This window comes from Streptomyces sp. NPDC104202 (assembly GCF_055584185.1).
In genome coordinates, this window is the sequence record NZ_JBVJMN010000005.1 from 110577 (window position 1) to 224543 (window position 113967).

The 113967-nt window shown below is 71.9% G+C and carries 103 protein-coding genes and 3 tRNA genes (2 of these 106 running past the window's edge); 46 read left to right on the plus strand and 60 right to left on the minus strand.

Annotation, left to right across the window (positions count from 1 at the left end; all coding sequences use genetic code 11):
* Together ACZ60W_RS05405 and ACZ60W_RS05410 are read left to right on the plus strand one after the other, a co-directional pair.
* Positions 1–1017 carry the final stretch of an ATP-binding SpoIIE family protein phosphatase gene (locus tag ACZ60W_RS05405; protein WP_469754037.1) on the plus strand. 1104 nt of this gene lie to the left of the window's left edge, so only the last 1017 of its 2121 coding nucleotides appear in the window; its start codon lies beyond the left edge, outside the window; the stop codon is at positions 1015–1017.
* Positions 1018–1130: 113 nt separating this feature from the next.
* The gene (locus tag ACZ60W_RS05410; protein ID WP_469754038.1) at positions 1131–1946 is read left to right on the plus strand and encodes an MBL fold metallo-hydrolase; all 816 of its coding nucleotides are present in this window, start codon (positions 1131–1133) and stop codon (positions 1944–1946) included.
* Positions 1947–1977: 31 nt separating this feature from the next.
* Here the strand turns inward: ACZ60W_RS05410 and ACZ60W_RS05415 are convergent, their stop codons facing one another.
* The 3 genes from ACZ60W_RS05415 to ACZ60W_RS05425 all read right to left on the minus strand — a co-directional run bounded on the left by ACZ60W_RS05415 (position 1978) and on the right by ACZ60W_RS05425 (position 4844).
* On the minus strand, positions 1978–3051 hold the full coding sequence (locus tag ACZ60W_RS05415; RefSeq protein WP_469754039.1) for an AI-2E family transporter: 1074 nt from the start codon (positions 3049–3051) through the stop codon (positions 1978–1980).
* A gap of 200 nt (positions 3052–3251) precedes the next feature.
* Positions 3252–4214 carry a pirin family protein gene (locus tag ACZ60W_RS05420; protein WP_469754040.1) on the minus strand — a complete coding sequence of 321 codons (963 nt, stop codon included), beginning with the start codon at positions 4212–4214 and terminating at the stop codon, positions 3252–3254.
* A 126-nt stretch (positions 4215–4340) separates the two neighbouring features.
* Positions 4341–4844: an SseB family protein gene (locus ACZ60W_RS05425; protein WP_469754041.1), complete on the minus strand. Its 504-nt coding sequence runs from the start codon at positions 4842–4844 to the stop codon at positions 4341–4343.
* 189 nt (positions 4845–5033) lie between these two features.
* Here ACZ60W_RS05425 and ACZ60W_RS05430 point away from each other — a divergent pair, with 189 nt between their 5' ends.
* From ACZ60W_RS05430 to ACZ60W_RS05440, 3 genes are all read left to right on the plus strand, one after another.
* A complete protein-coding gene (locus tag ACZ60W_RS05430; protein WP_469754042.1) occupies positions 5034–6863 on the plus strand; it encodes an acyl-CoA dehydrogenase in 1830 nt (609 codons plus the stop codon).
* Positions 6864–7009: 146 nt separating this feature from the next.
* The gene (locus ACZ60W_RS05435) at positions 7010–8317 is read left to right on the plus strand and encodes a M18 family aminopeptidase (protein ID WP_469754043.1); all 1308 of its coding nucleotides are present in this window, start codon (positions 7010–7012) and stop codon (positions 8315–8317) included.
* 59 nt (positions 8318–8376) lie between these two features.
* Positions 8377–8721, plus strand: a complete 345-nt coding sequence (locus tag ACZ60W_RS05440) for a hypothetical protein (protein WP_469754044.1) — start codon at positions 8377–8379, stop codon at positions 8719–8721.
* 21 nt (positions 8722–8742) lie between these two features.
* On the opposite strand, the gene ACZ60W_RS05445 is transcribed toward ACZ60W_RS05440, so the two are convergent.
* Entirely contained in the window at positions 8743–10542 is a 1800-nt protein-coding gene (locus ACZ60W_RS05445) for an NHL domain-containing thioredoxin family protein (RefSeq protein ID WP_469754045.1), read from the minus strand.
* 116 nt (positions 10543–10658) lie between these two features.
* Here ACZ60W_RS05445 and ACZ60W_RS05450 point away from each other — a divergent pair, with 116 nt between their 5' ends.
* Both ACZ60W_RS05450 and ACZ60W_RS05455 read left to right on the plus strand, forming a co-directional pair.
* On the plus strand, positions 10659–11144 hold the full coding sequence (locus ACZ60W_RS05450) for an LURP-one-related/scramblase family protein (RefSeq protein WP_469754046.1): 486 nt from the start codon (positions 10659–10661) through the stop codon (positions 11142–11144).
* A gap of 108 nt (positions 11145–11252) precedes the next feature.
* A complete protein-coding gene (locus ACZ60W_RS05455; protein WP_469754047.1) occupies positions 11253–11861 on the plus strand; it encodes a hypothetical protein in 609 nt (202 codons plus the stop codon).
* Between the two features lie 84 nt (positions 11862–11945).
* On the opposite strand, the gene ACZ60W_RS05460 is transcribed toward ACZ60W_RS05455, so the two are convergent.
* The gene (locus ACZ60W_RS05460; protein ID WP_366302900.1) at positions 11946–12749 is read right to left on the minus strand and encodes a carbon-nitrogen family hydrolase; all 804 of its coding nucleotides are present in this window, start codon (positions 12747–12749) and stop codon (positions 11946–11948) included.
* A 155-nt stretch (positions 12750–12904) separates the two neighbouring features.
* On the opposite strand from ACZ60W_RS05460, the gene ACZ60W_RS05465 reads away from it, so the two are divergent.
* Positions 12905–13732 carry a maleylpyruvate isomerase family mycothiol-dependent enzyme gene (locus tag ACZ60W_RS05465; RefSeq protein ID WP_469754048.1) on the plus strand — a complete coding sequence of 276 codons (828 nt, stop codon included), beginning with the start codon at positions 12905–12907 and terminating at the stop codon, positions 13730–13732.
* A gap of 4 nt (positions 13733–13736) precedes the next feature.
* Here ACZ60W_RS05465 and ACZ60W_RS05470 read toward each other — a convergent pair whose 3' ends face one another.
* The 5 genes from ACZ60W_RS05470 to pdhA (ACZ60W_RS05490) form a co-directional block, all read right to left on the minus strand.
* Positions 13737–15047, minus strand: coding sequence for an MFS transporter (locus ACZ60W_RS05470; protein WP_469754049.1), 1311 nt, complete (start codon positions 15045–15047; stop codon positions 13737–13739).
* Positions 15044–15709, minus strand: coding sequence for a GntR family transcriptional regulator (locus tag ACZ60W_RS05475; protein ID WP_366302906.1), 666 nt, complete (start codon positions 15707–15709; stop codon positions 15044–15046). Before ACZ60W_RS05475 ends, ACZ60W_RS05470 begins: the two co-directional genes overlap by 4 nt.
* Before the next feature lie 95 nt (positions 15710–15804).
* Positions 15805–17217, minus strand: a complete 1413-nt coding sequence (locus ACZ60W_RS05480; RefSeq protein WP_469754126.1) for a dihydrolipoamide acetyltransferase family protein — start codon at positions 17215–17217, stop codon at positions 15805–15807.
* Positions 17218–17248: 31 nt separating this feature from the next.
* Positions 17249–18229, minus strand: coding sequence for an alpha-ketoacid dehydrogenase subunit beta (locus ACZ60W_RS05485; protein WP_366302908.1), 981 nt, complete (start codon positions 18227–18229; stop codon positions 17249–17251).
* Between the two features lie 2 nt (positions 18230–18231).
* A complete protein-coding gene (gene pdhA, locus ACZ60W_RS05490; RefSeq protein ID WP_469754050.1) occupies positions 18232–19425 on the minus strand; it encodes a pyruvate dehydrogenase (acetyl-transferring) E1 component subunit alpha in 1194 nt (397 codons plus the stop codon).
* A 343-nt stretch (positions 19426–19768) separates the two neighbouring features.
* On the opposite strand from pdhA (ACZ60W_RS05490), the gene ACZ60W_RS05495 reads away from it, so the two are divergent.
* The 3 genes from ACZ60W_RS05495 (at position 19769) to ACZ60W_RS05505 (ending at position 22215) form a co-directional block, all read left to right on the plus strand.
* Complete coding sequence (locus ACZ60W_RS05495; RefSeq protein ID WP_469754051.1) at positions 19769–20428, plus strand: response regulator; 660 nt, start codon at positions 19769–19771, stop codon at positions 20426–20428.
* Positions 20429–20667: 239 nt separating this feature from the next.
* Positions 20668–21120 (plus strand): pyridoxamine 5'-phosphate oxidase family protein, encoded by a 453-nt coding sequence (locus ACZ60W_RS05500; protein ID WP_469754052.1) that lies wholly within the window; start codon positions 20668–20670, stop codon positions 21118–21120.
* A 15-nt stretch (positions 21121–21135) separates the two neighbouring features.
* Positions 21136–22215 carry a phosphotransferase gene (locus ACZ60W_RS05505; RefSeq protein WP_469754053.1) on the plus strand — a complete coding sequence of 360 codons (1080 nt, stop codon included), beginning with the start codon at positions 21136–21138 and terminating at the stop codon, positions 22213–22215.
* Between the two features lie 24 nt (positions 22216–22239).
* Here ACZ60W_RS05505 and ACZ60W_RS05510 read toward each other — a convergent pair whose 3' ends face one another.
* Positions 22240–23847, minus strand: a complete 1608-nt coding sequence (locus ACZ60W_RS05510; RefSeq protein WP_469754054.1) for a protein kinase domain-containing protein — start codon at positions 23845–23847, stop codon at positions 22240–22242.
* A gap of 274 nt (positions 23848–24121) precedes the next feature.
* Between ACZ60W_RS05510 and ACZ60W_RS05515 the strand changes: the two genes are divergently transcribed.
* From ACZ60W_RS05515 to ACZ60W_RS05540, 6 genes are all read left to right on the plus strand, one after another.
* Positions 24122–25789 carry a protein kinase domain-containing protein gene (locus tag ACZ60W_RS05515; RefSeq protein WP_469754055.1) on the plus strand — a complete coding sequence of 556 codons (1668 nt, stop codon included), beginning with the start codon at positions 24122–24124 and terminating at the stop codon, positions 25787–25789.
* Between the two features lie 136 nt (positions 25790–25925).
* Complete coding sequence (locus ACZ60W_RS05520; protein WP_469754056.1) at positions 25926–26684, plus strand: hypothetical protein; 759 nt, start codon at positions 25926–25928, stop codon at positions 26682–26684.
* A gap of 95 nt (positions 26685–26779) precedes the next feature.
* Complete coding sequence (locus ACZ60W_RS05525) at positions 26780–27442, plus strand: PadR family transcriptional regulator (protein ID WP_469754057.1); 663 nt, start codon at positions 26780–26782, stop codon at positions 27440–27442.
* Positions 27443–27601: 159 nt separating this feature from the next.
* On the plus strand, positions 27602–28336 hold the full coding sequence (locus tag ACZ60W_RS05530) for an ABC transporter ATP-binding protein (RefSeq protein WP_469754058.1): 735 nt from the start codon (positions 27602–27604) through the stop codon (positions 28334–28336).
* The gene (locus ACZ60W_RS05535) at positions 28333–31197 is read left to right on the plus strand and encodes an FtsX-like permease family protein (RefSeq protein WP_469754059.1); all 2865 of its coding nucleotides are present in this window, start codon (positions 28333–28335) and stop codon (positions 31195–31197) included. The genes ACZ60W_RS05530 and ACZ60W_RS05535 overlap by 4 nt, the downstream gene beginning before the upstream one ends.
* 97 nt (positions 31198–31294) lie before the next feature.
* Positions 31295–31843: a bacterial proteasome activator family protein gene (locus ACZ60W_RS05540; RefSeq protein WP_017240334.1), complete on the plus strand. Its 549-nt coding sequence runs from the start codon at positions 31295–31297 to the stop codon at positions 31841–31843.
* Positions 31844–31967: 124 nt separating this feature from the next.
* Here the strand turns inward: ACZ60W_RS05540 and ACZ60W_RS05545 are convergent, their stop codons facing one another.
* The 7 genes from ACZ60W_RS05545 to pdhA (ACZ60W_RS05575) form a co-directional block, all read right to left on the minus strand.
* Positions 31968–32954, minus strand: coding sequence for an NAD(P)H-quinone oxidoreductase (locus tag ACZ60W_RS05545; RefSeq protein ID WP_469754060.1), 987 nt, complete (start codon positions 32952–32954; stop codon positions 31968–31970).
* 39 nt (positions 32955–32993) lie between these two features.
* On the minus strand, positions 32994–34055 hold the full coding sequence (locus ACZ60W_RS05550) for a potassium channel family protein (RefSeq protein WP_469754127.1): 1062 nt from the start codon (positions 34053–34055) through the stop codon (positions 32994–32996).
* A 20-nt stretch (positions 34056–34075) separates the two neighbouring features.
* The gene (locus ACZ60W_RS05555; protein WP_469754061.1) at positions 34076–35878 is read right to left on the minus strand and encodes a molybdopterin molybdotransferase MoeA; all 1803 of its coding nucleotides are present in this window, start codon (positions 35876–35878) and stop codon (positions 34076–34078) included.
* A complete protein-coding gene (locus tag ACZ60W_RS05560; RefSeq protein WP_469754062.1) occupies positions 35875–36729 on the minus strand; it encodes an NTP transferase domain-containing protein in 855 nt (284 codons plus the stop codon). The genes ACZ60W_RS05555 and ACZ60W_RS05560 overlap by 4 nt, the downstream gene beginning before the upstream one ends.
* A gap of 121 nt (positions 36730–36850) precedes the next feature.
* On the minus strand, positions 36851–38224 hold the full coding sequence (locus ACZ60W_RS05565; protein ID WP_469754063.1) for a dihydrolipoamide acetyltransferase family protein: 1374 nt from the start codon (positions 38222–38224) through the stop codon (positions 36851–36853).
* Entirely contained in the window at positions 38224–39276 is a 1053-nt protein-coding gene (locus ACZ60W_RS05570; RefSeq protein WP_469754064.1) for an alpha-ketoacid dehydrogenase subunit beta, read from the minus strand. Before ACZ60W_RS05570 ends, ACZ60W_RS05565 begins: the two co-directional genes overlap by 1 nt.
* Entirely contained in the window at positions 39276–40442 is a 1167-nt protein-coding gene (gene pdhA / locus ACZ60W_RS05575; protein ID WP_469754128.1) for a pyruvate dehydrogenase (acetyl-transferring) E1 component subunit alpha, read from the minus strand. The genes ACZ60W_RS05570 and pdhA (ACZ60W_RS05575) overlap by 1 nt, the downstream gene beginning before the upstream one ends.
* Positions 40443–40619: 177 nt before the next feature.
* Between pdhA (ACZ60W_RS05575) and ACZ60W_RS05580 the strand changes: the two genes are divergently transcribed.
* Complete coding sequence (locus tag ACZ60W_RS05580; RefSeq protein ID WP_469754065.1) at positions 40620–41243, plus strand: Lrp/AsnC family transcriptional regulator; 624 nt, start codon at positions 40620–40622, stop codon at positions 41241–41243.
* 71 nt (positions 41244–41314) lie between these two features.
* Here ACZ60W_RS05580 and ACZ60W_RS05585 read toward each other — a convergent pair whose 3' ends face one another.
* Together ACZ60W_RS05585 and ACZ60W_RS05590 are read right to left on the minus strand one after the other, a co-directional pair.
* Positions 41315–41908, minus strand: a complete 594-nt coding sequence (locus tag ACZ60W_RS05585; protein WP_469754066.1) for a TetR/AcrR family transcriptional regulator — start codon at positions 41906–41908, stop codon at positions 41315–41317.
* Entirely contained in the window at positions 41905–43515 is a 1611-nt protein-coding gene (locus ACZ60W_RS05590; protein ID WP_469754067.1) for a 3-hydroxyacyl-CoA dehydrogenase, read from the minus strand. The genes ACZ60W_RS05585 and ACZ60W_RS05590 overlap by 4 nt, the downstream gene beginning before the upstream one ends.
* A gap of 124 nt (positions 43516–43639) precedes the next feature.
* Between ACZ60W_RS05590 and paaN the strand changes: the two genes are divergently transcribed.
* Positions 43640–45337 (plus strand): phenylacetic acid degradation protein PaaN, encoded by a 1698-nt coding sequence (gene paaN, locus ACZ60W_RS05595; RefSeq protein WP_469754068.1) that lies wholly within the window; start codon positions 43640–43642, stop codon positions 45335–45337.
* A 40-nt stretch (positions 45338–45377) separates the two neighbouring features.
* On the opposite strand, the gene ACZ60W_RS05600 is transcribed toward paaN, so the two are convergent.
* From ACZ60W_RS05600 to ACZ60W_RS05610, 3 genes are read right to left on the minus strand one after another with little or no spacing between them, the layout of a single operon-like run.
* Complete coding sequence (locus ACZ60W_RS05600; RefSeq protein ID WP_469754069.1) at positions 45378–46079, minus strand: TrmH family RNA methyltransferase; 702 nt, start codon at positions 46077–46079, stop codon at positions 45378–45380.
* The gene (locus ACZ60W_RS05605) at positions 46076–47389 is read right to left on the minus strand and encodes an HTTM domain-containing protein (RefSeq protein WP_469754070.1); all 1314 of its coding nucleotides are present in this window, start codon (positions 47387–47389) and stop codon (positions 46076–46078) included. Before ACZ60W_RS05605 ends, ACZ60W_RS05600 begins: the two co-directional genes overlap by 4 nt.
* On the minus strand, positions 47386–48150 hold the full coding sequence (locus ACZ60W_RS05610) for a DUF5819 family protein (RefSeq protein ID WP_469754071.1): 765 nt from the start codon (positions 48148–48150) through the stop codon (positions 47386–47388). Before ACZ60W_RS05610 ends, ACZ60W_RS05605 begins: the two co-directional genes overlap by 4 nt.
* A gap of 112 nt (positions 48151–48262) precedes the next feature.
* Between ACZ60W_RS05610 and paaA the strand changes: the two genes are divergently transcribed.
* The 6 genes from paaA (at position 48263) to ACZ60W_RS05640 (ending at position 53197) form a co-directional block, all read left to right on the plus strand.
* A complete protein-coding gene (gene paaA / locus ACZ60W_RS05615; protein ID WP_469754072.1) occupies positions 48263–49279 on the plus strand; it encodes a 1,2-phenylacetyl-CoA epoxidase subunit PaaA in 1017 nt (338 codons plus the stop codon).
* Positions 49276–49563: a 1,2-phenylacetyl-CoA epoxidase subunit PaaB gene (paaB, locus tag ACZ60W_RS05620; RefSeq protein WP_366302946.1), complete on the plus strand. Its 288-nt coding sequence runs from the start codon at positions 49276–49278 to the stop codon at positions 49561–49563. The genes paaA and paaB overlap by 4 nt, the downstream gene beginning before the upstream one ends.
* Complete coding sequence (gene paaC, locus ACZ60W_RS05625) at positions 49560–50297, plus strand: 1,2-phenylacetyl-CoA epoxidase subunit PaaC (protein WP_469754073.1); 738 nt, start codon at positions 49560–49562, stop codon at positions 50295–50297. Before paaB ends, paaC begins: the two co-directional genes overlap by 4 nt.
* A complete protein-coding gene (gene paaD, locus ACZ60W_RS05630; RefSeq protein WP_469754074.1) occupies positions 50291–50788 on the plus strand; it encodes a 1,2-phenylacetyl-CoA epoxidase subunit PaaD in 498 nt (165 codons plus the stop codon). Before paaC ends, paaD begins: the two co-directional genes overlap by 7 nt.
* Positions 50789–51877, plus strand: a complete 1089-nt coding sequence (locus tag ACZ60W_RS05635; protein WP_469754075.1) for a 2Fe-2S iron-sulfur cluster-binding protein — start codon at positions 50789–50791, stop codon at positions 51875–51877.
* A gap of 186 nt (positions 51878–52063) precedes the next feature.
* Positions 52064–53197: an acyl-CoA dehydrogenase family protein gene (locus ACZ60W_RS05640; RefSeq protein ID WP_469754076.1), complete on the plus strand. Its 1134-nt coding sequence runs from the start codon at positions 52064–52066 to the stop codon at positions 53195–53197.
* A gap of 82 nt (positions 53198–53279) precedes the next feature.
* Here ACZ60W_RS05640 and ACZ60W_RS05645 read toward each other — a convergent pair whose 3' ends face one another.
* The 4 genes from ACZ60W_RS05645 to ACZ60W_RS05660 form a co-directional block, all read right to left on the minus strand.
* Positions 53280–53624, minus strand: a complete 345-nt coding sequence (locus ACZ60W_RS05645; protein WP_469754077.1) for a rhodanese-like domain-containing protein — start codon at positions 53622–53624, stop codon at positions 53280–53282.
* Between the two features lie 55 nt (positions 53625–53679).
* The gene (locus tag ACZ60W_RS05650; RefSeq protein WP_469754078.1) at positions 53680–54498 is read right to left on the minus strand and encodes a hypothetical protein; all 819 of its coding nucleotides are present in this window, start codon (positions 54496–54498) and stop codon (positions 53680–53682) included.
* Positions 54499–54603: 105 nt separating this feature from the next.
* Positions 54604–56076 carry a DUF2252 domain-containing protein gene (locus ACZ60W_RS05655; protein WP_469754079.1) on the minus strand — a complete coding sequence of 491 codons (1473 nt, stop codon included), beginning with the start codon at positions 56074–56076 and terminating at the stop codon, positions 54604–54606.
* Positions 56077–56219: 143 nt separating this feature from the next.
* On the minus strand, positions 56220–57404 hold the full coding sequence (locus tag ACZ60W_RS05660) for an ABC-2 transporter permease (protein WP_469754080.1): 1185 nt from the start codon (positions 57402–57404) through the stop codon (positions 56220–56222).
* Between the two features lie 104 nt (positions 57405–57508).
* Between ACZ60W_RS05660 and ACZ60W_RS05665 the strand changes: the two genes are divergently transcribed.
* On the plus strand, positions 57509–57979 hold the full coding sequence (locus ACZ60W_RS05665; RefSeq protein WP_469754081.1) for a MarR family winged helix-turn-helix transcriptional regulator: 471 nt from the start codon (positions 57509–57511) through the stop codon (positions 57977–57979).
* A gap of 116 nt (positions 57980–58095) precedes the next feature.
* Here the strand turns inward: ACZ60W_RS05665 and ACZ60W_RS05670 are convergent, their stop codons facing one another.
* The 4 genes from ACZ60W_RS05670 to ACZ60W_RS05685 form a co-directional block, all read right to left on the minus strand.
* Positions 58096–58755 (minus strand): response regulator transcription factor, encoded by a 660-nt coding sequence (locus ACZ60W_RS05670; protein ID WP_469754082.1) that lies wholly within the window; start codon positions 58753–58755, stop codon positions 58096–58098.
* 38 nt (positions 58756–58793) lie between these two features.
* A complete protein-coding gene (locus ACZ60W_RS05675) occupies positions 58794–60578 on the minus strand; it encodes a sensor histidine kinase (RefSeq protein WP_469754129.1) in 1785 nt (594 codons plus the stop codon).
* Between the two features lie 237 nt (positions 60579–60815).
* On the minus strand, positions 60816–61520 hold the full coding sequence (locus ACZ60W_RS05680; protein WP_469754083.1) for a 4'-phosphopantetheinyl transferase family protein: 705 nt from the start codon (positions 61518–61520) through the stop codon (positions 60816–60818).
* 154 nt (positions 61521–61674) lie between these two features.
* Positions 61675–61761: transfer RNA gene (locus tag ACZ60W_RS05685), tRNA-Leu, on the minus strand.
* Between the two features lie 452 nt (positions 61762–62213).
* On the opposite strand from ACZ60W_RS05685, the gene ACZ60W_RS05690 reads away from it, so the two are divergent.
* The 6 genes from ACZ60W_RS05690 (at position 62214) to pknB (ending at position 70310) form a co-directional block, all read left to right on the plus strand.
* Positions 62214–63056, plus strand: a complete 843-nt coding sequence (locus tag ACZ60W_RS05690) for an FhaA domain-containing protein (RefSeq protein ID WP_469754084.1) — start codon at positions 62214–62216, stop codon at positions 63054–63056.
* Between the two features lie 10 nt (positions 63057–63066).
* Positions 63067–63588, plus strand: a complete 522-nt coding sequence (locus ACZ60W_RS05695) for an FHA domain-containing protein FhaB/FipA (RefSeq protein WP_469754085.1) — start codon at positions 63067–63069, stop codon at positions 63586–63588.
* 161 nt (positions 63589–63749) lie between these two features.
* A complete protein-coding gene (locus tag ACZ60W_RS05700; RefSeq protein ID WP_469754086.1) occupies positions 63750–65225 on the plus strand; it encodes a Stp1/IreP family PP2C-type Ser/Thr phosphatase in 1476 nt (491 codons plus the stop codon).
* A 26-nt stretch (positions 65226–65251) separates the two neighbouring features.
* Positions 65252–66673: an FtsW/RodA/SpoVE family cell cycle protein gene (locus tag ACZ60W_RS05705; RefSeq protein ID WP_469754087.1), complete on the plus strand. Its 1422-nt coding sequence runs from the start codon at positions 65252–65254 to the stop codon at positions 66671–66673.
* Positions 66670–68136: a peptidoglycan D,D-transpeptidase FtsI family protein gene (locus ACZ60W_RS05710; RefSeq protein WP_469754088.1), complete on the plus strand. Its 1467-nt coding sequence runs from the start codon at positions 66670–66672 to the stop codon at positions 68134–68136. The genes ACZ60W_RS05705 and ACZ60W_RS05710 overlap by 4 nt, the downstream gene beginning before the upstream one ends.
* 155 nt (positions 68137–68291) lie before the next feature.
* A complete protein-coding gene (gene pknB, locus ACZ60W_RS05715; protein WP_469754089.1) occupies positions 68292–70310 on the plus strand; it encodes a Stk1 family PASTA domain-containing Ser/Thr kinase in 2019 nt (672 codons plus the stop codon).
* Positions 70311–70441: 131 nt separating this feature from the next.
* Here pknB and ACZ60W_RS05720 read toward each other — a convergent pair whose 3' ends face one another.
* The 6 genes from ACZ60W_RS05720 to ACZ60W_RS05745 form a co-directional block, all read right to left on the minus strand.
* Positions 70442–71119, minus strand: coding sequence for a class E sortase (locus tag ACZ60W_RS05720; protein ID WP_469754090.1), 678 nt, complete (start codon positions 71117–71119; stop codon positions 70442–70444).
* A 37-nt stretch (positions 71120–71156) separates the two neighbouring features.
* Positions 71157–72587, minus strand: a complete 1431-nt coding sequence (locus tag ACZ60W_RS05725) for a class E sortase (RefSeq protein ID WP_469754091.1) — start codon at positions 72585–72587, stop codon at positions 71157–71159.
* Positions 72584–73222, minus strand: a complete 639-nt coding sequence (locus ACZ60W_RS05730) for an aminodeoxychorismate/anthranilate synthase component II (protein ID WP_469754092.1) — start codon at positions 73220–73222, stop codon at positions 72584–72586. The genes ACZ60W_RS05725 and ACZ60W_RS05730 overlap by 4 nt, the downstream gene beginning before the upstream one ends.
* Positions 73219–73380 (minus strand): hypothetical protein, encoded by a 162-nt coding sequence (locus ACZ60W_RS05735; protein WP_469754093.1) that lies wholly within the window; start codon positions 73378–73380, stop codon positions 73219–73221. The genes ACZ60W_RS05730 and ACZ60W_RS05735 overlap by 4 nt, the downstream gene beginning before the upstream one ends.
* Positions 73381–73444: 64 nt before the next feature.
* Positions 73445–74140 (minus strand): class E sortase, encoded by a 696-nt coding sequence (locus tag ACZ60W_RS05740; protein ID WP_469754094.1) that lies wholly within the window; start codon positions 74138–74140, stop codon positions 73445–73447.
* A 22-nt stretch (positions 74141–74162) separates the two neighbouring features.
* On the minus strand, positions 74163–74930 hold the full coding sequence (locus tag ACZ60W_RS05745; RefSeq protein WP_469754095.1) for a DUF881 domain-containing protein: 768 nt from the start codon (positions 74928–74930) through the stop codon (positions 74163–74165).
* A gap of 140 nt (positions 74931–75070) precedes the next feature.
* Here ACZ60W_RS05745 and crgA point away from each other — a divergent pair, with 140 nt between their 5' ends.
* Positions 75071–75322 carry a cell division protein CrgA gene (gene crgA / locus ACZ60W_RS05750; protein WP_017240380.1) on the plus strand — a complete coding sequence of 84 codons (252 nt, stop codon included), beginning with the start codon at positions 75071–75073 and terminating at the stop codon, positions 75320–75322.
* A gap of 303 nt (positions 75323–75625) precedes the next feature.
* Here the strand turns inward: crgA and ACZ60W_RS05755 are convergent, their stop codons facing one another.
* Both ACZ60W_RS05755 and ACZ60W_RS05760 read right to left on the minus strand, forming a co-directional pair.
* Entirely contained in the window at positions 75626–76510 is an 885-nt protein-coding gene (locus tag ACZ60W_RS05755) for a rhomboid family intramembrane serine protease (RefSeq protein ID WP_469754096.1), read from the minus strand.
* A gap of 22 nt (positions 76511–76532) precedes the next feature.
* The gene (locus ACZ60W_RS05760; RefSeq protein ID WP_469754097.1) at positions 76533–77060 is read right to left on the minus strand and encodes a peptidylprolyl isomerase; all 528 of its coding nucleotides are present in this window, start codon (positions 77058–77060) and stop codon (positions 76533–76535) included.
* A 227-nt stretch (positions 77061–77287) separates the two neighbouring features.
* Here ACZ60W_RS05760 and ACZ60W_RS05765 point away from each other — a divergent pair, with 227 nt between their 5' ends.
* The gene (locus tag ACZ60W_RS05765; RefSeq protein ID WP_469754098.1) at positions 77288–78007 is read left to right on the plus strand and encodes a DUF5324 family protein; all 720 of its coding nucleotides are present in this window, start codon (positions 77288–77290) and stop codon (positions 78005–78007) included.
* A 228-nt stretch (positions 78008–78235) separates the two neighbouring features.
* On the opposite strand, the gene ACZ60W_RS05770 is transcribed toward ACZ60W_RS05765, so the two are convergent.
* The 3 genes from ACZ60W_RS05770 to ACZ60W_RS05780 all read right to left on the minus strand — a co-directional run bounded on the left by ACZ60W_RS05770 (position 78236) and on the right by ACZ60W_RS05780 (position 80236).
* Complete coding sequence (locus ACZ60W_RS05770; protein ID WP_469754099.1) at positions 78236–78616, minus strand: DUF6344 domain-containing protein; 381 nt, start codon at positions 78614–78616, stop codon at positions 78236–78238.
* A 232-nt stretch (positions 78617–78848) separates the two neighbouring features.
* The gene (locus ACZ60W_RS05775) at positions 78849–79949 is read right to left on the minus strand and encodes an acyltransferase family protein (RefSeq protein ID WP_469754130.1); all 1101 of its coding nucleotides are present in this window, start codon (positions 79947–79949) and stop codon (positions 78849–78851) included.
* Positions 79950–80163: 214 nt separating this feature from the next.
* Positions 80164–80236: transfer RNA gene (locus ACZ60W_RS05780), tRNA-Ala, on the minus strand.
* 129 nt (positions 80237–80365) lie between these two features.
* Here ACZ60W_RS05780 and ACZ60W_RS05785 point away from each other — a divergent pair.
* Positions 80366–80914 (plus strand): helix-turn-helix domain-containing protein, encoded by a 549-nt coding sequence (locus ACZ60W_RS05785; RefSeq protein WP_469754100.1) that lies wholly within the window; start codon positions 80366–80368, stop codon positions 80912–80914.
* A gap of 64 nt (positions 80915–80978) precedes the next feature.
* Complete coding sequence (locus ACZ60W_RS05790) at positions 80979–82331, plus strand: serine/threonine-protein kinase (RefSeq protein ID WP_469754101.1); 1353 nt, start codon at positions 80979–80981, stop codon at positions 82329–82331.
* A 52-nt stretch (positions 82332–82383) separates the two neighbouring features.
* On the opposite strand, the gene ACZ60W_RS05795 is transcribed toward ACZ60W_RS05790, so the two are convergent.
* From ACZ60W_RS05795 to dnaA, 11 genes are all read right to left on the minus strand, one after another.
* Positions 82384–83676 carry a hypothetical protein gene (locus tag ACZ60W_RS05795; protein ID WP_469754102.1) on the minus strand — a complete coding sequence of 431 codons (1293 nt, stop codon included), beginning with the start codon at positions 83674–83676 and terminating at the stop codon, positions 82384–82386.
* Positions 83677–83782: 106 nt separating this feature from the next.
* Positions 83783–83917, minus strand: coding sequence for a DLW-39 family protein (locus tag ACZ60W_RS05800; protein WP_003958712.1), 135 nt, complete (start codon positions 83915–83917; stop codon positions 83783–83785).
* A gap of 168 nt (positions 83918–84085) precedes the next feature.
* Positions 84086–84159 (minus strand) — tRNA-Ile (locus ACZ60W_RS05805).
* Positions 84160–84258: 99 nt separating this feature from the next.
* Complete coding sequence (locus ACZ60W_RS05810; RefSeq protein ID WP_469754103.1) at positions 84259–84828, minus strand: DUF3566 domain-containing protein; 570 nt, start codon at positions 84826–84828, stop codon at positions 84259–84261.
* Positions 84829–84934: 106 nt separating this feature from the next.
* The gene (gene gyrA / locus ACZ60W_RS05815) at positions 84935–87565 is read right to left on the minus strand and encodes a DNA gyrase subunit A (RefSeq protein ID WP_469754104.1); all 2631 of its coding nucleotides are present in this window, start codon (positions 87563–87565) and stop codon (positions 84935–84937) included.
* 41 nt (positions 87566–87606) lie between these two features.
* Positions 87607–89637 (minus strand): DNA topoisomerase (ATP-hydrolyzing) subunit B, encoded by a 2031-nt coding sequence (gyrB, locus tag ACZ60W_RS05820; RefSeq protein WP_469754105.1) that lies wholly within the window; start codon positions 89635–89637, stop codon positions 87607–87609.
* A 502-nt stretch (positions 89638–90139) separates the two neighbouring features.
* Positions 90140–90718: a DciA family protein gene (locus ACZ60W_RS05825; RefSeq protein WP_469754106.1), complete on the minus strand. Its 579-nt coding sequence runs from the start codon at positions 90716–90718 to the stop codon at positions 90140–90142.
* Positions 90715–91836, minus strand: coding sequence for a DNA replication/repair protein RecF (gene recF / locus ACZ60W_RS05830; protein WP_469754107.1), 1122 nt, complete (start codon positions 91834–91836; stop codon positions 90715–90717). Before recF ends, ACZ60W_RS05825 begins: the two co-directional genes overlap by 4 nt.
* A gap of 60 nt (positions 91837–91896) precedes the next feature.
* A complete protein-coding gene (gene gnd, locus ACZ60W_RS05835) occupies positions 91897–92775 on the minus strand; it encodes a phosphogluconate dehydrogenase (NAD(+)-dependent, decarboxylating) (protein ID WP_469754108.1) in 879 nt (292 codons plus the stop codon).
* A 110-nt stretch (positions 92776–92885) separates the two neighbouring features.
* Positions 92886–94016: a DNA polymerase III subunit beta gene (dnaN, locus tag ACZ60W_RS05840; protein WP_366303013.1), complete on the minus strand. Its 1131-nt coding sequence runs from the start codon at positions 94014–94016 to the stop codon at positions 92886–92888.
* Positions 94017–94968: 952 nt separating this feature from the next.
* A complete protein-coding gene (gene dnaA / locus ACZ60W_RS05845; protein WP_469754109.1) occupies positions 94969–96744 on the minus strand; it encodes a chromosomal replication initiator protein DnaA in 1776 nt (591 codons plus the stop codon).
* Between the two features lie 395 nt (positions 96745–97139).
* Here dnaA and rpmH point away from each other — a divergent pair, with 395 nt between their 5' ends.
* From rpmH to ACZ60W_RS05890, 9 genes are all read left to right on the plus strand, one after another.
* Positions 97140–97277, plus strand: coding sequence for a 50S ribosomal protein L34 (gene rpmH / locus ACZ60W_RS05850; protein ID WP_469754110.1), 138 nt, complete (start codon positions 97140–97142; stop codon positions 97275–97277).
* Between the two features lie 22 nt (positions 97278–97299).
* A complete protein-coding gene (rnpA, locus tag ACZ60W_RS05855; protein WP_366303017.1) occupies positions 97300–97671 on the plus strand; it encodes a ribonuclease P protein component in 372 nt (123 codons plus the stop codon).
* Positions 97668–97994: a membrane protein insertion efficiency factor YidD gene (gene yidD, locus ACZ60W_RS05860; RefSeq protein WP_352018112.1), complete on the plus strand. Its 327-nt coding sequence runs from the start codon at positions 97668–97670 to the stop codon at positions 97992–97994. Before rnpA ends, yidD begins: the two co-directional genes overlap by 4 nt.
* Positions 97995–97997: 3 nt before the next feature.
* A complete protein-coding gene (gene yidC, locus ACZ60W_RS05865) occupies positions 97998–99323 on the plus strand; it encodes a membrane protein insertase YidC (RefSeq protein ID WP_469754111.1) in 1326 nt (441 codons plus the stop codon).
* A 29-nt stretch (positions 99324–99352) separates the two neighbouring features.
* Positions 99353–99865 carry a Jag family protein gene (locus ACZ60W_RS05870; RefSeq protein ID WP_469754112.1) on the plus strand — a complete coding sequence of 171 codons (513 nt, stop codon included), beginning with the start codon at positions 99353–99355 and terminating at the stop codon, positions 99863–99865.
* Between the two features lie 117 nt (positions 99866–99982).
* Positions 99983–100699: a 16S rRNA (guanine(527)-N(7))-methyltransferase RsmG gene (gene rsmG, locus ACZ60W_RS05875; protein WP_469754113.1), complete on the plus strand. Its 717-nt coding sequence runs from the start codon at positions 99983–99985 to the stop codon at positions 100697–100699.
* Between the two features lie 236 nt (positions 100700–100935).
* Entirely contained in the window at positions 100936–102012 is a 1077-nt protein-coding gene (locus ACZ60W_RS05880; protein ID WP_469754114.1) for a ParA family protein, read from the plus strand.
* Complete coding sequence (locus tag ACZ60W_RS05885) at positions 102009–103103, plus strand: ParB/RepB/Spo0J family partition protein (protein WP_469754115.1); 1095 nt, start codon at positions 102009–102011, stop codon at positions 103101–103103. The genes ACZ60W_RS05880 and ACZ60W_RS05885 overlap by 4 nt, the downstream gene beginning before the upstream one ends.
* 160 nt (positions 103104–103263) lie before the next feature.
* Positions 103264–103881 (plus strand): GNAT family N-acetyltransferase, encoded by a 618-nt coding sequence (locus tag ACZ60W_RS05890; protein ID WP_469754116.1) that lies wholly within the window; start codon positions 103264–103266, stop codon positions 103879–103881.
* 103 nt (positions 103882–103984) lie between these two features.
* Here ACZ60W_RS05890 and trxA read toward each other — a convergent pair whose 3' ends face one another.
* From trxA to ACZ60W_RS05925, 7 genes are all read right to left on the minus strand, one after another.
* The gene (gene trxA, locus ACZ60W_RS05895) at positions 103985–104317 is read right to left on the minus strand and encodes a thioredoxin (RefSeq protein WP_366303027.1); all 333 of its coding nucleotides are present in this window, start codon (positions 104315–104317) and stop codon (positions 103985–103987) included.
* Between the two features lie 47 nt (positions 104318–104364).
* Positions 104365–105330 (minus strand): thioredoxin-disulfide reductase, encoded by a 966-nt coding sequence (gene trxB, locus ACZ60W_RS05900; protein ID WP_469754117.1) that lies wholly within the window; start codon positions 105328–105330, stop codon positions 104365–104367.
* Between the two features lie 150 nt (positions 105331–105480).
* Complete coding sequence (locus ACZ60W_RS05905; protein WP_469754118.1) at positions 105481–106425, minus strand: anti-sigma factor; 945 nt, start codon at positions 106423–106425, stop codon at positions 105481–105483.
* Positions 106422–107132: an RNA polymerase sigma factor SigM gene (sigM, locus tag ACZ60W_RS05910; protein WP_469754119.1), complete on the minus strand. Its 711-nt coding sequence runs from the start codon at positions 107130–107132 to the stop codon at positions 106422–106424. The genes ACZ60W_RS05905 and sigM overlap by 4 nt, the downstream gene beginning before the upstream one ends.
* A gap of 108 nt (positions 107133–107240) precedes the next feature.
* Positions 107241–108965: a protein kinase family protein gene (locus tag ACZ60W_RS05915; protein ID WP_469754120.1), complete on the minus strand. Its 1725-nt coding sequence runs from the start codon at positions 108963–108965 to the stop codon at positions 107241–107243.
* Between the two features lie 117 nt (positions 108966–109082).
* A complete protein-coding gene (murJ, locus tag ACZ60W_RS05920) occupies positions 109083–111368 on the minus strand; it encodes a murein biosynthesis integral membrane protein MurJ (RefSeq protein ID WP_469754121.1) in 2286 nt (761 codons plus the stop codon).
* Positions 111369–111413: 45 nt separating this feature from the next.
* Positions 111414–113765 carry a DUF6049 family protein gene (locus ACZ60W_RS05925; RefSeq protein WP_469754122.1) on the minus strand — a complete coding sequence of 784 codons (2352 nt, stop codon included), beginning with the start codon at positions 113763–113765 and terminating at the stop codon, positions 111414–111416.
* A 179-nt stretch (positions 113766–113944) separates the two neighbouring features.
* On the opposite strand from ACZ60W_RS05925, the gene ACZ60W_RS05930 reads away from it, so the two are divergent.
* On the plus strand, positions 113945–113967 hold the 5' end (the start) of the coding sequence (locus ACZ60W_RS05930; RefSeq protein ID WP_469754123.1) for a CCA tRNA nucleotidyltransferase. The gene runs 1444 nt beyond the window's last position; the window shows 23 of its 1467 coding nt (coding positions 1–23); the start codon lies at positions 113945–113947; its stop codon lies off the right edge, out of view.

The window sequence follows — 113967 nt, forward strand, 5'->3', positions numbered from 1 at the left end:
GGGCACGACGTGCGGGCCGCGGGCCTCATGGGTCAGCTGCGGATCGCGCTGCGGGCGTACGCCTCCGAGGGGCACCGGCCGGACGCGGTCCTCTCCCGGGCCTCGCGCTTCCTGTACGGGATCACCGACGGGGACGACGGCGAGGCGAGCGGCGGGCCGCGGTTCGCGACCTGTCTCTACCTGGAGGTGGACCTGGAGACGGGGACGGTGGAGATCGCACGGGCGGGGCACCCGGACCCGGCGGTGCGGATGAACGACGGGACGGTGCTGCTGCGGCCGACGGCCGGCGGCCTGCCCCTGGGCATCGACCCCGACACCGACTACCCCACCACCCGGCTCACCCTGGAGCCCGGCGAGACCCTCATGATCTGCACCGACGGCCTCCTGGAGACCGGCGGCCACGACCTGGACACCGGCTGGGAGCGCGTCAGGGCGCTGCTGGAGTCCCATGACGGCGAGGACCTGGAGCAACTGGCCGACACGCTCGTGGAGGCCGTCCACGGGCCCGGCTCGCACCACACCACGGGTCCGCTCGCCGACCGCCGCGAGGACGACATCGCCGTCCTGCTGCTCTCCCGGCATCCCGCGGGCCCGCTGGTGGAGGCCCCGCGCCGGACGCTCATGACGATCGCCCAGGCCGAGCCGGAGCGGATCGCGGAGGCGCGCCAGCAGCTGCGGCAGCTGCTGCACGACTGGGCGGACGAGGACCAGCTCGACTCGGCGGTCCTGATGGTCTCGGAGATGGTGACCAACGTGCTCGTCCACACCGACGGCGACGCCCTGCTGGTGGCCGAGGTCGCCTGCGCCGAGAAGTCCCGCCGGCTGCGGGTCGAGGTCTCGGACACCAGTGACGAGCTCCCGCACAAGCGCCATCCCGGCGAGATGGCGTCCAGCGGCCGCGGTCTGGTCCTCATGGAGATGCTGGCGCACGCGTGGGGCGTCGACCCGCGCGGCGAGGGCAAGGCCATCTGGTTCGAGCTGAACGAACCGCCGTCGGCCGACGGCTGCTGCGGATAGGCCCCGGCGGGCGCTGCCGGGCTTCCGGCAGGCGGTCGCCTCCGGCAGGCGGTCGCCTCCGCCGCGGCGCAGACTGGACGTGGCACGGCCGCAGGGGGACCACGGAGCGCGCCATGGACATCCACAAGGTCGGCAGCGACACCACCGTTCTCGCCGACAGCCTCGAAGTGCCCGGGATCGGGCACCTGCCCGCCAACGCGTACGTGCTCACCGCCGCCGAGCCGGTGGTCGTCGACACGGGGCTCTCGCTGGAGGACCGTGACTTCCTCGCGGCGCTGGGCCGGGTGATGGACCCGGCGGACGTGCGCTGGATCTGGCTCACCCATCCGGACCGGGACCACACGGGCGGGATCTTCGACCTGCTGGAGGCCGCGCCCGGGGCGCGCGTGATCACGACCTTCCTCGGCTTCGGGATCATGACGACCGAGCGGCCGCTGCCCATGGACCGGGTGTACTTCCTGAACCCGGGCCAGTCCCTGGACGTCGGCGACCGGACGCTGCACGCCTTCCGGCCGCCGCTCTTCGACAACCCGTCGACCGTCGGCTTCTACGACGACCGGACCCGGATGTGCTTCAGCTCGGACTGCTTCGGCGGTCCGATGCCGAGCGCCGAGATCGCCGAGAGCGGGCACGCGAGCGACCTGAAGCCGGAGGAGCTGCGGCGGGCCCAGCTGATGTGGGCGACGATCGACAGCCCGTGGGTGCACCTGGTGGACCCGGCGAAGTACCGGGCGACGATCGAGCCGCTGCGGTCGATGAACCCGGAGGTCGTGCTCTGCACGCATCTGCCGCCGGCCGTGCGGATGACGGACCGGCTGCTGGAGACGATCTCCTCCGCCCCGGACTGCGACCCGTTCGTCGGCCCGGACCAGGCGGCCCTGGAACAGCTCCTGGCCACCTTCGAGCCGGGCGGCATGGCGACCGCCTGACCGGCCCGCGGGAGCGGCCCGGCCGACCGGGTCAGTCGGCCTTTGGAGTCCCGGCGGGGTCCGCCGGGACTCCGTACCGCGTCCGCAGTTCGCCGAGGACGCCGGTCACGGCGGCGGTGAGGGGGACGGCGAGGAGCATCCCGAGGACGCCGGCGACGGAGGCGCCCGCGGTGATGGCGAGCATCACGACGGCGGGGTGCATCTGGACGGTCCTGCTCTGGACGAGCGGCTGGAGGACGTTGCCCTCGATGACCTGGACGGCCAGGACGATGCCGAGCACCCAGAGCGCGATGACGAAGCCGCGGTCGGCGAGGGCGACGAGGACGGCGACGGCGCCCGAGAGGAAGGCACCGAGGTAGGGGATGTAGGCGGTGACGAAGACGAGCGCGGCCAGCCCGACGGCGCCGGGCACGTCGAGGACGAGCAGCCCGACGCCGATGAGGACGGCGTCGACGAGGGCGACGAAGGTCGTGCCGCGCATGAACCCCTCGACCGCCTCGAAGGCGCGGCGGGCCATCGCCTCGACGAGGTCGCCGGTGGCGCGGGGGACGAGGGAGCGCAGGGCGCCGGCGGCCCGGTCGGAGTCCTTGAGGAAGAAGAAGATCAGGAGCAGGGCGAGGACGGCGGTGGCGAGCATCTCGCCGACGACGCTGATGCCGCTGATGACCCCGGAGGCGGCGGTGCCGCCGAACTTCTCCAGGAGGCTCCTGGCGTTCTTGGCGAGGTCGTCGAGGGAGGTGCCGGCGGCGCCGAGGTGCTTGGCGATGTCGGTGGCGGCCTGTCGCAGCGAGGCGACGATCTGGTCGCCGGTGTCGATGAGGGCGACGACGACGATGTACGTGGCGCCGCCGACGACCGCGAGGACGGCGACGACGGTGAGCGCGGCGGCGAGCCCCTTGCGGACCTTCATCCCCAGCAGGCGGCGGTAGAGCGGCCCGAGCAGGGCGGTGCCGAGGATGGCGAGGAGGACGGGGGTGACGGCGGTCTTGAAGACGACGCAGAGCCAGACGAAGACGGCGAGGACGCCGGCGCCGAGCAGCAGGACGACACACCAGGCGGCGAAGCGACGGACGGGGTCGGGGAGGAGCGCTCGGGTCGTCTGCACGCGTCCACCGGACCATGCCCGTCGGCGTGTCGTCGCGCGCTGGCGGCCGTACGGGCGACGGCCCGTCAGCATCCGGGGCGGAGCGGGACACGCGTGCGGGGCGGGACACGCGTGCGGAGCGGGACACGCGTGCGGAGCGGGACACGCGTGCGGGGCGGGGCTCGTGGCCCCGCCCCGTGCGGTGTCCGGTCGTCGCTCGCCTACTCGCCCATGCCGTGGACGGCCGGGATGGTGCCGAGGCGGCCCGCCTGGAAGTCCTCGAAGGCCTGGCGCAGTTCGGCCTGGGTGTTCATGACGAACGGGCCGTAGTGGGCCATGGGTTCGCGGATCGGCTGCCCGCCGAGGAGGACGACCTCCAGGTCCGGGGTGTTGCCGTCCTGCTTCTCGTCGGCGCGGACGGTGAGCGCGCCGCCCTTGCCGAAGACGGCGGTCTGGCCCATGTGGACGGGCCGCCGCTCGGCGCCGACGGTGCCGCGGCCGGCGAGCACGTAGGCGAGGCCGTTGAAGTCCTCGCGCCACGGCAGGCTGATCTCGGCGCCGGGGCGCAGGGTGGCGTGGATCATCGTGATCGGGGTGTGGGTGATGCCGGGACCCTGGTGGCCGTCGAGCTCGCCGGCGATGACGCGGAGGAGCGCGCCGCCGTCGGGGGAGGTGAGCAGCTGGACCTGGCCGCCGCGGATGTCCTGGTAGCGGGGGGCCATCATCTTGTCGGCGGCGGGGAGGTTGACCCAGAGCTGGAGGCCGTGGAAGAGGCCGCCGCTGACGACGAGGGACTCCGGCGGGGCCTCGATGTGGAGGAGGCCGGCGCCGGCGGTCATCCACTGGGTGTCGCCGTTGGTGATGGTGCCGCCGCCGCCCTGGGAGTCCTGGTGGTCGAAGATCCCGTCGATGATGTAGGTGACGGTCTCGAAGCCCCGGTGGGGGTGCCAGGGCGTGCCCTTGGGCTCGCCGGGGGCGTACTCCACCTCGCCCATCTGGTCCATCATGATGAACGGGTCGAGGTACTGGTAGTTGATCCCCGCGAAGGCCCGGCGGACCGGGAAGCCCTCGCCCTCGAACCCCTGCGGGGCCGTGGTGACGGCGAGCACGGGGCGGGTGACGGCATCGGCCGGGGCGGCGACGCGCGGCAGGGTGAGCGGGTTCTCGACAGTCACAGCGGGCATGACCGGACCTCCTAGGTGCGACCTTGTACGACCACTTTAGTTGAACGCTGAACTTTCTGCCACCCGGAACGCGGAGCGCCCGGAAGGAATTCCTCCCGGGCGCTCCCGACCTGCTCCCAGCCTCCGTCAGCCGTACATCCGCCGCATCGCGAAGTCGACCATCTGCTCCACGGCCTTCGCGTCGAAGACCATGCGGTGGTCGCCCTCCATGTCGAGGACGAAGCCGTAGCCGGTCGGCAGCAGGTCGATCACCTCGGCCCCGGTGATCACGAAGTACTTCGACTCCTTGCCCGCGTACCGCCGCAGCTCCTTGAGCGAGGTGAACATCGGGATCACCGGCTGCTGGGTGTTGTGCAGGGCCAGGAAGCCCGGGTTGTCACCGCGCGGGCAGTAGACCTTGGACGTGGCGAAGATCTGCTGGAAGTCCTCCGGCGCGAGCGTGCCGGTCGTGAACGCCCGTACGGCGTCGGCGAGCGAGGGCGGCGAGGGCTCCGGATAGAGCGGCGCCTGCTGCTGCCCGTAACCGGCGCCCGGCATGCCGGCCTGCATGCCGCCCTGCGGCGCGTACTGCCCCTGCGGCGGCGGCGCGTACTGCTGCTGGGCACCCGGATTCTGCTCGTAGCCGTACATGGGGCCAAGCCTATCGAGCCGGGCCGCGGCCGCCGCCCGATGGGCCGGATCGACGTCGCGGACGTCACAGATGGCCGGATAGGGGTTGCTTCTTATTACCGGTGGGTAGCATCATCGGAGAGAGCGTGTTGCTACTCGCTGGTACGTGTACGAGGAACCTGCCTCCCCGAGCCTTACGGAGCCGTCGCCATGGGGCACTACAAGTCGAATCTCCGCGACATCGAGTTCAACCTCTTCGAGGTGCTCGGCCGCGACAAGGTGTACGGCACCGGTCCGTTCGAGGAGATGGACGTCGAGACCGCCAAGAGCATCCTCGACGAGATCCGCCGCCTCGCCGAGAACGAGCTCGCGGAGTCCTTCGCCGACGCCGACCGCAACCCGCCCGTCTTCGACCCCGAGACCAACACCGCCCCGGTACCGGCCTCCTTCAAGAAGTCCTACAAGGCCTTCATGGACTCCGAGTACTGGCGCCTCGGCATCCCCGAGGGCATCGGCGGCACCGTCTCCCCGCGCTCCCTCGTCTGGGCCTACGCCGAGCTGCTCCTCGGCTCGAACCCGGCCATCTGGATGTACTCCTCCGGCCCCGCCTTCGCCGGCGTCCTCTACAACGAGGGCAACGAGGCCCAGAAGAAGATCGCCCAGATCGCGGTCGAGAAGCGCTGGGGCTCCACCATGGTCCTCACCGAGCCCGACGCCGGCTCGGACGTCGGCGCCGGCCGCACCAAGGCCGTCCAGCAGGAGGACGGCTCCTGGCACATCGAGGGCGTGAAGCGCTTCATCACCTCCGGTGAGCACGACATGGAGGAGAACATCCTCCACTACGTCCTCGCCCGCCCCGAGGGCGCCGGCCCCGGCACCAAGGGCCTCTCCCTCTTCCTCGTCCCCAAGTACGAGTTCGACTGGGAGACCGGCGAGCTGGGCGAGCGCAACGGCGTCTACGCCACCAACGTCGAGCACAAGATGGGCCTCAAGGCCTCCAACACGTGCGAGATGACCTTCGGCGACCGCCACCCCGCCAAGGGCTGGCTCGTCGGCGACAAGCACGAGGGCATCCGCCAGATGTTCCTCATCATCGAGTTCGCCCGCATGATGGTCGGCACGAAGGCGATCTCCACCCTCTCCACGGGCTACCTCAACGCCCTGGAGTACGCCAAGGAGCGCGTCCAGGGCACCGACCTGGCCAACTTCATGGACAAGGCGGCCCCCAAGGTCACCATCACGCACCACCCCGACGTCCGCCGCTCGCTGATGACGCAGAAGGCGTACGCCGAGGGCATGCGCTCCCTCGTCCTCTACACGGCCTCCGTGCAGGACGAGATCGCGATCAAGGAAGCGGCCGGCGAGGACGTCAAGGCCCTGCACGGCCTGAACGACCTGCTGCTCCCGATCGTCAAGGGCTACGGCTCCGAGAAGGGCTACGAGCAGCTCGCGCAGTCGCTCCAGACCTTCGGCGGCTCCGGCTTCCTGCAGGAGTACCCGATCGAGCAGTACATCCGCGACGCCAAGATCGACACCCTCTACGAGGGCACCACCGCCATCCAGGGCCAGGACTTCTTCTTCCGGAAGATCGTCCGCGACCAGGGCGCCTCCCTGAACGCGCTGTCCGAGGAGATCAAGAAGTTCCTCGCGGTCGGCACCGGCGGCGACGACCTGGCCGGCGCCCGCGACGCGCTCGCCAAGGCCGCCGTCGACCTGGAGGCCATCGTCGGCACGATGATCACCGACCTCACCGCCACCGGCGAGGACGTGAAGAACATCTACAAGGTCGGCCTCAACACCACCCGCCTGCTGCTCGCCTCCGGCGACGTCGTCGTCGGCTACCTGCTCCTCAAGGGCGCGGCCGTCGCCGCCGAGAAGCTGGCCGCCGGCGCCACCGGCAAGGACGTCGCCTTCTACCAGGGCAAGATCGCGGCCGCGAAGTTCTTCGCCGCCAACGTCCTGCCCGGCGTCTCCGCCGAGCGCGCCCTGGCCGAGGCCGTCGACGGCTCGGTGATGGACCTGGACGAGGCCGCGTTCTAAGCGACGCACCTGGTCCTTCCGGTACGGCCCGTCCCCGGGGAGGGGGGCGGGCCGTACTCTCTTTCCCGGTCAGCGGGGCGGCCCGCCGGGCCGTTCCATTTCCGGGGCCCCGACTTCGTATTCCGGGCCGTGCGTAAGGTGAACCCATGAGCAGCGCAGCTTCCCGTCCCACCGCCGGCCCCTTCGACCGCGGCCACACCGACGACCTGATGGCCTTCCTCGCGGCCTCGCCGACGCCGTACCACGCCGTCGCCACGGCCGCCGAGCGGCTGGAGAAGGCCGGCTTCCGGCGCGTCGAGGAGACCGCGTCGTGGGACGGGACGACGGGCGGGAAGTACGTGGTCCGCGGCGGCGCGATCATCGCCTGGTACGTGCCGGAGGGCGCCGCCCCGCACACCCCCTTCCGGATCGTCGGCGCCCACACCGACTCCCCGAACCTCCGCGTCAAGCCCCAGCCCGACATGGGCACCCAGGGCTGGCGCCAGGTCGCCGTCGAGATCTACGGCGGTCCGCTGCTCAACAGCTGGCTCGACCGCGACCTCGGCCTCGCCGGACGCCTCACCCTCCGCGACGGCTCCCAGAAGCTCGTGAACGTCGACCGTCCCCTGCTGCGCGTCCCGCAGCTCGCCGTCCACCTCGACCGCGGGGTCAACGACGGCATGAAGCTGGAGCGCCAGCGCCACATGCAGCCCATCTGGGGCCTCGGCGACGTCCACGAGGGCGACCTCATCGCCTTCGTCGCCGAGGAGGCGGGCCTCGACGCCGAGGACGTGACCGGCTGGGACCTCATGGTCAGCGCCATCGAGGCCCCCGCCTACCTGGGCCGCGACCGCGAACTCGTCGCCGGCCCCCGCATGGACAACCTCATCTCCGTGCACGCCGCCGTCGCCGCGCTCGCCGCCGTCGCCGGCCGCGAGGACCTCCCCTACATCCCCGTCCTCGCCGCCTTCGACCACGAGGAGAACGGCTCCGAGGCCGACACCGGCGCCCAGGGCCCGCTCCTCGGCAACGTCCTGGAACGCTCCGTCTACGCCCGCGGCGGTGCCTACGAGGACCGCGCCCGCGCCCTCGCCGGCTCGATCTGCCTCTCCTCCGACGTCGGCCACGCCGTCCACCCCAACTACGCGGAGCGCCACGACCCGACGCACCACCCGCGCCCCAACGGCGGCCCGATCCTCAAGGTCAACGTCAACCAGCGCTACGCCACCGACGGCGCCGGCCGGGCCGTCTTCGCCGCCGCCTGCGAGAAGGCCGGCGTGCCGTGGCAGTCCTTCGTCTCCCACAACGACATGCCCTGCGGCACCACGATCGGCCCCATCACCGCCGCCCGCCACGGCATCAGGACCGTCGACATCGGCGTCGCCTGCCTGTCCATGCACAGCGCCCGCGAGCTCTGCGGCGCCGAGGACCCCTACCTCCTCGCCAACGCGCTCGTCGCCTTCCTGGAGGGCTGACCGCCCCGCGGCCCCGCCGCGAAACATCGGCGAAAGCCCCCTCCTGGCAGCCTCGCCGCATGCACCGACACGAGGGTCCGCCGCCCAGGAGACTCGCCCTGCTCGCCACCGCCGCCGCGCTCCTCGCCGCGGCGGCGGCCTGGGGGCTGGTCGACCACTACGCCGACCGCCCCCCGTGGGCCACCGACATCGCCTACGAGGGCGGCTACGTGCAGGCCGCCCGCATCCGCGGCTTCGACGTCGACGGCTCGCGCACCAAGGCCCTCCTCGCCGGCGAGTGCGCCCTCATGGAACGCCAGGGCCTCGGCGGCGCCCGCGCCGCCCACGACCCGGCGGCCTGGGTCGCCGGCTGCCTGGACGGCGCCGCGGGACGCACGTCCAGGAACCAGGGAATCGTGCGCTAGCGCGCGTACCGCCGGGCAGCCTCAGCCGTCCATGCCCGCCAGGATCAGCGGCAGCCGGGCCACGCCCTCGGCGGTGACCTTCACCGGGACGCCCCAGTCCTGCTGGTGGACGTGGCAGGCCGGGTACTCGTTGGCCGGGTCGTCGTCGCACGACGCCGCCATCGCGGAGACGTGCAGCACGCCCTCCGTCAGCTCCGGGTTCAGGTCGAGCTCGCGGAACAGGTCCGTGCCCGTGCCCTCGCCCGCGACCAGCAGCTCCGGCGGCGTCGAGGAGACCAGCAGCCGGGTCGAGGGACCGTACCGCTCGTCGAGCTTCTGGCCCGTCGGGGCCTGGAAGACCACGTCCAGGCGCAGCCGGCCCGGGGCGACCTCGGTGGCCTCCCGGCGGGTGCGGTGCGCCACCGCGTCCACCTGGACGGCCTCCTCGGGCAGCCGCAGCCGGGTCAGGCGGTGCCGGGCGGACTCGACGACCACGATGTCGTCGTCGACGAGCACCGCGCCGCTGGGCTCGCGCAGGTCCGTGGCGAGCGTGGTGACCTCGCCCGTGGCGGGGTCGAAGCGGCGCAGGGCGTGGTTGTACGTGTCGCTGATGGCGACCGACCCGTCCGGGAGCGCCGTCACGCCCAGCGGGTGCTGGAGGAGCGCCTGGGCGGCGTCGCCGTCGCGGTGCCCGAAGTCGAACAGGCCCGTGCCGACGGCGGTGTGCACGACGCCCTCCGTGTCGATCCACCGCACCGCGCTCGTCTCGGAGTCGGCGATCCACAGCCGGTCCTCGGTCGCGGCGAGCCCGGACGGCTGCGCGAACCACGCCTCGGCGGCGGGGCCGTCGACGAGCCCCTCGTTGGTGGTGCCCGCCGCGACCGCGACCGTCCGGGTCTCCGGGTCGTACGTCCACAACTGGTGGACGCCCGCCATCGCGATCCACACCTTCCCCTGCCACCACGCCACGTCCCACGGCGACGACAGGTCCACCTCCAGAGCCGGCCCCGACGTGGGCGACCCCTGCCACCACTGCTTCCCGGTGCCCGCGACCAGCTCGATCGCCCCGGTCTCCGGGTCGTACGTGCGCAGGGCGTGGTGCACGGTGTCCGCGACGACGACCGTGCCGTCGGGCAGCAGGGCCAGGCCCTGCGGCTCCCGGAAGACGCCCTCGCCGATCCGCTTCACGACCGTCTCGCCGTCCGGCGCCAGCTCGACCAGCTGGTGCCGGGTCGTGTCGGAGACCAGGAGGTTGCCGTCGCCCAGCACCACGGCCTTGCCCGGGAACCGCAGATCGGTCGCGACCGGCTCCGGCGCCACGTAGGGCCCGTCCCCGCGCCGCAGGGTGCCCTTCGCCCCGTGCTCGGCCTCCAGCTCCTCCACCAGCGTCCGGATCGCGTTGGCGTGCCCCTCACCGGCGTGCTGCGCGACGACGTACCCCTCGGGGTCGATCACCACCAGCGTCGGCCACGCCCGCACCGCGTACTGCTTCCACGTGGCGAGCTCCGGGTCGTCCAGCACCGGGTGGTGCACCTCGTAGCGCTCCACCGCGTCCACGACCGCCTGGTGCTCCGCCTCGTGCACGAACTTCGGCGAGTGCACCCCCACGATCACCAGCGTGTCCCGGTGCTTCTCCTCCAGGTCCCGCAGCTCGTCGAGCACGTGCAGGCAGTTCACACAGCAGAAGGTCCAGAAGTCGAGAAGAACGATCTTCCCGCGCAGGTCCGCGAGGGTCAGGTCGTCTCCGCCCGTGTTCAGCCAGCCGCCCTTGCCGATCAGCTCGGGGGCACGGACACGGGCACGGCGGGGCGCGGGGGTGTGCGCCGCAGAGGCATCGTTCATGCTTCAAGCTTGCCATCCGGCCATGAACGGCGGATCACGCGCGTGCGGCGGGGCCGGTGGGTGACGGGTGCGTGGCTGTGGGTGAGAGGAGGGGAAGGCGGGGCAGTCATAGGGGTATGAAATATCTGGTAAGGGACAAGATCTTCTCGATCGGTGACGACTACTGGATCGAGGACGAGCACGGGCGGCACGCGTTCCTCGTCGACGGCAAGGCGATGCGGCTGCGGGACACGCTGGAGCTGAAGGACCCGGACGGACAGGTCCTGGTGACGCTGCGGCAGAAGATGTTCAGCCTGCGGGACGCGATGACGATCGAGCGGGACGAGCGGCCGCTGGCGACCGTGCGGCGCAAGAGGCTGTCGCTGCTGCGGAACCACTACCGGGTGACGCTGGTGGAGGGGACCGGACTGGACGTCAGCGGGCGGGTGCTCGACCGGGAGTTCACGGTCGAGTACGAGGGGGAGCTGCTGGCGCACGTCTCGCGGCGGTGGTTCCACGTGCGGGAGACGTACGCGGTGAACGTGGTCCGGGAGGACGCGGACGCCTCGCTGCTCGTCGCGGTGGCGGTGTGCGTGATCCGGATGGCGGAGCGGGAGGACTAGGGCCTGTCCACGGTTCGGCGCGGGGGGAGTTGTCGGTGGACGGGCTGGTGGGGGAACCTGGTCGACCGTACAGGTCCCACCCCGGCCGATCGCCCGCAGGAGCTGGAGATGCACACGCACGTCACGCCGTTCGACCTCCGCGCGTGGCAGGAGGGGGGCCGGCACGACTACCGGGCGGGCTGGACGGGGGTCTCGCCGGAGTTCGGCGAGATCACGCTGACCTGCCCCCTCCCCCGCACCTCTCCCGAATCCCTGGTCTCGGAGGTGCGCGGCGGGCGGCTTCCGACCGCCTCGTTCGAGGCGCGCGGGGCGCACGTCGAGGGGATGCGGCTGCCGGGACTGAACCGGTCGACGCTGCGGGTCGGCGACCGGATGGTGTACGTGACGCGGAACCGTTTCGGCGCCACGTCGGCGCAGCGTGCCCTGGAGATGCGGTACGCGGGCGACCGCTTCCGGCTCGCGGCCCTCGACGCGCGCGGCCACGTCCTGAGCCGTGCCGCGGACGAGGAGGATCCCGGGGTCGCGATCACCGTCCGCGAGGCGGGGCGCGGGAAGGGCCGGAGGCTCTCCGTGCGCGTGGAGGGGCGTGCCGGAAGCGGGGACCTGGCCCTCGCGCTGGTCTTCGCGGGGGTGGACCGCTCGGCCCTGACACGGCTCGGTGCCGTGCGGGCCGGGCTGTCGCGGGTGACCCACTTCTGGGCCGAGTCCCAGTACTGACCGGGCGGGGAGGGACGTGTCCCCGCCCGGTCAGGACGGGGACGGGGCCGTGTCCCCGCCGTTCAGCGGGTCCCGGTGGCGGACTCAGCCGCGGCGGGCGGGGGGTGTCGCGAGGCCCAGGACGCGGTCCTTGAGGGCGGGGAACTGTTCGCGGGTGGCGGTCACCTTGGCGGGGTCGAGGACGACGCGGAGGGTCTCCTCGTCGGGACCGGCCTCGGCGAGGGTCTCGCCCCAGGGGTCGACGACGAGGGAGTGTCCGGCCTGCTCGACGCCGGCATGGGTGCCGGCGGTGCCGCAGGCGAGGACGTACGCCTGGTTCTCGACGGCCCGGGCGCGGGCGAGGAGCGACCAGTGGGCGCGGCGGCGCGCGGGCCATCCGGCGGGGACGACGAAGGCCTGGGCGCCGGCGTCGACGAGGCCGCGGAAGAGTTCGGGGAAGCGCAGGTCGTAGCAGGTGCCGACGCCCAGGGTGAGGTGGGGCAGGTCGACGGTGACGAGGTCCTCGCCGGCGGCCATCATCACGGCTTCGCCCTTGTCGAAGCCGAAGCGGTGGATCTTCCGGTAGGAGGCGACGAGTTCGCCGTCGGGGGAGAGGACGAGCGAGGTGTTGTAGAGGGCGCCGCCCTCGGCCTCGACGAAGGAGCCGGCGTGCAGCCAGACCCCGGCGTCGCGGGCGGCGGCGGCCATGGCCCGGTGGGTGGGGCCGTTGAGCGGCTCGGACTCGGCGGCGAACTGTTCGTACGCGAAGGCCCCCATGGGCCAGAGTTCCGGCAGGACGACGAGGTCGGCGCGGCCGGATTCCTCTCGTACGAGCCGGGCCACCCGGGCCCGTCGGGCGTCGACCGGTTCGTCCGGGTCTACCGCGATCTGGATCAGCGAGGCGCGCACACTACCACCGTCCTGGCATTCGAGCCGTCAACACCGGCCTACGATCGTCACACGAAAGCACTGCCGGGGTGCCTTCGGGCAGCGTAACTTAGCGTCCGAGCCTCCCACCCAGTCGTGTTTTCAGCCCGCGCACCGAAGAACCGCCGAGGGGTCCCGTGACCGTCCATCCCAGCCTCCAGAACTACGCCGACGCCTGGACGCACTCCATCGAGGCGATAGCCGAGCTGGTGCAGCCGCTCGTGGAGGGCGAATGGAACCGGCCAACGCCCTGCCCCGGCTGGTCGGTACGGGACATCGTGTCCCATGTGATCGGCATGGAGACCGAGATGCTGGGCGACCCGCGTCCGATCCATTCGCTGCCCCGGGATCTGTACCACGTACGCAGTGACTTCGCCCGCTACATGGAGGTCCAGGTCGATGTGCGGCGGCACCACACCGCCCCGGAGATGACCTCGGAGCTGGAGTACATCCTGATCCGCCGTGCGCGGCAGCTGCGCAACGAGAACCGCTCCCCCGAGCATCTGATGCGTGCTCCGCTGGGTGCCGAGCAGTCGCTGGAACTGGCCTACCGGACGCGTGCCTTCGACGTCTGGGTGCACGAGCAGGACCTGCGGGCGGCGCTGGGGACCCCGGGGAACCTGGACTCGGCGGGTGCGCTCGTCGCCCGGGACGTGCTGCTGGAGGCGCTGCCCGACATGGTCGCCAAGGACGCGGGGGCGCCGCCGTCGTCGGCGGTGGTGATCGACGTGAGCGGTCCGGTGGAGTTCCTGCGGACCGTGCGGGTGGACGCGCAGGGCCGTGGTTCGGTCGACGGCGCGCCGTCCCTGGGGCCGGCGGTGACGCTGGCGACGGACTGGGAGACGTTCGTACGGCTGGCGTGCGGCCGGGTCCGGCCGTCCGACGTCGCCGACCGGGTCAAGACGGAGGGCGACGCGGACCTGGCGCGGGCGATCCTGGACAACTTCGCGGTGACGCCCCGGTAGGGCGTCACGCGGGCACGTGGACGGCTTCCACGCGGCTGGCGACGAGCCGTTCCCGTTCCCTGCGGTGGGTGCGGGACTTGAGGCGCAGGATCTGCACGACGCCGACGGCCTCCAGGACGAAGACCGAGGAGAACGCGATCCGGTAGTCGCCGCCGGTCGCGTCGAGCAGGACGCCGACGGCGAGCAGCGTCGTCATCGAGGCGACGAATCCGCCCATGTTGACGATGCCGGAGGCGGTGCCCTGACGCTCCGGCGGATTGGCCGGGCGGGCGAAGTCGAAGCCGATCATCGAGGCGGGTCCGCAGGCGCCGAGGACCAGGCACAGGGTGACGAGCAGCCACATCGGCGCGTGGTCGCCGGGGTAGGCGAGGGTGGTGCCCCACAGCAGGGCGGTGGCGGCGACGGTGCCGAGGGCCAGCGGCGCGCGGGCCGTGTGGTGGCGGGCGATGATCTGCCCGTACGCGAGCCCGATGACCATGTTGGAGAGCACCACGAGGGTGAGCAGTGAGCCGGCCGTGGAGCGCGACAGGCCCTGGGCCTCGACGAGGTAGGGCAGGCCCCAGAGCAGCAGGAACACCATGGCGGGGAACTGGGTGGTGAAGTGCACCCACATGCCGAGGCGGGTGCCGGGTTCGCGCCAGGAGGCGGCGATCTGCCGGCGGACGAAGGCGGCTCCGGCGTGGGTGGCGGGTTCGGGTGCGAAGCCCTCGGGGTGGTCCTTGAGCAGGAGCAGCAGGAGGACGAGGACGACGACGCCGGCCAGGGAGCTGCCGACGAAGGTGGTGGTCCAGCCGAGGCCGTGCAGGGCGCGGGCGATGAAGACGGTGGAGACGAGGTTCCCGGCCATGCCGAAGAGGGCGGCGACCTGGCCGATGAGGGGGCCGCGGCGGGCGGGGAACCAGCGGCTGCCGAGCCGCAGGACGCTGATGAAGGTCATGGCGTCGCCGCAGCCGAGGAGGGCGCGGGAGGCGAGCGCGGTGCCGTACGAGGGGGAGAGCGCGAAGCCGAGCTGGCCGACGGTGAAGAGGACGACGCCGAGGGTGAGGACCTTCTTGGTGCCGAGGCGGTCGACCATGAGGCCGACGGGTATCTGCATGCCGGCGTAGACCAGCAGCTGGAGTATGGAGAAGGTGGAGAGGGCGGAGGCGTTGACGTCGAAGCGGTCGGCGGCGTCGAGGCCGGCGACGCCGAGGGACGTGCGGAAGATGACGGCGACGAAGTAGACGGCGACGCCGACCCCCCAGACGAGTGCCGCGCGGCGGCCGCCGGGGGGATCTCCGGGGAGGGTGACCGCGGAGCCGTAGGAGCGGTTCACCGGTCCTCACCCCGGACCAGGACCTTGACCCAGCTGAGGTGCTGGCGGACGCAGTGGGCGGCGCCCTCGACGTCGCCGGCGCGGATCCGGTCGAGGATCTCGGCGTGTTCGGTGATGTTCTTGGCGACGCGGTCGGGCTGGGACTGCATCACGGCGACGCCCATGCGGAGCTGGCGGTCGCGGAGCTGGTCGTAGAGCCGGGAGAGGATCTGGTTGCCGGCGTGGCGGACGATCTCGGCGTGGAAGCAGCGGTCGGTGACGGCGACTTCGGCGAGGTCTCCGGCCAGGGCGCGCCGCTTCTGCTCCTCCAGGAGCTCTTCGAGCCGGGTGATCAGCGAGGCAGGGGCGGGCACGGCGCGGCGGACGGCGAACTCCTCGACGAGGAGCCGGGTCTCGACGACGTCGGCGATCTCCTGGGCGGAGACGGCGAGGACCAGCGCGCCCTTCTTCGGGTAGAGCTTGAGCAGCCCTTCCATCTCCAGCTTGAGCAGTGCCTCGCGGACGGGGGTCCGGGAGACTCCGACGGCCTCGGCGAGTTCGCCCTCCGTGAGGAGGGTGCCTCCCTCGTAGCGCCGGTCGAGTACGGCCTGCTTGACGTGCATGTAGACGCGGTCGGCCGCGGGGGGCTGCTTGGTGGGCGCCGGGGCTGGGGCGGATGGCATGCGCACAGCATAGATACAACAGAGGTGCAACAGACGGCCCCGTCCACATCGTGGACGGGGCCGGATGTTTCACGTGAAACGGGCGAACCCGCTGACTACGCCCAGGTGATCAGCCGCTTCGGCTGCTCCAGGACCGCGGCGATGTCGGCCAGGAACTTGGAGCCGAGCTCGCCGTCGACCAGCCGGTGGTCGAAGGAGAGGGCCAGCGTGGTGACCTGGCGGGGCTTCACCTTGCCCTTGTGGACCCACGGCTGGAGCTTGATCGCACCGACCGCGAGGATCGCGGACTCGCCGGGGTTCAGGATGGGCGTACCGGTGTCGACGCCGAAGACGCCGACGTTGGTGATGGTGAAGGTGCCGCCCTGCATCGCCGCCGGTGTCGTCTTGCCCTCGCGAGCGGTGGCGACGAGCTCGCTCAGCGACCTCGAGAGCTCGGGCAGGGTCTGGGCGTGCGCGTCCTTGATGTTCGGCACGATCAGACCGCGCGGCGTGGCCGCGGCGATGCCCAGGTTCACGTAGTGCTTGAGGACGATCTCCTGCGCCGCCTCGTCCCAGGCGGCGTTGATCTCCGGGTTGCGCCGGACCGCGACGAGCACGGCCTTGGCGATGAGGAGGAGCGGGTTGACCCGCAGGCCCGCCATGTCCTTGTCGGACTTGAGCTCCTCGACCAGCTTCATCGTGCGCGTGATGTCGAAGGTCACGAACTCGGTGACGTGCGGGGCCGTGAAGGCCGAACCGACCATCGCCGCCGCCGTGGCCTTCCGTACGCCCTTGATGGGCACACGGGTCTCCCGGGCGTCGGACGACACCGACGGGGCCGCCGCGGGCGCGGCGACCGGGGCGGGGGCCGCCACGGGGGCCGGGGCCTCGACGGCCGGCGCGGACGCCGGAGCCGCCGCCGCGTGGACGTCGTCCCGGGTGATGACGCCGTCCGGGCCGGTCGGGGTGACCGTCGCCAGGTCGACGCCGAGGTCCTTCGCGAGCTTCCGGACCGGCGGCTTGGCCAGCGGGCGGGCGCCGGCCGGCGCGTGCCCGTTGAGCTGCTCCGGCACGGAGACCGCGACGGGCGTGGGTGCGGCGACGGCGGCGGGCGCGGGTGCGCCCACCGTCTCCGGCACCGCCTTGCGGGCGCGGCGCTTGGTGGAGCTGGCGGTCACGCCGTAGCCGACGAGAACCGGCTGGCGGCCCTTCGGCTCGTCGTCCTCGGCCGCCGGGACGGCGGGGGCGGGGGTGGCCGCGGCCGGAGCCGCCTCGGCCACCGGGGCCTCGGCCGCGGGCGCGGCGCCGCCGCCGACGTTCACCGAGATGATGACCTGGCCGACGTCGACCGTGGTCCCCTCGGGGAAGAGCAGCTCGTGGACCGTGCCGTCGAACGGGATCGGCAGCTCGACGGCGGCCTTGGCCGTCTCGACCTCGCACACGACCTGGCCGTCGGTGACGGTGTCACCCGGCTGCACGTACCACTTGAGGATCTCGGCCTCGGTGAGGCCCTCGCCCACGTCGGGCATCTTGAATTCGCGGATCGTCACGGTGCTCTCCTCAGTACGCCAGCGAGCGGTCGACGGCGTCGAGCACGCGATCGAGACCCGGCAGGTACTCCTCCTCCAGGCGCGCCGGCGGATACGGCGCGTGGTAGCCGCCGACCCGCAGGACGGGGGCCTCCAGGTGGTAGAAGCAGCGCTCGGTGATCCGGGCGGCGATCTCCGCGCCGGAGCCGAAGAACACCGGCGCCTCGTGGACGACGACCAGGCGGCGGGTCTTCTCGACCGAGGCCTGGATGGTGTCGAAGTCCAGCGGGGAGATCGAGCGGAGGTCGACGACCTCCAGCGACTTGCCCTCCTCGGCGGCGGCCTCGGCCACCTCGAGGCAGGTCTTCACCATCGGGCCGTAGGCCACCAGGGTGAGGTCGGTGCCCTCGCGGGCGACCCGGGCCTTGTGCAGCTCGCCGGGGATGGCCTCGGTGTCGACCTCGCCCTTGTCCCAGTAGCGGCGCTTGGGCTCGAAGAAGATGACCGGGTCGTCGCTCTGGATCGCCTGCTGGAGCATCCAGTAGGCGTCGGAGGAGTTGGCCGGGGTGACGACCTTGAGGCCCGCCACGTGCGCGAAGAGCGACTCGGGGGACTCGGAGTGGTGCTCGACCGCGCCGATGCCGCCGCCGTAGGGGATGCGGATGACGACGGGCATCTTCACGGTGCCGAGCGAGCGGGCGCGGATCTTCGCCAGCTGCGTGACGATCTGGTCGTACGCCGGGAAGACGAAGCCGTCGAACTGGATCTCCACGACCGGCCGGTAGCCGCGCAGGGCGAGGCCGATCGCGGTGCCGACGATGCCGGACTCGGCGAGCGGGGTGTCGACGACGCGGTCCTCGCCGAAGTCCTTCTGCAGACCGTCGGTGATCCGGAAGACGCCGCCGAGCTTGCCGACGTCCAGACCCATGATGACGACCTTGGGGTCGGTCTCCAGGGCCTTGCGCAGGGACTCGTTGAGCGCCTTCGCGAGGGGAAGCTTCTGTACAGCCATGATTACTCGGCCTCTCCGTTCGCGAAGGACGCCTCGTAGGCGGCGAACTGCGCGCGTTCCTCGTCGACGAGCGCGTGCCCGTCCGCGTACACGTTGTCGAAGATCGCCATGTGCTCCGGGACGGGCATGGCGCGCACGACCTCGCGGACCTGCTTGCCGAGGGCCTCGCTCTCCGCCTCCAGCTCCTCGAAGAAGGCCGCGTCGGCGTGGCCCTCGTTCTCCATGTACGCCTTGAGGCGCTGGATCGGGTCCTTCGCCTCCCACTCCTCGCGCTCCGCGTCGCGGCGGTAGCGGGTGGGGTCGTCGGAGGTGGTGTGGGCGGCCATCCGGTACGTGAAGGCCTCGATGAGGGTCGGGCCCTCGCCGCGGCGGGCGCGCTCCAGCGCCGACCGGGTGACGGCCAGACAGGCGAGGACGTCGTTGCCGTCGACGCGGACGCCGGGGAAGCCGAAGCCGCGGGCGCGCTGGTAGAGCGGGACGCGGGTCTGCTTCTCGATGGGCTCGGAAATGGCCCACTGGTTGTTCTGGCAGAAGAAGACGACCGGGGCGTTGTAGACCGCGGAGAACACGAAGGACTCGTTCACGTCGCCCTGGCTGGAGGCGCCGTCGCCGAAGTACGCGAGGACCGCGGAATCCGCGCCGTCCTTGGCGATGCCCATGGCATAACCCGTGGCGTGCAGGGTCTGCGAGCCGAGCACGATCGTGTACAGGTGGAAATTGTTGCTGCTCGGATCCCAGCCACCGTGGTTCACGCCACGGAACATTCCGAGCAGATTCGTGGGGTCGACGCCACGGCACCAGGCGACGCCGTGCTCGCGGTAGGTCGGGAAGACGTAGTCGTCGTCCCGCAGGGCGCGGCCGGATCCGATCTGGGCCGCCTCCTGGCCGAGCAGCGAGGCCCACAGGCCCAGCTCGCCCTGGCGCTGGAGGGAGGTGGCCTCGGCGTCGAAGCGACGGGTGAGGACCATGTCGCGGTAGAGACCGCGCAGCTCCTCGGCGCTGAGGTCGATGTCGTAATCGGGGTGCTGGACGCGCTCTCCCTCGGGCGTCAGCAGCTGGACGAGCTCGGGCTCCACAGCGTCCGCCTCGGCGCGCGTGCTCGTCTTCTTGGTGGTGCTGGTGCTCGCGCTAGCGGTGCGCTTGGTGCCGCTGCTGCGTCGCGTCGTCTTGCGCGCGGCAGTGCTCTCCACGGTCACGTGCGTGCTCCTCCGTCGGTCCGGCCCCCGGGTTCGCCGGTAAGGCCAGTGCGGCTCTCCGCCTTATCCGTACCCTTCGCACGGGGTGGGTGCGACGCGGCCGGGGTCGGGCGTGACAGGTGCCCCGGCGAGCGCCCCTGTCATAGGCACGTTACCCACAGCGCAGCATTCCCGCGAAACCCCACTTGACCTGCGATTTTGCTTGGATTTCCAAGTAAATCGAGAAAAGGGGGAACAGCGGCTGGTCAGCGCGTCGGCAACGGCTTGGGGGGCCGCCGGAACAACGGGCACGTTATCCCGCGCACCCCGGGCGCGGGAAGAGCCAATATGTGAGACTGGCTGCGTGCGCGAAGATGGAAAAATCCGGGTATTTCTGCTGGACGACCACGAAGTCGTCCGGCGCGGCGTCCACGAGCTGCTCTCCGTGGAGGACGACATCGAGGTGGTCGGCGAGGCCGGCACGGCGGCGGACGCCCTGGTCAGGATCCCCGCGACCCGCCCCGACGTGGCGGTGCTCGACGTCCGGCTGCCCGACGGCAGCGGGGTCGAGGTCTGCCGCGAGATCCGCTCGCACGACGAGTCGGTCAAGTGCCTGATGCTCACCTCGTACGCCGACGACGAGGCCCTCTTCGACGCGATCATGGCCGGGGCCTCGGGTTACGTGCTCAAGGCCATCCGGGGCAACGAGCTGCTGAACGCGGTACGGGACGTGGCGGCCGGCAAGTCGCTGCTCGACCCGGTCGCCACCGCCCGCGTCCTGGAGCGGCTGCGCGACGGCAACAACCCGAAGGGTGACGACAAGCTCTCCAACCTGACGGAGCAGGAGCGCAAGATCCTGGACCTGATCGGCGAGGGCCTGACCAACCGGGTCATCGGCGAGCGGCTCCACCTGGCGGAGAAGACCATCAAGAACTACGTCTCCAGCCTGCTGTCGAAGCTGGGCATGGAGCGGCGCTCGCAGGCCGCGGCGTACGTGGCCCGGCTCCAGGCCGAGCGCCACTGACCCACCGGGGCTCCGGGCCGGTGCGCGGGCGCGCGCCGGCCGGGCCCCGGCCTCTCCGGGTGCGGGCGCGACGGGCCTTGGCCTCTCCGGGTGCGGGCGCGACGGGCCCTGGCCGTTCTCGGCGACGGGCCGTGGTCGTCTCCGGCGGCGGGCCGTGGTCGTCTTCGGGACCTACGTCCCCGCGAAACCGGGGCAGGGGCCCCTTTTCCGACAGGGTGCCGGTGGCGGAGAGTGGAACCATGTCCACCGACGAGATCCGCGCCATCGAGCTCCTCCGCCGCGTGTCCTACGGCCGGGTGGCGACGAGCATGCGGGCGATGCCGTTCGTCGCCCCCGCCCGGCACATCGTGGCCGACGACCGCGTGCTGCTCCGGCTGCACCGGGGTCTCGGCTACCACCGCGCCTGCAACGGCAGCGTCGTCGCGTACGGGGCGGACAACTTCGACTCCGGGTCGGAGCACCTCTGGTCCGTGCAGTTCACCGGCACCGCCGAGATCGTCGAGCCGACCGACGCGGAGCTCGCGGCCTTCGGGGCCGAGCCCGAGCTCGTGGACGGCGAGCCCTTCGACCCGGTCTACATGCGGATCGAACCGCAGTTCGTGACGGTGCACGCCCTCGACTACGCGAACGAGACGCCGGCCACCCTCACCGGCAGCGCTTCCGTAAGGCGACACCTCCACCACGTAGCGTGATCTAACATTTGGCCGGTGCCGCGCTCATCTGAACCCGCTTCCCGGCCCGTCGGCGCCTTACCCCACGGCCGGCCGCCCCGCCCCTCCGGAACCCCGCCCGTCGGCGCCCTGCTGCGCCGCCACCGGCACGCCGGAGAGCCCCTGTCCTGCCGGCCCGTGACCGAGGGCCTGCTCAACCGCGGGTTCCGGCTCACCACCACCCGCGGCACCTACTTCCTGAAACAGCACCTGGACGCGCCCACCGCCGACCGGGCGACGATCGTCCGGCAGCACCGCGCCACCCAGCGCCTCTACGCCCTCGGGCTGCCCGTCGCCCCGCCCCTCGCCGACGCCGCCGGCCGGACGGTCTCCGTCGTGGACGGCCACTGCTACGCCCTGCACCCCTGGATCGAGGGCCGCCACCGCGACGGCGCCCAGCTCAGCGCGGGCTGCTCACGCCGCCTCGGCACCCTCCTCGGCCGGGTCCACACCGCCCTCGACCGGGTGATGGAGCCCGGGACGGACGGCGGATCCGACGACGGCGGCCGCGCCAGCGCCGACCTCCCGGACACCTTCCTCGCCATCGACGAGCTGATCCGCCTGGTCCAGGCGCAAAGCCCCCGCGACAGCTTCGACGCGCTCGCCGAGCACCGGCTCAGGGAGCGGCGCCGGCTGCTCGCCCAGCACGCCCACCGCCGGCCCCCGCCCGCCGCCGCCGCGGGCTGGGTGCACGGCGACTTCCACCCGCTGAACCTGCTCTACCGGGGCGCCGAGCCCGCCGCGATCGTCGACTGGGACCGGCTCGGGGTCCGCCCCCGGGCCGAGGAGGCGGTCAGGGCCGCCGCGATCTTCTTCGTACGGCCGGGGGGCGAGCTGGCCCTGGAGAAGGTGCGGCCCTACGCGCGGGCGTACCGGCGCGCGACGGGGGCCTGCGGCCGGGAGATGGCCGCGGCCGCGCACCGGGTGTGGTGGGAGCGGCTGAACGACTTCTGGACGCTGCGCTGGCGCTACCAGCTGCACGACCGAAGGGCCGACCCGCAGTTTCCCGCGGTGTCGGCCCTGGCGGTCTGGTGGACCCGTGAGTACGAGGCGGTCCGCGACGCGTTCGCCGGCTGAGGCGGACCCCGCCGGACGGGCGGGTCAGCCCGTGGCGCCGCCGCCGGTCGGCGGGGTGCCCGGGTTGCCGCCGCCGCCCGAGTCCTCCGTGGGGTCGGTCCCCGGGTCGGTGGTGGGGTCGGTGGGCGGCTCGGTCGTCCGCGACGGCGTGCCCGTGGGCGTGATCGTCTTCGGCGGGACGGTCGTGGGCGTGTCCGTCGGCTCGTCGGTCTGCGACGGCTCCCACGTGGGCTCCGTCGTCGGCGGCTGCGTCCACGGCTGCTGCGAGGAGCCGTCGGTCGACGAGCCGTCCTGGGACTGCTCGTCGGAGGGCTCCTCCGACGGCGTGGGCTCCTCGGAGGCCGTCGACGGCTGGTTGGAGACGGTCGTCGGGGGCTTCACGTCCCCGCCCTTGCCGCCCGCCTTGTCGACCGCGTACACGACGCCGGCGACGACCGCGATCAGCGCGAGCGCGACGAAGAGCCACAGCTTGCCGCGGCCCCCGTTGCCGTTGCCCTGCGGACCGTAGGCGCCGTCCTGGCCGTAGCCCCCGGTGCCGCCCGTGCCGCCGTCGTAGCCGCCGTAGCCGCCGTCGTCGGGGTTCATCGGCGGGAGGAGGGGGCCCTGCGCGGTCTCGCCGTGCGTCGGGTGGCCCATCATGGCCGTCGCGGCCATGCCGCCGGCCGGGGTGCGCCCGCCGTCGTGCAGGTCGACCGGGCCCGTGTTCCAGGTGCCGGTGTGGCCGCCCTGCTGGTGGAGCATCTGCAGGCCGTACTGGATGAGGCCGCGCATCTCCTCGGCGCTCTGGAACCGGTCGTCCGGGTCCTTCGCGAGCGAGCGCATCACCAGGCCGTCGAGCTCCGGAGGCACGCCGTGCGTGACCTCGGACGGCGGGACCGGCGCGTCCTGCACGTGCTGGTAGACCACCGAAAGCGGCGTCTCGCCGGTGAAGGGCGGGCGCAGCGCGAGGAGTTCGTAGAGGAGGCAGCCCGTCGCGTACAGGTCGGAGCGGTGGTCGACGGCCTTGCCGAGCGCCTGCTCGGGGGAGAGGTACTGGGGGGTGCCCATGACCATGCCGGTCTGGGTCATCGTCGACTGCGCGCCGTGCAGGGCGCGGGCGATGCCGAAGTCCATGACCTTGACGGCGCCGGTGTGCGTGATGATGACGTTCGCCGGCTTGATGTCGCGGTGCACGATGCCGTGCTGGTGCGAGTAGGCGAGCGCCTCCAGGACGCCGGAGACGATGATGAGGGCCTGCTCGGGCCCGGGTGCCTCCGCGCTGAGCAGCAGGTCGCGGATGGTGCGGCCCTCGACCAGCTCCATGACGATGTACGGCACGGGCCGGCCGGACACCAGGTCCTCGCCGGAGTCGTACACGGCCACGATGGCGTGGTGGTTGAGACCGGCGACCGACTGTGCCTCGCGGGTGAAGCGGGCCTTGGAGACCGGGTCCTCGGCGAGGTCGGCGCGGAGCAGCTTGACCGCGACCGTGCGGCCGAGCCGTACGTCCTCCGCGGCGAAGACCTCCGCCATACCGCCGCGGCCCAGACGGTGCGTCAGCCGGTAGCGGCCGTCGCCGACGACACCGCCGACGCCCCAGGACTCCGCTGCCGCGTCCGGCACACCTCCACCTGCTCCGGATTCGGGTGCCATCAGTCCTCGCCGTCGTCTGTCGTGCCGTGTCCAGTCGTCACGCTACAGGCTCCGTGCGACCTCACGGTCCGAGATGGACCGGCCATCCAACCCCGCACCCGTACACCTGTGCAAATTCGAGGACATTCCCCGGCCGCCGCGGAAAGGCGGCCGGGGACCTTCCTGTGCGGAGGGTCACGGAACGGGCACCCGGCTTGACGTGACAGTGCCCTCGGGCAGACTTGGCCGAGAAATTCCGGATCAACGCCGCACGCGCGCGTAGGGGGAAGCACAGATGAGCCAGGACGGCGCACAGGGCCGCTATGCGGGCGGTTCGGTCGCGGGCGGCCGGTACCAGCTGCGCGATCTTCTCGGCGAGGGCGGCATGGCGTCCGTGTACCTGGCCTACGACAGCGCCCTGGACCGCCAGGTCGCCATCAAGACGCTGCACACCGAACTCGGCCGGGAACAGTCCTTCCGCGAGCGCTTCCGCCGCGAGGCCCAGGCCGTCGCGAAGCTGTCGCACACCAACATCGTCTCGGTCTTCGACACCGGCGAGGACACCCTCGACGGCGCCGTCATGCCGTACATCGTCATGGAGTACGTGGAGGGGCAGCCGCTCGGCTCGGTCCTGGCCTCGGACGTGCAGCAGTACGGGGCGATGCCGGCCGACAAGGCGCTCAAGGTGACGGCCGACGTGCTGGCCGCGCTGGAGGTCAGCCACGAGATGGGGCTGGTCCACCGTGACATCAAGCCCGGCAACGTGATGCAGACCAAGCGCGGCGTGGTCAAGGTCATGGACTTCGGCATCGCGCGGGCCATGCAGTCCGGCGTCACCTCCATGACGCAGACCGGCATGGTCGTCGGCACCCCCCAGTACCTCTCCCCCGAGCAGGCCCTCGGGCGCGCGGTGGACGCCCGCTCCGACCTTTATTCGGTCGGCATCATGCTCTTCCAGCTGCTGACGGGCCGCCTGCCCTTCGACGCCGACTCCCCCCTCGCCATCGCCTACGCGCACGTGCAGGAGGAGCCGGTCGCCCCGTCCACGGTCAACCGGGCGGTGACCCCGGCGATGGACGCGCTCGTCGCCCGCGCGCTGCGGAAGAACCCGAACGAGCGGTTCCCGAGCGCCGCGGCGATGCGCGACGAGTGCCTGCGGGTGCTGTCGGCCGGTCAGACCGGCGCCCCGGTGATCGTCCAGGGCGGTCCGGTGAGCAGCGGCGCCGGCGTCGGCTCGGCGGTCTTCCCGCCCGTCGGCCAGACGCCGCCGCCCACCCCGCACGGGGTGCAGCAGCCGTACGGGGCACCGACGCCGCAGCCCGGTCCGTACGGTCACGCGACCCCGGCGCCCGGCCCGTCGTACGGCTACCCGCAGCAGGCGCCGACGCCGGCCCCGTACGCCGGGGCGCCCACGCCCGCGCCGTACTCCTCGGCCCCGACGCCGGCGCCGTACGCCACCGGGCCGTCCCCCGCGCCGTACACGTCGACGTCCGCTCCCGCCCCGCGCGGCGGCTCCCGCAGGAACACCCCGGTGCTGGTGGGCGCGATCGTCGTCGCCCTGCTGGCCGTCGGCGGTCTGCTGGTGGCGCTCAACCTGGACGACAAGGACCCGGGCACCGACGCGGGCGGCACCGGCGGCACCGGGACGAACCAGACGGCGGCCCCCGGTCACAAGGGCCCGGACCTGACCAAGACCATCGACGTCAAGAAGTGCACGCAGCCCTCGGAGTCGAACGAGGACCCCGAGAAGTTCGAGGTCCCCAACTTCACCTACAAGAACATCCAGTCGGTGAAGGACTGCGTGCAGAAGGCCGGCTGGAAGATCACGACCCAGACGCCGGTGGACGAGTCGACCTACGGCGAGGGCACGGTCCTGGAGCAGTACCCGCCGGCCGGTGAGGACATCACCGACAAGGACGCCGAGTTCACCCTGAAGGTCTCGACGGGCAACCCGCCGCAGTAGCCCGGCCGGCGCCGCCGCGTACGCCGCCCCGGGCGTGCGCGGTACTCCCCCCGCGCCCGCCCGGATGCCGGAAACCTCCCGACATGTGACGCTGAGTCGACAACCACCGCGGCTCGGCACGGGAGGGGGTCACCCGGTGACTCCAGTACTCCGCAGGGCTCGGGCGCGAGCCTTCGGCTCCGCTCTCACCTGCGTGTTCGTCGGGGCGTGCGCCGTCTGGGCCGCGCCCCTCGCCCATGCCGCGGACCCGCCGGGCTTCCCGGTGGGCACCACGGCGCCGGGGCCCGGCGCGACCGGCACCACCCCGTCGGCGCCCACCGCGTCGTCCCCCTCCTCCTCCGCCCCGCCGTCCGCGACGCCCTCGGCGACCGACGGCGCCACCGCGGCACCCTGGCGCCCCTGGCCCGGCAGACCCGGAAGGCCGGGGAGGCCCGGTCACCAGGTGCCCGCGCCGACCGGTACGGCGGGCGGCGACGGCGCCGCCCCGGGTCCCGTGGCGGCGCCGGAGACCGGCCCGGCCGACGCCCCCGCCCCCAGCGGCTCCGCCTCGCTCGCGGGGCGTCCGGCCGGGGAGGGGCGTCCGCGTCCCGGACGCACCGAGACCGCCGGGGAGGAGAGCGCCGCGGCCTCCTCGCCGGACGCCTCTCGTACCGAAACCGCTACAGACGCCGGCCGGCCCGACGCCGTCGAGGAGGCGGACGAGGGGGTACGTGAGGAGGAGGCGCCGGTACCCGAGGCGGCGCGGGCGAGCCTGCCCGCCACCGGGGCCCGGATGGCGCCGGAAGCCTCTTCCACCCTCGGCGACCAGCGCGTTCCCGTCCTCACCCTGGGCGCGGGGCTGGCGCTGATGGGGCTCGGGATCGGCTTCCTCGGCCTCCGGATGCGCCGCCGCTGAGCGCCCGGGGGCCCTCGTGTCCCCCTTCCGACGGACGCTCCGCTTCCCCCTCAGGACGGTTGTCCGCGACGGCATACCCGGTATACATACTGAGTATGTCGATCCGCCACGGGCTCCTCGCCCTCCTCGAACGCGGCCCTCGCTACGGCTCTCAGCTCCGCACGGAGTTCGAGTCCCGCACGGGCGCCACCTGGCCGCTGAACGTCGGTCAGGTCTATACGACCCTGAACCGTCTGGAGCGCGACGGCATGGTCGCCCAGAGCGGCGAGGACGCGGCCGGCCACGCGCTCTACGCGATCACCGACGACGGGCGCACCGAACTCAGGACCTGGTTCGAGAAGCCCGTCGACCGCACCAGCCCCGCCCGCGACGAGCTGGCCATCAAGCTCGCCATGGCCGTGGGCGCACCGTCCGTCGACATCCGTGACGTCATCCAGTCCCAGCGCCGGCACACCGTGAAGGCGATGCAGGACTACACCCGGCTCAAGGCACAGGCCCTCGCCGCCGTCGAACGCGGCGGGGCCCGGGAACGGGACGACGTGGCCTGGCTGCTCGTCCTGGAGCAGCTGATCTTCCAGACGGAGGCCGAGGCCCGCTGGCTCGACCACTGCGAGGCCCGGCTGATCCGGCTGTCGACGACGGCCGCCGAGGCCGCCGCCGCTCACGGCACCGGCCCCGACGGGGCCGACGTCCCGCCCGGGGCGGCCCTTCCCGGCGCTCCCGCCGCGGCGGCCGCCCCGACCGTCCCACACGCCTGACACCCCGGAGCGCACCGGACGCTCCCCGCACGATCCACGCCGGTACGACCCGGCCGCGCCGACCGCACGCCGGCGCCGCCCGTACCGCCGGCCCACCACCTTCCACCGCACACCCCGTGCCCGGCCGACGCCGCGCACGTTCCAAGGGGGGACCCCTCGATGTCCACACAGCAGCCCGTGCTGCAACTCCAGAACCTGACCCGCGTCCACGGCGCGGGCGCCACCGAGGTGCACGCACTGCGCGGCATCGATCTCGCCGTCTACCCGGGCGAACTCGTCGCCGTCATGGGCCCGTCCGGCTCGGGGAAGTCCACCCTGCTCACCATCGCGGGCGGCCTGGACGCCCCCAGCTCCGGCCGGGTGATCGTCGAGGACACCGACATCACCACCGCCGGCGTCAAGGAACTCGCCGCCCTGCGCCGCCGGAGCATCGGCTACGTCTTCCAGGACTACAACCTCATCCCGGCGCTCACCGCCGCCGAGAACGTCGCCCTCCCCCGCGAGCTGGACGGGGTCTCCGCGCGCAAGGCGCGCGTCGAGGCCCTGGCCGCCCTGGAGGAGATGGGGCTCGGCCACCTCGCCGAGCGCTTCCCCGACGAGATGTCCGGCGGCCAGCAGCAGCGCGTCGCCATCGCCCGCGCCCTGGTCGGCGACCGCCGCCTCGTCCTCGCCGACGAGCCCACCGGCGCCCTCGACTCCGAGACCGGCGAATCCGTGCTCGCCCTGCTCCGCTCGCGCTGCGACGCGGGCGCCGCCGGCGTCCTCGTCACCCACGAGCCGCGCTTCGCGGCCTGGGCCGACCGCGTGGTCTTCCTCCGGGACGGCGCCATCGTCGACCAGACCGTGCGCAGCGACGCCGACTCCCTCCTGTCGGGCCAGGTGGCCGAAGCGTGAAGACCTGGTTCCACTCCTGGCGGGCCGCGATCCGCATCGCCCGGCGCGACGCCTGGCGCTCCAAGGGCCGCAGCGCCCTCGTCCTCGCGATGATCGCCCTGCCCATCCTGGGCGTCAGCGCCCTCGACCTGACCATCCGCAACTCGGAGCTCTCCGCCTCCGAGAAGGCGGGCCGATCGATAGGCGCGGCCGACGCCCGCTTCCGCGACGCCGATTTCGGCGGGGTACCCGTCCTCCAGGACGAGACCGGCGAGATGAACACCCCGGCCAAGGACTACAAGAACGAGCCGTGGCCGAGCGGCCCCACCGACGTCACCCGGACGATCCCCGCGGGCTCCACCGTCCTCACCGACGGCACCGGGTCGGCCAAGGTGACGACGGCCCACGGTCTGCTGCTGACCGATGTGCGTGAGCTCAAGGCCGGCGACCCGATCGCACGCGGCATCATGCCCCTCCTGGAGGGTCGTTACCCGGAGAAGGCGGACGAGGTCATGGCGACCTCGCACTTCCTGGAGACCAGCGGCCTGTCGGTGGGCTCGACCCTTTCCGCCCGCAATTTCGAGCGCACCTATCGGATCGTCGGCGCCTACGAACTTCCCGACGCCCTCGCCACGGATCAGATCAACGCCCTGCCGGGCGCCTTCCTCGCGCCGTACGCGAAGGCCGTCGAGAAGGCCGGTCTGAACGCGAGCGCGCCGAGCGTCTCCTATCTGGTGCGCAAGGCCGGCGGTTTCACGTGGAACGACGTCCAGAAGATCAACACCCAGGGCGTGACCGTCACCTCCCGCGTCGTGCTGCTCGACCCGCCGGCCAGGTCCGAGGTGCCGCTCTACCAGAAGGAGAGCTGGGGGGTCTACGAGCAGAGCACCGCGGCCCAGGCGGCCGAACTCGCGGCCCTTGGCACCGTCGTCGGCCTGGCGATGCTGGAGGTCTGCCTCCTCGCCGGCCCGGCCTTCGCCGTCGGCGCCCGGCGCTCCCGTCGCCAGCTCGGTCTGGTCGGGGCCAACGGCGGTGCCCGCAGCCACATCCGGGCCATCGTCCTGAGCGGCGGCCTGGTCATCGGTGTCGCGGCCGCCGTCACCGGCACCGTCCTCGCCCTGCTCCTGACGCTGGCGCTGCAGCCGATCCTGGAAGAGGCGATGGGCCAGCGGTTCGGCGCCTTCCACGTCCGGCCCCTCGAACTGCTCGGCATCGCGGCGCTCGCGGTCCTCACCGGTCTGCTGGCCGCGATCGTCCCCGCGATCACCGCCTCCCGGCAGACCGTGCTCGCCTCGCTCACCGGCCGGCGCGGCATCCGCCGCAGCAGCCGCGTGCTGCCCCTGATCGGCCTCGCGGCCCTGCTCATCGGCGGCGCCATCGCCCTCTTCGGTTCGATGGTCAGCCAGCAGTTCATCATCGTGGCGGGCGGCTCCGCCCTCGCCGAGCTGGGCGTCGTCGCCATGACCCCGGCCCTGGTCGGCCTCTTCGGGCGGACCGGCCGCTGGCTCCCGCTCTCGCCGCGGCTCGCGCTGCGCGACGCCGTCCGCAACCGGGGCCGCACGGCCCCCGCCGTCGCCGCCGTCCTCGCCGCCGTCGCGGGCACGGTCGCCGTCTCCACCTACATGGCCAGCAACGAGGCCGAGAACCGGGCCGCGTACGAGGCCAAGCTGCCGTACGGCGTCGCCTCCGCCTTCGTCACCGACGAGGGGGGCCGGGACGTCCCCGCCGTCCGCGAGGCCGTCCAGCGCACCTTCCCGGTCGACGCCCGCGCCGACGTCGAGCGCGTCTCGGTCGGCAAGCCCGGCTGCGCGCCCTGGGGCAGCGAACCGGGCTGCGGCCGCTACGAGGTCGTCGTCCCCCCGGCCAACGAGTGCCCGCTGTACGCGACGATCCCGGGCGGCGGCGACGCCTCCGAGCGCTTCACGCCCGACCAGCGGCGGAAGATGCTCACCGACGACTGGCGGTGCAAGGATTCCGCGAGCAGCGGGATGTACATCACCGACTCCGGTCTGCTCGTCGGCGACGCCAAGCTCCTCGGCATCCTCGGCATCGACGCCCCCGCGACCGTCAAGGCCCTCGCCGACGGCAAGATCGTCGTCTTCAACCGGGCCCTGGTCGACCAAAAGAACACCGTGGGGATCAAGCAGGTCACCGACCTCGCCGCCGCCGACAAGGCGTCCGAGAAGGGCCTTCCCGCCCCCGGCGCGATCAGCTCCGTCCCCGCCTACGTGGTGCCCGGTGCCACGAAGTCCTTCGGCGTCCAGGCCCTGATGACCCCGGCCACCGCCAAGGCCGCCGGCCTCTCCACCCTGCCGCTGGGCCTGTACGTGAGCACCGACCGGCTCCCGGACAGCGAGCAGCGCCAGAAGCTCGACGGCGAGATCGCCAAGCTCGGCAGCCAGGTGGAGCTCCACCTGGAGGAGGGCTTCGTCAACAAGAACGGCATCATCCTGTTGTCGCTGGCCATCTTCGCGGGCCTGGTCACCATCGGCGCCGCCGGCATCGCCACCGGGCTCGCCCAGGCCGACGCCGAGGCCGACCTGAAGACGCTCGCCGCCGTCGGCGCCCCGCCCCGGGTCCGCCGCACGCTCAGCGGGTTCCAGTGCGGAGTCGTCGCCGCGATGGGCGTGGTCCTCGGCTCCGCGGCGGGAATCCTGCCCGCGGTCGGCCTGCGGCTGACCGAGCAGCGCGAACAGATCCGGTTCTACGAGGAGAACCTGGCCCAGGGCTGGACCGGCGAGTCCGTCCTGCCCGACCTGCCGATCGTCATCCCGTGGGAGACCCTGGCGGGCCTGCTCGTCGCCGTCCCGCTGGGCGCCGCCCTGCTCGCCGCCCTGGTGACCCGCTCGCGCGGTGCCATGGCCCGGCGTGAGGCGACCTGACCGTCCCCGTTCGCGTCCTGTGCCCCTGTACAAGGGTGGATCACCCTCGTACAGGGGCACACCGTCTGTTGAGGCATGTGTACGAGAGAATGGCGGCATGGAGATGCCGAGGAATGACAGGTCGCAGGAGAGCCCCCAGGTCCTCATCGTGGGACAGGACGGGATGGCGCTCGGCGGCACTCAGGGCGACGACGAACCCCGCGAGGTCCCGGTGACGGAAATGGTCGAGCAGCCTGCGAAGGTCATGCGGATCGGCAGCATGATCAAGCAGCTCCTGGAGGAAGTACGTGCGGCACCTCTCGACGAGGCCAGCCGTGTCAGGCTCAAGGACATCCACGCCAGCTCCGTGAAGGAGCTGGAGGACGGGCTCGCCCCCGAACTGGTGGAGGAACTGGAACGGCTCTCGCTGCCCTTCACGGACGAGGCGATCCCCTCCGAGGCCGAGCTGCGCATCGCGCAGGCGCAGCTGGTCGGCTGGCTCGAGGGCCTCTTCCACGGCATCCAGACCGCGCTCTTCGCCCAGCAGATGGCGGCCCGCGCGCAGCTGGAGCAGATGCGCAGGGCGCTGCCGCCGGGCGCCTCCCACGACGATGACGACGACGACCGCGGTCACGGCCACGCGGTCCGCTCGGGACCGTACCTGTAGGTTGCACGCGATCGGGAGGTGCCCGTGGCCTGACGGCCCCGGGCACGACCCGAGGGTTCCGCGCGAAGGGGCCCGGCACACATCCGTGTGCCGGGCCCCTCGTCGTCGGGCGGTCCCGGTGCGGTCAGTCCTGGGGGGCGCGCAGCAGGACCTTGCCGACGTGGCCGCCGGACTCCAGGGCGCGGTGCCCCTCGGCGGCCTCCACCATCGGCACCTCGCGGTCGACGACCGGGCGGACCGTGCCGGCGCCGATCAGGGGCCAGACGTGCTCCCGGACGGCGGCCACGATCGCCGCCTTCTCCTCCAGGGGCCGGGAACGCAGGGTGGTCGCCATGACGGCCGCGCGCTTCGACAGGAGCGCGCCGAGATTCAGTTCGCCCTTCACCCCGCCCTGGAGTCCGATGATGACCAGCCGGCCGTTCACGGCCAGCGCCTTCACGTTCCGCTCCAGGTACTTGGCGCCGACGATGTCCAGGATGACGTCCGCACCCGCTCCGTCCGTCGCCTTGGCCAGCTCCTCGACGAAGTCTTGTTCGCGGTAGTCGATGAGGATGTCCGCGCCCAGCTCGGCACAGCGCGCCAGCTTCGCGGGGCCACCGGCCGTGACCGCGACCCGTGCGCCGACCGCCTTCGCCAGCTGGATCGCCATGGTGCCGATCCCGCTCGCGCCGCCGTGCACGAGGAGCGTCTCGCCCGGCCGCAGGTGCGCGATCATGAAGATGTTGGACCAGACGGTGCTGACGACCTCGGGGAGCGCCGCGGCCGTGGCCAGGTCGACGCCCTCCGGCACCGGCAGGAGCTGGCCGGCCGGGACCACGACCTTCTCTGCGTAGCCGCCGCCGGCGAGCAGCGCGCACACCTCGTCGCCGACGGACCAGCCCGACACCCCCGGGCCGAGGGCGGCGACGCGGCCCGAGCATTCGAGACCGGGGTACGGGGAGCTGCCGGGCGGCGGGTCGTAGAAGCCCTGGCGCTGGAGGAGGTCGGCGCGGTTGACCGCGCTCGCCACCACCTCGACGAGGACCTCGCCCTCGCCGGGTACGGGATCGGGCACCTCGGCCCAGACCAGGGCCTCGGGACCACCGGGTTCCGGAATCGTGATCGCATACATGGCGGCGAGGCTACTCCCGCCGCCCCGCCGTCCCCGGGCTCAGTCGTCCGGCGGCGTGGAGAGCGGGGTCACCGGTGCGGCGCGCACGATGGTGATCACCCGGTCGGTCAGCTGGAGCGGGCTGGCCGCGGGGTCGTCGTAACCGAGCAGGCGGTGGCCTCGGAGCACGCTCACCACCAGGTCCCCGGTCTCCCGCACGCTCTTCCCGGCCTCGCTCTTGGTCACCGGGCGTTCGACGAGGTCGAGGCCCGAGCCCTGCTGGATCAGGTCCTCCATCACCGTGCCGGCACTGGGGCTCAGCACGGAGAGGCCGAGCAGACGGCCGGCGGCGCTGGCACTGGTGATGACCGCGTCGGCACCGGACTGGCGGAGCAGCGGCGCGTTCTCCTCCTCGCGGACCGCGGCGACGATCTTGGCGCCCCGGTTGAGCTGCCGGGCGGTCAGGGTGACCAGGACCGCCGTGTCGTCGCGCTGGGTGGCGATGACGATCTGCCGGGCCCGCTGCACCTCGGCACGGAGCAGCACGTCGCTCCGGGTCGCGTCGCCGATGACCCCGACGAAGCCGTCGGCGTTGGCCGTCTCGATCACCTTGCTGGAGGGATCGACGATGACGATCTGTTCCTTGTGGAGCCCGGTGGCGCAGAGGGTCTGGATCGCGGACCGCCCCTTCGTCCCGAAGCCGACGATGACGGTGTGGTCGCGCAAGGTGGACCTCCAGCGGTTCAGCCGGAACTCCTCGCGGGTCCGCTCGGTGAGGACCTCGAGAGTGGTGCCGACCAGGATGATCAGGAAGAGCACGCGCAGGGGCGTGACGAGCAGGATGTTGGCGAGCCGCGCCGAGTCGCTGTACGGGACGATGTCGCCGTATCCGGTGGTGGAGAGCGTCACGGTCGCGTAGTAGACGCAGTCGAGGAAGTCGAGCGTCCCGTTGGCGTTGTCGTGGTAGCCCGCGCGGTCGACGTAGACGATCAGGACCGTCAGTATCAGCACGCCGAGCGCCATCAGCAGGCGCTTGCCCACCTGGCGGAGCGGCCGCTCCACGACCCGCCGGGGCAGCCTGACCCGCGGGCCCGAGAGCTTCTCGTCGGCGTGCCGGGCCATCACGTCACGGCTGGGAAGTTTCACGTGAAACACGCTCCTTGGACCGGGACGGCCCCCGCCGTCGTCGGCCACGGAAGATCGAGGACGGTCAGCACCTGGCCGGGCCGCGCGCCGCCGGGCGGGACGACGGCCATGCCGTCGGCCCCGGCGATGCCCCGGAGCATCGCCGGCCCGTTGTAGTGGAGGGGGAAGGCCCGCCCGTCTCGGCGGACGACCGGGACGAGCCGGGTGTCGTGCGGGTGCCCGTGCACCTCGCCGTCGACGGGCACGCCGGCCGCACCGGAGACGGGCGGGCCCGGAGCGCCGGTGGGCGGGGTGCCCGCCCGGGTGAGGGCGGCGAGCAGCGGCTCGGCGAGGGTGAGCAGCCCGGAGACGGCCGCCAGCGGGTTGCCGGGGAGGCCGACGAGGTGACGGGTGCCCGCGGGTCGCTCGGCATCGCCGTCGAGGCGGGCGAGCAGCATGGGGTGGCCGGGCCGGACCTTCACGCCGTCGACGAGGAGGGTGGCGCCCGCCTGGTCGAGCACCCGGTGGAGGTGGTCCACGGGTCCCGCGGCGGTGCCACCGGTGGTGACGACCAGGTCGGCGGCGGAGCCGGTGACCGCCGCGTACAGCTCCTCGGCGTCGTCGCCGATCCGGCGGGTGGCCAGCACCTCGGCGCCGAGCGCCTCCAGCCAGGGCCCGAGCATCGGACCGAGCGCGTCGCGGATCAGCCCCTCGTGGGGAAGTCCCGAGGTGAGCAGTTCGTCGCCGAGGACCAGGATCTCCACCCGGGGATGGGGCCGCACGGGAAGCGCGTCGTAACCGGCGGCGGCGGCGAGACCCAGCACGGCGGGCGTCACGGCCACGCCCGCCGAGAGCAGCACGTCGCCGGTTCGGCACTCCTGGCCCCGCGGCCGGATGTCCTGCCCCGGCACGACCTCGCGCAGCGCGTGCAGCACGAGCCCGGTACGGACGGACGCCGCTCCGGCCGGCTCGGCCGGCTCGGTGCGTTGAGCTTGCTCGGTCGGGCGGGCCTGCTGGGCCTGCTCGGTGCGCGCAGGCGGATCGGCGGGATCGGCGGGCGCGACGGGCGCGGTCGGTGCGACGGCCCCGGCGGGCTCGGTACGGGAGTGCTCGCTGCGCAGGACGGCGGTGGTCCCGGACGGGACGCGGGCGCCGGTGGCGATGCGGACGGCCTCACCGGCGGCGGGCACGGCGGCGGGCGCGTGCCCGGCGAGCACCGCGCCGTCCTCGCGGACCGCCCACGGGCCGGGGCCCACGACGGCCCAGCCGTCCATCGCGGAGGTGTCGAACGACGGCAGATCGGTGAGGGCCGTGAGCGGTGCGGCGAGGACCCGCCCCAGCGCCTGCCCCAGCGGAACACGCAGGTCCGCGCGGCCGGCCCGCGCGGCGGTCCCGGCCTGCACGGCTGCCTGGCGCGCCTCCGGCCACGCGGTGGCCCGGTGCGGCCGCCCGGCCTTCCCGGCGGAGGCGAGGCCGGGGGTGACGGCGGCGGGGGAACCGGCGGCATCGGAGGAGGAGCCGCCGACGGCCCCGGAGGCACCGCCGGAGACGGCTTCGTCCCCGGCACCGGAACTCGCTCCGGCGCCGATACCGGCACCGGGCGCCGGTGTCGGTGCCGAGGGGCCTCCGGCATCCGGAGCGGCCGGGGACGCGGGTGCCGCGGCGCAGGCGGCGGGAGCCGGGTCCGGCGCGGCGGCGGGTGCGGCCACGGCGGCGGGTGCGGCCAGGGCGGCGGCAGCGATGGGTGCGGCGGGGGACGCGGCGGAGGCCGGGACGGCGCCGGGCTTCTCCGCCACGGGGGCGGGCTCCTTGGGGCTCATCCCGCCTCGTCCTGTTCGGCGGCCCAGCGCTGGGCCAGCGCCGCGGCCTTGCGGGCGGCCTCGGCGACCGCCTCCGGTCCGGCTCCGGGACCCGCGAGCGCCGCCGCGTATCCGACCAGGAAGGTGGTCAGGGGCGCGGCGGGGCGCGCCACGCCGTGGGCGGCGTCGCGGGCCAGGTCGAGGAGCACGCCCGTGTCGACGTCCAGCTCGATGCCCAGTTCGTTCTTGACTGCGGTGATCCATTCGTCCAGCACGGTCCCATGCTCCCTGATGCGGGACCGGGCCGTGGCGATGTCCTCCCAGGTGTCGCAGTCGAAGGAGGCGAGGGGGCCGGCGGCGACCCGGGTGAGCCGGAGGGACCTGGTGAGCCCGCGCAGCGGCAGGTGGGCCAGACCCCCGTGCTCGTGTGTGAGCCGGTCGAGTTCACGGCGCAGCGGCACGGCGCGGTAGGCGGCGACGAGGGGCTGGTCCCGGCCGTCCGCGTCGGTGAGGAGGGCGGCCTCGGCCGCGGGGTCCGCGGCGAGCGCGTCCAGGAGCCGCCCCACGGCGGCGGCGTCGAGGAACGGAAGGTCGGCGGAGAGGACGAGGAGCACGTCGGCGTCCGTCTCCGGCAGACCGGCGCCGAGGGCGGCGACCGGGCCGCCGCCCGGCGGTTCCTCCCTCGCCCAGCGGACGGGGCGGACCGTCGGACGCCGGTCCCCGACGACCACGGTCCGGCCCGCGTCGGGGCAGGCCGCGAGGACCCGGTCGAGGAGGGTCCGTCCCCCCACCCGTACCCCGGGCTTGTCGGAGCCGCCGAGACGCCGGGCGGCGCCTCCGGCGAGCACGACGGCGTCGTATGCGGTGGTCACCCGAGCAGTATGGGCCGCCGGGTGCCACCGGCGTCCGCCCCGTCCCACGGACCGGACGCCCGGCCGCCTCCGGGGACCGAAGTCCGGCCCGTCCCGCGGAGGGGACGGACCGGACGGCGCGTCAGACCGTGCGGAGCAGGACCGCGGGCTGCTCGACGCAGTCCGCCACGTACCGCAGGAAGCCGCCGGCCGTGCCGCCGTCGCAGACGCGGTGGTCGAAGGTGAACGACAGCTGGACCACCTGGCGGACCGCCAGTTCGCCCTGGTGCACCCAGGGCTTGGGGATGATCCGGCCGACGCCGAGCATGGCGGCCTCGGGGTGGTTGATGATCGGTGTGGAGCCGTCGACCCCGAACACCCCGTAGTTGTTGAGGGTGAACGTGCCGCCGGTCAGATCCGCGGGGGTGAGCGCGGACTCCCGGGCGGCCTCGGTGAGCCGGGCGAACTCGGCGGTCAGCGACTCGGCCGTCCGCGCTCCCGCGTCCCTGACCACGGGCACGACCAGGCCCCGCGGGGTCTGGGCGGCGAAGCCGAGGTGCACGGACGGCAGCCGGACGATCTCCCGGGCGGCGGTGTCCACCGTGGAGTTGAGCTCGGGGAACCGGCCCAGCGCGTGGACGCAGATCCGGGCCAGGAGCGCGAGGAGGGAGATCTTCGGCCCGCCTCCCGCGTTCATCGCGGCCCGCGCCGCCATGAGTTCGGTGGCGTCGGCGTCGACCCAGCAGGTCGCGTCCGGGATCTCCGTACGGCTCCGGGACAGCTTGTCCGCCACCGCGCCCCGGATCCCGCGCAGCGGAATCCGCTCGGCGTCCCGGGCGGAGGCCGTCGCGGGAACGACGGCCGCCACGGGGGCGGGCGCGGCGGCCGGCCGCTCCAGGGCGGCGAGCGCCAGCTCGACGTCGGCGCGCAGGATCAGACCCGCGGGGCCGGAGCCGCGCACCTCGCGCAGGTCGACGCCCCGGTCCCGGGCCAGCTTGCGCACGAGCGGCGAGATGACGGGCACCGGGCCGGTGTGCACGGCGGGTGCGGGAGCTTCGACGACCGGGGCCGCCACGGGCGCGGCGGCGGCGACCGGCGCGGCGGCCGGGCCCGACTGCCGGACCCGGCGGCGGCGCGCGGCGGGGCCGGCCGTGCCGTACCCGACGAGGACGTTGCCCGAGTACTCCGAGGAGACGGCCTCCTTGGCCGACCCGCTCGCCGTGGGGGCCGCTTCCGGAGCGGCCTGCGCGAGCTCCTCCGGGGCGCCCGTGCCGCCGACGGCGACCGTCAGGAGCGGCGCTCCGACGGGCAGTTCGGTGCCCTCCTCGCCGTACCGGGCGGTGACGACACCGCCGTACGGGCAGGGCACCTCGACCATGGCCTTGGCGGTCTCGACCTCGACGACCGGCTGGTCGATGGCGACGACGTCGCCGACGGCCACCAGCCAGCGCACGATCTCGGCCTCGGTGAGTCCCTCACCGAGGTCCGGCAGCTTGAACTCCAGCACCTGGGCCATCAGCTCCCCGCCTCCCACTGCAGCCGCGCCACCGCGTCCAGGACCCGGTCCACGCCCGGGAGATGGTGCCGCTCCAGCATCGGCGGCGGATAGGGGATGTCGAAGCCGGCGACCCGCAGCACCGGGGCCTCCAGGTGGTGGAAGCAGCGCTCGGTCACCCGTGCGGCGATCTCCGCGCCGGGCCCGCCGAAGCCGGCCGACTCGTGGACCACGACCGCGCGGCCCGTCCGCCGCACCGAGGCGCAGACGGTCTCGTCGTCGAAGGGCACAAGGGAGCGCAGGTCCACGACCTCCAGGTCCCAGCCCTCGGCCTGGGCGGCCTCGGCGGCCTCCAGGCAGACGGGCAGCGAGGGCCCGTAGGTGAGCAGGGTGGCCCCGGTGCCCTGGCGCCGGACGACGGCCCGGCCGATCGGCTCCACGGGCGCGGGCGCCTCGGGGGACCAGTCGGACTTGGACCAGTAGAGCCGCTTGGGCTCCAGGAAGACCACCGGGTCGTCGGAGGCGATGGCCGCGCGCAGCAGGCCGTAGGCGTCCTCGACGGTGGCGGGGGTGACGACGTGCAGCCCCGGGGTGGCGGTGTAGTACGCCTCGGAGGAGTCGCTGTGGTGCTCGACGCCGCCGATCCCGCCGCCGTAGGGGACGCGGATGACGATCGGCATCGGCATCGCGCCGCGCGTCCGGTTCCGCATCTTCGCCACGTGGGAGATCAGCTGCTCGAACGCCGGGTAGGCGAAGGCGTCGAACTGCATCTCGACGACGGGCCGCAGGCCGTACATCGCCATGCCGACGGCCGCGCCGAGGATGCCGGCCTCGGCCAGCGGCGTGTCCGTGCAGCGGTCCTCGCCGAACTCCTTGGCGAGCCCGTCGGTGACCCGGAAGACACCGCCGAGGGTGCCGACGTCCTCGCCCATCACGTGGACGGTCGGGTCCTCGGCCATGGCGTCGCGCATCGCCCGCTGGAGCGCCTGCGCCATCGTGGCGGGCTTCGTCCGGCCGGCGGCGGCCGTCCCGGACTTCGCGGGTCCGGTCGCTCCGGTCGTCGCGGTGGTCATCACGCCTCGCCCTCGCCCTCGGCCTCGAGCTCGGCGCGCAGCTGCGCCGCCTGTTCGCGCAGCTGCGTCGTCTGCTCCGCGTACACGTGGGAGAAGAGGTCCATCGGGTCGAGCACCGGGTCGGCGTTCATCCGTTCGCGCAGGTCCGCGGCCATCGTCTCGGCGGCCTCCGCCGCGGTGCGCCGGCCGTCCTCGTCGAGGAGACCGCGCTCGGTCAGCTCCCGCTCCAGGAGCAGGATCGGGTCGTGGGCACGCCAGGTCTCGACCTCGCCGGCCGCCCGGTAGCGGGTGGCGTCGTCGGCGTTGGTGTGGGCGTCGATCCGGTAGGTGACGGCCTCGACGAGGGTGGGGCCGCCGCCGCGCCGCGCGCGGGCCACGGCCTCGGACAGCACCTGGTGGACGGCGACCGCGTCGTTGCCGTCGACGAGCCGGCCGGGCATCCCGTATCCGACGGCCTTGTGGGCGAGGGAGGGAGCGGCGGTCTGCTTGGCGAGCGGCACGGAGATCGCGAAGCCGTTGTTCTGGACGAAGAAGACCACGGGGGCCTGCCAGACGGCGGCGAAGTTCAGCGCCTCGTGGAAGTCGCCCTCGCTGGTGCCGCCGTCGCCGACCATGGCGAGCGCGACGACGTCGTCGCCCTTGAGCCGGGCGGCGTGGGCGAGGCCCACCGCGTGCGGGAGCTGGGTGGCCAGCGGCGTGCAGAGCGGCGCGATGCGGTGCTCGTGCGGGTCGTAGCCGGTGTGCCAGTCGCCGCGCAGCAGGGTGAGCGCCTGCACGGGGTCGAGGCCGCGGGCGACGGCCGCGAGCGTGTCGCGGTACGAGGGGAAGAGCCAGTCGCGCTCCTCCAGGGCGAGGGCGGCGGCGATCTCGCACGCCTCCTGGCCGGTGGTGGAGGGGTACACGGCGAGGCGGCCCTGCTTGGTGAGCGCGGTGGCCTGGGCGTTGTACCGGCGGCCGCGGATCAGCTCCGCGTACAGCCGCAGCAGCAGTGCGGGGTCGGCGTCGGCCACGGCGTCCGTGCCGAGCACGCGCAGCGGCTCGGCGTCGGGCAGCAGCGGGGCGGGATCGGTACGGGGACGCCAGGCGGGCGGCGGGGTCGGCCGGTAGGCCTCGACGGCACCGGGCGGCTCTTGGACTGTCGAACTGCGCTGTTGCAACGAGTCCACCTCCTCGTGGGAGCGGGCATAAGACCCGAAGGCGGGTGGCGCGGGTGTGGCGCGCCTCACCTACCGATTGTTCGGTCGTGGAGGCATTTTGGCTACAGGCACCTCCAGCCTGTGGACAAACGGTTCTCCACAGCCTGGGATAGGAGCAGGTCGTCCACCGGAGAGAGGCGGGGGGACATGGCGGATGAACAAATGGCCGTCGACCGGAACGGGGTTCCGGGCGACGCGACGGGCGACACGCCCGGCGGGGCGCTCGACGCCGCGCGCGGCGGGCCGCTCGACACCGAGGGCGAGGTGCCCGGCGAGGCCCTCAGCGCGCCCGTCGGCGTGCCCACGGGCGTCCTGCCGGCCCGCCCGCTCGACGCGATCGACCGCGACATCCTGCGGTTGCTCCAGACGGATGGCCGCGCCTCGGTGCGCTCCGTGGCCGAGCGGGTGCACGTCTCCCGGGCCAACGCGTACGCGCGGATCAACCGGCTCATCGACGACGGGGTGATCCGCGGGTTCAGCGCGCGGGTCAACCACGAGCGGGCGGGCCACGGCGCCTCCGCCTACATCACGCTCAAGATCGTCCAGAACTCCTGGCGCACGGTCCGGGAGCAGCTCAGGGCCCTGCCGGGCGCCGCCCACATCGCGCTGGTCAGCGGCGACTTCGACGTCCTGCTGCTCGTCCACACCCCCGACAACAGGACCCTGCGCGAGCTGGTGCTCACCCGGCTGCAGTCGATCCCCGAGGTGCTCTCGACCCGCACCCTGCTGGTCTTCGAGGAGACGGACCTCGACGCCGACCCCCGCGCCTGAGCGGCCGCGGGGGGGAGGGGAGGGGAGGGGCGGGGGCGCGGAGCGGGACGAGGACGAACGCCCCGGGTCCCTCAGCGGGCCGTCCGCAGCCCGTCGAAGGCCAGGTGCACCACGGTCTCGGCGAGCTGCTCGCCCTCCGTGACGGCGTCCGGGTGCGGCCGGTACCACTCGACGAGCGAGTTGATCATGCCGAAGAGGAGCCGGGTGGCGAGCCGTATGTCCACGTCGGCCCGCAGGTCGCCCTCGGCGGACGCGGCCTTCAGCAGGTCGGCCACCCGGTGGTCGAACTCCCGCCGCCGCTCCATCGCCCACCGCTCGGTCGCGGTGTTGCCGCGCACCCGCAGCAGCAGCGTCACGTACGGCAGCTCCGCGATCAGCACCTCGACGGTCCTGCGCGTGACGTACTCGACCCGCTCGACGGCCCGGCCGCGCCCGGCGCCGGGCTCGTCGAGGACCGCGAAGAGGCCGTCCAGCGCGCGGCTCACCGCCCGGCGCAGCAGCTCCTCCTTGCCGGCCACGTGGTGGTAGATCGACGACTTGGAGATCCCCGCCGCCTTGGACAGGTGCTCCATGGACGTGCCGTCGTAACCGCGCTCGTTGAAGACCCGCACGGCGACCGAGAGCAGCGTCTCGGGCGTGTAGGTGTCGCGCTTGGGCGTGGTCATCGGGAGTCCTCCTCGTCGGGGGCCTCCGCGGACCGGCGGGCGACGGCCTGGCTCGGCCCGTACCGGCCCGTCGGATAGCGCTCGTGCAGCGCCCTGAGCAGGTCACAGACCCGCCGCGGGCCCACCTTCCCCATCCACTCCAGGGGACCCGCCGGATAGTTCACCCCGAGTCGCATCGCCGTGTCCACGTCCTCGGCGGTCGCGACGCCCCGGTCGACGGCGTCGGCCGCCAGGTCGGCGAGGAGGGCGACCGTGCGGGCCACGATCATGCCGGGCACGTCCCCGATCACGGAGACCTGCTTGCCCAGCGCCTGGAAGAGGCCCACGGCCTCGGCGAGGGTCCCGGGCGCGGTACGCCGCCCGGTGGAGAGCACCATGCGGGTCGCGCGCGCGTAGTCGAGGGCGAGGTCGAAGTGGACGACCTCGCGGGGGTGGGACTCGAAGGAGCTCTCGCCGCCCGCGAGCATCAGGACGCCGCCGCCCGGCAGGACGACGTGGCCCTCGCCTCGCTCGCGCCGGACCGCGACGCCGGCCTCCTCGAAGAGGGCCACGAGGGGCTCGGCGGGCCCCAGGTCGCCGCGGACGTCGATCCGGGCGGGGGCGGACGCCGGCGGCGCGGTGTGCGGCGCGGGCCGCTCGGCGCCGTCCGCGTAGGAGTACCAGCCGTGGCCGGACTTGCGGCCCAGCCGGCCCGACTCGACGAGACGGCGCTGCGCGAGCGAGGGGGTGAACTTGGGGTCCTGGTGGAAGGACTCCCAGACGGAGCGGGTGACGGCCTCGTTCACGTCCTGGCCGATGAGGTCGGTCAGCTCGAAGGGGCCCATCCGGAAGCCGCCGCACTCGCGCAGGGCCGCGTCGATGGTGGCCGGGTCCGCGGCGCCCTCCTCGTGGACCCGCAGGGCCTCGGCGTAGAAGGGGCGGGCGACCCGGTTCACGATGAATCCGGGGGTGTCCGCGCAGCGCACGGGGGTCTTGCCCCAGCGCTTCATCGTCTCGTACGCGTGCGTGGCGACGGCCGGGTCGGTGGCGAAGCCGCTGACGACCTCGACGAGCGGCAGCAGGGGCGCCGGGTTGAAGAAGTGCAGTCCGACGAACCGGCCGGGCAGCCGGAGCGCGCCGGCGATGGCGGTCACGGAGAGGGAGGAGGTGTTGGTCGCGAGGACGGCGTCGTCGGCGACGACCTTCTCCAGGTCGGCGAAGAGCCGCTGCTTGACGGGGAGGTGCTCGACGATGGCCTCGACGACGAGGGCCGCGTCCGCGAGCTCCGACGGGTCCGCGGCCGCGTGGAGCCGTCCGACGGCCGCCTCGCGCGCGTCGGCGTCCATCCGGCCCTTCTCGACGAGCCGGTCCAGGCGGGCGGTGAGGGCCGCCACGGCCTCCGCGGCCCGGCCGGGGACGCTGTCGTAGAGCCGCACGGGGTGGCCGGCGACCAGGGCGACCTGGGCGATGCCCTGGCCCATGGTCCCCGTGCCGACGACGGCGACGGTCCGGTCCGGTCCCACGGCGCCCGTGGTCCCCACGGCCCCCGCGGTCTCCGGGGCTCCTCCTGCGGCGGTCTCGCTGGCGGTCACGTCGTCGCTCCCCCTGACGGTCACGGTGGCGCTCATGGGAGTGATCCTCCCCGATGGGTTCTCCACAGGATCGACGGACCCCCTTGTCCCGACCGATCGTTCGGTTACTCTAACTCCGTACGCGTCTCCCTGCCCAGCTCGACGAGGAGTTGGTCCATCCATGGCCATCGCTCAGCTGACCACCGACCGTCTGGCCGAGAAGCACCGGTCCACGCTCGACCAGGCGCTCGACACCATCCGCACCCGCGCCTACTGGTCTCCGCACCCGGAGCACCCGAAGGCGTACGGCGCGGACGGCTCGCTCGACGCGGCGGCCGGCCTCGCCGCCCACCAGGCCGTGCTCGGCACCCGTTTCGAGCTCGACCAGCCCGGCACCGACGGCTGGACCGGCGCCGAGACCTCGCCGTACGGCCCGGCGCTCGGCATCGAGTACCCGCACGCCGACATCGACGTCCTGCTCCCCGCGATGCGCGCGGCCATGGGCTCCTGGCGCGACGCCGGGGCCGAGACCCGTGCCCTGGTCTGCCTGGAGATCCTCGCCCGGATCTCCGCCCGCACCCACGAGTTCGCCCACGCGGTCATGCACACCAGCGGCCAGGCGTTCATGATGGCGTTCCAGGCCGGCGGCCCGCACGCCCAGGACCGCGGCCTGGAGGCCGTGGCGTACGCGTACGCGGAGCAGACCCGCACCCCCGCGGGCCGGGCCGGCTGGTCCAAGCCGCAGGGCAAGCGGGACCCGCTGGAGCTGAGCAAGGAGTTCACCCCGGTCGGCCGCGGCGTGGCCCTGATGATCGGCTGCAACACCTTCCCCACGTGGAACGGCTACCCGGGCCTGTTCGCCTCGCTGGCCACCGGCAACCCGGTCCTGGTCAAGCCGCACCCGCGCGCGGTGCTGCCGCTCGCGCTGACCGTCCGCGTCGCCCGCGAGGTGCTCGCCGAGGCCGGCTTCGACCCGAACCTGGTGGCGCTGGCCGTCGAGCGTCCGGGCGAGGGCATCGCGAAGACGCTGGCCGTGCGCCCGGAGATCCGGATCATCGACTACACCGGCTCCACCGAGTTCGGCGACTGGCTGGAGTCCCACGCCCGCCAGGCCCAGGTCTACACCGAGAAGGCCGGCGTCAACACGGTCGTGGTCGACTCCACGGACGACTACAAGGGGATGCTGTCCAACCTGGCGTTCTCGCTGTCGCTGTACAGCGGCCAGATGTGCACCACCCCGCAGAACCTGCTGATCCCCCGTGACGGCATCACCACCGACCAGGGCCCCCGGACGTACGACGAGGTCGTCGCCGACCTCGCCGCGGCGGTCGGCGGTCTGCTGGGCGACGACGCCCGGGCGAACGGCCTGCTGGGCGCCCTGGTCAACCCGGACGTGAAGGCCCGCCTGGAGGCCGCCGCCGGTCTGGGCGAGGTCGCCCTCGCCTCCCGCGAGGTGGTCAACCCGGAGTACCCGGACGCGGTGGTCCGCACGCCGGTGATCGTCAAGCTGGACGGCTCCAAGCCGGACGCGGAGGCGGCGTACTTCTCGGAGTGCTTCGGTCCGGTCTCCTTCGCCGTCTCGGTGGACTCCACCGCCGACGCCCTGGAGCTCCTGCGGCGCACGGTCCGTGAGAAGGGCGCGATGACGGTCGGGGCCTACACGACCTCGGCGGACACCGAGCGCGCGGTGGAAGAGGTCTGCCTGGAGGAGTCGGCCCAGCTCTCGCTGAACCTCACGGGCGGGGTGTACGTGAACCAGACGGCCGCGTTCTCCGACTTCCACGGCTCCGGCGGCAACCCGGCGGCGAACGCGGCGCTGTGCGACGGCGCCTTCGTCGCAAACCGATTCCGGGTGGTGGAGGTCCGCCGCCAGGCGTGACCGACGGGGGTGCGGGGGCTCGTGGGTCCCCGCACCGCCCTCAGGGGGTCTCGATCTCCGCGTACCGCTGCACCCACGCGTGCATGGCGATGGCGGCGGCGGCCCCCGCGTTGATCGACCGGGTCGAGCCGAACTGGGCGATCGAGCAGACCATCTCCACGTGGGCGCGGGCCTCCTCGGTGAGCCCGGGCCCCTCCTGCCCGAAGAGCAGCACGCAGCGGCGCGGCAGCACGGTCCGCTCCAGCGGCACCGCGCCCGGCAGGTTGTCGATCCCGATGACGGGCAGGCCCTCGGCCGCCGCCCAGGAGGTCAGCGAGGCGGTGTCCTCGTGGTGCCGGACGTGCTGGTAGCGGTCGGTGACCATGGCGCCCCGCCGGTTCCAGCGCCGCCGGCCCACGATGTGGACCTCCTTGGCCAGGAAGGCGTTCGCGGTCCGCACCACCGACCCGATGTTGAAGTCGTGGCCCCAGTTCTCCACGGCCACGTGGAAGTCGTGCCGCCGGGTGTCCAGGTCGGCGACGACCGCCTCCCGCGTCCAGTACCGGTAGCGGTCCACGACGTTGCGCCGGTCGCCGTCGGCGAGCAGCTCGGGGTCGTACCGCTCGCCCTCGGGCCACGGCCGCGGGTGCGGCCCGACACCGATCTCGGGGGCGAACCCCTCGTCGTACTGGACCGGCTCCGCGGACCCGTCGGGCCCGGCCGCGGCCGGCCCGGTTCCGGGCTTCTGTTCGGTGGTGCTCACCCGACGAGGGTACGGGGACCGCGTTCCTCACCGGTACGGCGCTGCTCGGGCAGGGGGTCCGCGGGGGTCCGCTTCAGCAGCCGGTCCCTGCCCCGCGCGGCCCGGGCCCCGAGCGCGACCAGGAAGGCGGTCGGCAGGAACACGGCGTCGGCGGAGATCATCGCGAGCGAGAAGATCGGCAGTCCCAGGAGCACGGCGATGCCGGCGTGCTCCAGCATCATCGCGACCAGCAGGACGTTCTTCACCCTGCGGTTGAAGAGGGTGAAGGGGAAGGCGACCTGGACGATCACGGTGCCGTACGACAGCAGCATGACCATGACGCCGCTGCTGCCGAGCAGCTCGGAGAGGGCCGGCCAGGGCGTGAAGTAGTCGAGGTTGAGCGGGTAGAACAGCGCGGTGCCGTCCTGCCAGCGCGAGCCCTGGATCTTGTACCAGCCCGCGGTCGCGTAGATCAGGCAGACCTCGGCCATGATCACGACGAGGACGGCGTTGTGCGCGAGGTGGGCGAGGGCGTCGAGCAGGGTGCGCGGCTCCCCGGGCGCGTTCCGGCAGACCACCCACCACAGCGCGTTCCCGAGCCATAGCACCCAGAGCAGGACGAGCATCCACCCTTCGCCGGTGACGTCGGCGAACCAGGTGGCGGCGAGCAGGAAGCCGCCGAGGACCGTCCACAGGAGCGGGCCGACGAGGTCGCGGGGCGTCGGCTCCCCGGCCCGGACGGCGCGGGCCTCGCGGGCCGCCCGGCGGGCGTCGAGGGACCAGACCTGGCTGCACCGGGTGAAGACGAGGTAGATCGCCATGAGGTGCAGGACGTTGTCGCCGCCGTCGCCCACGAAGACGGAGCGGTTCTGCAGCGACAGCACGCCGACCATGAAGACGACCGACACGGCCCGGGTGCGCCAGCCCACCAGGAGCAGCAGGGCGGAGAGCGTGGCGAGTCCGTAGACCAGCTCGAACCAGAGCCGGTCGTCGGACCACATGAGGACGGTGAAGGCGTGGTTGCCGGACAGCAGCCGGCGGGCCATCTCCCAGGACCAGGGGCCGTCGGGCCCGTACAGCTCGTGGCGGTGCGGCAGCTCGCGCAGCAGGAAGAGCAGCCAGGTCAGCGAGAAGCCGATCCGCACGATCGCGGACTGGTAGGGGCCGAGGGAGCGGCCGGTGACGGTCTGGACGGCGCGGGCGAGGCGCCGGTCGAAGGGTTCGGCGCCCCGCGCGCGGGGGGCGGCCGGCCGGCCGGCGGCCGGGGGCGCCGGGGTGCCGGCCGGGACTCCGGCCGGTCCGTTCGCCTCGTCGGTCGTCGGCTCGCTCATCGTCCCGCCTCCGTGCGGCTTCGGTCGGCTCCGGCGGGCCGGTCGGCGTCGGTCACCTTCCACCACGGCAGGTCGCGGTGGGAGGGGGTGGCGTCGTTCTTCTCGGTGCTCCAGCCGGGGGCGGCCACGGGGCGGGTGACGGTCCGCAGCTGGACGCGCCGCACGTCGAAGCCGTGCAGGGACGGGTCGGCGTCCAGCCGGAGCAGCGCGATCCGGCGCATGTACTGCTCCGAGAGGCGGCCGCGCACTCCGTTGGGACGGTTGTCGTCGCCGTGCGAGTTCCGGTAGAAGTCCACGGCCCGGCGGAGCTCGTTCTGCTGCGCGTGGCTGGGCATCGGGTTGTACCGGATCGCCGCGGTGTCCTGGGCGGTCAGGTCGATCCAGTCGGTGGTGCGCAGCTCGCCGCCGGTTCCGGCGATCTCGGCGCGCATCTCCACGGAGAGGTTCTGCTGGAGCGGGTTGGGCGCGAACAGCTTCCAGTTCTGCTCGAACTCCGGGTAGATCCACTCGTCCACGGCCTGGCCGTGCCGCTTCGTCAGCGTGTTGGACGGGGCCACGTGGAGGAAGACCATCGCCAGGTGGACGCAGGCGAAGACCCCGACGACGGCGAGCGCCACGGCGGCCACGACCTGGTAGGGCAGCGAGAGGGCCATGATCCCGGTGCCGGTGGGCGTCCCGGCGGCCTCGGCGGGGGGCGTCTCCCCGGTCCGGAGCCGGTCGTCGGTCACCCCGACCGCGTCCTCTTCCACGTGCGCGTCCATCCCGCCCCGACCCCCATCGGCCCACCTCGGTCATCCACAGGGTTGACACCATACGGGCCGCCGACTCACCATTGAAGTCATTCAACCGAACGATCGGTCGGTAGGGAGTCCGATGACCGCAGTGACGGCAGGGACGGCAGAGACCACGGGCGCGCCCGGCGGCTCGGACACGGCCACGGCACCGGATCAGGCCGCCTACGAGGCCGTGTTCGACGCCGCTGTCGCCGCCGACGAGCGGATCGAGCCGCGCGACTGGATGCCCGAGGCGTACCGCGCCTCGCTCGTCCGGCAGATCGCGCAGCACGCCCACTCCGAGATCATCGGCATGCAGCCGGAGGCGAACTGGATCACCCGCGCGCCCTCGCTGCGCCGCAAGGCGATCCTCATGGCCAAGGTGCAGGACGAGGCCGGCCACGGCCTGTACCTGTACAGCGCGGCGGAGACCCTCGGCACCAGCCGCGACGAGCTGCTCGACAAGCTCCACTCGGGCCGCCAGAAGTACTCGTCGATCTTCAACTACCCCACGCTGACCTGGGCCGACGTCGGCGCCATCGGTTGGCTGGTGGACGGCGCCGCGATCACCAACCAGGTGCCCCTCTGCCGCTGCTCCTACGGGCCGTACGCCCGCGCGATGGTCCGCGTCTGCAAGGAGGAGTCCTTCCACCAGCGCCAGGGGTACGAGGCCCTCCTCGCCCTGTCGAACGGCACCGAGGCCCAGCACGCCATGGCGCAGGACGCGGTGGACCGCTGGTGGTGGCCCTCCCTGATGATGTTCGGCCCCCCGGACGACGAGTCCACCCACACCGCGCAGGCGATGGCCTGGAAGATCAAGCGCCACACCAACGACGAACTGCGCCAGCGCTTCGTCGACATCGCGGTCCCGCAGGCCGAGGCGCTCGGGCTGACCCTCCCCGACCCCGACCTCCGGTGGAACGAGGAGCGCGGGCACTACGACTTCGGCCCGATCGACTGGACCGAGTTCTGGGACGTCCTCAAGGGGAACGGCCCCTGCAACGACCAGCGGCTGAGCAGGCGGCGCCAGGCCCACGAGGACGGCGCCTGGGTCAGGGAAGCAGCCGCGGCCTACGCGGAGAAGCACACCGGCACGCACGGAGAGGCACAGGCATGACGAGCGACGGTTGGCCGCTGTGGGAGGTGTTCGTGCGCTCCCGCCGCGGACTGTCCCACACCCACGCGGGCAGTCTCCACGCGCCCGACGCGGAGATGGCCCTGCGCAACGCCCGCGACCTGTACACCCGCCGCAGCGAAGGCGTGTCCATCTGGGTCGTCCCCTCCGCGGCCGTCACCGCCTCCTCGCCGGACGAGAAGGACCCCTTCTTCGAGCCGGCCGCGGACAAGCCCTACCGCCACCCGACGTTCTACGAGATCCCGGAGGGGGTGAAGCACCTGTGAGCACCCCGACCGCCGCGGAGGCCGCCGCGTTCACCGGCGCCGCCCTCGCCCTCGGCGACGACGCCCTCGTCCTCTCCCACCGGCTGGGGGAGTGGGCCGGCTCCGCCCCCGTCCTGGAGGAGGAGGTCGCCCTGGCCAACATCGCCCTCGACCTCCTCGGCCAGGCCCGCGTCCTGCTCTCCCTCGCCGGCGACGAGGACGAACTGGCCTACCTCCGCGAGGAGCGGGCCTTCCGCAACGTCCAGCTGGTCGAGCAGCCCAACGGCGACTTCGCCCACACCATCGCCCGGCAGCTGTTCTTCTCCACCTACCAGCACCTGATGTACGGCGCGCTGGCCACCGGAGACGGTCCCTTCGCCGGCCTCGCCGCGAAGGCCGTCAAGGAGGTCGCCTACCACCGGGACCACGGGGAGCAGTGGACCCTGCGCCTGGGCGACGGCACCGCCGAGAGCCACGAGCGGATGCAGCGGGCCTGCGACGCCCTCTGGCGGTACACCGGCGAGCTCTTCCGGGCCGTCGACGGCGTCGCCGTCGACCACACGGCCCTGGAGAGCGCCTGGCTGGCGTCGGTCACCGAGATCCTCGGCCGGGCCACGCTGACCGTCCCCTCCGGACCGCGCACCGGGGCCTGGGCCGCCGGAGCCGGCCGCCAGGGACTGCACACCGAGTCCTTCGGCCGGATGCTCGCCGAGATGCAGCACCTGCACCGCAGCCACCCGGGGGCGACGTGGTGACCATGACGGCCCTGGAGGAGGAGCTGAGCCGGGTCGCCGGCGCCGTTCCCGACCCGGAGCTGCCCGTCCTCACCCTGGAGGAGCTCGGCGTCATGCGGGGCGTCCAGGTCACCGGCCCCGGCCGCGTCGAGGTCTCCCTGACCCCGACGTACACGGGCTGCCCCGCGATCGAGGCCATGGCCTCGGACATCGAGCACGCGCTGCACGAGCACGGCGTGGCGGAGGTCTCCGTCGTCACCGTCCTCGCCCCGGCGTGGTCCACCGACGACATCAGCGAGGAAGGGCGGCGCAAGCTCGCCGAGTTCGGCATCGCACCGCCCCGCCCCCAGGGCCCCGCGGGCGGCCCCGTGCCGCTGACCCTCGCCATCCGCTGCCCCCACTGCGGCTCCACCGAGACCGAGCTGCTCAGCCGGTTCTCCTCCACGGCGTGCAAGGCGCTGCGCCGCTGCACCGCCTGCCGTGAACCGTTCGACCACTTCAAGGAGTTGTAGATGGTGTCCTCGGGCTCCGGGCGGGCCGGGTTCCAGCCGCTCCGGGTGAGCGACGTCGAGCGGCTCACGGACGACTCCGTGGCGGTCACCTTCGCGGTCCCGCCCGAGCTCCACGAGGCGTACCGCCACCTCCCCGGCCAGCACCTCGCCCTGCGCCGCACCGGCGAACAAGGCGAGGAGATCCGCCGGACGTACTCGATCTGCGCCCCGGCCGCCCCGGCCGGCGAGCCGCCCGTCCTGCGCGTCGGCATCCGGCTCGTCGACGGCGGCTCGTTCTCGACGTACGCGCTCAAGGAACTGGCCGTCGGCGACACCGTCGAGGTCATGGAGCCGATGGGCCGCTTCACGCTCGCCCCGCGCCCCGGACGCTTCGCGGCCGTCGTCGGCGGCAGCGGCATCACGCCGGTCCTGTCGATGGCCGCCACGCTGCTCGCCCGCGAGCCGGAGGCCCGGTTCTGCCTGATCCGCAGCGACCGGACCGCCTCGTCGACGATGTTCCTCGACGAGGTCGCCGACCTCAAGGACCGCTACCCCGACCGCTTCCAGCTGGTCACCGTCCTCTCCCGGGAGGAGCAGCAGGCGGGACTCCCCTCGGGCCGCCTCGACCGCGAGCGGCTGGCCGGACTGCTGCCGGCGCTGCTGCCGGTCGGCGAGATCGACGGCTGGTTCCTGTGCGGTCCCTTCGGCCTGGTCCAGGGCGCCGAGCAGGCCCTGCGCGGCCTCGGGGTCGACCGCGGCCGGATCCACCAGGAGATCTTCCACGTCGACGACGGCTCGGCCCCCGCGCCGGCAGCCGCCGCCGACGCCCCCGCGCACGCGACGCTGACGGCGACCCTCCACGGCCGGTCCGGCACCTGGCCGGTCGACCGGGGCGAGACGCTCCTCGACACGGTGCTGCGCGCCCGCGCCGACGCGCCGTACGCCTGCAAGGGCGGCGTATGCGGCACCTGCCGCGCCTTCCTCGTCGGCGGAGAGGTCCGGATGGACCGCAACTTCGCGCTGGAACCGGACGAGACCGAGGCCGGCTACGTGCTGGCCTGCCAGTCCCACCCCGTCACCCCGGACGTGGAGCTGGACTTCGACCGCTGACACCGGACCCGTCGACGGCGTCCCGCGCCGTCGGCGGGCCTGGCGTCGCCACCCGGCCGCGGCCCCGGCCGGAGGGTGCGACGAAGTCCGGGCGCCGCCATTCCCTTCCCCTAGAACCTGTTCTATCTTGACGACCCGTCAGGAACGTGCGGACAGCAGCGGGACCGGCAACGGGAGGGCAGGGCAGTGGACTTCACCTTCACCGAGGAGCAGCAGGCGGCCGTCGAGGCGGCCAAGGCGGTCTTCGCGGACGTCGCACCCGACGCGGTGCCGAGCCCGGCCCTCACCCCGGGCGCGGTGGCCGAGGACCTCGACCGGCCGCTCTGGGCGCGCCTGGCCGCCGCCGACCTCCTCGGCCTCGTGCTGGCCCCCGGACACGGCGGCGCCGGCCTCGACGCCGTCGCGCTCTGCCTCGTGCTGCGCGAGTCCGCCCGCGTCCTCGCCCGGGTCCCGCTCCTGGAGACCAGCGCCGTCGCCCTGACCGTCGAGCGGTACGCCGCCCCGGAGACGGCCGCCGGCCTCCTCCCCCGCGTCGGCCGCGGGGAGCTCGTCCTCACCGCCGCCTCGCACGGACGGACCGGTCACGACGGGGCCGAACGTGCCGTCACCGCACGCCCCGACGGCACGGGCTGGCTCCTCGACGGCGTCCAGACCGCCGTCCCCTGGGCCCACGGCGCCGACATCGTCGCCGTCCCGGCGCACACCCCCGACGGCCGGACCGTGCTCGCCCTGGTCCCCCGCGGCCACGAGGGGCTCGGTCTCGCCGACCAGTACTCCACGAACGGCGAACTCCTCGCCGAACTGCGGCTCGACGCCGTCCGTCTCGACCACGCCGACGTCATCGACGCCGACGGCGCCTGGGAGGGGCTGCGGAACCTCCTCACCACCGGGACCTGTGCGCTCGCCCTGGGGCTCGGCGAGGCCGTGCTCACCATGACGAGCCAGTACACCGGCAAGCGCGAGCAGTTCGGCCACCCGGTGGCCACCTTCCAGGCCGTCGCCGTCCAGGCCGCCGACCGCTACATCGACCTGCGCGCCATGGAGGCGACGCTCTGGCAGGCCGCCTGGCGCGTCTCCACCGGCGCGGACGGGGCGCTCCCCGCCGCGGGGGACATCGCCGTCGCGAAGATCTGGGCGTCCGAGGGCGTACGGCGCGTCGTGCAGACCGCCCAGCACCTCCACGGGGGCTTCGGCGCCGACACCGACTACCCCCTGCACCGCTACCACGCCTGGGCCAAGCACCTGGAACTCTCGCTCGGCCCCGCCGCCGCCCACGAGGAGGCCCTCGGCGACCTGCTGGCCGTCCACCCCCTCGGCTGAGGCCCCGCGCGACCCGCGTGGGGGCTTCCCGCGCGGACCCGACCCGTGGGGGTCCCGCCCCCGCGGCCGCGTCCGGGACGCGTCAGAGGACGAAGGCCTGGCTGCCGCCCGTCGCCACCATCGGGCGCCCGGCGCCGTCCCACGCCATCATCCCGCCGTCGATGTTCACGGCGTCGAAGCCCTGCTGCACCAGGTACTGGGTGACCTGCGCCGACCGGCCGCCGACGCGGCACATCACGTACGCGCGGCCACGGTCGGCCACGGCCTCCGTGACCTCACCGAAGCGGGCCACGAAGTCGCTCATGGGCACGTGCAGCGCACCCTCGACGTGGCCCGCCTCCCACTCGTCGTTCTCCCGGACGTCCAGCACCAGGGCATCGGCCGGCACGGAAGCCGCGTCCACCGAGGGCAGCGGGGAGAAATTCATGGGAACGGCCTTCTCTCGTCAGTACCGCCCGAACGGACTCGGGCGCACGGAAAACCTACTCCACCAGCCCCGTCAGCTCGGCCTCCCGCTCGGAGACCTGCGCGAGCAGCTGCTCGGCGATCTCCTCCAGGAGCCGGTCCGGGTCCTCCGGCGCCATCCGCAGCATCGCGCCGATCGCGCTCTCCTCCAGCTCCCGCGCCAGCGCCGACAGCATGTCCTTGCGCTCGGCCAGCCACTCCAGACGCGCGTACAGCTCCTCGCTCTCGCTGAGCCGCTCCTCGGCGGGGGCCGGACCGGCCTCCCACTCGGCGGAGAGCTCACGCAGCAGCGTCTCGTCGCCCCGCGCGTAGGCCGCGTTCACCCGGGTGATGAACTCCTCGCGCCGCTTGCGCTCGTCCTCCTCACGGGCCAGGTCCGGGTGGGCCTTGCGCGCCAGCTCGCGGTAGAGCCGGCGGGCCTCCTCGCTGGGCCGGACCCGCTTCGGCGACTGCACCGGCCGGTCGGTGAGCATCGCGGCGGCCTCGGCGGAGAGGCCGTCGGAGTCGATCCAGTCGTGGAACAGCTCCTCCACGCCCGGCATCGGCAGGACGGCGGCACGCGCCTCCTGCGCCCGGCGCAGGTCCTCCGGGTCACCGGTACGCGCCGCCTTGGCCTCGGCGATCTGCGCGTCGAGCTCGTCGAGCCGCGCGTACATCGGGCCGAGCCGCTGGTGGTGCAGCCGGGAGAAGTTCTCCACCTCGACCCGGAAGGTCTCCACCGCGATCTCGAACTCGATCAGCGCCTGCTCGGCCACCCGCACGGCCTGCTCCAGGCGTGCCTCGGGCCGCTCGTCCCCGGGCCCCTCGTTCACACCCTGGTCCACGCTCACGTCCACGCCCGTCCAGTCCTCGTTCCGCCTCGACCCACCCAGCCTAGGTCCTCCGGGGGCTCCCCGGTGCGCCGGTGCCGGACGCCCGCCCCGGCCACCGTCGCCCCGCTGTCAGACGCCCGTCTCCGCAGCCGTCCTGCCGGTGCGGATGGCGGTGAGGAGGTCGGCGTGGTCGGCCTCGGTGCGGTCGGCGTAGCCGACGGCGAAGTCGGCGAGCGCGGTGTCCAGCTCCTCGTTCTTGCCGCAGTAGCCGGCTATGAGGCGCGGGTCGGCGCTGTGGGCGTGGGCCCGGGCGAGGAGGGCGCCGGTCATGCGGCCGTAGTCGTCGAGCTGGTCGGGGGTGAGGGCGGCGGGGTCGACGCTGCCCTTGCGGTTGCGGAACTGACGCACCTGGAAGGGCCGCCCCTGGACGGTGGTCCAGCCGAGCAGGATGTCGCTGACGACCTGCATCCGCTTCTGGCCGAGGACGACGCGGCGTCCCTCGTGACCGGGGTCCGTGACGGCGAAGCCGACGGCCGGGAGGTGGGGGAGGAGTGCCGAGGGCCGGGCCTCCTTGACCTGGAGGACGAGCGGCTCGCCCCGGTGGTCGAGGAGCAGGACGACGTAGGAGCGGGTGCCGACGCTGCCGGTGCCGACGACGCGGAAGGCGACGTCGTGGACGGCGTACCGCGCGAGCAGCGGCAGCCGGTCCTCGGAGACGGTCTCCAGGTAGGGGCCGAGGGCCAGGGCGACCGCGGCGGCCTCGGCGTCGGGGACCCTGCGAAGGACCGGGGGAGCGTCGACGAACCGGCGGCCGCCGCCCTCGGCGTCGGTGACGGCCTCGGTCGAACGGGCGGCGAAGCGGGCGCTGGTGTTGTTGCGGGCCTTGGCGGAGACCCGCTCCAGGGTGCCGACGAGATCGCGGGCGTCGGTGTGGGAGACGAGCTCCTCGTCGGCGATCGCGTTCCAGGCGTCGTGGGCGGGGAGCCGGGCGAGCAGACGCATGGTGCGGCGGTAGGCGCCGGCGGTGTCGAAGGCGGCGGCCCGGCAGGTGTCCTCGTCGGCGCCGACCTCCCGGCCGGCGAGCACGAGCGAGGTGGCGAGCCGCTTGAGGTCCCACTCCCAGGGGCCGACGACGGTCTCGTCGAAGTCGTTGAGGTCCATGACGATCCGGCCCCTGGCATCGCCGTAGAGGCCGAAGTTGGCGGCGTGGGCGTCACCGCACAGCTGGGCCGCTATGCCGGTGACCGGGGTCGTGGAGAGATCGTGGGCCATCAGTCCGGCGGAGCCGCGGAGAAAGGCGAAGGGACCGGCCGCCATCCTGCCGACACGGATCGGCGCGAGCTCGGGCACGCGGCCGCGGTTGGACTCCTCGACGGCACGGACGGCGTCGGGGCGGTCGGCGGCGAGCGCGGGCCCGGCGTGCGCGGAGCGGGGGACCCGCTCGCGCAGCGCCTTGCCCCGCGCCTTGGGCGAGGGAGCGCCGTCCGCGCCCCTGTCGAGGGCCGCGCGGCGCGCGAACCCCGGTACGTGGGGGACGCGGAGGCCGGCCGGCTCCCCGTCCGTGTCGCGCTGTCCCGGCATGACGGCCCGGTTCTCGGTCATGGGACGTCCTCCCCCGTTGCGGTGTTCCCAGATCATCCGGCCCTGACCGTACAGCCGCGCCCGAGCAGTCGTCTCCCCCTGTGGACGACGCCCTGTGGACAACCCTCGCCGGCGCTCTCCCGCCGCGGGATCCGCGGGCGGAGTCAGACCGCGACCGCCTCTTCGACCTCCTCCTCGGCAGCAGCCTGAGCAGCCTCGTCAGCCGCTTCGTCAGCCGTCTCGCCCGTCGGCACACCTGTCGTCCTGCCGGTCGTCTTGTCCGTCGTCCGGGCGGTCGCCTCGCCCGTCGTCTTCCCGCCGCCTTCCGGGGCCGCCGACGAGCCCGGCCGGGCGTGCGCTCCGCCCAGGGCGACCGCGGACGCCCGCCGGGCCTCCGTGACACCCGCGGCGACGACGAGCGCGATCCCGGCGAGGAGCCACAGCGCGAGGGTGAGGACGTGCCCGCCGACCGCGTGGCCGCCGAAGTAGACGTGACCGCGGACGCCTTCGACGAAGCCGGCGCCGTTCCAGAAGGCGTGCAGGGCGCCGAAGAAGCCGGGCTGGAGTTCGGGCCGGTAGATGCCGCCGGAGCTCGTGAAGTTGAGCATGACGAAGAGCACCATGACGCCGAGCGTGGTCCAGCGGCGCAGGAAGGTGTGGAGTCCGACGCCGACCAGCAGGATGCCCGCGGTGTACAGCCAGGAGATCGCCCACACCCCGGCAAGCCCCTGGTCGACGAGGTGGAAGAGGGGTCCGGCGAAGACCGTGCCGATGAGGCTGACGACGAGCGAGGTCGCGGCGGCGAGGAGGACGCGGACCCGCAGGGCCAGCACGGCTCCGGCGCCGCCGATGACGGCCACGGAGGCGTACGAGCCGATGCTGAGGGCGACGAGCAGGAAGAAGATCCCCTGGCCGGTGGGGTCGCCGGAGGCGACGGGAGCCACGTCGGTGACCCTGAGCGGGGCGTCCTGGGCGGCGGCGACCTTGGTGAACACCTTCTCCACGGCCATGGCGCTGGTGTCGGAGGAGGCGGAGGCGACGAGGAGCTCGGGCCTCTCGCCGGGCACGTAGGCACCGAAGCTGCCCTGCTCGCGCAAGGCGCTGACGGCCGTCGCCCGGTCCGGGACGGTCCGGACGTCGAGGGCGCCCGCGCCCTTGTCCTGGAGCGTCTGCGCGAGGACCTGGGTGGTGGGTCCGGAGCCGACGACGTCGACGCGCAGGTCGTGGGGGGCGGGGGCGTGGAAGGCGCCGAGGTAGGCGAGCCCCATGCCGACGCACATCAGCAGGGGCGTGAGCAGATGCCCGAGGACATGCCGCAACGCGCCGCCGGTGTTCGGTCCCGCGGACATCCAGACCTCCATGGTTGGCTTTTACAACTAAAGAACCGTTGTACTATACAACCGAAAGTGGACGGCGGGCGAACGGCGCCCGGCCATGGCAGAGGGAGCCCACCATGACCGGCGTCGACGCAGGGCCGGCCCGCGAGGCGTCCGTGGACGTCATCCAGCGCGAACTCACGGCCTTCGCGAGGCGGGCGCGCGCCGCGGCGGCCCGGGTCCACCCCGAACTCCCGCTGGTCTCCTACACGCTCCTCGCCCACATCGACGAGCAGCGCGGCTGCCGCGCCACCGACCTCGCGGCCCACTACCTCCTCGACAAGTCGACCGTCAGCCGCCAGGTCGCCGGCCTGGAGAAGCTCGGCCTGGTCGAACGGCGCCCGGCCCCCGACGACCACCGCGTACACGTCCTGCACCCGACGCGGGCGGGCTCCGAGGTCCTCGCCACGGCGCAGACCAGCCGCCGCGCCGCCTACCAGGAGCGCCTCAGGGACTGGTCGGCCGAGGACCTCGCGCACTTCGCCCAGTACCTGCTGCGCTACAACGCGGCCGGCACCGAGGGCCTCCCCGACGGCACCCCACGCTGACGCCCGAACCCCCGGCCCCGCCCACCCGCCCCCGCGGACCGGGAGCACACGGACCAGCACACCGACCGCCGCGCGGACCGCCGCCCAGCCCCACCCGCGCGCGCCCCCGCGAGCGCCTAGAGCCCCGCGTCCCGCGCCAACAGCGCGGCCTGGACGCGGTTCTCGCAGTGCAGCTTGGCCAGGATCCTGCTCACGTACGTCTTCACCGTGGCCTCGCTCATGTGCAGCCGCTTCCCGGCGTCCGCGTTGGACAGCCCCTCGCCGAGCAGCGCGAGCACGTCCCGCTCCTTCTCGCTCAGCGCAGCCACCCGCCCCCGCGCCTCCTCGGCCCGGGCCGCCTCGCGGCCCGAGGCGAGCCGCTCCACCACGTGCCGGGTGGCCGCCGGGGACAGATACGCGTCGCCCGCCGCGGCCGCCCGTACGGCCCCGATCAGCTCGGCCGGCGCGGTGTCCTTGAGGAGGAAGCCGGCGCCCCCGTGCTCCAGCGCCCTCAGGACGTTCTCCCGCTCGCCGAAGGTCGTCAGGACGATCACCCGGGCCGCCGGCGCCGCCCGGCGCAGCTCCGGCAGTGCCGAGAGGCCGTCGAGCACCGGCATCTGGATGTCGAGCAGCACCACGTCGGCGGCGTGCGCCCGCGCCGCCTCGACGGCCTCCCGGCCGTTCGCGGCCTCCCCGACGACCGTGATCTCGGGGTCCGAGATGAGGATCATGCGGATCCCGGCTCTGATCAGCGGCTCGTCGTCGGCGATCACGACCCTGATCGGCTGCCCTGCCACTGCTGCTCCCCCACGGCTCCGGTACGGGCGGCCCGGCGCTACCGCGCCGGGACCTCGTACGCCTTCTTCTCGATCAGCTTGCCGTCCTTGAAGCAGAACCGGAAAACCGGCTCCCTGTCGGGGACCTCCCCCAGCTCCGAGGACATCAGCACCAGGCAGTCGGCACCGTCCGGCTGCGCGGGCCCCTCCTTGCCCAGACCGACGGTGGCTATCGTGTCGCCGGAGGGCAGTTGGTCCCGGACCTCCTTCTCGGACGCCCCGACCTTCACCGCCTCGTACTGCTTGGGCTCGATCATCCCCTCCTGCAGGGAACCCATCAGGAAGTAGATGCCGAAGCCCGCCGCCACCACGAGCAGGACGAGCGCCGCGAACGCTATCCCGCAGCCCAGCGCGATCGCACCGCCCGTGCTCCTGCCCGTGCCCTTGCCCCCGCGCACCGCCATGGCCAACTCCCGCTCCGTGTACGTCCAGTCGGCCGGTCCGACCGCGACCGGACGACCATCGCCCACCAGCGGTTTCGTGGTCTGCTGCCGGAAGTCGTCCGCCGCGTCGACCAAAGGCGCGGCGTCGGCGGGCGGCGCGACGCCGTAGGGCAGCATCCCGGCCACCCGGAACCCGCCGCCGTCGGCGGGCCCCGCGTGGCACATGCCGCCCACGAGCCGGGCCCGTTCGGCGAGTCCGGCCAGCCCCTGGCCGCCGCTCACCGCGTCCGTCGCCGGCCCGCCCTCCGGCGGCTCGTTGAGGATCTCCACGACGAAGGTGTCCGGCTCGTAGCGGAGTTCGACGCCGATCGTCGCGCCCGGCGCGTGCTTGTAGGCGTTGGTCAGGGCCTCCTGCACGATCCGGTACGCGGCGTGGTCGGCGGCCGGGGCCAGCGACCGCGTCTCCCCCATCCGGCGCAGCCCGACGGCGGTGCCGGCCCCCCGGGCGGCCTCCACGAGGCCCTCGATGCCCGCGATCCCCCGCGCGGCCCTGCCCGTCTCGTCACCGGTCCGGGCGAGCGCCGCCGGTGCGCCGTGCGGGGCCTCGACCCCGTCGCGGAGTATCCCGACGACCTCCCGCAGTTCGTGCATGGCGGTCACCGACGCGTTCCGCAGGACGCCGACCACCTCGCGCTGCCGCTCGCCCAGGTCCCGGTCGACCTCCAGGGCGCCGGTGTGCACCGCGATCAGCGCCAGCTGGTGCCCGAGGCTGTCGTGCATGTCCTGGGCGATCCGCTGCCGCTCCCGCTGCCGCGCCTGCCAGGCCACCATGGTCCGCTCGCGCAGCAGTTGGGCGTTGCGCTCCTGGAGGGCGTGGAGCAGGGTCCGCCGCTGGGTCCAGTAGCGGTGCGCGAGACCGGGCGCCAGCGTGGTCCCGAGGTAGTAGAGGGTCGCGACGAAGACGACGACGAGGATCCGCTGCCGGTCCCACGACTCCAGGAGCGTGCCCCCCACGTTCAGGACGAAGGCGGCGATGTACGCGGCCAGCGCCTGGCCGGCGCCCGCGATGTACCGCCCGGAGGACCAGCCGATCACCAGCAGCACCGGGCCCAGGCCGGGCAGGAACGGGGTCAGCCCCGCGGCCAGGACGAGCGTGCTCGCCGGGAGCCGCCGCCGGACCAGCGACAGCACGGCGGCACCCGCGGCGACCACGGCCAGCCGCCACCCCTCGCCGCCCACCATCTCCTCGGTCCCGGCGGCGAGCAGCGCCATCACCAGCGCGAGCGCCACCTCACCGGTGGTCCGGCGCCCCGACCACTGCCCGGGCAGCGCGAACCAGGCCCATGAGGCCGAGACCGTTCCCTTGAGGCCGCGCATGCTCCAGGCCCCCGACTTCGACATAGCGTCCACGCTCGCACCCTAGGCAGCCCGCCGGACCCCCGGCGTCCCCCTTTCGTCGCGACCGCCGACGACGAAGGTCGCGCCGGAGAGCGCACCGATCCCAGGGAACACATCCACCACGCCGAACCCACGGACTACGGCCACCACACCGAACCCACAGACCACAGGAAGCCGCCCGCCTCCCAACCAGCCCACGTCACTCGCACGGGGCCCACGAGGCCCGGAGGCCGCCCCGCCTCACACGGACAGGTCGGAGACCCGCGCCAGCGTGACGACGTCGATCTCGGGATCGGCGACGGTGGTCGCCAACGCGGCCACGCTCCCGTGACCGAGCGGCAGATCCGTGAGGTGGATGGGCTCCTCGGGCCAGCCGTCCGGCGAACCGTCGACCCGGACGACCGGACCGTCGACCGACAGCGCGGAGAAGGGCACCTGGAGCAGCCCGTGGCCGGTCAGCTTGACCGTCGCCTCCTTGCGGGCCCAGATCCGGAAGAGCGCGGTCCGCAGAGCGTCTCCGTCGAGCCCGTCGAGACTCCGCTGTTCGCTCTCGGAGGCGAGGACGCGGACCATCTCCTCGATCTCGATGGTGCGGCTGCCCAGCTCCACGTCGAGGCCGACCCTGGTGCCGGTCGATGCCGCGATCACGACGAGGTCCCCGGTGTGCGAGACGGAGAAGTCGAGTGCGGGAGCGGCCGTGAAGTGCGGCTTGCCGTGGGCGTCGTCCCCGCAGTGGGCGCAGGCCCGGCTGATCCCGACCTCGGGTGCGGGCACGCCCAGGTGACGCGCCCCCAGGGCCCGCTGCACCGCGCGGGACGTGACGAACGTCCTCCGCACCTGCTCGCGGCCCAGCTCGTCGGCGCGGGACAGCTCCGCCGGAGTCAGCAGGCCCCGGGCCTCCGCCTCGGCCGAACGGGCTTCCAGGACCCATATCCGAACGATCATGCGGACAGCCTATTTCCTGCCCGCCGCCGGCCCCTTCGGCCGGACGTGGGCCACCTCACACCGGCAACCGCCCTGGCCCCCGCCGCAGTCCAGGCCGTGCCTGGACACAAAAACGAGACGGTCGGCATCGTGATCACGATGCCGACCGTCTCTCTGGTGCGCGAGGGGGGAGTTGAACCCCCACGCCCTTTCGGGCACTGGAACCTGAATCCAGCGCGTCTGCCTATTCCGCCACCCGCGCATTGGGTGTGCTCCGGACTCTCTCACTTTTCGGTGGGAGCGCCTGGCGACATCTGAAGATTAGCACGCCGCAGACCGTGGATTCACATCCGTTGTTTCGGCCCCGCTCCCGGAGAACAAGGTGAGGGCAGGCGGGGACGCGGACGACGTCTGGGGAGGGGAACGAGGGGTACGGGGGAGCAGGCGGGGGAGGAGGAAGCGGGAAGGGACCGAGGGGTGGAGCGGCGGGAGGGGCGGGAGGAACGGGACGGACCATCACGGCTTCCGGACCGCGACCCCGGTCCCACAGCCGGGTGCGGGACACTGTCCACAGGCCACCTCTACGATCCGTGGGGGAAGCCTGTGAGAGGTGACACTCGTCCACAGGGCAGAGAAGGGGAACCAGCCGATTTCCCGACGCGTGGATACGATCAGTAAGCAGTACCAGGACGACAACGACGGAGGAGGTGCCCCATGGGAGTCATGAAGCGATTCGAGCAGCGACTCGAAGGTCTGGTGAACGGCACCTTCGCCAAGGTCTTCAAGTCCGAGGTCCAGCCTGTCGAGATCGCCGGCGCGCTCCAGCGCGAGTGCGACAACAACGCGCAGATCTGGAACCGCGAGCGGACCGTCGTCCCCAACGACTTCATCGTGGAGCTGAGCACGCCGGACTACGAGCGTCTCAGCCCCTACTCGGGCCAGCTCGGCGACGAGCTCGCCGGCCTGGTCAGGGACTACGCGAAGCAGCAGCGGTACACCTTCATGGGCCCGATCAAGGTCCACCTGGAGAAGGCCGACGACCTCGACACCGGCCTGTACCGCGTCCGCAGCCGCACGCTCGCGTCGAGTACGTCACAGCCGCAGCCGCCCGCCGCGGGACAGCAGCAGGGCCAGGCCCAGGGGCGCGGCGGCTACGGGTACCCCCCGGCCGGCGCTCCGCCCATGCCCGCCTCCCCGCCCCCCGGCGCTCCCGGCCACCGGCCGACCGCGCCCGGCGGACGTCCCGCGGGCGGCCCGGTTCCCGGCGCCGGCGCGTCCGTGCGACGCTGGATCGAGATCAACGGCAACCGCCACCAGATCTCGCGCCCGACCCTGGTCCTCGGCCGCAGCACCGACGCGGACGTGAGGATCGACGATCCCGGCGTCTCCCGCCGGCACTGCGAGATCCGGACCGGAACGCCCTCGACGATCCAGGATCTCGGATCCACCAACGGCATCGTGGTGGACGGGCAGCACACCACCCGCGCTACGCTCCGCGACGGCTCGCGGATCGTCGTGGGCAGCACCACCATCGTTTACCGGCAAGCCGAAGGGTGAAGCGGGGGCAATGTCAGAGCTGACCCTGACGGTCATGCGGTTGGGTTTCCTGGCCGTTCTGTGGCTGTTCGTCATCGTGGCCGTCCAGGTCATCCGCAGCGACCTCTTCGGTACGCGGGTCACCCAGCGCGGTTCGCGGCGCCAGGAGGCGCGGCCCCAGCAGGCCGCCGCCCGCCAGGCCGCCGCGCCGCCGCAGCAGCGCGGCCAGCAGAGCGCGGGCGGCCGCCAGCGCCGCGGCGCCCCGACCAAGCTGGTCGTGTCCGAGGGCACCCTCACCGGCACGACCGTCGCCCTCCAGGGGCAGACGATCACGCTGGGCCGGGCGCACGACTCGACGATCGTGCTGGACGACGACTACGCGTCCAGCCGGCACGCCAGGATCTACCCGGACCGGGACGGCCAGTGGATCGTCGAGGATCTCGGGTCCACGAACGGCACCTACCTCGACCGGACCCGCCTCACCACCGCCACGCCGATTCCGCTGGGCGCGCCGATCCGCATCGGCAAGACCGTCATCGAGCTGCGGAAGTAGTGCTACATCATGAATAGGCGCGAGCGGAGCGAGCGAGCCGGGACGGTCCCCGCCACAGGCCGTGCCGCGCTCCCGACCGGAGCGACCGAAGCGACCGGAGGGTGGGCAGTGTGGGTCGAGACCGGCTGTACCCCGATGCAGCGGCGACAGGGCAGGTGCGCATGACTCTGTCCCTGCGATTCGCCGCGGGCTCGCACAAGGGCATGATCCGCGAGGGCAACGAGGACTCCGGTTACGCCGGGCCCCGCCTGCTCGCCATCGCCGACGGCATGGGCGGCCAGGCGGCCGGCGAGGTCGCCTCGTCCGAGGTGATCTCGACCCTCGTCACGCTCGACGACGACGTCCCCGGCTCCGACATCCTCACCTCGCTCGGTACGGCGGTGCAGCGCGCCAACGACCAGCTCCGGATGATGGTCGAGGAGGACCCGCAGCTGGAGGGCATGGGCACCACGCTCACCGCCCTGCTGTGGACGGGCCAGCGGCTCGGCCTCGTACACGTCGGCGACTCGCGCGCCTACCTGCTCCGCGACGGCGTCCTCACCCAGATCACCCAGGACCACACCTGGGTCCAGCGCCTCGTCGACGAGGGCCGGATCACCGAGGAAGAGGCCACCACCCACCCGCAGCGCTCGCTCCTCATGCGCGCGCTCGGCAGCGGCGACCACGTCGAACCCGACCTCTCCATCCGCGAGGTCCGGGCCGGCGACCGCTACCTGATCTGCTCCGACGGCCTGTCCGGCGTGGTCTCGCACCAGACCCTCGAGGACACCCTCGCCAGCTACCAGGGCCCGCAGGAGACCGTGCAGGAGCTGATCCAGCTCGCGCTGCGCGGCGGCGGCCCGGACAACATCACGGTGATCGTCGCCGACGTCCTCGACGTCGACGGCGGCGACACCCTCGCCGGCCACGTCAGCGACATCCCGGTCATCGTGGGCGCCGTCGCCGAGAACCAGGCCGTGCTCAACGACGGCGGGGCCATGCAGACCCCGGCCGGCCGCGCCTCCGGGCTCGGCCGCACCGCGCCCCACCACCAGCCCCCGGCCGGCGGCTTCGGCCCGCCTGGCAGCGGCGAGGACCACGGCTACGGCGGGATGCCGCCGCAGGGCTCCTTCGAGTCGTACGCGGACGACGACTTCGAGAAGCCGCGCAAGGGCCGCAAGTGGCTCAAGCGCTCCTTCTTCCTCGTCCTGATCCTCGCGCTGCTCGGCGGCGGTGCGTACGGCGGCTGGCGCTGGACCCAGACCCAGTACTTCGTGGGCTCCAAGGACCAGCACGTCGCCCTCTACCAGGGCATCAGCCAGGACCTGGCGTGGATCTCGCTGTCGAAGGTCGAGAAGGACCACCCCGAGATCGAACTCAAGTACCTCCCCGCCTACCAGCGGAAGCAGGTCGAGGACACGATCGCGGGCGGCAGCCTCGGCAAGGCCGAGACGAAGATCTCCGAGCTGTCCGTGCAGGCCTCGGCGTGCAAGAAGACCGAGCAGCGCCGTGAGGCCGCCGAGAAGGCCGCCCCGCCGGCCCAGAAGCCCGGCGGCACCGCCACCCCCGACTCCAAGCCCACCACAGCCGCTCCGACCCCGGGTCCCACCCTCACCGCGGAGGAGCAGAAGCTGGCCTCGAACTGCGGCAAGCAGTAAGCACCCGTAGGGGGCCTTTCACCACCATGAGCGTTGTCACCAACACGACCACCATCGGCGCGATCGAGGCGCCGAGCCGTCGCAACACCGAGCTGGCGCTGCTCGCGTTCGCCGTCGTCATCCCGGTGTTCGCGTACCTCAACGTGGGCCTGGCCATCGACGGGAAGGTCCCGGCCGGCATGCTCGGCTACGGCCTGGGCCTCGCGCTCCTCGCGGGCGTCGCCCACCTCGTGGTCCGCAAGTGGGCCCCGTACGCCGACCCGCTGCTGCTGCCCCTGGCCACCCTGCTCAACGGCATGGGCCTGGTGCTGATCTGGCGCCTGGACCAGTCGCCGCGGCTGATCGCCAAGTCCGTCCGGGACTTCGGCAGCTTCAGCCCCGACGCCCCGAAGCAGATGCTGTACTCGGCGATCGGCATCGCCATGTTCGTGGGCGTGCTGCTGCTGCTCAAGGACCACCGCGTCCTCCAGCGCTACACGTACATCTCCATGGCGGTCTCCCTCTTCCTGCTGCTCCTGCCGCTCGTCCCGGGCCTCGGAACGCCCGTGTACGGCGCCAAGATCTGGATCAACATCGCGGGCTTCTCGATCCAGCCCGGTGAGTTCGCCAAGATCGTGCTGGCGGTGTTCTTCTCCGGCTATCTGATGGTGAAGCGCGACGCCCTGGCCCTGGCCAGCCGCCGTTTCATGGGGCTCTACCTGCCCCGCGGCCGCGACCTCGGCCCGATCCTCACGATCTGGGCGGTCAGCCTCCTCATCCTGATCTTCGAGAACGACCTCGGCACCTCGCTGCTGTTCTTCGGCATGTTCGTGATCATGCTGTACGTGGCGACGGAGCGGACCAGTTGGATCGTCATGGGTCTGATGATGTCGGTCGCCGGCGCGGTCGGCGTGGCCTCCTTCGCGAGCCACGTCCAGGCCCGTGTCGACGCCTGGGCCGACCCGTTCGGCTGCGCCGACACCGTCGCCGCCTGCGACCAGATGACCCAGGTGCTGATGTCCTTCGGCTCCGGTGGCATCCTCGGCACCGGTCTCGGCCAGGGCAACTCCGACCTGATCGGCTTCGCCGCCAACTCGGACTTCATCTTCGCCACCGTCGGCGAGGAGCTCGGTCTGACCGGCGTCATGGTCTTCCTCCTCCTCTACGGGCTGATCGTGGAGCGCGGTGCCCGTACCGCGCTCGCCGCCCGCGACCCGTTCGGCAAGCTCCTCGCGATGGGCCTCTCCGGCGCCTTCGCGCTCCAGATCTTCGTCGTCGCCGGCGGCGTGATGGGTCTCATCCCGCTGACCGGTATGACCATGCCGTTCCTCGCGTACGGCGGTTCGTCCGTGATCGCCAACTGGGCCCTGATCGGCATCCTGATCCGGATCAGCGACACCGCGCGCCGTCCCGCGCCCGCGCCCGCCCCGTCCCCCGACGCCGAGATGACCCAGGTGGTCCGTCCGTGAACAAGCCGCTGCGGCGGGTCGCGATCTTCTGCGGCCTGCTCGTCCTCGCCCTGCTCCTGCGGGACAACTGGCTCCAGTTCGTCCGCGCCGACGAACTGAACGCCCACTCGCGCAACAAGCGTGTGCAGATCGAGCGGTACGCCAACGTCCGCGGCAACATCATCGTCGACGGCAAGCCCATCACCGGCTCCGTCGACTCGCAGGACACGTTCTACAAGTACAAGCGCACCTACATCGACGGCCCCATGTGGGCCCCCGTCACGGGGTACGCCTCGCAGGCCTACGACGCCAACCAGATCGAGAAGATCGAGGACGGCATCCTCACCGGCAACGACGACCGGCTCTTCTTCGACCGCACCCTCGCCATGTTCACCGGCGAGAAGAAGAAGGGTGGCGACGTCATCACCACCCTGAACGGCGCCGCGCAGAAGGCAGCCTTCGAGGGCCTGGGAAGCAAGACCGGCGCCGTCGTCGCGATCGAGCCGAAGACCGGCAAGATCCTCGCGATGGCCTCCACCCCTTCCTACGACCCCTCCTCCTTCGCCGGCTACTCCGGCAAGGACGAGAAGGCGTGGGTGGGACTGGAGAAGGACAAGAACAAGCCCAAGCTGAACCGCGCGATCCGCGAGATCTACCCCCCGGGCTCCGTCTTCAAGGTCGTGACCGCCGCCGCCGCGCTGGAGAACGGCAAGGTCACCGACATCAACGCGCCGACGGACACCCCGGAGCCGTACATCCTGCCGCTCTCCACGGTGCCGATGAAGAACCACGCGTCGGGCTGCAAGAACGCCACCCTGAACCAGGCGCTGGAAGTCTCGTGCAACTCGGTCTTCGCCAAGCTCGGCGACGAGGTCGGCCGCGACAAGATGGTGGAGATGGCGGAGAAGTTCGGCTTCAACGCCGAGCAGTTCGTCCCGGTCCGCTCGGCGGCCTCCGTCTACGACACGAAGATGGACCGCGGCGGCAACGCGCAGTCGTCCATCGGCCAGTTCAACACGGCGACCACCCCGCTCCAGATGGCGATGGTCACGGCGGCGATCGCCAACGACGGCAAGCTCATGAAGCCGTACATGATCGACCAGCTGCGGGCCCCGAACCTGGACATCCTCAAGCAGAACGAGCCCGAGGAGATGAGCCGCCCGGTCTCCGCGGAGACGGCGCAGAAGCTCCAGCAGATGATGGAGAACGTCGTCACGGACGGCACCGGCGGCAACGCCGACCTGAAGATGGACGGCGTGAAGGTCGGCGGCAAGACCGGTACGGCCCAGCACGGCGAGAAGAACGCCAAGCGGCCGTACGCGTGGTTCATCTCATACGCGAAGACCGCAGACGGCTCCCCGGTCGCGGTCGCCGTGGTCGTCGAGGACTCGGCCGGCACGGACCGCGAGGACATCAGCGGTGGTGGCCTCGCGGCCCCGATCGCCAAGGCCGTCATGAAGGCCGTCATGAAGAGCCGGGGCTGATCTCCGGCCCCGGTGCGCACCAGGTACCGGTCAGGTATCAGCTACCGGCCCCGGGCGGAACGTCTTCCCGGGGCCGGTAGCGTATGCGCGAACAGCACACACCGCCGGACCACCCAAGGGTGCGGTCGGGACAGACGGAGAGGGCTGGATTAGCTATGGAAGAGCCGCGTCGCCTCGGCGGCCGGTACGAGCTGGGCTCGGTGCTCGGCCGTGGTGGCATGGCCGAGGTGTACCTCGGACAGGACACCCGGCTCGGCCGCACCGTCGCCGTGAAGACGCTGCGGGCCGACCTGGCCCGCGACCCGTCCTTCCAGGCCCGGTTCCGCCGTGAGGCACAGTCCGCCGCCTCGCTGAACCACCCGGCGATCGTCGCCGTGTACGACACCGGCGAGGACTACGTCGACGGGGTCTCCATCCCGTACATCGTGATGGAGTACGTCGACGGGTCGACCCTGCGTGAGCTGCTGCACTCGGGACGCAAGCTGCTGCCCGAGCGCACGCTCGAGATGACGGTCGGCATCCTCCAGGCGCTGGAGTACTCGCACCGCGCCGGCATCGTGCACCGTGACATCAAGCCGGCGAACGTCATGCTGACGCGCACCGGCCAGGTCAAGGTCATGGACTTCGGCATCGCGCGCGCCATGGGCGACGCGGGCATGACCATGACGCAGACCGCCGCGGTGATCGGCACGGCCCAGTACCTCTCCCCCGAGCAGGCCAAGGGCGAGCAGGTCGACGCCCGCTCCGACCTGTACTCCACGGGCTGCCTGCTCTACGAGCTCCTCACGGTCCGGCCCCCCTTCATCGGCGACTCCCCCGTCGCCGTCGCGTACCAGCACGTGCGCGAGGAGCCGCAGCCGCCGAGCAACTTCGACGGCGAGATCACGCCCGAGATGGACGCCATCGTCCTCAAGGCGCTGGTCAAGGATCCCGACTACCGCTACCAGTCCGCCGACGAGATGCGCGCGGACATCGAGGCGTGCCTCGACGGCCAGCCGGTCGCCGCGGCGGCCGCGATGGGCATGGGCATGGGGATGGGGATGGCGGGCGCCCCGGCGTACGGCGGCGGCTACGGCGGGTACCCGCCGGAGGACCAGCCGACCACGGCGCTGCGCCAGGCGGACCCGGCCGGCCAGACCTCCATGCTTCCCCCGGTCAACCCGGACGACGGCGGCTACGGCTATGACGACCGCCCGGACCGCCGGCGCGGCGGCGGCCAGAAGAAGTCGAACACCTCGACGATCCTGCTGGTTCTGGCGGGCATCCTGGTGCTCGTCGGCGCGATCTTCATCGGCGTCTCGCTCTTCGACAAGAAGGACGGCACGCAGCAGGTCACGGTGCCGCAGCTGGTGGGCCAGGACGTCAAGACGGCGACACAGCTCGCGGGCAACGCCCAGGTGAAGGCGGCACAGGCCGGCACCGAGCGCTGTGACCAGCCGAAGGGTCTGATCTGCAGGCAGGTCCCGGTCGCGGACAACGTGGCCAAGATGGACGTCGGCGGCACGATCCAGGTCTACGTCTCCGAGGGCGCCCCGCTCCTGGAGGTCCCGGACGTCGTGGAGCAGTCGCAGGAGCGCGCCGAGGAGAGCCTCAAGGGCAAGGGCTTCAAGGTCAAGGTCGAGATGGAGGAGTCCGACGAGGACCCCGGCACCGTCCTTCGCCAGAACCCGCAGGGCGGCACCAAGGCGGAGAAGAACTCCGAGGTGACGATCACCGTCGCGAAGAAGAACCAGACGACGGTCCCGCCGGTCGTCGGCAACCAGCTCGCGCAGGCCAAGCAGCAGCTGGAGTCGCTGAAGTTCGTCGTGGTCACCGAGTACGTCGACTCCGACCAGCCGAAGGACCAGGTCCTGGAGCAGTCGCCGGAGGGCAACGGCAAGGCGCCCGAGGGTTCCCAGGTGAAGCTGAAGGTCTCCAAGGGCCCGCAGCAGACCCAGGTCCAGCTCCCGACGGGCCTGGCCGGCAAGAAGTTCAGCGAGGTCCGTGACCAGCTCCAGGGCCTCGGCCTGACGGTGGTCCAGCAGGGTTCGGACAAGGAGGACGCCTTGGTCCTCGGCACGACCCCGGGTGAGGGCTCGATGGTCAACTCCACCGACACCATCAACGTCATGACGGTGGGCGGCGGCAACGGCGACAACCGCGGTGGCAACGGCGGCGGCGGGTTCTTCGACTGACGCCCGACACCCGTCGCTCCGCGCGACGCTACGGGAGAGCCCCGGCATCCGTCCTGGATGCCGGGGCTCTCCCGTTTCGTCTGCCGGCCCGAGGGGCCGGCGCGGCGACGGCCTCGGCGGCCGCCACGCGGTCAGCGCAGTTCGGCCGGCGGGGTGCGGTCGCGGTCGACCTTCTCCGAGCGCTCCAGCTCGCCCCAGACGATGTAGCGGTAGTCCGAGGTGTACATGGGAGTGCAGGTCGTCAGCGTGATGTAGCGGCCCGGCTTGGTCTTGCCCGACTCCGTGGGGACGGGCTGGAGGACGTCCACGTTGTACTTCGTGGTCTCCGGCAGGGTCTTGTAGACCTTGTAGACGTACCAGGTGTCCTTGGTCTCGAAGACGATGGCGTCCCCGGTCTTCAGCTTGTGGATGTTGTGGAACTTGGCGCCGTGCCCGTCCCGGTGCGCGGCCAGCGTGAAGTTGCCCTGCTTGTCCTGCGGGAGCGCGGACTTGATCGGGTCGGTGTAGTAGCCGGCGACGCCGTGGTTGAGGACGTCGGTGCCGGTGCCCTGCTTCACCAGGACCTCGCCGTCGGACATGGCGGGCACGTGGAGGAAGCCGATGCCGTCCTTGGTGTCGAGCGCGCCGGGGCCCTGGTCGGCCCACTGGTCGCGGACCTGGGCGCCGTCCTTGTCGGCGGCGCGGTCGGCGAGGACGTTGGTCCACCACAACGAGTAGACGACGAAGAGTCCGAGCACCAGGCCCGCTGTGATGAGGAGTTCGCCGAAGACGCTGATGATCCCGGCGATCCGGTTGCGCGCGCGTGCCACTAGGTCGTCCCGTCGTCCCGTCCGGAGGTGTGGGGTCTCAGCCTACGAGCGCCGACGGCTTTCCCTTGCTGCGCGGGCGCTCCTCGACCAGCTTGCCCCACACGATCATGCGGTACGTGCTCGTGAACTCGGGTGTGCAGGTGGTCAGCGTGATGAAGCGGCCGGGCGCGGTGAAGCCCGAGCCCTTCGGGACGGGGTCGATGACCGAGATGTTCGACGGCGAGGTCTGGGGCAGGATGCTGGCCATCTCGTACGTGTAGTACGCGTTCCGCGTCTCGACGACGATGGGGTCGCCGGGCTTCAGCCGGTTGATGTAGCGGAACGGTTCGCCGTGGGTGTTGCGGTGTCCGGCGACGGCGAAGTTGCCCTGCTTGTCGGCGGGCATGGCGGTCTTGAGCTTGCCCTCGCCGTAGTGGCCGACCATGCCCTTGTCGAGGACCTTGCTCTTGCTGATGCCCTCGGCGATGGGGACGACGACGTCCAGCTTGGGGATGTACATGATGGCGAAGCCCTCGCCGGGCTCGAACGCCGCGGGCTTGCTGTCGTCCGGCTTGTCCGTCTCGTGCGCCCAGGTGTCCTCGATGCGCTCCTTGGCCTTGTCGGTCTCCTGGCCGGCGAGGACGTTGGTCCACCACAGCTGGTAGGTGACGAAGAGGAGCATGACGACGCCGAGGGTGATGAAGAGTTCGCCGACGGCCCGGCTGGCGACGACGCCGACGCTGTCCTTCGCGGCGCGGGCGGCGCGCCGGGCCTCGACGCGCGAGAGGGGCCGGTCCGGGGCCGGGGTCCCCGCGGGGGGTGCGGAAGGGCCGCCCCGGCGGGCGCCGCGGCCGCCCTTCGCCGCCGCCTTGCGCCGCTCGGCCCGGCCGGGCCCTGAAGGGGTCTCCAGGGCGCGCAGGGCCATCGTCTCGTCCCGTGGGGGCACCGGAGCCTCTTCGGCCCCGTACGGCTCGTCCACGGGCGCGTACGGGGCCTCGTGGGCGCTCTCGTACGCGGGCTCCGCCTCGGTCTCGTACGGGGGGACCGCTCGGGGCGCCCGCTCGGCCTCGTACGGGGGGACGGGCGCCGCGGCCGGCTGGGCCTCGTAGGCGGGAGCGGGCTGCGGCTCGTACGCGTGCGCCGGGCCGGGCGGATAGGGCGACGCGGGCGCGTAGGGCTGCTCGGCCACGGGCCGGTGGCCCGCCGCGTAGGGCGCGTCGCCACCGGCGGGGTACGGCGCGGAGGGATCGCCCGGGTACGACGGAACGGGCTCGGGCGGGTACGGCGGACCGGGGTCGGCCGGGTACGGCACGGAGGGGTCGGCCGGGTACGACTCCGCGGGATGCGCCGGGTACGCCGCTTCCGGCCCCTGGGCGTAGGGCTGTTCGGGCGCGTACGGGCCGGGCCGGCCGTGCCCGTACGGGTCCGCGGGTATCGGCTCGGGTTCCGGCGCGTCCGACGCCCGGAACCACGGCGAGCCCGTCGTCACGCGACGGCCTTGCCCACCACCGGCGCGAGCCCCGCCGACCTGCCGACCGCCCCCTTGTCGCCGCACTGCTCCAGCCAGTTGGCGAGCATCAGGTGCCCGTGCTCGGTGAGCACCGACTCGGGGTGGAACTGGACGCCCTCGACGAGGAGTTCGCGGTGACGCAGCCCCATGATGATGCCGTCCTCGGTCCGCGCGGTGACCTCCAGCTCGGCCGGCAGGGCGGCGGGCTCGGCGGCCAGCGAGTGGTAGCGGGTCGCGGTGAACGGCGAGGGCAGCCCGGCGAAGACGCCCTGTCCTTCGTGCGTGACGAGCGAGGTCTTGCCGTGCAGCAGCTCCGGGGCCCGGTCGACGACGCCGCCGTACGCCACGGCCATCGACTGCATGCCGAGGCAGACGCCGAAGACGGGCACGCCGGTGGCGGCGCAGTGCCGGACCATCTCGATGCAGACGCCCGCCTGTTCGGGGGCGCCGGGGCCCGGCGAGAGCAGGACGCCGTCGAAGCCGTCCTGGGCGTGGCTCAGCTCGACCTCGTCGTTGCGCAGGACCTCGCACTCGGCCCCGAGCTGGTAGAGGTACTGGACGAGGTTGAAGACGAAGCTGTCGTAGTTGTCGACGACGAGAATGCGCGCGTTCACTGGCCGTCCACCGTCACATCGTTGAACGGAAGCAGCGGCTCCGCCCAGGGGAACACGTACTGGAAGAGGATGTAGACGACCGCGAGGACCAGCACGATCGAGAGCAGCGCGCGGATCCACGCGTTGCCCGGCAGATGCCGCCAGATCCAGCCGTACATGACGTCGACCGCCCCTTCCGTTCGTTACGGGGACCAGAGTACGGGTCGCCGGGGCCGTCCAGGGTCAGCTGTCCAAAGCCTGTGGACGGCCGTCGGTCACCGGCTGGGTGGCGTCGAGGTGCGCCCAGACGACGAGCCGGTGGCTGCTTCCCCACTCGGGGTCACAGGTCGTGAGGGTCAGGTACCGGCCGGGCCCGTCGAAGCCGGATCTGCGCGGGACGGGATCGACGACGGCGACGTCACCCGGAACGGTCCGGTAGGGGCCGCGGTCGACGCGGTAGGTGAACCAGGTCGTCCCGTCGGTGAGGACGACCGCGTCCCCGGCACGCAGCCGGGGGAAGTCCTTGAAGGGGTCCCCGTGGGTGCGGCGGTGGCCGGCGACGGCGAAGTTGCCGGTGGCGCCGAGCCGGGCGGTGGCGGCGTAGTGCCCCAGGCCCTGCTTGAGCACTCCGGTGCCGGTGCCCTCGAGGACGGGCCACTTCCAGTCCGCGCCGAGCCGGGGGACGTACATGACGGCGATGCCCTTGCCGGGCACGTACGGCGGCGGCGCGGGGGCGGGGGTGGCCCCGGGCGCGGGCGGCGGTCCCGGCGCGGCCGGGGCGGGGGTGCTCGCCCACGCGCGCTGGAGGGAGTCGATCTGGGCGGCGCCCGCCAGGTCGGCCTGCACGCCGGTCCAGTACAGGACGTAGACGACGAAGAGGACGATCAGGGTGCCGACGGTGAGGCACAGCTCGCTGAAGGTCCGCACGACCAGGCGCAAGCGGCCCTCCGCTCTCCCGCTGTCAGCTCACCGGCTTCGCGTAGTGGAGGTCCACTGTGCCCGAGTACCCGGGAAGAGTCACCCGTCGGTGGTCGTCGACTTTCCAGCCGAGCCCGTACGCCTTCACGTACAGCTGGTAGTTCTGGATCGCCGGGGACTCCGCGAGCGCCTTGTTCAGCTTCCCCCGGTCGCCGACGGCGGTGATCTTGTACGGGGGCGAGTAGACGCGGCCCTGGAGGATCAGGGTGTTGCCGACGCAGCGCACGGCGCTGGTGGAGATCAGCCGCTGGTCCATGACCCGGATGCCCTTGGCGCCGCCCTGCCACAGGGCGTTGACCACGGCCTGGAGGTCCTGCTGGTGGATGACCAGGTCGTTGGCCTGCGGCTCGGGGTAGCCGGGAGCGGCCTGGGCGTCGGGCGGGGCGTCGTCGAGGGTCACGGTGAGACCGGATCCGGTGACCTCGGAGGTGCCCGCCAGCGCCTCCAGGGCGTCGAGCTTGGCGTCCTCCGCGCGGGTGGATCCGTCGTCGCGTGCCGCGAGGGAGTCGACCTGGGTGCGCAGGGCGGCGGTGGACTCGTCGAGGCCGGCGTTCTTGTGGCTGCGTTCCTCGATGAGGTCGGAGAGCCTGAGCAGCGAGGCGTCCGTGCGCAGGTTGGTGCCCTTGGCGGTGTTGAAGCTGGTGACGAAGATCAGTCCGGCGAGGGCGAAGACGGCAAGGGTGAGCACCCGGACGGGGCGCCACCTCGCGGTGCGGCCCGGCCCATCGGGAGTGCCGGCGGAATTGCTCAACGTACCCTGATCCCCTTCGGTGCCGCGGAACCACTACGCTAACGGACGCCTGGGGGACGCAGTCGTCCTCCTTCGTCACATCCCGGCGCCAGCCACAGTTCCCTGCGCGGTCACGCAGCGCATCGACAGGAGAGTCCCTCGTGCCGAAGTCACGGATCCGCAAGAAGGCCGACTTCACGCCCCCGCCCGCCAAGGCCACCAACATCAAGCTGACGAACCGCAGCTGGGTGGCGCCCGTGATGTTGGCGCTGTTCGCCATCGGGCTGGTGTGGATCGTCGTCTTCTACGTCACCGACGGCTCCCTTCCGGTCGAGTCGATCCGCAACTGGAACATCGTGGTGGGCTTCGGCTTCATCGCGGCCGGGTTCGGCGTCTCCACGCAGTGGAAGTAGGGGGAGCGACGGCGGGCCTGCAGCCCCGCAGGCCGCTCGTCAAGCTCTCCCCTGAACTTATCCACAGCGTTGTGCACAGCACTGGATAACTTACGAAGATCTGTGGATAACTCGCACGAGGTTGACGCCGGTATGACCGGAATCACCCTCGGCTCTCAGTGACACGCCCCTCGTCTCCCTGGCAAAACACCAGGCCAGAGGCGAGGGGCGGAGTCTTTCCCCATGACGGGGGCAGAATCCGCCCCACGCTGTGGATAACTCTGGGGAAAGCTCACACAGGAGCTCGTCCACAGCCCTGTGCGCTCAGGTGAGCGAGGCCGATCGGGCGAACACGATCCCCAGGTCGATCAGCAGGACGACGCCACAGGCCGCGTACTGCACGAGGTTCCGGCGCGCCCGCGGCGCGTGCACCAGCCCGTACGTCACCAGGACGCCCGCGACCAGACCGCCGACGTGCGCCTCCCAGGAGATCCCCGGGCGGGTGAAGGTCATCAGCAGCGACAGCGCCACGAACAGGACCACCGGGCGCATGTCGTGGCGGCGCCGACGGGCCAGCACGACCCAGGCGCCGATCAGCCCGTAGACGACCCCGGAGGCCCCCAGCGAGGGCTGGTTCGGGGCGGCGACGAGATAGGCGAGCACGGAGCCCGAGAGGCCGGAGAGCAGGCACAGCACGGCGTAGCGGATCCGGCCCAGCTCGGGTTCGACGATCCCGCCGATCACCCACAGGCCGATCACGTTGAAGAGGATGTGCCAGACCTCCTGGTGCAGGACGGTCGAGGTGAGCAGCCGGTACCACTCGCCGTCCGCGACGCCGACCACCTCGCCCAGGAGGGGGTTGTAGGCGTAGCCGATGAGCACCAGCTCGTCGACCAGCCGGTCCCCGAACACCAGGACGGCCAGGTACACCGCGAGGTTGATCCCGATGAGGATCTTGGTGACCAGGCGGTCGTCCGCCGCCACCCGGCCGCCCGCGAGCGTCCGGGGCTGGTTGGCGTCGGGGGCGTGGCCGGTCCCCGACCCGCTGCGCACGCAGTCGGGACACTGGAAGCCGACGGAGGCGGAGATCATGCACCGGGGGCAGATCGGCTTCTCGCAGCGCGTGCAGCGGATGCCGGTCTCGGCCTCCGGATGCCGGTAGCAGCGGGGCAGGCCGGCCTGCGGTGTGCCGGAAGGTCGCGCGTCCATGGGAGGTGCCGTCCCTTCCGCCTCAGCGCTTCTCGATCACCACGGACTCGATGACGACGTCCTGGAGCGGACGCTCGGTGTGCGGGTCGGTCTCGGCGGCCGCGATCGCGTCCACCACCTTGCGGCTCTCGCCCTTCACGACCTCGCCGAAGATGGTGTGCTTGCGGTTCAGCCACGTCGCCGGGGCGACCGTGACGAAGAACTGCGAGCCGTTGGTGCCCGGCCCGGCGTTGGCCATGGCCAGCAGGTACGGCCGGTCGAAGAAGAGCTCCGGGTGGAACTCGTCGGCGAACTCGTAGCCCGGACCGCCGGTGCCGTTCCCCAGCGGGTCGCCGCCCTGGATCATGAAGCCCTTGATCACCCGGTGGAAGCCGGTGCCGTCGTAGAGCGGGTCCGAGGAGACCGTGCCGGTGGCGGGGTGCGTCCACTCGCGCTCGCCCGAGGCGAGCTCGACGAAGTTCCGGACCGTCTTGGGGGCGTGGAACGGCATCAGCCGGACCTCGATGTCTCCCAGGCTCGTCTTGAGGATCGCGTACAGCTGCTCGGCCACGGTCGCCTTCCGTCCACGTCGTGTCGCGTGACGTCGCGTGAGGTCACGTCTGTCTCTGGCGAGTCCGATCCTCGCATGCCCGGGTGGCCCGCCCACCACGTCCCGGTCACCCGCCCACCATGCCCCGGATGCCCGCCCCGCATGCCGGACCTCGTCTTGGGGGGCATGATTCCGAAAAGGATGGAAAGGTGAAAAACCGAACACCGCCACCCGACGAGGAGGATCCCGTGACCCGCATGGACAGCGTGCGCTCCGCTACAGATTCGGCGAAGGAGAGCGTCCTGCACGCCGCGGAAGTGGTGGCGCCGTACGCCGGCACGGCCAAGGACCAGGCCGCGCAGTACGCGCACGAGGCGCGGGTGATCATCGCGCCGAAGGTCGCGAAGGCGGCTCGACAGGCCCGGACGCAGGCCCGTGCGCAGTACGACTCGTATGTCGCACCGCATGTTCCGCCGCGGGTCGACGCGGCCGCACACCGTGCGGCGGTCAAGACCCGCTGGGCCGCCCGTCAGGCGGCCGACTACACCGTTCCGCGTGTCGAGCACGCGGTCGCCGCGACCGGTCCTGTCCTGGACGAGGCCGGGGCGCGTTCGCTCGCCGCCTGGGCCGCGCTGCGCGGTCAGGTGACGCCGGAGGAGATCAGGAAGATCGCGAAGAAGCACGAGCGTCGGGCCAGGGCCGGACGCGCCGCCAAGGGACTTCTCGTCCTCGGCGTCCTGCTGGGCGGCGCCTTCGCCGCCTGGAAGTGGTGGGACAAGCAGGCCAATCCCGACTGGCTGGTCGAGCCGCCCGCTCCCACCGAGGTGGACGAGGAGACCGTGCTGACGTCCGTCGACGGCAGTGGGAGTTCCCTCGACCCTGAGGTGGAGGCCAAGCAGACCGAAGCCGAGGCCGAGGCTGAGGCCGAAGCCGACGCCGAGGCCGCCGAACGCGACAAGCGCCGCTGACCGACCGGGGTCCTGCCGGGTGGAACGGATTCCGCTGGGTGGTTCTGGTCCTGCTGAGGGTTCCTGTCCCGCTCTGTGGGCCGGTTTCCGGGCCGGGTGGCCGTTGCCACCGGGATCCACCGGGTTCCGCCGTGTCCCGCGGGTGCGAGGTGATGCGCCTGTTCACCGCTCATGGGCGTGCGCCTGCGGATACGGGTGCGGGGAGTACGCGAGTCGTCTCCCCGCGCCCTAGGCCGCCGACGCGGCGAGCGCGAGCTCGGTCAGCGCGGCCGGGTCGCTCTCGGCGACGGCGGCCGACGAGGAGCGCCGGCGGGCGGCGGGCGACGAACCGTGGGCCTCGGCGGCGATGCGCTGCTTGAGGGTGGGCGGCAGCGAGCGGTCGCCGGCGAGCGGCCAGCGGTGGGCCCGCTGTGCCGGTACGGAGGCCGCACCGCGCTCACCCGCGACGGTGGGGACCGGGGCGGCGGCGGTGCCGGCCGGCTCCTCGGGCTGCTGCACGGCGGGCTGCTGGGCCGCGGCGGCGGTGCTCGCCAGGCCGACGGAGGCGAGCAGGGCGAAGAGGACGGAGATGAAGGCGGTCCAGAACTGCTTGACCTTGGCGGTGGCCATGACCCCTCACTTTCGTGACGTTCTCGGATGGTTCATTTCGGATTGCGCGCTTTTCGTACCTTCCTCATGATGGGGATGCGCATCCGAGATCCGGGGACCGACGCCACCGCCGCGCAGTTCTTCCGATGAACACCACCCGTACGGATCAAAAGCACAGGCCACGCCCCTCGTGCGGGGCGTGGCCTGTCGGGTTCTTCGGGGTTCTGCGGGTCCTTCGGGTTGCGGGAACCGCTCAGAGCTGGGCGAGCTGCCGCTTGAGGTACCGGCTGAGCGGCTTCTCGACGAGCTTGTTGACCAGGTAGGACAGCACCAGCATGCCGGCGACGACCAGACCGAGCAGCGCCCACGGGGACATGACCTCGCGCGGCGCGAGGTAGGTGAAGATCTCCCAGCCGATGTACTGGTGCAGCAGGTACAGCGGGTACGTCAGGGAGCCCGCGACGGGCAGCCACTTCCACTGGATGCCCGAGAGCTTGCCGGTGGCGATGAGGGTCATGACCCCGAAGAACGAGGCGACCAGGGCGATCACGGGCCACGCCGGGCCGGGGCCGAGCCAGGTGAGGCTCTTCCACTCGTCGATGGTGTGGGCGAGCGACGCGCAGAAGGAGAAGCCGACGACCCCGAAGAGCATCGCGTTCGGCCGGAACCGGTACATCAGGTAGAACGCCATGCCGGCGATGAAGAACCAGCTGTACTCGGGGATGAGCAGCATCCGCAGCGGGCCGGGCTCGGTCCGGTAGACCAGGATCGTGGCGGCGCCCCAGACGCAGCAGAACAGCAGCACGCGCTTGTAGGTGAGGCCGAACCAGGCGACCAGCGCGAAGAGCAGGTAGAAGCGGAGCTCGGTGAAGAGCGTCCAGTAGACCGTGTCGACGCTCGGCACCTTGAGCGGCTGCTGGAGCATCGTCAGATTGGTGAGGATGTCGTTCCAGGGGAGGTGCTCACGCCCTCCGGGAATCACGGCGACGGTGACGCTCGTGGCGATGATCCCGAACCAGTACGCCGGGTACAGCCGGATCACCCGGGAGACGAAGAACGCCTTCACCGGACGGTCCCAGGCGCTCATGCAGACGACGAAGCCGCTGATGATGAAGAAGAGCTCGACGCCGAGATAGAAGTACTGCGAGACACGGAACGTGTCGGGGAATATCTCCTTGACCGGAGTCGTCCAGCCCCCGCCGCGAGCCGTGAAGTGGTAGATGACCACCATGAGCGCCGCACCCAGCCGGAGGCCGTCCAGCGCGTGGACACGTCCCGGGCGCCGGGACCCGAGATCCGGGGCGAGTCGGGTCTCGGTCCGTATTCGGTCCGCGGGCAGCACGGACGGCTGCATCTGGTTCAACACTCGAAAGATCCCCACCTCGGTCTGCGGCGCGAGTCCGCCCCTGGGTCACATGGGGTGTCGGCTCGGCGGAGAGAGCATAAGTGGCTCACAGGCTCCTTACAACTTTCGATTTGCGTGATGCGCCACTCGTCGAGTAACGGGCGCAACGCGAAACAGCCCTCCCGCTCCGCGTTTCCGCAGTGCAGGAGGGCTGTTCGAGGAGTGGAGCCTAGGGGAGTCGAACCCCTGACATCTGCCATGCAAAGACAGCGCTCTACCAACTGAGCTAAGGCCCCGGAACGAGGACAGCGTACCCGCTCACCCCCCATGCCCGGCAAAAGGATTGGGTCTCCCGGTGGAAGACCACTCTCCGTAAGATGCTGACCGAGGTTCGCAGTGGCGAACCGCAGGGATGGGGAGAAGTGATGGACACAGCGCAGCAGGAAGCCACGGCCAGAGCCAGAGAGCTTCAGCGCAGTTGGTACGGGGAGCCGCTGGGGGCGCTCTTCCGCCGGCTGATCGACGACCTGGGCCTCAACCAGGCCCGGCTCGCGGCCGTGCTCGGGCTCTCCGCGCCCATGCTGTCCCAGCTGATGAGCGGCCAGCGGGCCAAGATCGGCAACCCCGCGGTCGTCCAGCGTGTCCAGGCCCTCCAGGAGCTCGCCGTCCAGGTCGCCGACGGCAGCGTCAGCGCGGCCGAGGCCGCCGACCGCATGGACGAGGTCAAGAAGTCACAGGGCGGCTCCGTCCTCACCGGCACGACCCAGGCCACCGCCGGCTCGGGGGCGCCGACGGTGCGCCGGGTCGTCCGTGAGATCCAGTCGCTGCTGCGCTCCGTAGCCGCCGCGGGCGACATCATCGACGCGGCCGACTCCCTCGCCGCCGCCCACCCTGAACTGGCAGAGTTCCTCCGGGTGTACGGCGCCGGGCGGACCGGGGACGCGGTCGCGCACTACGAGTCGCACCAGAACTGACGCGGGCCCGGGCGACCGGGCCGGCACCGCCGAGAGACGACGCACGGGGAGCGGGCGCAGCGCGATGGGTGAGGTCTTCGCTGGTCGGTACGAGCTGGTCGACCCGATCGGGCGCGGTGGCGCGGGCGCGGTGTGGCGGGCCTGGGACCACCGGCGCGGCCGCTACGTGGCGGCCAAGGTGCTCCTCCAGAGCGACGCGCACACGCTGCTGCGCTTCGTCCGCGAGCAGGCGCTCCGGATCGACCACCCGCACGTCCTCGCCCCGGCCAGCTGGGCCGCCGACGACGACAAGGTCCTCTTCACCATGGACCTGGTGTCCGGCGGCTCCCTGGCGCACGTCGTGGGCGACCACGGTCCGCTGCCGCCCCGGTTCGTCTGCGTGCTGCTCGACCAGCTGCTCTCGGGGCTGGCCACCGTGCACGCGGAGGGGGTCGTGCACCGGGACATCAAGCCCGCCAACATCCTTCTGGAGGTGACCGGGACGGGACGCCCGCACCTGCGGCTGTCCGACTTCGGCATCTCCATGCGCAAGGGCGAACCCCGGCTCACCGAGGCCGACTACGTCGTCGGGACGCCCGGATACTTCGCTCCCGAGCAACTCCTCGGATCCGAGCCCGACTTCACCGCCGACCTCTTCGCCGTCGGCCTGGTCGCGCTCTATCTGCTCCAGGGCCGCAGGCCGGACTCCCAGGCCCTGGTCGAGCACTTCCTCGCCCATGGCACCCCCGGGGCCCCCGAGGGCCTTCCCGAGCCGCTCTGGCAGGTGCTCGCGGGGCTGCTCCAGCCCGATCCCCAGGCCCGCTTCCGGACGGCCACCGGCGCGCGCAAGGCGCTGAGCGCGGCCGTGGAGATGCTGCCGGAGCCGCTCCCCGGCGAGCGCCGGGTCGAGATCCGCGACCAGCTCGGTCCGCTGCCCTCCGGCTTCGGCCCCGAGGGCCCGGCCGCGCCCGCCGCCCCGGCGGACGCCGATCCCCGCGTCGCCGCGCCCGTCACCGTGCGAGAGGCCGTACCGGCGCCCGCGTCCGTACCCCTCCCCGTGCCGCCCGCGCACCTGCCCGCGCCCCCGCAGGCACAGCCCTATCAGCAGCCGGGCCACCAGCCGTATCCCCAGCCCCAGCAGGCGCGTCCCGCGCAGGGCCTGCACGGTGCCTCCGAGACGGGCAGTTTCCACCTGCCCCCGCCGGTCCCCCATCCGTCCCCCTCCTTCGACCGGGCCCCCACGTCCGCGGGGCCGTACGGACACCCCCCTGCTCATCCGTACACCGCTCGCCCCGATCAGGTTCCCGGTCACCCCGCGGGACCCGCTCCCCTCGCCCCCGCACGCCGGCCGGGACCGCCCCCGAAGGTCGCTGTCCCGGTGCTGCTGCTCGCGCTGGTCTGCTTCGCCGTCGGCTTCTGGGCGCTCTCCCGGACCTGAGCCGCGGAGGACGCCAGGGGCCCGCCGGGGAGCCGAGGAAGCCCCGGACCCCCTAGGACGCCTGACGCCGCGCCAGCAGGGTCCAGGCGCCCAGCCCGAGCAGGAGCAGGGTCCCGCTGCCGATCCCGGCCGCCGCGACGATCCGCATCGAGTCGCCCCGGCCGGCGGCCGACGCCCCGCTGGCGCCGCTCGCGGCCGCGTCCCGGTCGTCGGCGGTCACCGCGAAGGGTCCGGGGTCGCCGTCGTAGCCGGGGCCGTCCTTCCGGGCACCCATGAGGTTCACCCGCAGCGTCAGCGGCACCGGCTCGTCCCCGTACTCGCGGGCGACCGCCGGGCTCAGCGTGGCGGACAGGTAGTACCAGCCGGCGAAGCGCATGCCACTGGTGGATTCGTCGTACGTGGTGCGGTTCTCGTGGGCGACCGGCCGCTGGGGCCCCAGGGCGACCGTCGCGGGCTTGCCGTCGTAGCTCCCGGTGTTCTGGTCGACGTGCCCGAGCGCCGGGTTCTCCAGGGACAGCACCAGGGCGTTGCCGACGTACGCGTCGGCGGCGGCGCTGCTGCCGAGTTCGGCGGTGGCGTAGAGCTGCTGTCCCCAGTCGACGGGCACCCGGTAGAAGAGCGTCTGGCCGGGCCGGATGTCGGAGCGCCACTCGCCCTGCGTGAGCGAGGTGGCGTCGTGGACGCCGGAGCCGCCCCGGCGCGGCTGGGGGCCGCCCGTCGGCGGCGCGGGCGTGGCGGAGGGCCAGCTCTCGGGGAGCTTGGTCGGCCCGGCCTTCCGGAGGGGCGGCTCGGACAGGTGGCGGATCTCCAGCTCCCAGTCGTCCGGGGAGGAGGTCGGCTTGGACTCCCGCTCCACGAGGACGTAGAAGGCGCCCGCGCCTCGGCAGGTGGAGCTGTCCGCGTCGACGATCCGGCGGGCGTAGGCGGCCAGCGGGCGGGGGTAGGCGGCCGAGGAGAAGGACACCTGCTGGTAGCCGCACTCGGTGCCGTTGCCGTCCTGCATGCTCACCCGGACGCCGTCGCCGTACTCGACCGTGCCGCCGTGCTTCGGGACGGCGACGACGGAGACGTACGCGTTCTGCCGGTCGTCCAGGTCGACCCGGTAGTAGACCTTGGCGTTCTTCTTCAGGGTGCCGCGGTAGGTCCGGCCGGCCTCCAGCGCGGCCGCGTCCGAGCTGGACACGGCTCCGTCGACCCGCTGGGCGGCGCCGTCGAAGGTGTAGGGCGGCAGCGGGGCCGCCTCGGCCGCCCGCGCCTGACCGGGCAGTGCGGCGACGGCGCCCACCGCGGCGGCCGCCGCGATCAGGGCCCCCGCCCTCCGGCCGATGCCGGCCTGCGTCTTCACGCGAGCTCCTCCACTTCACGTAAGCAAGGGGTCGATTTGCCCAGGCAAAGCAAAGCCCCGGCCCGCTCACGCGCGGCCGGGGCTTCACCCTCTGACGGTCTTCGTCTCACACACCCGAACCTGCGGGCACGGAGTCGGTCGCCTCCGTCCACAGATCCTGCTCGGCGCGATCCGCCTGGATCTGGCGGTACACGAGGAGCCCGCCGATGGCGGCCAGTGCGACCAGGAGAAGCTTCTTCACCGCGCGACCTCGTCTTTCGTTGACGTAGGAGACTTCTGACGCCCACTCTACACATCGACCGATACCGATCGGTGACCTGTGCGAGCTTCAAACCTCCGACGAGCCCCGGATCCGCCCGGACAGACAGAATCGACCCGGACGGAGGAACCGTCCGGGTCGATCGTTCTGTGGGGCTAACAGGATTTGAACCTGTGGCCTCATCCTTATCAGGGATGCGCTCTAACCAACTGAGCTATAGCCCCGCCGCGCTCTGCGGTGTGTGTCCCGCGCGCTGACTCCTGAAGATTAGCGCACGTGGGGGCCAGTCCCAAAATCCGTATCCCCGGACGGCCCCCGGGCGCCTACTCGTCCTCGGCCAGCGTCAGCTCGACACCGCCCACGAAGCCGGCCGACAGGTTGTAGATGAACGCGCCCAGCGTCGCCAGGGCGGTCATCAGGACCACGTCGATCACGGCGATCACCGAGGTGAACATCAGAACCCGCGGCAGCGACAGGAAGGACTGCAGGTCGAAGCCGTTGGACTCGTTGGAGCCCGTGGCCTCGCTGATCGTGCCGCCGACGGTCGAGAAGACGCCCATGGCGTCCATGACCATCCACAGCACCGCCGCGGCCACGACCGTGCAGATGCCCAGCGCGATGGAGAGCAGGAAGCTCACCTTCATCACCGACCACGGATCGGCCTTCGCCACCCGCAGCCGCGCCTTGCGCGTCCGGGGCGTGGTGCGTGCCCCCGTCCGCGGCCGGCGCACGGCGCCCGTCTGGCCGCCCGCCGTGCCGCCCGACGCCGGAGCGCCGTACGCCTGTGGCGGGTGGTAGGGACCGGCCGGCGCCTGCGCTCCCGCGCGTTCGCCGGGCAGCGGCCCGTTGTACGTCTCGTACGACGAGGGCTGCTGCCCCCGAGTGTCCGTCACCGCAACCCCCTGGGAGTCCGTGGCGGGGCCACGGGCGCCGTTCGCTCCAGCACCAGCAGAAGCTCCGGCGGCCGCCGATCCGGCGCCCGTGGCTCCACTCACGCTCTTACTCCTCGTGCTCCCCGGCCGAGGGCTCCGTGCCCTCGACTGCCTCGGTCTCGGCCGCTGCGGCCTCGACCGCCGTGACCTCGGCCGCCTCTTCGGCGCCCTCGGCATCGTCGGCGTTCTCGACGAATTCGTCGTCGCTGCCGGCCTCGGCGTTCCGTGCGATGCCGACGACGGCATCGCGCTTGCCCAGGTTGATCAGCTGGACGCCCATGGTGTCACGGCCGGTCTCCCTGACTTCGTTGACTCGCGTACGAATCACACCGCCGGACAGCGTGATGGCGAGGATCTCGTCCGTCTCCTCGACCACCAGCGCGCCCACGAGCGAGCCGCGGTCCTCCACGATCTTGGCGGCCTTGATGCCGAGGCCGCCACGGCCCTGGACGCGGTACTCGTCGACGGGGGTGCGCTTCGCGTACCCGCCGTCGGTCGCGGTGAAGACGAAAGTACCCGGCCGGACGACATTCATCGAGAGCAGCTCGTCGTCCTCGCGGAAACTCATCCCCTTGACGCCCGACGTGGCACGTCCCATCGGACGCAGCGCGTCGTCCGTGGCGGTGAAGCGGATCGACTGCGCCTTCTTGCTGACCAGCAGCAGATCGTCCTCGGCGGAGACCAGCTCGGCGCCGATCAGCTCGTCGTCGGTGCCGTCCTCCCGCTCGCGCAGGTTGATGGCGATGACGCCGCCCGAGCGGGGCGAGTCGTAGTCCTTCAGCACCGTCTTCTTCACCAGACCGGCCTTGGTGGCGAGCACCAGGTACGGCGCGGCGTCGTAGTCGCGGATCGCCAGGATCTGCGCGATCTGCTCGTCCGGCTGGAAGGCCAGCAGGTTGGCCACGTGCTGGCCGCGCGCGTCCCGGCCGGCGTCCGGCAGCTCGTACGCCTTGGCCCGGTAGACCCGGCCCTTGTTGGTGAAGAAGAGCAGCCAGTGGTGCGTGGTGGAGACGAAGAAGTGGTCGACGATGTCGTCCTGCTTCAGCTTCGTGCCGCGCACGCCCTTGCCGCCGCGCTTCTGCGAGCGGTAGTCCTCGGTCTTCGTCCGCTTCACGTAGCCACCGCGCGAGATGGTGACGACGATGTCCTCCTCGGCGATCAGGTCCTCGATGGACATGTCACCGTCGAAGGGCACGAGCTTGGAGCGGCGGTCGTCGCCGAACCGCTCGACGAGGGCGGCGAGCTCCTCGCTGACGATCGACCGCTGGCGCTCCGGAGAGGCCAGGATGGCGTTGTACTCGTCGATCTTGGCCTGGAGCTCGTCGTGCTCGGCGACGATCTTCTGGCGCTCCAGGGCGGCAAGCCGGCGGAGCTGCATCTCCAGGATCGCGTTGGCCTGGATCTCGTCGATCTGCAGCAGGTCCATCAGGCCGCCGCGGGCGACCTCGACGGTGTCGCTGCGCCGGATGAGCGCGATGACCTCGTCGATGGCGTCCAGGGCCTTGAGGAGGCCGCGCAGGATGTGGGCGCGCTCCTCGGCCTTGCGCAGCCGGAACTTCGTCCGGCGGACGATGACCTCGATCTGGTGCGTCACCCAGTGGCGGATGAACGCGTCGAGCGAGAGGGTGCGCGGCACGCCGTCGACGAGCGCCAGCATGTTCGCGCCGAAGTTCGTCTGCAGGTCGGTGTGCTTGTACAGGTTGTTCAGGACGACCTTGGCGACGGCGTCGCGCTTGAGCACGATGACCAGGCGCTGGCCGGTCCGGGACGAGGTCTCGTCGCGGACGTCGGCGATGCCGCCGACCTTGCCGTCCTTCACCAGGTCGGCGATCTTCTGCGCGAGGTTGTCCGGGTTGGTCTGGTACGGCAGTTCCGTGACCACCAGGCACTGGCGGTTGTGGATCTCCTCGACCTCGACGACCGCGCGCATCGTGATCGAGCCGCGGCCGGTCCGGTACGCCTCCTCGATGCCCTTGCGGCCGACGACGAGCGCGCCGGTCGGGAAGTCCGGTCCCTTGATCCGCTCGATCAGCGCGTCGAGGAGCTCCTCGTGGCTGGCGTCGGGGTGCTCCAGCGCCCACTGGGCGCCGGCCGCGACCTCGCGCAGGTTGTGCGGCGGGATGTTGGTCGCCATGCCGACCGCGATGCCGGCGCTGCCGTTGATCAGCAGGTTCGGGAAGCGGGACGGCAGGACCGTCGGCTCCTGGTTGCGGCCGTCGTAGTTGTCCTGGAAGTCGACGGTCTCCTCGTCGATGTCCCGGAGCATCTCCATCGACAGCGTCATCAGCTTGCACTCGGTGTACCGCATGGCGGCGGCCGGGTCGTTGCCCGGGGAGCCGAAGTTGCCGTTGGAGTCGACGAGCGGCATGCGCATCGACCAGGGCTGGGCGAGGCGGACGAGCGCGTCGTAGATCGAGGAGTCGCCGTGCGGGTGGTACGTGCCCATGACGTCGCCGACGACGCGGGCGCACTTGTAGAAGCCCTTCTCGGGCCGGTAGCCGCCGTCGTACATCGCGTACAGCACGCGGCGGTGGACGGGCTTGAGGCCGTCCCGGACGTCGGGCAGCGCGCGGGACACGATGACGGACATCGCGTAGTCGAGGTAGGACCGCTGCATCTCGGTCTCGAGCCCGACGGGCTCGATCCGCAGCGCGGGCTCCTGCTCTTCGGTGGTGCCAGGGGTGTTTTCGTCGGCCATTGCTGGTCGTCAGTCCTTTCGTACGGTCAGCTGAGACCGACTCAGATGTCGAGGAAGCGAACGTCCTTGGCGTTGCGCTGGATGAACGAGCGCCGTGCCTCGACGTCCTCGCCCATCAGCACCGAGAACAGGTCGTCGGCCTGGGCCGCGTCGTCCAGGGTGACCTGGCCGAGCACGCGGTGCTCGACGTCCATGGTGGTGACGCGCAGCTCCTCGGCGTTCATCTCGCCGAGACCCTTGAAGCGCTGGATCGAGTCTTCCTTGATCCGCTTGCCGTTCTGCTTGCCCAGCTCGACGAGCGCGTCGCGCTCCCGGTCCGAGTACGCGTACTCGAAGTCGTCCCGGCCCCACTTGATCTTGTAGAGCGGCGGACGCGAGAGGTAGACGTGACCGGCCTCGACCAGCGGGCGCATGAAGCGGAAGAGGAAGGTCAGCAGCAGGGTGTTGATGTGCTGGCCGTCGACGTCGGCGTCCGCCATCAGGATGATCTTGTGATAGCGGAGCTTCTCGATGTCGAAGTCCTCGTGCACACCGGTGCCGAAGGCGGAGATCAGCGCCTGGACCTCGGTGTTCTGCAGGATCTTGTCGACGCGGGCCTTCTCGACGTTCAGGATCTTGCCGCGGATCGGCAGGATGGCCTGGTACATCGGGTTGCGGCCGGACTTGGCCGAGCCGCCGGCGGAGTCGCCCTCGACGATGAAGATCTCGCACTTGGACGGGTCGTTCGACTGGCAGTCCGACAGCTTGCCCGGCAGCGACGCCGACTCCAGGAGGCCCTTGCGGCGGGTCAGGTCGCGCGCCTTGCGCGCGGCCACGCGCGCGGTGGCGGCCTGGATCGACTTGCGGATGATGTCCGCGGCCTCGTTCGGGTTGCGGTCCAGCCAGTCGTTGAGGTGCTCGTAGACCGCCCTCTGGACGAAGGTCTTGACCTCGGTGTTGCCCAGCTTGGTCTTGGTCTGGCCCTCGAACTGCGGCTCGCTCAGCTTGACCGAGATGATCGCCGTCAGACCCTCGCGGATGTCGTCACCCGTGAGGTTGTCGTCCTTCTCGCGGAGCAGCTTCTTGTCGCGCGCGTACTTGTTGATCAGCGAGGTCAGCGCCGCACGGAAGCCCTCCTCGTGCGTGCCGCCCTCGTGGGTGTGGATGATGTTGGCGAAGGAGTACACGCCCTCGCTGTAGCCGCTGTTCCACTGCATCGCGACCTCGAGGGACAGGGACTTCTCCTTGTCCTCCGCCTCCAGATCGATGACGGTGGGGTGGATCAGTTCGCCCTTGCGCGAGTTGAGGTACTTCACGAAGTCGACGATGCCGCCCTCGTAGTGGTACCTGACCGTGCGCGCGGCCGGCTCGGCGGTCGCCTCGGCGTCCGGGTCGTCGGCGCCGACGGTCGCCTTCGCGGACTCGCGCTCGTCGGTGAGCGTGATCGTGAGGCCCTTGTTGAGGAAGGCCATCTCCTGGAAACGGCGCGAGAGCGTCTCGAAGGAGTACTCGGTCGTCTCGAAGATGTCCGGGTCGGCCCAGAAGGTCACCGACGTGCCGGTCTCGTCGGTCGCCTCGTGCTGGGCGAGCGGGGCCGTCGGGGCGCCCATCTTGTAGTCCTGCGTCCAGCGGTGGCCGTCCGTCTTGATCTCGACGGAGACCTTGGTGGACAGGGCGTTGACCACGGACACGCCGACACCGTGCAGACCGCCGGAGACGGCGTAGCCGCCGCCGCCGAACTTGCCGCCCGCGTGCAGCACCGTGAGCACGACCTCGACGGCCGGCTTGCCCTCGGAGGCCACGATGCCCACCGGGATGCCACGGCCGTTGTCGACGACGCGCACGGCGCCGTCGGGCAGGATCGTCACGTCGATGGTGTCGGCATGGCCGGCCAGGGCTTCGTCGACCGAGTTGTCGACGACCTCCTGCACCATGTGGTGCAGACCGCGCTCACCGGTCGAGCCGATGTACATGCCAGGGCGCTTGCGCACGGCATCCAGGCCCTCGAGTACCTGGATGTTGCTGGCGGTGTACTGGTTGTTCTCGTTGGGGTCGCCGGAATCGGCCACGAAGCGCCCTTTCTGGCACAGCACAGGCCGTTCTCCGGGCATACGGGAGCGGCTGCGTCGTTCGACATGTTCCGCAGGGTGGCGGGATTGTCTCCCAGTCTACCGGTAGCGCCGACACTCATGGGGGTTTGCCGGTACCTGAGTCCGCATGTGCCGCCCTGCGCGGCACCGAGACGACTCCCCATATCCAGACAGGGGCTCCAGAGGCCCCAGACGGCCACCTAGCGCTTCGGCCGGTGACCCGTTGTGGGCATGCGTCCCGCGGCGTGCGGAGGCACCCCCGACGGAGGCGGGGGAGAGGGGCCGGAGAGGGCGCGGAAAGGGGGCCGCCGCGGCGCACGGGGGCACGGCGGAGGCCGCGGGGGGCCGTGTCAGGAAGCGTCGGCGCCGCCGCGGGGGAGGCGTCCGCAGCGGCGGGGCCGTCGAGGGGGGAGGCGCTCCGCCGGCGGCGGGGCCGACGGCGGGGACTCGTTCCGCCCGCAGCGGGGCCGCCGCGGGAAGGGCCCGCCGCGCGCCCGGCCGCGTCCTAGCCGTAGGTGTCGCCGGGCCCGACGCTTCCGGGGGCCCGGAGGGGCCCGTAGCCGCGCCGTGGGGCCCCGGGACCCAGGACCTTGATCATCCGGACCGTCCCGTGCCCCAGGTCCTCGTTGAGCCGGGCCACGAGCCGGGGCGCCAGCAGCCGCAGCTGCGTCGCCCAGGCCGTCGAGTCGCACTGGACGGTCAGCACGCGCGCGTCCGGCTCGTCGTCGAACTTCAGCGGGACGCAGTGCTTGGCCAGGTCCTCGCCGACGATCTGCGGCCAGCGGCCCATGACTCCGCCGACCGCCGCGGGCGTCTCCCAGCCGCGCTCGGTGATCAGCCGGTTGATCGCCGCACCGAGCGCCATGGGGTCGCGCCCGTCGGCGCGCGCGCCGGAGCGCAGGCCGCCGCCGCGCCGGGCCTGCTTCTTCTGCTGGGCGGCCGCGCCCCGGGCCTTCGCCTGTTCCTTGGCCGCGCGCAGGGCGACGCGGGCGAGGTCGACGCCGGAGTGCTCGGGCACCTTGGGGGTCTCGGCCGCGCGGGCCGGGTCCTGGCTTCCCCTTCCGGGGAAGGGCTGCTCGCTCATACCCGCTCCACCGTCCCTCCGGAGACCGCGTACCGCGTGCCGGCGAGGACGCCGGGCACGTCGTCGTCGACGGCCGCCGTCACGAGCACCTGCTCGCCGCCGGCCACCAGCTCCGCGAGCCGCTCGCGCCGCCGGGCGTCCAGCTCGGCGAAGACGTCGTCGAGGACGAGCACCGGCTCGTTGCCCTCGGAGCGGAGCAGGTCGTACGAGGCCAGCCGCAGCGCCAGCGCGTACGACCAGGACTCGCCGTGGCTGGCGTAACCCTTCGCCGGGAGGTCGCCGAGCTTGAGGAGCAGTTCGTCACGGTGCGGGCCGACGAGCGTGACGCCCCGCTCGACCTCCTGCTTGCGGACCTCGGCGAGGGCGGCGAGCAGCTGCCCGTACAGCTCCTCGCGGCTCTGCCCGGCGCCCGGCGCGGAGGGGCGGTACTCCAGCAGAATCGGTCCGCCGCCGGGCGCCAGCTGCTCGTACGCCTTGTCCGCGAGCGGCTGGAGGGTGTGGATGAGGTCCAGCCGCTGGGCGAGCAGCTCCGCGCCGGCCCGGGCCAGGTGCTGGTCCCAGACGTCGAGGGTGGACAGGTCCATGCCGCGGCCGCCGTGCCGGCGGGCCATCGCCGCCGACTTGAGGAGCGTGTTGCGCTGCTTGAGGACCCGCTCGTAGTCGGAGCGGACGCCCGCCATGCGCGGCGTGCGCGCCGTGATCAGCTCGTCGAGGAAGCGCCGGCGCTCGCCGGGGTCGCCCTTCACCAGGGCGAGGTCCTCCGGGGCGAACAGCACGGTGCGGACGATCCCCAGCACGTCACGCGGCCTGACCTGGGAGGACCTGTTGATACGGGCGCGGTTGGCCCGGCCGGGGTTGAGCTCCAGCTCGACCAGCTGGGAGCGCTCGCCCTGGGTGACGGCGGCGCGGATGACCGCGCGCTCCGCTCCCATCCTGACGAGCGGGGCGTCGGAGGCGACGCGGTGGCTGCCGAGGGTCGCCAGATAGCCGACGGCCTCGACCAGGTTGGTCTTGCCCTGGCCGTTGGCGCCCACGAAAGCCGTGACGCCCGGGTCGAGCGGGACCTCGACCCGGGCGTAGGAGCGGAAGTCGGCCAGCGAGAGATGCGTGACGTGCATGGTTGGGCGCCGACCTTCTTCCCCCGGCGGCTGTGCACCGCGGGGTGCACAGCCTGTGGATTACTTCTTCGTCTCGACCGCGTGGCCGCCGAACTGGTTGCGCAGCGCGGCGATCATCTTCATCTGCGGGGAGTCGTCCTGGCGCGAGGCGAACCGCGCGAACAGCGAGGCGGTGATCGCCGGCAGCGGGACGGCGTTGTCGATGGCGGCCTCGACCGTCCACCGGCCCTCGCCGGAGTCCGACGCGTAGCCGCGCAGCTTGTCCAGGTGCTCGTCCTCGTCCAGCGCGTTCACCGCGAGGTCCAGCAGCCAGGAACGGATGACCGTGCCCTCCTGCCAGGAGCGGAAGACCTCGCGCACGTCGGTGACGGAGTCGACCTTCTCCAGGAGCTCCCAGCCCTCGGCGTAGGCCTGCATCATCGCGTACTCGATGCCGTTGTGGACCATCTTCGCGAAGTGGCCGGCGCCGACCTTGCCCGCGTGGACCGAGCCGAACTCGCCCTCGGGCTTGAGCGCGTCGAAGATCGGCTGGACCCTCGCCACGTCCTCGGCGGAGCCGCCGTACATCAGCGCGTAGCCGTTCTCCAGGCCCCAGACGCCGCCGGAGACGCCGCAGTCGACGAACCCGATGCCCTTGGCGGCGAGCTCCTCGGCGTGCTTCTCGTCGTCCGTCCAGCGCGAGTTGCCGCCGTCGACGACGATGTCACCGGGGGAGAGCAGAGCGGCCAGCTCGTCGATGGTGGACTGGGTCGCGGCGCCTGCCGGGACCATGACCCACACGACGCGCGGACCCTTGAGCTTGCCCACAAGCTCTTCGAGGCTGTGGACATCGGCGAGGTCCGGGTTGCGGTCGTATCCGATGACGGTGTGGCCTGCGCGGCGGATGCGCTCGCGCATGTTGCCGCCCATCTTGCCGAGACCGACGAGACCGAGCTCCATCAGAGATTCCTTAAGCGTCGTGTGCGGTTTACCCGGGTCCGAGCCTACGCCCGGACCCGGGTGCACACCTGTGGGGTCAGCCGCTCAGGCGATGCCCCGAGGAACCGGGATCAACCGGACAGCCGCACCGGCATGATCAGGTACTTGTAGGCCTCGTCCGCCTCGGCGTCCAGGGCGGGCTTGCCGCTGAGGAGGGCCGGCTTGGTGGAGGTCGTGAAGGAGAGCTGGGCGACCGGGGAGTCGATGGCGCTGAGGCCGTCGAGCAGGAAGGTCGGGTTGAAGGCGATCGAGATGTCGTCGCCCTCCAGCTGCGCGTCCACGCGCTCCACAGCCTGTGCGTCGTCGCTGGAGCCGGCCTCCAGGATCAGCACGCCCTGCTCGAAGCTCAGCCGGACCGGGGTGTTGCGCTCCGCCACCAGGGCCACGCGCTTGACGGCCTCGACGAAGGGGGCGGTCTCGATCACCGCGACGGAGTTGAACTCCGTCGGGAAGAGCGTCCGGTACTTCGGCAGGTCGCCCTCGAGCAGCCGGGTCGTGGTGCGGCGGCCCGCGCCCTCGAAGCCGATCAGGCCCTCGCCCTGGCCGGAGCCGGAGAGCGCCAGCGTGACCGTGTCGCCGCTCGTGAGCGCCTTGGCGGTGTCCAGGAGGGTCTTCGCGGGCACCAGGGCGACCGCGGAGGCGTCCGGGGACTCCGGCTTCCACAGGAACTCGCGGACCGCGAAGCGGTAGCGGTCGGTGGAGGCCAGGGTGACCGTGTCGCCCTCGATCTCGATGCGCACACCGGTGAGGACGGGCAGCGTGTCGTCACGGCCGGCGGCGATGGCCACCTGCGCGGCGGCGGAGGCGAAGACCTCACCGGGGACGGTGCCGGTCGCGGTGGGCATCTCCGGCAGCGCCGGGTACTCCTCCACAGGCAGGGTGTGGAGGGTGAAGCGGGAGGAGCCGCAGACCACGGTCGCCCGTACACCGTCTGTGGAGATCTCCACCGGACGGTTGGGGAGGGCGCGGCAGATGTCGGCGAGGAGCCGGCCGGAGACGAGGACGGTGCCGTCCTCCTCGACCTCCGCCTCGACGGAGACGCGGGCCGAGACCTCGTAGTCGAAGCTCGAGAAGCTCAGCGCGCCGTCCTCGGCCTTCAGCAGAAGGCCCGCGAGCACGGGCGCCGGCGGACGGGCCGGGAGGCTGCGGGCCACCCAGGCCACCGCCTCCGCGAGTACATCGCGCTCCACCCGGATCTTCACCGGAACCGCCTCCTGCTTGTTGCTGGCTCTTCGTCGACTGCGGGAACCAGTCTGACGTACGCCGCCGACACTCGGTGCTGCTCGGGGTCAAGTCGCGACAAGAGCGCGTCGGAGCTCCGGCGCCGAGTTGTGCACAGGTCCCACTTCGAAGCGGATTCCTAGCTAACTCTAAGTGGGAGTAGTAGTAGGGCCTGTGGAAACCGTGGATAACGTCGTTTCTGCAGGTCAGGCCCAGTTTTTTGTCCACCGACCCTGTGGGTGGACCCCGTGGAAAACCAGGGGTCTCTGTGGACATACGAAAGTTCTGCACACCCCATGCACAGGGCGCGGGGAGTTCTCCCCAGCGCTGTCCCCAGCTTTCCCCACGTTCCCCACAGCCCAAACGTCTCCCTTGGTGTGACCGCTTTCACTCGGCCCGGTGAGCGGGGGTGTTTTGTTGCCGAACAGTGGACAGCGGTGTGGAGAAGCTGTGGGCAACCGACCCGCCCCTGGGGACGGTCGGTGGACAACGGCTGGGGCCTCCTGTGGACGAAAGATTCATCCACAGGCTGTGGAGATCGTTTGCCAACAATTCCACAGGGGCCTGACCTGGGGTGATGATCTGTCAACAGGTTGGCCTGTGGACATGATCCGGATAACTCGACAGTCCCCACCCTGTGGACGAGAGATCATCCCCCAATCTGTGGAGAACCTGCCACCGGAACGGAGTAATCGAACAGCGGACGCTCGTGCCGCCGTCGTTCCCGGCTCGTCCCCCGCTCGTTGCGGGCCCTTCGGCGGTCCTTCGGCGGCCCGTCGTCCGCTCGTTTCCGGCGCCTCCCCCGTCTGTGGCCGGCCCGTTCGGCGCCCCGCCCCGGCCGGGGAAGCCCTTCGGGAGAACGCGGAAGGGCGCCCCGGGAGGTCGTCCCGGGGCGCCCTTCGGAGCCGTGGAGGCCGTCGTGGCGGCCCTGCGTCAGCCGTTCTTGATGCGGTTGGTGAGCTCGGTGACCTGGTTGTAGATGGAGCGCCGCTCCGCCATCAGGGCCCGGATCTTCCGGTCCGCGTGCATCACCGTGGTGTGGTCGCGGCCGCCGAACTGCGCGCCGATCTTCGGCAGCGAGAGGTCCGTGAGCTCCCGGCACAGGTACATGGCGATCTGCCGCGCCGTCACCAGGACCCGGCTGCGCGAGGATCCGCAGAGGTCCTCCACGGTCAGACCGAAGTAGTCGGCCGTGGCCGCCATGATCGCGGGCGCGGTGATCTCCGGCGAGCTGTCCTCGCCACCGGGGATCAGGTCCTTGAGGACGATCTCGGTGAGCCCCAGGTCCACCGGCTGACGGTTGAGGCTCGCGAAGGCCGTCACCCGGATCAGCGCGCCCTCCAGCTCACGGATGTTCCGCGAGATCCGCGACGCGATGAACTCCAGCACCTCCGGCGGGGCGTTGAGCTGCTCCTGCACCGCCTTCTTGCGGAGGATGGCGATGCGGGTCTCCAGCTCCGGCGGCTGCACGTCGGTGGTGAGGCCCCACTCGAAGCGGTTGCGGAGCCGGTCCTCCAGCGTCACCAGCTGCTTGGGCGGCCGGTCCGAGGAGAGCACGATCTGCTTGTTCGCGTTGTGGAGGGTGTTGAAGGTGTGGAAGAACTCCTCCTGCGTCGACTCCTTGCTCGCGAGGAACTGGATGTCGTCGACGAGCAGGATGTCCACGTCGCGGTAGCGCTTGCGGAACGCGTCGCCCTTGCCGTCGCGGATCGAGTTGATGAACTCGTTGGTGAACTCCTCGGAGCTCACGTACCGCACGCGCGTGCCCGGGTAGAGGCTCCGCGCGTAGTGCCCGATCGCGTGCAGCAGGTGGGTCTTGCCGAGGCCCGACTCCCCGTAGATGAAGAGCGGGTTGTACGCCTTGGCCGGCGCCTCGGCCACCGCGACCGCGGCCGCGTGCGCGAAGCGGTTCGAGGAGCCGATGACGAAGGTGTCGAAGAGGTACTTGGGGTTGAGCCGCGCGTGCTGCTCGCCCGGAGCGCCGGCCCCGCCGCCCTGACCGGACGACGCGCCGGGACCGCCGGGGGGCCCGGGCACCGGACCGCCGCCCGGACGCGGGCCGGGACGGGCGCCGTGCCCCTGCGGGTCGGGCAGCTCGGCGCGCTCGGGCCGCTGCTGCGGCTCGTAGCCGCGGGACGGCTCGTCGTAGCGGGGCTGCCGCGACTGGTCCGGGCCCGTGTACGGCGCGCGCTCCTGGTAGCCGCCGAGCCGCGGCTGCTGCCAGGAGAGGTCCTCCTGGGTGCGCGGCCAGGCGCCGGGGTCGGGCCGCTGCTGTCCGTAGTCGGGATAGGCGGGGCGCGCGGTGGGCAGCCCGTCGTCCGGCATCGGCCGGTGGCCGTAGCCGTCGTACTTCTCGTACGGCTCGGGGCGCGCGCGCTCGTCGTAGCGGGGCTGCTGCGGCTGCTGGGCCGGGGGCGCCGGCGGGGTCGGCTCGCCGACGGAGTCGTCGACCGTGATCGCGATCCGGATCGGCCGGCCGCACTCACGGCTGAGGGTCTCGCTGATCAGCGGGGCGAGCCGGCCCTCCAGGACGCGCTTGCCCCACTCGTTCGGCACCGCGAGGAGCGCGGTGTCCGCGACCAGGGCGAGCGGCTGGCAGCGCTCGATCCACTGCTTGTCCTTGGACTCGATCCCCTGCTGGCCCTCGGCGAGGAGATGCTCCAGGACCCGTGGCCACACTGCGGCAAGATCGGCAGGTACGTCAGCCACAGGGCACGCTTTCTCGCAGGTCCCCACGATGGTGTGGTTCTCGGGGACAGTGGGTCGAAGTCCGTGAGGACGGGTCCGGGAGGACAGGAGAGGACAGAAGGGAAAAGATTGTGGAGTCCAACCACGGTAGTCGCGCCGCCTGACGTGGTTCAAGTTGTTGTCCACAGCCTGTGCACAATGGGAGGTGGCGACAGGTCGGTTTGACCGGATGGCGTAGCCGCGCGTACCGTAACCAGGTCGAGTTGTCGATGGCTGCTGCCGCCTGCCTCCGATGGGCGAAGATCACGATCTGTGGTCGCGAAGCGGTGCACTCGAGCGAATACGAGCTACTCGTGGGCGCACGGTGACAGCCAGGCGATGTCCCGCCATCTACGAATCATTTCTGGAGCCCCCGAGTGAGCAAGCGCACCTTCCAGCCGAACAACCGTCGTCGCGCGAAGACCCACGGCTTCCGCCTGCGCATGCGTACCCGCGCCGGCCGCGCCATCCTTGCGAACCGCCGTTCCAAGGGTCGCGCTGAGCTGTCCGCCTGATCTGCTGTAAACAGGTCATGACGTGCTGCCTACCGAGAATCGGCTGAGGCGGCGCGAGGACTTCGCAACCGCGGTACGCCGAGGTCGCCGGGCCGGTCGCCCGCTCCTCGTCGTCCACCTACGCAGCGGTGCAACGGACCCGCACGCGCCTGGGGAGAGCGCTCCCCCGTCGCGTGCGGGTTTCGTCGTGAGCAAGGCCGTAGGCGTTGCGGTGGTCCGCAACAAGGTGAAGCGACGCCTGCGCCATCTCGTCCGCGACCGACTCGCCGAGCTGCCCCCCGGTAGCCTGGTGGTCGTACGGGCGTTGCCCGGAGCCGGTGACGCCGACCACGCACAGCTGGCCCGAGACCTGGACGCCGCTCTTCAGCGGCTGCTGGGAGGGGGCACGCGATGAAGTACCCGCTGCTGGCTCTCATCAAGCTGTACCAGTGGACGATCAGCCCGCTTCTCGGGCCCGTCTGCCGGTACTACCCGTCGTGTTCCCACTATGGATTCACGGCCATCGACCGGCATGGCGCGATCAAGGGCACGGCCCTGACCGCCTGGCGCATCCTGCGGTGCAACCCGTGGTCGCCCGGCGGTGTGGATCACGTTCCTCCGCGTAAGCGCCCCCGCTGGCACGAGATGCTGCGGAACGCGCTGCGCGGCGACAAGGGCGGGTCCCCCGCCGAGACGAGCCCGGCCGCCGAGACCTCGCCCAATGCTCAAGGAGCCTGATTAGTGGACACGATTGCCAGTCTGTTCAGCTTCATCACCTGGCCCGTTTCCTGGGTCATCGTCCAGTTCCACAAGGTGTACGGGGCGATCTTCGGCCCTGACACGGGCTGGGCCTGGGGCCTGTCCATCGTGTCTCTCGTGGTGCTGATCCGCATCTGTCTGATTCCGCTGTTCGTCAAGCAGATCAAGTCGACGCGGAACATGCAGGCGCTCCAGCCGAAGATGAAGGCGATCCAGGAGCGCTACAAGAGCGACAAGCAGCGTCAGTCCGAAGAGATGATGAAGCTGTACAAGGAGACGGGTACCAACCCGCTCTCCTCGTGCCTTCCCATCCTGGCGCAGTCGCCCTTCTTCTTCGCGCTGTACCACGTGCTCTCGGCGATCGCCTCGGGCAAGGAGATCGGTGTCATCGACGGCCCGCTGCTCGCCAGCGCCCGTCAGGCCCACATCTTCGGTGCCCCGCTCGCGTCGAAGTTCACCGACTCCGCCGCCGAGGTCGCCGCTCTCGACGCCTCGCTGACCTCGGTCCGCATCGTCACCGCGGTCATGATCGTCATGATGTCGGCCTCGCAGTTCTTCACCCAGCGCCAGCTGATGATGAAGAACGTCGACCTCTCGGTGAAGACGCCGTACATGCAGCAGCAGAAGATGCTCATGTACATCTTCCCGGTGATCTTCGCCGTCATGGGCATCAACTTCCCCGTCGGTGTCCTCGTCTACTGGCTGACCACCAACGTGTGGACCATGGGCCAGCAGATGTACGTGATCAACCAGAACCCGACCCCGGGCAGCAAGGCGCAGGACTCCTACCTCCAGCGCCTGCTGAAGAGCATCACGGAGCACGGTGAGGTCCGCGGCCGCCGCCGCAAGAACGTCGTCAAGGTGGTCGTCGCCAAGGGCAGCGACCGCAACGAGAACGAGCGCCGTTTCTTCGCGGGCCTGTCCAAGGCCGGCTTCGCGGCCCAGGCCGACGGCACCGTGATCAAGGGCGCCACGATCGAGGCCGAGGCCGAGGGCGGTGCCACGGCACGTCGCCAGCAGCCGAAGCGCCAGACCAAGGCCCAGCGCCAGGCATCCGCGCACAAGGACACCGAGGACGTCTCCGGGTCCGCCGCCGAGCCCACGGCTCCCTCGCTCGAGAAGAAGCCCCAGGGTCCGGCCGCGTCCGACGCGAAGACCGACGCGAAGACCGAGGCCAAGGACGACGCCCAGGGCGACAAGCCGGCCCGTCCCAGCCGTGCCAACTCCGGGAACACCCGTCAGGGCAAGTCCGGCCAGGGGCAGCGCAAGGGCCAGCAGCGGCCCAAGCACCCGTCCTCCAAGAAGTAAGCCCTCCACGCACAAGAAGGAGTCCATCCGTGACGGAAGGCACCACCTCCGCCGCCGCCGAGGGTGGCGACACCCTGACCCGCCTGGAGCAGGAGGGTGAGATCGCGGCCGACTACCTCGAGGGTCTGCTCGACATCGCCGACCTCGACGGCGACATCGACATGGACGTCGAGGCGGACCGGGCCGCAGTCTCGATCATCAGCGACTCCAGCAGCCGTGAGCTGCAGAAGCTCGTGGGTCGCGACGGTGAGGTCCTGGAGGCTCTCCAGGAGCTGACGCGCCTGGCCGTGCACCGGGAGACGGGTGACCGCAGCCGACTGATGCTCGACATCGCCGGCTTCCGGGCCAAGAAGCGCTCCGAGCTCGCGGAGCTGGGTGCCAAGGCGGCGAACGAGGTGAAGTCCTCGGGTCAGCCGGTCAAGCTGGACCCGATGACGCCGTTCGAGCGCAAGGTCGTCCACGACGCGATCGCCGCCGCCGGTCTGCGCAGCGAGTCCGAGGGCGAGGAGCCGCAGCGCTTCGTCGTCGTGCTCCCGGCCTGAACCCTCACGTAGTCTCGGCCCCGTCTGTTCGCAGGCGGGGCCGATCTTTGTCAGCCTGATAGTCAGCCACCACAGTGCGCTCGCACGCGAAGCGTGCGGTACGGAAGGACGGTTCCCGTGACGGAGGCAGCGGAGCTCCCCGAGGCGCCGGAGCAGGCGCGGACAGTCTTCGGTGAGTACTTCCCGGAGGCCGTGCGGTACGCGGAGCTCCTCGCGGACGCGGGTGTGAAGCGCGGTCTGATCGGCCCGCGTGAGGTCCCGCGTCTGTGGGAACGCCATCTGCTGAACTGTGCCGTCCTCGCGGAGGCCGTCCCCGAGGGCGTCACGGTCTGCGACGTGGGCTCGGGCGCCGGTCTCCCGGGCATCCCGCTGGCACTGGTCCGTCCCGACCTGAAGATCACGCTCCTGGAGCCGCTCCTTCGCCGGACGAACTTCCTCCAGGAGGTCGTCGAACTGCTCGGTCTCGACCATGTGACCGTGGTCCGCGGTCGCGCCGAGGAGATGCTCGGCAAGATCACGCCCGTGCATGTCGTGACCGCCCGTGCGGTGGCGCCGCTCGACCGGCTGGCCGGCTGGGGCGTCCCCCTGCTGCGCCCGTACGGCGAGATGCTGGCGCTCAAGGGCGACACCGCGGAGGAGGAGATCAACGGTGCCCGCGCCGCGCTCTCCCGGCTCGGTGTGGTGGAGACCTCGGTGCTGCAGGTCGGCGAGGGCATCGTCGATCCCCAGACCACGGTCGTTCGGGTGGAGGTCGGCGAGAGCCCGGGCGGGGTGCGCTTCGCCGCCAAGCGGGCCAAGGCCGCCCGGACGAGCAAGACCCGCCGGCGACGCTGAACGTCGCATACGTACCATTTCGGAGTGTCGAGCGGCCCCGGCCGGGCGGCAGGGGCATGGTGTTTCACGTGAAACGTCGCTCACTGCTGCAGGGGATCATCAGCCGTGGCCGCGCGGCTGCCACGCCCCGGGACCGCAGACCCCGCGTGCAGCCACTCGCGAGGGTTACGGAGTTGTCCACAGAGGTGGATTCACCCACAGAACCACCGGCCTCGCTGGTTCACGACCCCGAAAGCATGGCAGGCTCTGCTCATCGCGAGTCTGAAGCCGAGGAGAGTGAATCCTTGCGGTCCGACGCCAACATCGCGGGACCGATGACCGACCCGGTCCCCGGTCCCCGAACCGAATCGGTGGGGGAGGATGTTTCACGTGAAACACCGCCCCCGATGGACGACACCCCCATTGGTCGTGCTGCCCAGCTGGCAGTAGAGGCCCTGGGTCGTGCCGGTGAGGGGCTTCCCCGACCGGCTCAGACACGCGTGATGGTGGTCGCCAACCAGAAGGGCGGCGTGGGCAAGACGACCACGACCGTCAACCTCGCCGCGTCCCTCGCCCTGCACGGGGCCAGGGTCCTGGTCATCGACCTGGACCCGCAGGGCAACGCCTCCACGGCGCTCGGCATCGACCACCACGCCGAGGTCCCCTCGATCTACGACGTCCTGGTCGACAGCAGGCCGCTCTCCGAAGTGGTGCAGCCCGTCCTGGAGGTCGAGGGCCTCTTCTGTGCCCCGGCCACGATCGATCTCGCGGGTGCGGAGATCGAGCTCGTGTCGCTGGTGGCCCGTGAGAGCCGGCTGCAGCGGGCGATCCAGGCGTACGAGCAGCCGCTCGACTACATCCTGATCGACTGCCCTCCCTCCCTCGGGCTCCTCACGGTGAACGCCATGGTGGCGGGCGCCGAGGTACTGATCCCGATCCAGTGCGAGTACTACGCGCTGGAGGGGCTGGGCCAGCTCCTGCGGAACGTCGACCTGGTGCGCGGCCACCTCAACCCGGGGCTCCACGTCTCGACGATCCTGCTCACCATGTACGACGGCCGGACGAGGCTCGCCTCCCAGGTCGCCGACGAGGTGCGCACCCACTTCAGCGAAGAGGTCCTGCGGACCAGCATTCCGCGGTCCGTCCGCATCTCCGAGGCGCCGAGCTACGGCCAGACGGTCCTCACCTACGATCCGGGCTCCAGTGGCGCCCTCTCGTATCTCGAAGCGGCCCGTGAGATCGCTCTGCGGGGGGCGGCCGTCCACTACGACCCCCAGCACGCCCATGTAGGGCACCAGAACAGCCAGCGCAGCATGTCGGAGGGGATCCAGTGAGCGAGCGACGCAGGGGATTGGGGCGTGGGCTCGGTTCGCTGATCCCCACGGCTCCCCAGGAGCGGCAGGCTCCGGTCGGTGTCGGGGCGGGTGCAACCTCCCCCGGTGCTGCCCCCGTGCTGACGACGGAGCGCGGTGTGGCCGCCGCGAAGCTGGCGACGCTGCCGCAGAGCCCCCAGTCCCCCGACTCGGTGGTGTCGTGGAGCGAGCCCGAGACGGCCGCTGTTCCGGAGTCTCCGGCCGGCGCCCACTTCGCGGAGCTGCCGCTCGACGCGATCACGCCCAACCCGCGCCAGCCGCGTGAGGTCTTCGACGAGGACGCACTCGCCGAGCTGATCGCCTCCATCAAGGAGGTCGGCCTCCTCCAGCCCGTGGTCGTGCGCCAGGCGGGTGCCGAGCGCTATGAGCTGATCATGGGCGAGCGCCGCTGGCGCGCCTGCCGTGAGGCCGGCCTGGACCGCATCCCGGCCATCGTGCGCCACACCGACGACGAGAAGCTGCTCCTGGACGCGCTCCTGGAGAACCTCCACCGGGCCCAGCTGAACCCGCTGGAAGAGGCCGCGGCCTACGACCAGCTCCTCAAGGACTTCAACTGCACCCACGACCAGCTGGCCGACCGGATCGGACGCTCGCGTCCGCAGGTCTCCAACACGCTTCGGCTGCTGCGGCTCTCCCCGCCGGTCCAGAGCCGGGTCGCCGCCGGGGTGATCTCCGCCGGCCACGCTCGCGCCCTGCTGGGTGTCGAGGACCCGGAGGCCCAGGACAAGCTGGCATACCGGATCGTGGCCGAGGGACTCTCCGTGCGGTCCGTCGAGGAGATCGTGACGCTGATGGGCTCCGAGCCCGGCGCGACGGTCAAGCCCAAGGGTCCCCGTGCGGGTGCCCGGGTGTCGCCCGCGCTCACGGACCTCGCCTCCCGGCTCTCCGACCGCTTCGAGACCCGGGTGAAGGTCGACCTGGGCCAGAAGAAGGGCAAGATCGTCGTCGAGTTCGCCTCGATGGACGACCTGGAGCGGATCCTCTCGACCCTCGCTCCCGGTGAGGGACGGGTCATGGACTCCAGGAACGGCGAGCAGGACGAGCAGGGCTGAGGCCCAGCGCTCCACGACTCCGCACAGGGCGGGCCGTGCTCCGGTCTTCACCGGAACGCGGTCCGCCCTTTGCCGGTGAGCGGTGTCGCCTTGATCGACCGATGGATACGATTCCGAGAGGCGTATCCGTGCTCAAGGGCGAGGGAAACGAGGAGAAGCCGTGGGCCGTCGGCTGGTACCGCTCACGCTGGACAATCTTCCGGACCTTCCCAAGCGGTGCCGCTCCTGCGTCTTCTGGGAGCTCGACCCGGTGAGCGGGGAAGCGGCGGTCAAAGCCGGCCGCGCGGAGCTGGAGAAGGAAGCCTGGATCTCCGCCGTCCTGCTGGAGTGGGGCTCCTGCGGCCGGGTGGCCTACGTCGACGAGGTACCGGTCGGCTATGTGCTCTACGCTCCCCCGGCCTATGTGCCCCGGTCCACGGCCTTCCCGACGAGCCCGGTGGCGGCGGACTCGGTTCAGCTGATGACGGCGTGGATCATGCCCGGCTATCAGGGCCAGGGTCTGGGGCGGGTGATCGTGCAGACGGTCGCCAAGGACGTGATGCGTCGGGGCTTCAAGGCGATCGAGGCATTCGGGGACGCCCGCTGGAAAGAGCCGGCCTGTGTGCTGCCCGCCGACCATCTCCTCGCCGTGGGCTTCAAGACCGTCCGTTCCCACCACGCTTTCCCCCGGCTGCGTCTGGAGCTGAGGACGACGCTCTCCTGGAAGGAGGACGTCGAGATGGCCCTGGACCGACTGCTCGGCGCCGTCCAGAAGGAACCGGTCCTGCGGCCTCTGTGACGGGGCAGGGAGAAGAGCCCGGGAAACGAAAAGGCCCGCCCCCTCGGGGGCGGGCCTTCGCTGTACCGCGTGTCGCTGTTTCACGTGAAACAGCGAAAGATCATCAGGCCTTGGTGGGCTCGACGAAGCCCTCCAGGTCGCGCAGGATCGCGGCCTTCGGCTTGGCGCCGACGATGGTCTTCACGACCTCGCCACCCTGGTAGACGTTCAGCGTCGGGATGGACATGACGCCGTACTTGGCAGCCGTGGCCGGGTTCTCGTCGATGTTCAGCTTCACGACCTCGATCTCGCCGTGCTCGGCGGCGATGGCCTCCAGCGACGGGGCGATCTGGCGGCACGGTCCGCACCAGGCGGCCCAGAAGTCCACCAGGACGGGCTTGTCGCTCTTGAGGACGTCCTCTTCGAAGGAAGCGTCGGTCACAGTCTTGAGGGCCACAGCGGCCTCCTTGATCTCGCGGGGTGTGGAGTGGGGAGCGGGGTGGATCAGACGGCGGGGGTCTCGGCCAGCTTCTCGCTGTCGGCGAGAGCCGAGAGGAAACGCTCGGCGTCGAGAGCGGCGGAGCAGCCGGTGCCGGCGGCGGTGATGGCCTGACGGTACGTGTGGTCGACGACGTCGCCGGCGCCGAAGACACCCGTGAGGTTGGTGCGGGTCGAGGGGGCGTCGACCTTCAGGTAGCCCTCCTCGTCGAGCTCCAGCTGGCCCTTGAAGAGCTCGGTGCGCGGGTCGTGACCGACGGCGATGAAGAGGCCGGTGACGGGCAGCTGGCGGGTCTCACCGGTCTTGGTGTCGCGCAGGGTCACACCGCTGAGCTTCTGCTCGCCGTGGATCTCGGTGACTTCGCTGTCCCAGGCGAAGGAGATCTTCGGGTCGGCGAAGGCGCGCTCCTGCATGGCCTTCGAGGCACGCAGGGTGTCGCGGCGGTGGACGATGGTGACGGACTTGGCGAAGCGCGAGAGGAAGGTCGCCTCCTCGATCGCGGTGTCGCCGCCGCCGACGACGGCGATGTCCTGGTCCTTGAAGAAGAACCCGTCGCAGGTCGCGCACCAGGAGACACCGCGGCCGGAGAGCGTGTCCTCGTTGGGGAGGCCGAGCTTGCGGTGCTGGGAGCCGGTGGTGACGATGACGGCCTTGGCGCGGTGGACGATGCCGGCGGTGTCGGTGACGGTCTTGATCTCACCGGTGAGGTCCACGGCGACGATGTCGTCGGGAACCAGCTCGGCGCCGAAGCGCTCGGCCTGGGCGCGCATGTTGTCCATGAGGTCGGGCCCCATGATGCCGTCACGGAAGCCGGGGAAGTTCTCGACCTCGGTCGTGTTCATCAGGGCGCCACCGGCGGTGACGGCACCCTCGAAGACCAGAGGGTTCAGCGACGCTCGGGCCGTGTAGAGCGCCGCGGTGTATCCCGCGGGCCCGGAGCCGATGATGATCACGTTACGGACGTCGCTCACGGGTTTCTTCCTCGTCTCTGCAGACTGCCACTGCCTACGGGGGCGGTTGTCTCGGTCGCTCTCACCCCACCCAACGGATCCTAAGGGGCGAGCATTCCCGAGACCGCCGCGCGGCTCCGTAGGCGTGCGAGGAGAGGCAGCGGGCAGGCGTCAGGAGCGGGGGTAGGTCTCCTGGAGCAGGACGTCGGCGACGGCTTTTCCGCCGTCCGCGGTCCGGTCGGCACAGGAGGCGTCGAGCACGTACGCCTGGACCTTGGAACGGTCGGAGGGGTCCGGCAGCACCACCAGATAGGCGGGCCTTCCCTGGTAGTCGCCCCGCTCCTGTCCGAGCACCGCGTCGGTGCGACCGGTGCCGGCCAGGACGCAGTCGGGGACGGCACCGTCCCTGTTGCGCTGGGGAGCGGAAGGAGTGCTTTCGGCGGACATCGATTCGGGGCCGACCCCCTGGGGAGTCTTGGCGGCTCCCTGGTCGCCCACGAGCGCGTGGACGCGGTCTTCGACAGGAGCCCCGGAGAAGGCGCTGACCGCGCTTCCGGCGACGGTGTCAGCCTTCTTGGTGTCGGCCGAGCTGTCGCCTGCGGTCAGGTTCCCTGTCTGGCTCAGATAGAGGCTCGTGCCGAGGACCATGGCGCCGAAGGCGGCACCGAGGGTGGAGAGCAGGGCGATCCTGCGGCGACGGGGCCTGCCTGCCGGCCGTCCGGGACCGGTCGCGGCGCGCGGGCCGCCGGCGGGGCGGTCCTGGGCCTTGGAGGAGGTGCGGACCGACGGCTCGGCATCGGTGGAGCGTCGCGATGTTTCACGTGAAACAGGCGCGTCGCTCTCGGGTGAGGTCGAGTTGAGGAGGGCTTCCGCGGCGAGTGCCGCGTCGATCCGGCCTGCGATCTCGGCGGGCATACGCGGCGGACCGGGAAGGGTGCCCAGAAGGCCGCGGATCTCCTCCAGGGAGGACAGGACATCCGCGCAGAGGGGGCAGCCGTCCACATGCCGGCGCACGGCGGAGGACCGTGTGGGCGAAAGCAGCCCCTCGGTCAGATCGGAGATCTCCGAGACGTCCGGGTGCTGTGTGGTGTCGGCCCTGCCGGCCGTGGAAGTCACGTGCGCCCACCTCCGCCCTTCACAGCAGCTGGATCAGTCGGTCCGGTGTCCGTCGGCCCCGGCACCGGTGGGACGGATGTCCCCGGCGTCCGGTTCCTTCCCCCTTCGGCGGCCTCGTTACCCACGGTGTCGGCGCGCAGATGAGTGACCATCGGCAGCAGGCGGGACCGACCACGGGCGCAGCGGCTCTTCACGGTGCCGGTGGGGACGCCGAGGATACGGGCGGCTTCCGCGACGGGGTAACCCTGCATGTCGACGAGGACGAGTGCGGCCCTCTGGTCGGCCGGGATGTTCGCGAGCGCGGCCAGCACCTGCCGGTGGAGGTCCTGGCGCTCGACGGGGGCCTCGGCGGACTCGTGGGTGCCGAGGAGCTGCTCGAAGCGGTCGTCGTCGTCGACGGGCGACGTGCGGCGGGAGGCGGCCTTGCGGGCCCGGTCGAGACAGGCGTTCACCGTGATGCGGTGCAGCCAGGTCGTGACGGCCGACTGGCCGCGGAAGGTGTGGGCGGCCCGGAAGGCGGAGATCAAGGCGTCCTGGACGGCGTCAGCGGCTTCCTCGCGGTCCCCCAGGGTCCGGAGGGCCACGGCCCACAGCCGGTCGCGGTGGCGGCGCACGAGCTCACCGAAGGCGTCCGGGTCCCCGGCGACGTGGCGGGCGAGGAGGTCCTCGTCCGTCGCCGTCCGGGGGTCGTCAGCCGCAGGCGCCACGGGTCCCCTCCTCGTTCGGCAGCCGTGCAGGCATTCAATCCGGTCCGTGCCCGGAAGTAAATGAGCGCCGAGCTGGGCTCGGCGCTCATGGAAGGTGTCGCTCCGCGGCTACGGGGCGGTTCCCTCGAAGGAGACGTTGGTGATCGCCTGCTTGTAGCCCGCTCCGAAGTACTCGTCGCCGGTCGAGTACGGCACGGAGGTCAGCCAGAGGAGCACGTACCGGGTCTTCACCGGCGTCTTGGCCTCGGGCTTGGCCGACGAGGCCGAGGTCTCGGCCGTGGCGATCTTCTTCATGGACTCCGGACCCCCGGAGGGGGAGAGCGAGTCCGCCGCGTAGAGGCTGACCACCGTCTGCGGACCGCCGTAGCGGAACGCTATGGACGCGGAGGAGACGTTCTGCTCGCTCCCCAGGTCGTAGACGATGCCGACGCCCTGCTTGTACGGGGCCAGGACGGGTCCGGCCCTGAAGGTCTTGGTGCGCCAGTACGTGGAGCTGTCGCTGTCGTACGTGTCGCCCACTCCGGGAGGGTTCTGCGGATTGCCGTCCGGGGCGTACTCCTCCGCCGAACTGATGGTGAGCGGCTTCGGGGGCTCGGGCTTCTCGTCGTCGACCGTGGGGGTCGGGACCGGGTTCTTGTTGGAGTTGTCCTGGTCCAGGAGCCGGTCCGCGATCTGCCAGCTGCCGAGTCCCAGGGCGGCGATCAGCAGGGCCGAGACGGCCCACTTCAGCGCCCGTCCGGTGCGGCTCTGGAGCGGGGGCGGCGGGATGACCACCGGTTGGGTCGCGGCGGGACGCGGCTGGGGCCGTCCGTACGTGCCCTGCTGGTAGGTCGTGCGCTGGTACTCCGGAGGGGCGGTGTACTCCGGCTCCGGCGGCTTGACGCGGGGCATCGCGGCGACGGCCTTGGCCAGCTCGTCCGGGGTCGTGCACGGCGGTTCCTGCCGCGAGGCGGTGGCGCCGTCGTTGGCGAGGGCGCGCATGGCGATCTCGGAGAGGCCGCGGTGCACGCCGGCGCGGACCTGGTCGGGCGGGAGGAGGCCGACGTCCTTGGGAAGCCCGGAGAGCCCGTGGGCGTCGCTGTCGTACGGCCAGCGCTGGGTCAGCGCGGCGTACAGCAGGGCGCCGATGGCCTCGGTGTCGCTGCGCTGGGGGCGCTCGGCGGTGATGCCGCGCAGGGCGGCGTTCACGGCCAGGCCGCGGATCCGGTACTGGCCGGTGGAGCTGCGCAGCACCGCGCTCGGGGTGAGCCGGAGGTGGGCGAGGCCCTCGCGGTGGGCGGCGGCCATCGCCTGGGAGACCTGGCTGACGAGCTGGTAGGCGTCGTGCGGCTCCAGAGGACCGGACGCGAGCAGCGCCGTCAGTTCGGTGGAGTCGGGCAGCCACTCGTGCACCACGTACACGAGGTCGTTCTCCTCGACGGCGTCCAGGACCTGGACGAACCGGGGGTCGCCGAGCAGGGCCGAGGAGCGGGCCGCGGCCAGGACCGAACGGGCCCGGGGGTGGTCGGCGGGCAGCAGGTGGACCCCGACGGCACGCCGCAGTTTCTCGTCGACGGCACGCCAACTGCTGAAGCCGTCCAAACGGGTGACGCACTCCTCCAGCCGGTAGCGCCTCGCCAGCTTGTGCCCGCTGTGCAGTTCGGGCGCAGCGAGGGAGGGCTGTTCGCCGTTCTTCCGTTCGACCGCCTTGTTCTCCGTGGCCTCGGCGGACTGCTCCGCCGTCTTCTGCTCTTCCGCCACCCCGTCGGTCGCGGCCGTGTCCGCCTTGGCGGTCAGCGGGTCGTCACCGCTGTTGTCGGCCACGTCGACGGCAGCCGTGCTACGTTCCGCCACCGTCGTTCCTGCCTCCCCATCCGTTGCGCCACATCCAACAGCCATGCCAATTGTGCCCACAGTCCGCCCCTATGCACGACACGCGGTTCCCGCCGATGGTTGTGCGGGACCGTCGAATCAGCGACCGAGGCGTCCGCGGACCATACCCACCAGAGTGTTCAACTCCGTAATGCGCATGCGCTTCGCGGCGACGAAGAAGACTCCGAGGAGCACCGCACCGCCGATGACGAGGGCGACGAGGGAGCCGAGCGCACCCTCGCCCAGAAGCTTCAACAGGCCGAAGCCGACGGCGCCGGAGACGATCGCGGCGGGCACGGAGGCCATGCAGAGGCGTGCGTAGGTGCGCAGGACGTGGGTGCCGTCCAGGTCGCCGCCGAGGCGGTTGCGCAGGCGGCGCCAGGCGATGCCGACGCCCACGGCGTAAGCGAGCCCGTAGGAGGCGGCCATGCCCACCACGGCCCACTGGGCGGGCAGGACGACGTAGCAGAGGGCCGAGGCTGCCGCGTTGACGGCGGCGACGATGACCGTGTTGTAGAAGGGCGTCCGGGTGTCCTCGTAGGCGTAGAAGCCGCGGAGCACGACGTACTGGACGGAGTAGGGGATCAGTCCGAGGCCGAAGGCCATCAGGATGAAGCCCATGCCCTGGGCCGCCTCGACGCCGCTGGAGGCGTAGAGCAGGGTGCACATCGGGACACCGAGCGCCAGGAAGGCGAAGGAGACCGGGACGATCGCGACGGCCGAGTTGCGCAGGCCCTGGGAGATGTCGTCCCGGACGGCACCGGGGTCGTTGTCGTGCGCGGCCCGGGAGATGCGGGGCAGCAGCGCCGCCATGACGGAGACGGTGATGATGGCCTGCGGCATGCCCCAGATGAGCTGGGCGTTGGAGTAGGCGAGGAAGCCTGCGCCGTTCTTCCCGGACGCCTCACCGGCCGCGGTGGCCAGCTGGGTGACGACCAGGACGCCCGCCTGGTTGGCGAGGACGAAGAGGACGGTCCACTTGGCCAGCTTCACCGTCTTGCCGAGCCCGTGGCCCTTCCAGTCGAAGCGGGGCCGGAAGCGGAAGCCCGTCTCGCGCAGGTACGGGATCATCGCCAGCGCCTGGACCACGAGGCCGAGGAGGGTACCGATGCCGAGCAGGCGGATGCCCTCGTCCGGGATGGTCTGCACGCCCATCTGGGACTCGGCGGAGGTGCCGTAGACCCAGATGAACAGGCCGAAGGTGACGATCATGACGATGTTGTTGAGGACCGGGGTCCACATCATCGCGCCGAACTTGCCCCGGGCGTTGAGGATCTGACCCATCACCACGTGCACGCCCATGAAGAAGATCGTGGGCAGGCAGTAGCGGGCGAAGGTCACGGCCACGCTGTTGGCCGCGGCGTCGTCGGCGATGGTGTTCGACATCAGCCGGATGAGCAGCGGTGCCGCGAAGACGGCGACGGCCACGATCAGGCCGAGTGCCACCATCACCAGGGTGAGCAGGCGGTTGGCGTAGGCCTCGCCGCCGTCCTCGTCGTTCTTCATCGAGCGGACGAGCTGGGGGACGAAGACCGAGTTGAGGCCGCCGCCGACGGTGAGGATGTAGATCATCGTCGGCAGGGTGTAGGCGATGGTGAAGGTGTCACCGAGCAGGGCCGCGCCGAGCGCGCCGGTGATCACCAGGCTGCGGACGAATCCGGTGAGCCGGGAGACCAGCGTGCCGGCCGCCATGACGGCGCTCGACTTCAGCAGCCCCGAGGCGCGGCCGGACTTCTTGGGTGCCGGCGCGGGCAGGGGGTCGGGTTCCGGGGCGGGCGGCGGCACCTGGCCGGGCGTCTGCTGGTCCCGGTAGAGGTGGGCGAAGGCGTCCGGCTCGGGCGTCTCCTCGCCGGCCCGGGTCACCAGGTCGTCCACCCCGGTGAACTGGACCGTACGGGCGTCGTCGCCGTACGGCAGGTGCCGGGACGGGCCCTCGGGCTCGGGTGCGGGCGTCTGGGCCCACACCCGGGGGTCGGGCGCGTGCTGGGGCGCCACCGGCTGCTGGTACAGCGCCTGGGGATCCTGGTAGGTGCCGGGCGGCGGCGGGGGGTGCGCGGCGCGGTCGTAGAGCGCCTCGCCCACCGGGTCCTGCGCGGACAGGTCCTGTGCCCGGTACGGGTCGTGCGCGAAGGCGTCCTGGACGTAGGGGTCCTGGGCGTACGGGTTCTGCCCGTAGGGGTCGTGCCCCTGCGGGTGCTGCGCGTAGCCGGCGGGCGCCTGCGGGTGCTGCGTGTAGGGGGCGTGGCCCTGGGGGCCCTGGGGACCCTGGGGCGCGGGCGGCGGCACCGGAGGGTGGCCGGAGCCGGTGGGTGCCGCGGGCGTCCCACCGGACGGCGCGGTGTCGCCCGCGCCCTGGCCGCGGTCACCGTCGTACGGCGCGTTCATGGTTACCCCACCTCATCGTCCCCGGCCGACCGGCCACGACATCGCTCAACGGTCCACTTTCTCACCCGGGCCCGACGGGTCGCCGCTTTCGGAGGCGGTGTCCGCTGTCGGGTCACTCGGCTGCTCGGGTTCACCCTCGGAGGGCTCCGCCTCCGCGGGTGCGTCCGCAGCCTCGTCCGTCGCCGTGTCCGTCGTCACGTCCGCTTCCGCGGTTTCGGCGTTCCGTGCGGCCACGCGCTTGCGCTGGCTGTACATCCGGACGCCGGCGAGGACCAGGAGCAGGACGCCTCCCGCGATCACGAGCATGACCGTCGGGGTGATCTCGGAGACCTTCACCGTGAACGTCATCGGCTGCCCGTAGGGGGTGCCGTCCTCGGTGTAGAGCTGGGCGATCATCGGCACCTGGCCGTTGACGTTGGCGGAGGCGGTGAACTTCACCGACTGGCTGTGCCCGCCGTTGATCTTCACGGGGAGTTCGGCGAACCCTTCGCCGTTGACCGTCAGCCGGTTCTTGTTGGTGGACGTCAGGCGCAGCACCAGATGGTTCACACCCTGGAGCAGCTTGTTCTGGACGGTCACGGGGATCGTCGCGCTGCGGCCGGAGAGCGTGAGGTCGGACTTGTCGACCAGCTGGACGCCCTTGGTGAGCGTCTGGAGGTAGTCCAGGACATCGGTCCGGTAGATCGCGGCCGCGCGTGCCTCGCCGCGCCAGGAGACCGACATCTCGCGGTCGATCGCGTTGCCGAACGGCGTCACGACGCGCTCGGGCAGCTCCAGGATGACCTTGAAGTCGTCCAGCTCGTCGCGGGTGGTCTTCATGTCGCGGAAAGCCTGGACCGGCAGCTCACGGGCGCGCAGCTTCTTCGGGTACCGGGAGGCGCTGGGCACGCGGGTGGACGCCTCGGGGTCGGGCTTGGCCGCCGCGGCGGCCACGAGGTCGACCGGGTCGCTCCAGCGTCGGCCGGAGAGGCCCTGGAGGGCCGTGGCCATGGCCTGTGTCTGGGAGACGCTCGGCATGCGCTGCGGGGCGACCACGACGCTGCGCTGGTCCCCCGGCTGCTCCAGGGTGATCGCGAGCGACTGGGAGAGGAATTCCTGGACGGCGAGCGTCGAGCTCTCCGAGCGGACCATGTCCCCGTCGAAGGTGGTGGAGAGGACGGCGTCGCTCACCACGGCGGTGGTGCTGCCCTCGCCCAGCGGGCGGGCCGCGGTGGGCGTGTAGGAGAGGTCGTCGCGGACGCTGTCGCTGCGGGCGATCACCTTGTCGGCGCCGGCCGAGGTGGCGACCGCCACGATGGACGGGTCGACGGCTCCGTCGACCGGCCAGGCGAAGTCGGTGGCCGGCCGCACGTGGAGCACGGTCTCGACGGTGACGCCCGCGAGGTCGGTCGCCGACTGGAGGTGTCCCAGCGAGCCGGGGACGTCCTTGCCGTGATGGGCGAGGGAGGCGAGGTCGGGGTCGGCGAAGGGCAGGGCGACGACCTTGCGCCCCTGGATGGCCCGCTCCAGGGCGTTCAGCCACTGCTCGGCGACGGCCTTGTTCTTCCCGGCGACGTGCAGGGTGCCGTCCTTGACCCGGTAGCCGTTCGCCATGGCGTCGACGGTCGCCAGCAGGTCGGGGTCGACGACCCAGGTGACCGGCAGGTCCTTGCCGAGCGTGACGAGCTGGTCCAGGCGCCCGCCCGGACGGAGCTCGTCGGCCAGGGCGTCGTCCTCGAACACCGGGGTCTGCTGGTCGTCCGTGGCGGTCTCGGCCGAGACGTGGGCGGAGGAGATCAGCGGCCACAGGTAGGTGAGCTGGGTCTTCTTCTTCGCGGCCTCGGGCTGGTACGGCAGGAAGGTCCGCTCGATGCCCAGGACCCGGTCGTACCCCTGGTCGGGGGTCTGGCCGGTGAGGGAGACGCCCAGCTGGTAGACGCCGGCGTCGTCGAGACCCAGGTCGGCGACCGGGACGGAGAACGAGAAGTCCGCGCTCAGTCCGGCGGCGAGCCGGGGGATCTTGACGGTGGGGGCGTCCTCGAGCGGCGCGGGGTCGCTGTCGGACCGGTACCCGGTGCGCCCCGACACCTGCTCGATCTCACTGCGGCTCGTCATCCTGGGGCCGACCCGGAGGTTCACGGTGGCGTCGGTGACGGTCTTCTTGCTCTTGTTGGTCACCGTGCCGGTGACCGTGACCGTGTCCCCTTCGACGGGTGCGCTCGGGGTGAGCGTGTCGAGCGACACATCGACGGTCTTGGAGACCGTGGAGTCCTCGGCCGCGACGGCCGGGCTCGTGACGCCGGGTGCCTGGAGCAGGCCGGCGAGGAGCGGCGCCCCGAAGGCCACGGTGATCGTGCGCCGCAGCCATCGTCGGGCAGGTGAGGGACCGGTTCCCTGGATGTCTGCCGCCTCGGCCACGCGTTCGCCCGTCCTCGTCGTTGTCTGAGATGCCAGTGGTGTCGATGGTTCCCGGTTGCTGTGTCCAGGCATGGTAACGAGGCACGCTGGGAGCAAGTGCCGGGGACTGCTCCAGGCGATCTTCACCCGGGGAAAAACGGGGACGTCGTGGCGATCCCGGGCACGTACCCTTTTCTGTTGTGCCGAACGCCAACGAAGACAC

What these genes read in the sequence shown, in the direction of transcription:
- ACZ60W_RS05410 (WP_469754038.1), top strand. Translation starts at nt 1,131, where the DNA reads ATGGACATCCACAAGGTCGGCAGCGACACCACCGTTCTCGCCGACAGC.
- ACZ60W_RS05420 (WP_469754040.1), bottom strand. Translation starts at nt 4,214, where the DNA reads ATGCCCGCTGTGACTGTCGAGAACCCGCTCACCCTGCCGCGCGTCGCC.
- ACZ60W_RS05425 (WP_469754041.1), bottom strand. Translation starts at nt 4,844, where the DNA reads ATGTACGGCTACGAGCAGAATCCGGGTGCCCAGCAGCAGTACGCGCCG.
- ACZ60W_RS05430 (WP_469754042.1), top strand. Translation starts at nt 5,034, where the DNA reads ATGGGGCACTACAAGTCGAATCTCCGCGACATCGAGTTCAACCTCTTC.
- ACZ60W_RS05435 (WP_469754043.1), top strand. Translation starts at nt 7,010, where the DNA reads ATGAGCAGCGCAGCTTCCCGTCCCACCGCCGGCCCCTTCGACCGCGGC.
- ACZ60W_RS05440 (WP_469754044.1), top strand. Translation starts at nt 8,377, where the DNA reads ATGCACCGACACGAGGGTCCGCCGCCCAGGAGACTCGCCCTGCTCGCC.
- ACZ60W_RS05445 (WP_469754045.1), bottom strand. Translation starts at nt 10,542, where the DNA reads ATGAACGATGCCTCTGCGGCGCACACCCCCGCGCCCCGCCGTGCCCGT.
- ACZ60W_RS05450 (WP_469754046.1), top strand. Translation starts at nt 10,659, where the DNA reads ATGAAATATCTGGTAAGGGACAAGATCTTCTCGATCGGTGACGACTAC.
- ACZ60W_RS05455 (WP_469754047.1), top strand. Translation starts at nt 11,253, where the DNA reads ATGCACACGCACGTCACGCCGTTCGACCTCCGCGCGTGGCAGGAGGGG.
- ACZ60W_RS05475 (WP_366302906.1), bottom strand. Translation starts at nt 15,709, where the DNA reads ATGCCATCCGCCCCAGCCCCGGCGCCCACCAAGCAGCCCCCCGCGGCC.
- ACZ60W_RS05480 (WP_469754126.1), bottom strand. Translation starts at nt 17,217, where the DNA reads ATGCCCGACGTGGGCGAGGGCCTCACCGAGGCCGAGATCCTCAAGTGG.
- ACZ60W_RS05485 (WP_366302908.1), bottom strand. Translation starts at nt 18,229, where the DNA reads ATGGCTGTACAGAAGCTTCCCCTCGCGAAGGCGCTCAACGAGTCCCTG.
- ACZ60W_RS05500 (WP_469754052.1), top strand. Translation starts at nt 20,668, where the DNA reads ATGTCCACCGACGAGATCCGCGCCATCGAGCTCCTCCGCCGCGTGTCC.
- ACZ60W_RS05510 (WP_469754054.1), bottom strand. Translation starts at nt 23,847, where the DNA reads ATGGCACCCGAATCCGGAGCAGGTGGAGGTGTGCCGGACGCGGCAGCG.
- ACZ60W_RS05515 (WP_469754055.1), top strand. Translation starts at nt 24,122, where the DNA reads ATGAGCCAGGACGGCGCACAGGGCCGCTATGCGGGCGGTTCGGTCGCG.
- ACZ60W_RS05525 (WP_469754057.1), top strand. Translation starts at nt 26,780, where the DNA reads ATGTCGATCCGCCACGGGCTCCTCGCCCTCCTCGAACGCGGCCCTCGC.
- ACZ60W_RS05530 (WP_469754058.1), top strand. Translation starts at nt 27,602, where the DNA reads ATGTCCACACAGCAGCCCGTGCTGCAACTCCAGAACCTGACCCGCGTC.
- ACZ60W_RS05540 (WP_017240334.1), top strand. Translation starts at nt 31,295, where the DNA reads ATGGAGATGCCGAGGAATGACAGGTCGCAGGAGAGCCCCCAGGTCCTC.
- ACZ60W_RS05545 (WP_469754060.1), bottom strand. Translation starts at nt 32,954, where the DNA reads ATGTATGCGATCACGATTCCGGAACCCGGTGGTCCCGAGGCCCTGGTC.
- ACZ60W_RS05550 (WP_469754127.1), bottom strand. Translation starts at nt 34,055, where the DNA reads ATGGCCCGGCACGCCGACGAGAAGCTCTCGGGCCCGCGGGTCAGGCTG.
- ACZ60W_RS05555 (WP_469754061.1), bottom strand. Translation starts at nt 35,878, where the DNA reads ATGAGCCCCAAGGAGCCCGCCCCCGTGGCGGAGAAGCCCGGCGCCGTC.
- ACZ60W_RS05565 (WP_469754063.1), bottom strand. Translation starts at nt 38,224, where the DNA reads ATGGCCCAGGTGCTGGAGTTCAAGCTGCCGGACCTCGGTGAGGGACTC.
- ACZ60W_RS05570 (WP_469754064.1), bottom strand. Translation starts at nt 39,276, where the DNA reads ATGACCACCGCGACGACCGGAGCGACCGGACCCGCGAAGTCCGGGACG.
- ACZ60W_RS05580 (WP_469754065.1), top strand. Translation starts at nt 40,620, where the DNA reads ATGGCGGATGAACAAATGGCCGTCGACCGGAACGGGGTTCCGGGCGAC.
- ACZ60W_RS05585 (WP_469754066.1), bottom strand. Translation starts at nt 41,908, where the DNA reads ATGACCACGCCCAAGCGCGACACCTACACGCCCGAGACGCTGCTCTCG.
- ACZ60W_RS05590 (WP_469754067.1), bottom strand. Translation starts at nt 43,515, where the DNA reads ATGAGCGCCACCGTGACCGTCAGGGGGAGCGACGACGTGACCGCCAGC.
- paaN (WP_469754068.1), top strand. Translation starts at nt 43,640, where the DNA reads ATGGCCATCGCTCAGCTGACCACCGACCGTCTGGCCGAGAAGCACCGG.
- ACZ60W_RS05605 (WP_469754070.1), bottom strand. Translation starts at nt 47,389, where the DNA reads ATGAGCGAGCCGACGACCGACGAGGCGAACGGACCGGCCGGAGTCCCG.
- ACZ60W_RS05610 (WP_469754071.1), bottom strand. Translation starts at nt 48,150, where the DNA reads ATGGACGCGCACGTGGAAGAGGACGCGGTCGGGGTGACCGACGACCGG.
- paaA (WP_469754072.1), top strand. Translation starts at nt 48,263, where the DNA reads ATGACCGCAGTGACGGCAGGGACGGCAGAGACCACGGGCGCGCCCGGC.
- paaB (WP_366302946.1), top strand. Translation starts at nt 49,276, where the DNA reads ATGACGAGCGACGGTTGGCCGCTGTGGGAGGTGTTCGTGCGCTCCCGC.
- ACZ60W_RS05635 (WP_469754075.1), top strand. Translation starts at nt 50,789, where the DNA reads ATGGTGTCCTCGGGCTCCGGGCGGGCCGGGTTCCAGCCGCTCCGGGTG.
- ACZ60W_RS05645 (WP_469754077.1), bottom strand. Translation starts at nt 53,624, where the DNA reads ATGAATTTCTCCCCGCTGCCCTCGGTGGACGCGGCTTCCGTGCCGGCC.
- ACZ60W_RS05655 (WP_469754079.1), bottom strand. Translation starts at nt 56,076, where the DNA reads ATGACCGAGAACCGGGCCGTCATGCCGGGACAGCGCGACACGGACGGG.
- ACZ60W_RS05660 (WP_469754080.1), bottom strand. Translation starts at nt 57,404, where the DNA reads ATGTCCGCGGGACCGAACACCGGCGGCGCGTTGCGGCATGTCCTCGGG.
- ACZ60W_RS05665 (WP_469754081.1), top strand. Translation starts at nt 57,509, where the DNA reads ATGACCGGCGTCGACGCAGGGCCGGCCCGCGAGGCGTCCGTGGACGTC.
- ACZ60W_RS05675 (WP_469754129.1), bottom strand. Translation starts at nt 60,578, where the DNA reads ATGTCGAAGTCGGGGGCCTGGAGCATGCGCGGCCTCAAGGGAACGGTC.
- ACZ60W_RS05680 (WP_469754083.1), bottom strand. Translation starts at nt 61,520, where the DNA reads ATGATCGTTCGGATATGGGTCCTGGAAGCCCGTTCGGCCGAGGCGGAG.
- ACZ60W_RS05690 (WP_469754084.1), top strand. Translation starts at nt 62,214, where the DNA reads ATGGGAGTCATGAAGCGATTCGAGCAGCGACTCGAAGGTCTGGTGAAC.
- ACZ60W_RS05695 (WP_469754085.1), top strand. Translation starts at nt 63,067, where the DNA reads ATGTCAGAGCTGACCCTGACGGTCATGCGGTTGGGTTTCCTGGCCGTT.
- ACZ60W_RS05700 (WP_469754086.1), top strand. Translation starts at nt 63,750, where the DNA reads ATGACTCTGTCCCTGCGATTCGCCGCGGGCTCGCACAAGGGCATGATC.
- ACZ60W_RS05705 (WP_469754087.1), top strand. Translation starts at nt 65,252, where the DNA reads ATGAGCGTTGTCACCAACACGACCACCATCGGCGCGATCGAGGCGCCG.
- pknB (WP_469754089.1), top strand. Translation starts at nt 68,292, where the DNA reads ATGGAAGAGCCGCGTCGCCTCGGCGGCCGGTACGAGCTGGGCTCGGTG.
- ACZ60W_RS05735 (WP_469754093.1), bottom strand. Translation starts at nt 73,380, where the DNA reads ATGTACGGCTGGATCTGGCGGCATCTGCCGGGCAACGCGTGGATCCGC.
- ACZ60W_RS05755 (WP_469754096.1), bottom strand. Translation starts at nt 76,510, where the DNA reads ATGGACGCGCGACCTTCCGGCACACCGCAGGCCGGCCTGCCCCGCTGC.
- ACZ60W_RS05770 (WP_469754099.1), bottom strand. Translation starts at nt 78,616, where the DNA reads ATGGCCACCGCCAAGGTCAAGCAGTTCTGGACCGCCTTCATCTCCGTC.
- ACZ60W_RS05775 (WP_469754130.1), bottom strand. Translation starts at nt 79,949, where the DNA reads ATGCAGCCGTCCGTGCTGCCCGCGGACCGAATACGGACCGAGACCCGA.
- ACZ60W_RS05785 (WP_469754100.1), top strand. Translation starts at nt 80,366, where the DNA reads ATGGACACAGCGCAGCAGGAAGCCACGGCCAGAGCCAGAGAGCTTCAG.
- ACZ60W_RS05790 (WP_469754101.1), top strand. Translation starts at nt 80,979, where the DNA reads ATGGGTGAGGTCTTCGCTGGTCGGTACGAGCTGGTCGACCCGATCGGG.
- gyrA (WP_469754104.1), bottom strand. Translation starts at nt 87,565, where the DNA reads ATGGCCGACGAAAACACCCCTGGCACCACCGAAGAGCAGGAGCCCGCG.
- ACZ60W_RS05825 (WP_469754106.1), bottom strand. Translation starts at nt 90,718, where the DNA reads ATGAGCGAGCAGCCCTTCCCCGGAAGGGGAAGCCAGGACCCGGCCCGC.
- recF (WP_469754107.1), bottom strand. Translation starts at nt 91,836, where the DNA reads ATGCACGTCACGCATCTCTCGCTGGCCGACTTCCGCTCCTACGCCCGG.
- gnd (WP_469754108.1), bottom strand. Translation starts at nt 92,775, where the DNA reads ATGGAGCTCGGTCTCGTCGGTCTCGGCAAGATGGGCGGCAACATGCGC.
- yidD (WP_352018112.1), top strand. Translation starts at nt 97,668, where the DNA reads ATGAAGTACCCGCTGCTGGCTCTCATCAAGCTGTACCAGTGGACGATC.
- ACZ60W_RS05880 (WP_469754114.1), top strand. Translation starts at nt 100,936, where the DNA reads ATGGCAGGCTCTGCTCATCGCGAGTCTGAAGCCGAGGAGAGTGAATCC.
- murJ (WP_469754121.1), bottom strand. Translation starts at nt 111,368, where the DNA reads ATGAACGCGCCGTACGACGGTGACCGCGGCCAGGGCGCGGGCGACACC.